Here is a 111,559-nt window from a genome sequence, read left to right as displayed (position 1 = left end):
CACCGCTTTATCGTCAACGAGCAACTGGCGGCGCGTAAGCTCGAATCCCAACGCATCCTCATGGAGCCCTTCGGGCGCAACACCGCCCCGGCCGTGGCCCTGACCGCGATGATGCTGGTCAACGAAGGCCGCGACGAGCTGATGCTGGTACTGCCCGCCGACCACGTCCTGGACGACCAGAAAGCCCTGCAACGCGCCCTGGCCCTGGCCACCGTGGCCGCCGAGCGTGGCGAAATGGTGCTGTTCGGGGTCCCGGCAACCAAGCCGGAAACCGGCTACGGCTACATCAAGTCCACCAACGATGCGCTGCTCCCGGAGGGGGTCAGCCGGGTCTCGCACTTCGTCGAAAAACCCGACGAAAAACGCGCCACCGAGTTTGTCCAGGCCGGCGGCTATTTCTGGAACAGCGGCATGTTCCTGTTCCGCGCCAGCCGCTTCCTCGAAGAGCTGAAGAAACACGACCCGGACATCTACGACACCTGCCTCTTGACCCTGGAACGCAGCCAGCAAGACCCGGACACCGTGACCATCGACGAAGCCACCTTCGCCTGCTGCCCGGACAACTCCATCGACTACGCGGTGATGGAGAAGACCCAGCGCGCCTGCGTGGTGCCCCTGACCGCTGGCTGGAGCGATGTCGGCTGCTGGTCGTCGCTGTGGGACGTGCATGAAAAAGACGCCAACGGCAACGTCAGCAAAGGCGATGTGGTGATCCAGGACAGCAAGAACTGCATGATCCACGGCAACGGCAAGCTGGTGTCGGTGATCGGCCTTGAAAACATCGTCGTGGTGGAAACCAAGGACGCCATGATGATCGCCCACAAGGACAAGGTCCAAGGGGTGAAACAGATGGTCAACACCCTCAACGAACAGGGCCGCAGCGAGACCCAGAACCACTGCGAGGTCTACCGTCCGTGGGGCTCCTACGACTCGGTGGACATGGGCGGGCGTTTCCAGGTCAAGCACATCTCGGTCAAGCCGGGGGCCTGCCTGTCGCTGCAGATGCACCACCACCGCGCCGAACACTGGATCGTGGTCAGCGGCACCGCCGAAGTCACCTGTGACGAGAACGTGTTCCTGCTCACCGAGAACCAGTCCACCTACATCCCGATTGCCTCGGTGCACCGCCTGCGCAACCCGGGCAAGATCCCGCTGGAGATCATCGAAGTGCAATCGGGTAGCTACCTGGGCGAAGACGATATCGAGCGCTTTGAAGATATCTACGGCCGCTCCACCCCGGTGGAACGTGGCGTCTCGGTGAAGACCATCGCCCAGTAACAGCGACAGGCTTCAAGCGGCAAGCTGCGAGCAAAGGCAAAGCGCCGTTATCAGCGAGTCCTTTCAACCCCCTTCCAGGCGCCTGCGTCCCCTATCCGCAGGCGGTTGGACAGGGGGATTTTTTTGTAGCCGCTGCCGCAGGCTGCGAAAAGGGCCGAAGGACCTTCAGCGGTCTTGAGCCCCCTGCGCCCGCTGCGCGGTCGTTCGCAGCCTGCGGCAGCGGCTACAAGGAGCTGACCTGTGCATCGTTACTACACCCATTTCAGCCCTGGTCGCGGCGCTAAAGATTGGCATGAACATCTTCAAGCGTTTCAAAGATCTCCTGCCCATCGGCCTGCAGAATACCCAGTTCGGCAAACAGCGTTTTCCAATTGCCCAGCGCCTCCAGCGTCTGGTCGATGTAGTCATCCGGCTTGAGAAACTTGTAGTCCGCGCACAAGCGCCTGATTGCCTTGCGGGACGGACGCCCCTGGCCGTCGAACGCGGTGGTGTGCTCGCCCATGCCGGTGGAGAAGGTCAGGTCATACGCGGGTGCGAGAACCCACTGCCCCTCCAGGCCGCCCTGCCCCTCTTCGTAGAGAAAAGCGAAGTTCTTCGCGTGATCGTCGTAGTTGTGCGCCAGGCCGTTGAACACCATGAGCCGGGCCATTTTCTCCACTTCCTTGGCACTCTTGGTCAGCGCAAAGGTCAGGCGCAGCAAGTCCTTGTAGTCCAGGCCTGGAACTCTGAAGTCCGCATGCAGAATCCCGGCGGCGGTCATCATGTGGACTTTCTCGTTGTGCTGGCGATCAAAGCGCCGGGAGGCAAAGAAGCGTTCGTTCCACCCCTGCTCCGAGGGCACGGTGATCAGCTCGCAATGGGCCATATCGACCCCGGCGGCACGGGCCATGCGGGCGTAGGCATATTCAATAGCGCCCATGGACCAGGGTTCCTGCAGGGCCCTGAACTTCACGATCCAGTGCGCGTAGCCCTCCGGCAAGGGTTCAAAGGCCGAAACCACATGGGACAGGTCCGGCGAAAGGGCAACGGCTGCCTTGGGCCTGGCGCCACCTGGCGAGCCACCGGCAATCCGCAGTGCCTTCAGGACTTCAACCGTTTCCCCCACCTGGACCTGGACCGAAGCCTGGTACAGCAGTGAAAGGCTGATGGGTTCGCGCTGCACTTTTTCCGTCATGGGGTAATACTCCAAGGCGCCCATCCCACGGTTGCCAATGTAGGCAAGCCGATCGAGTTGAGTCAGGCCATTGGCGACCCGCGATCCATACTCCGCCGTGAAAAAACGCTTCATCAGCAGCAAGCCCCAACCATCGGGAAGGGAATCGGCGAAGGCTCCATGAATGCCCAGGAACACTTGGCTATCGGGTTGCTGCGGCTTCTCGTCGAAGGTCAGTTGCGGCGACAGATTGAAGCCCCGGCTCAACCAGTCCCTGGCGTAGGTGAAGTAGCAGCCCTGGCGATTCCAGCTCAGCACCCCCACCTGCCGCCCATGCATGAAGACGCCCAATTGCTCGATCGGCTGGTATTTCCTGGTGCCTCGTCCAGTCATCGGGTGCCCCTCTGGCGTTTTGAGTTTTGCAGCTCAAACAGCGTGTTTGGCGAAGGTGGCTTGAACAACTTGAGCAACGGATCGAGTTCATCCAAAGCCGCCGCAATCAGCACCATCGACTCAAGGGAGATGGCCCCCTGCAGCTCGAAACGCTTGATGGTCGAGGCGGGCACCCCGGATTTTTCGGCCAGGGTTTTGCGCGACAGGTTTTTTGACAACCTGAGGGCCTGTGCGTTTTTTCCGATCTCGGCCGTGATCTCGGACGGGGTGTACATGAAACGAGTAAGGGACATGACGCTGCGCCTGCCTCCGGCCTGTTGGATATTTCGCCAAACTATGGACAACATAGGATCCATTATAGTTAAAAAACACCAATAACAGACCTTATATTATCCACAATAATTTTACGTCCAGAACGTTGGGCTAAAACACACCCTGGCCACCCTCCATCGCCAACCCCACCTACGCTTAGGTAGGATGTCCCCTCCTTTTCCCCGAGGCTCGCGTCATGTTCATCGGCGTTCTGCTGGTCATCACCTGGCTGATCCTGCTTCTGCGCTACCCCGCCAAAGCCCTTCCCGTGTCCCTGGCTGCCGCTTTCGGCCTGGCCCTGGTGGCCTGCTGGGTGGTCTGGCTGGACAACCGCGAAGCCCAGCAACTGGCGCGCCTGGAGTTGCGCCTGAGCTACGCCCCGGAGCACTGCCCCGCCGACCGTCCATTGCAGGTCAAGCTGAACAACGGCAACAAGGTGCCCCTGGTGGAATTGCGCTGGCGGGTCGCCGCCTATGCCCCGGGGGATACGGTCAACCTCGCCGACAACCAGTACAGTGCCCCGCGCTACCGTGGCCCCGGCGAGTTGCAGGCCGGCGCCAACTGGCAGGACTGCTTGCCCCTGCCGCCGCTGCGCCCCGGCTATCGCCCGCAAACCCTGGAGTTTCGCGCCGAGCGTTTACAGGGTAGTTTCTCCGACTGATTCACCCCCTCCCTCACCCAGCACAAGGACCGCGCCATGCCCGTAGCGTTGATCACCGGTTGTTCCAGCGGCATCGGCCGCGCCCTGGCGGACACCTTCAAGGGCGCCGGTTTCACCGTGCTCGCCACCGCCCGCAAGGCCGAGGACGTCTCTGCCCTGCAAGCGGCCGGTTTCAAGGCCGTGCAACTGGACGTCAATGACGGCCCGGCCTTGGGCGCCTTGAGCGAGGAGATCAACCAGCAGTACGGCGGCCTCGATGTGCTGATCAACAACGCCGGCTACGGCGCCATGGGCCCGTTGCTCGATGGTGGCGTGGAAGCGATGCAACGCCAGTTCGAAACCAATGTGTTCTCGGTGGTCGGGGTGACTCGGGCGATGTTCCCGGTGCTGCGCCGCAGCCGCGGCCTGGTGGTGAACATCGGCAGTGTGTCCGGGGTGCTGGTGACGCCTTTTGCCGGTGCCTACTGCGCCTCGAAAGCCGCAGTGCACGCCTTGAGCGATGCCCTGCGCATGGAACTATCGCCGTTCGGCATCCGCGTCATGGAAGTGCAGCCCGGGGCCATTGCTTCAAGCTTCGCCAAGAACGCCGGGCATGAAGCCGAACAGCTGCTCAACGAACATTCGCCCTGGTGGCCGCTGCGCGAGGGCATCCGCTCCCGGGCCAAGGCCTCCCAGGACAAGCCGACCCCAGCCAGAGAATTCGCCGCCGGCTTGCTCAAGGCCGTGCAGCAGGACAATCCGCCACGCCTGGTACGCCTGGGCAATGGCAGCCGCGCCTTGCCGCTGCTGGCCAACCTGCTGCCCAAGGGTCTGCTGGAGAAGGGGTTGATGAAGCGTTTTGGCCTGACCCGCAATCTCTGAGACGACAAAAACCACGGTCAGCGAAAGCTGACCGTGCCCGGCAAAGCAGCACTGCCGCACTGATAAATCTGTAGCTGCCCCCGCCTCGAATGCGCCCGTTCACGGGCAAGACTGCTGACGAGTCCCCTCCCCCGTCTTGATCCCTTCGCCAGCTCCGGCTCCAGCTCCCTGCTCGGCCCCCGACGCTCAAGTGCGCCTCAGGCCCTGGAAAATCGATACTACTCAGCCATGTAGAACATTCGACTCTATTTATTTCTTGCAAGATCACAACTACAAAACAGCAAGTATATTTCCTACACACCACCAAGATTTTTCTTAAAATATCAATTCAGAATTTACAAAAAAAATCCTGTGCTAGGTTTACGCCCAGGTAAGTTCAACATCACTCAACTAGTAGAGAAACTTACCACTTTAAAATCGAAATCAAATAAATAGTTAAGGACAACTTAGATCATGAGAAAGATCGCCATCGTAGGGATGTCTTGCAATTTACCCGGAAATATCAATAACTTAGACAAATTGCTTGGCGCACTCAGAGAGCGCCGCGTTACCGCGGGAGCGGTCCCTGAAGAGCGTTGGGACATGGCACGCTACTACTCTAGCGATGAGGCCTCAAAAGGTAAGGCCTACGTAGAAAAAGGAAACTTCCTACAACACGATATTCGCTCAATGGATGCTGAGTTCTTTGACTTACCAGCAAGTGTTGCGGAAAACATTGACCCACAGCAACGTTTGTTACTTGAACTAACATGGGAAGCTTTCGAGAACGCCGGCCTGGACTTGCCGGCACATTCGGGTCGTAAAGTCGGCGTCTATGTCGGCGGTTTCATGTTGGACCAAATGATCACCATGACCCACTTCGCCAACCGCACCCGACAGAACGCCAACACCCCCAGCGGGATGATGATGACGATGCTGGCCAACCGGTTGTCCCACGCATTCAACCTGCGCGGCCCAAGCCTGTCGATCGACACCGCCTGTTCCTCTTCGCTCGTCGCATTCAGCTATGCCTGCAACGATATCTGGTCCGGCGAGTGCGACATGGCGGTGGTAGGCGGGGCCAACATCATGACGCGCCCCGAGTACCCCATTGGCATGTGCAAGGGCCACTTCCTCTCCCGCGATGGACAGTGCAAGTCATTCGACGCCCGTGGCGATGGTTACGGGCGCGGCGAAGGCGGTGGCGTGGTGATCGTCAAGGCCCTTGAGCAAGCGTTGCTCGATGGCGACACGATCCTGGCCACGGTCGAGGGCGCCGGCGTCAACTCCGACGGGCGCACCCCGGGCATCTCGATGCCCAGCGCTGAAGCGCAGGGTGCCTTGATCCAGGACATTTGCACGCGTTTCGACATTGATCCGGCCCAGGTGCGTTATGTCGAATGCCACGGTACCGGGACCGCGGCAGGCGACCCGATCGAGGCGCGCTCCATCGGTTCGGTCTATGGCAAGGGCCGCACCGGCGGCGACCGTGTGGTCCTGGGTTCGATCAAAAGCAACATCGGCCACCTTGAGGCCGGCGCCGGTATTGCCAGTCTGATCAAGGCGGTGCTGACCCTGCAACATCGCGAAGCCTTCGAACTGGGCAACCTGGAAACGCCCAACCCCGACATTCCCTTCGAAGAATGGGGGATCCAACTGGCCGCTGGGCCCATTCAACTGGCCAAACCGGGCGAAGCATTTCTGGTAGGCGTCAACTCGTTCGGTTTTGGCGGCACCAATGCCCACGTGGTGCTGCGCTCCGCGCCAGACACTGAGCCGGCCACCGTTACCTCTGCGGCTCGCAGCCAAGACGCGCCGCTGTACCTGCCCTTCTCCGCGCGCAGCCCCGGAGCACTCAAGGAGCTTTCCCACCGCTACAGCGAGCGTCTGCAGGCGAGCAACGTCGAGCTGGACGACATCCTGCACTCCGCCGCGTTTCACCGTGCCCCCCTCAATCACCGGGCCGTGGCCATCGGCCGGGATCGGGAGCAGTTGCATCAAGCGCTCAGCGAGTATTGGCAGCACGGGCATTGCGATCAGGTCATCACCAGTCGCCGTACAGCCCTGGGCAAACCCCTGCCGGTCTGGGTCTTCACCGGGATGGGGCCACAGTGGTGGGGAATGGGCCAGGAGCTGTATCGCAGCGAGCCGGTCTATCGCGACGCGGTGGATACAGCCGACCGACTGTTCCAGAACGTCTCCGGGTTCTCGATCGTTGCCGAAATGCTCAAGAGCAAGGGTGAGTCACGCATTACACAGACGGCCTTCGCGCAACCGGCGAACTTCATGATTCAGTGGGGGCTGGCGGCGATGTTGTCTGCCGCCGGGGTCAAGCCCGGGGCCATCGTCGGCCACAGCGTAGGCGAGGTCACCGCGGCTTGCGTGAGTGGCGCGTTATCCCTGGACGATGCGGTGCGCGTTATCCATGAGCGCAGCCGGCTGCAAGCGACCACCGCAGGAACCGGCAGCATGCTGGCGGTGGGCGTCGGCCAGAAAGAGGCGCAAGCATTCCTGGCCGGCTACGAAGGCCGTATCGAAGTCGCGGCGGTCAACGGGCCAAACATGCTGACCCTGTCGGGGGAAACAGCGGCCATTGAAACCCTGGCCCAGACACTGGAAACCCAGGAAATCTTCAACCGGCTGCTGACGGTCGAAGTGCCCTATCACAGCTACCTGATGACGCCGATCCTGGATGAGCTGACCGCTGCGCTGCGCTCCATCAGCGCCTGCAAGCCCTCTGTCCCACTGGTCTCGACCGTGACCGGGTGCTACGCCAGCCTGGGACAATACGGAACCGACTACTGGCAGCACAACGTGCGGCAACCAGTGCATTTCTACCAGGCGATCCAGACCTTGCTCGACGATGACTACGTCACCTTCATCGAGATCGGCCCGCACCCGGTCCTGGCAGGTGCACTGCGCGATTGCGCCAAGGTCCAGGCCAAGGAAATCCGCCTGGTCGAGACCCTGCGTCGCGAAGAGCCGGAACAACTGCGCATGCAGCGTGTGGCCGCCCAGGTGTTCGCCAGTGGCTGCGAAATCGACTGGCAGCCATTCAATGGCCGCGGCCGCTTCACCGACCTGCCTAATTACCCCTGGCAGCGTGAACACCTCTGGCTCGAAAGTGAGCGTTCGACCTACATGCGCGTCGCTTCGACCCAAGTGCCCATGCTCGGTGTCCGCCACTATCCGGCCAACGATGTGTGGCTCAATGACTTGGGGCACCAGGCACTGGCCTACCTGAAGGAACACGTGGTTTCGGGGGTCTCGATCATGCCTGCGGCAGGCTATGTCGAAACCCTGTTGGAAGCCGCTGCCGCGCTGTACCCGGACAATCAAGGCCTGCGCCTCTCAGACCTGGAAATCCGCGCGCCACTGGTGATTTCCAGCAACAATGCCCTGGACTATGTGTCCACCTACTCCCGCGACAGCGGTCGGGTAACTCTCCACAGTATCGAGAGTGGCAGCATTGGCGAGGGGCAGGTCCACGCTGTCGGTCGAGTGGACCCACTGGCCACGGTCGAGCCCCAATCCATTGACATTGCCGAGTTCAAAGCCTCGTTCGATAGCGAATGGGACCTCAAGGTCTTTTATCGCGAGCTGTCGCGCATCGGCCTACAGTACGGGCCGATGTTCCAGACCATCCGCTCGATCCGCGCTGATGCCAAGTCCGGTCGGGCTCTGACCTTCATCGAGTGCTCAAGCGAACTCTCGAACCAGGGCTACCATGCCCATCCGACCGTTCTGGATGCCTGTTTCCAGTCACTGGTCGGTCTGCTGGAAGACAGCGACACCACCTATCTGCCCACCGGTTTTCGCGAGCTGCGCCTGCTCGCCCCCACCTTGCCCGCGCGTTGCTGGTGCAAGGCGGTTCGGGCAAGTTCGACTGCTGCCTACGTTGAGTCCGACCTGACCATCACCGATGAACATGGCGTGGTCGTTGCAGAGATCAGGGGGATGCGCGTCACCGCTGTGCCCAGCGCGTCAGGGCGCACCGACAAGTTCGGTGACCCGATCAAACTGCAAATGGCCCGCTATGAATGGGCAGATGCCGGGAACCCGCCCGAACCGAAGCGACTGGGTAACTGGCTGATCGTCGAGGACGATAGTTCCCGCGACCTGGCCACCCGTATCGTCGAGGACTTCCACAACGCCAATGTCTCGGTCAGTGCCCGGCTGCGTACCGGTCCCCAGGAACGGGCCGATGGCCTGGAGATCAGCGTTCCCCTCGAGTCAGCCGCCATCGAGCAAGCGCTGGGGCGCATGGGCCCATTGGCCGGCGTGGTCTTCGTCCACGGCGCCCAGGCCCGTCTGGACAGCCAGGATCCAATCGGCGCCCAGGCCCTGCTATTCATGATTGAGGTCTCCCGCTGCCTGGCCAGGCTTGAGCTCGAACACCGACCCCGGGCCTATGTGATCACCCACAACGCCTTCAAGATCATGGACAACGACGCACCGGTGCAACCGGCGCAAACCGCTTTGGCCGGCTTTGCCCGGGTCGCCTTCAACGAAATCGAAGGCGTGCGCTTCAGCAGCGTCGACCTGCCCGCTACGCCATCCGCTGCGGACATCAACGCCTGTCTTCGTGAGTTGATCTGCGATGCCCCGCAGGATGAAGTCGCCATTCGCCATGGTCGGCGCTTCAGCAGCCGGCTTGAAGTCCAGCCGTGGTTGGCGGACGCCCTGGTGGAGGATGTAGCTCTGGCCAGCATGGATATGGCGGTCCTGGTCCGTCCCGATGAGGACGACAACAGCCTTGGCAGCGTGAAGCTCATTGAAACCCCGCGCGGCCCTCTGGGCGCAGATGAGATCGAGCTGAAGGTCCAACGCGTGGTGGTATCCAAACACGACCTGCAGGCAGCAGGCCAACCACCCTCCGGCCAGAACTATATCGAGGTGCTCGCCACCGTGACCCGTACCGGGGCCGATATCGCCGATCTGCATCCTGGCCAACGGGTCTATGGTCTCGCCCCCTCCACGTTCACCAGCCACCTGCGCGGCCCGCGATCAGCATTCCACCTGACATCGCTGAACAATGAACAACGCGGAGACCGGTTGCTGCTGGTAGCCGTGCGTGACGCAATCGCCCAGCACCTCATCGATCAAGCTAGCCTCGAAGCCGGCCTGTGTGTGCTGATCGAGGCAGATCCACTGGGCCTGGCCATAGATGCCGCACTCCAGCGCCGCGGCGTGCGGACCGTGCTGATCAACGTGCCTGACAACGAAGCCGCAGTCAGCACCAGCACGGCCATCGCAGCCACTCGCAGTGCGGTGGACGCAGCCGTATGCGAACACACCGCCGGCAAGGGCTTTGACGCCATCATCGGCTCGATGCCACGTTGGGATCGGCTGTACGGCTGGGAAGCGCTGGCACTGGGTGGTGGGCTGATTGACACCGAACAAACTGCACGCGCCTTTGCCCTGCCCGGCAACGCAGCCTCCCTGGTGCGCGCCGACCTGGCATTGATCAGCCAACGGGCGGAGCTGTTCGCTGCCTCCCTGCGCACGGCGGTGGAACGCGCCAGTCAGAGTCAAGGCCCGGTAATACCTAGCCTGACCATTTCCATTGCCGATCTGGCCACGAAAAAGTTCGTAGCACCCGATAACGTCGATATCCCGGTCATCATCGACTTTGATGAAGTGGGGAGCACCCTCAAGGTGCAAGTCATGGAGACGGTGTCCTTCAAGCCGGATGCCTCTTACCTGGTCACGGGCGGTTTCGGAGGCTTCGGTCAGAAAACCAGCCGCTGGCTGGTGGATCACGGCGCGCGACACATCGTGCTCGCAGGGCGCAGCGGCGCCGACACTCCCGAGCGCCTGGCCTTTGTCGAGGAGCTGCGCCAGCAAGGCGCGAACGTGCTGCCCCTGGCCTGCGACCTGGCCGACGCCAGCGCCGTGCGCGACCTGATGGGCACCATCGCCGACAGCGCTGCGCCCCTGCGCGGCGTATTCCACCTGGCCACGGTGATCATTGACGAGGCGATCATCGACCTCGATCCCGCGAACTTCCTCCAGGTCATGCAGAGCAAGGCACAAAGCGCGCTGTTGCTGCACCAGGCTACGCAGGAAATCGAGCTCGACCATTTCGTGCTGTTCTCATCCTTCGCCGGGCTGATTGGCAACAGCAAGCAAGCGTCCTATGTCAGCGCCAACTGCTTCCTGGATGGGCTGACCTGGCATCGCCGCGCACTGGGCTTGCCGGCGCTGAGCATCAACTGGGGCGCGATTTCCGATACCGGCATCATTGCCCGCGATGAAAAGCTCGAGCAGTTCATGCGCTACATGGGGCTGCGCGGCATGGAGACCCGCGAAGCACTGCAGTGGCTGGAACGCGCAATGCGGCGGGACATCACCCAACTGGGCATTTCCCTGATCAGCAGCTGGGCCGATTGGGCGCAGTACGAAACCCTCAGCCAACAATCACCGCGCTTCATCGACCTGATCGCCTCTGACACCGAGGCCAGCAACGACGCCAGTGAGCGCCTGCGGGAGGAAATCGCCGCGCTGCCGGAGACGGAACGCTTCGCGGTGCTGTCAGGCCTGATCGTGTCGTTGATCGCCGATGAACTGGAAGCCAGTACTGACACGGTTTCGATCGACAGACCGATCCTTGAGTTTGGTATCGACTCACTGATGGCGGCGGAGATTCAGGTGGTATTGAAAAACAACCTGGGGATCAGCGTCTCGGTGATCGAGATCCTCAACAACCTGACGATTCGTGGCATGGCCAACGATGCCCTGGCCAACATGGGACTCAGCGATGATCTCGACGATGAGCCCTCGACAGCGGTTCAGGCGCAGGAGCGACAAGCATGACCACTCATCTGCATATCGAGCGGCTGCGTGCCCGGTTGCTGGGTAAACAGGGAACCGCCAACGTCAGTGACGTGGCGGGCCCGGAGCAGGCCCCGCGCGCAGCTGCAGCCAAGGTCAAAGTCGGCCCCGAGCACTACGACTTCGCCTACTTCCCGGAGCTGCGCGAGTTCAGCAACGCCCAGTGGTACTACAACACCCAGGGCTATGAATGGAACATGTTCCGCCAGCACCTCGGTGCATCCAGCGCCGAGGTGGAGATGGATGGGCGGCAACTGATCAACTACGCCTCCTACAACTACCTGGACTTGCTGGGCGACCCTCGGATGCAGGAGGCCGCCAAGCAGGCCGTGGACACGTTCGGCACTTCGGCGGGCTCGGGAAGGATCAACATGGGCGAGATCCCGATCTTCACCGAGTTCGAGCAACTGATCAGCCAGACACTGGGAGTTGAGGACGCGGTGCTGGCGGTCAACGGCTATGGCGCCAACGTTGCGACCCTGGGGTATCTGGCCCGCCGCCAGGACCTGGTGATCTACGACGAGTTGATCCACAACAGCATGCTCATGGGGACCAAACTCAGCGGTGCCCGGCGCCTGACCTTTCCCCACAACGACTATGACGCCCTGGAGCAACTGCTGGTGGAGCACCGCCACCACTTCGAACGGGTGCTGATCCTGACCGAAGGCGTCTACAGCATGGATGGGGATATTCCGGATATCCCGCGCCTGATCGACATCAAGCGCCGCCATCACGCCCTGCTGATGGTGGATGAAGCCCACTCGATGGGAGTGATCGGCCCCCGCGGGCTCGGCGTGGTCGACTACTTCGGACTCGACGGTGCGGACATCGACATCCACTTCTCGTCCATGAGCAAGGCATTCGCCACGGTGGGAGGCTACATCGCAGGGCGCAAGGAGCTGATCGCGATCCTCAAGCACTACGCGCCGGGCCTGTTGCTGTACACCGCCGCGCCCGCGCCGGCCAGTGCCGCCGCCGGCCTGCAAGCGCTGCGCATCATGCACGCCGAGCCGGAACGGGCACGGCGGGCGATCAGCAATGCCGACTACTTCCGGACCCAGGCCCGGGCAGCCGGCTTGGATACGGGCTTGAGTCATGATTCGGCAATCGTGCCGATCATGATGCCCGACGGCGAGACAGCGGTATGGGCCACGGCCCGGCTGTTCGAACAGAACATCTGCACCTTTCCGATGATCTTTCCGGTGGTCCCGCGCAACACCGAACGCCTGCGTTTCTTTATCAGCGCCGCCCATACCCGGGAGCACATCGACCGTACCGTCGAGCTGCTGGTCGAGCTGCGCAAGAACGCTCCCACGAGCAGGGGGTTATTTTGAAACAGATACGTTTTGATCGATTCGGCCTGCCTTCCCGCGTGGCCTATTGCGTCGAGGTTGAGAACCCGGGGCCACCCTCGCCCTGGGAGGTGCTGGTCGAGGTGGAAGCCTGCGCGCTCAACCCCGCCGATCTCGCACGCCTGTCCGGCCGCTACGGTGAATTGCCCCTGCTGCCCGCCACCCTTGGCCTTGAGGCCATTGGTCGAGTGATGGCCTGTGGCGCCTCGGTCGACCACTTGTGCGAGGGGGACCGCGTGATTCTGCTCGGCAACGAAAACTGGTGCCAGCAGCGCCGCATTGCCGCATCGCTGGTACACAGGCTACCGCCGGGACTGGACCCGCTGCAGGCCGCATCGCTCAAGGTCAGTGCCTGCACCGCCATCGAACTGCTACGCCGGCAGAGCCAATTGGAGCCGGGTGCATGGGTCATCCAGAACGCCCCCCTATCGAGCGTCGGACGGGCGGTGATGCAGATCTGCCGGCATGACGGCCTGCGCACGTTGAATATCGTCCGCCGTCCCGAAGCGATGAGCGAAGTGCTCGCGGCGGGCGGCGATGTAGCGATCCTGGCCGATGAGCGATTGGTGCAGGAGGCCAAGGCCACCATGGGCTATGCCCTGGGGGGGCTGGTGCTGGATGCCGTGGGCGGCGAAGGCGTTGCGCCTCTGGGAGAACTGCTGGAGCCGGGGGGCACCATCATCCAGTACGGCATGCTTTCAGGACAACCGACCCAACTGGCCTGCGAGGATGTGATTTTCCGCGACATCAATCTCAAGGGCTTCTGGCTGGCACGCCATCTGGCCCAGGTGTCCCATCAGCATCGGGATGGACTGATGAGCGAAGCCGCCGATTTGCTGGCCAAGAAGGTCCTGCAAGCACAAGTGGCAGCGACCTACACGCTGGACGAAATCACCGCGGCACTGCGCCACTTCGAAACCCCGGGACGTAGTGGTCGCGTCTACCTGCTGCCCAACGGACCGGTTCAGCACCTTTGCAGTGGAGGTCAGCAGGATCATGGATGAAGTCAGCCAACGGCATGCTCCGCACGCCAATCCGCCCCCCGTGGATCAGGTGCCGCTCGTGCGACTGCGCAACCTGGACAAGCGCTATGGCGACGTCAGTGCGTTGCATGACATCAACCTGGACATCCCCAGCGGAGAAATGCTCGCCATCGTCGGGCCCTCGGGCAGTGGCAAGACCACGCTGCTGAACCTGATCGGACTTTTAGACAAGCCCTCATCCGGGCAGATCGAGTTGCAGGGACGCAGCGTTATCCAAAGCACCTCGGCACACTATGCACAGCAACGCCTGCGCACCATCGGTTTCGTTTTCCAGAGCTTCAACCTGATCCCGGTGCTCGACGCCCTGGACAACGTGCTGCTGCCCTTGCGAATCGCCGGCCGCATCAGCGCGCAGCAGCGCCAGCGTGCCTGCCACTTGCTGCAAGAGGTCGGCCTGGCCGGGCATCTGCACCAGCGCCCGGAAAAGATGAGTGGTGGCCAGCGGCAACGGGTCGCCATTGCCCGAGCCTTGATCGCCCAACCACAGCTGGTGATCGCCGATGAACCGACGGCCAGCCTGGACAGTGAAAACGCCCATGCCGCGATGCAGTTGTTCCAACGGCTCAATCGCGGTTATGGCGTGACCTTCGTTTTCTCGACCCACGATGAGCGGGCATTGGGCTACATGGACCGATGCCTGAGCTTGTGCGACGGGCGAATCATCAAGCAGGTTCAGTCATGCACTCATTGATACTCGCGCTGAAAAACGCCTTCCGCAACGGACGACGAACCCTGGTCACGCTGTTGGCCATCGCCTTTGGCCTGGCGGCAATCAACCTGTTCAGCGGCTATGTCGCCAATGTCTACAAAGGGCTGGAGGATCTGGCGGTGATGGGCGAGCGCCTTGGCCACCTGACCCTGACCAAGCGTGGCTTCTGGCTCGAAGGCAAACTCGATCCGACGCCGTACCTGATCGCTCCTGAAGAGGCGCAGCGCATTGAGAATGTCCTGCGCGCCGAGCCGCACATCAAACATGTCTCGCCCCGGCTGGGCCTGAACGGACTGGCCTCCAATGGCCGCGCATCGACCATCTTCATCAGCGAAAGCATTGCTCCAGCGGATGACCAGGCCCTGGGCGGCTCGGCTCTGGGCTACTCCAACGGTCAACTGGATGCACAGAATGAAATAGGGGTCGCGGTGTCCTCGGATCTAGCCAAGCTGTTGAACCTGCAACAGGACACGGTGTTCAGCCTACTGTCGAGCACCTTCGACGGACAGGCCAATGCTGTGGACGCCATGGTCACCGACGTGTTCAACACCGGCACCGCCAGTACCAACGACAAGTTCATCCTGCTGCCCCTCAAGCTGGCCCAGGCGCTGCTCAACACCGACGCCATCGAACGCTTTGTCGTGGTACTCGATGATGCCGGGATGACCGAGACCATGGGCGAGCAATTGCAGGACAACCTGCGGGCCGCAGGCATCGACGTCGAGTTCAGAACCTGGAAGCAACTGTCGAACTTCTACACCCAGGTCAAAAGCCTGTTCGACGTGATCTTCTCCTTTATTGCCTCGATCGTTCTGGTGATCTCGGCCATGAGCGTCGCCAACACCATGTCGATGGCGGTGGTGGAACGCACCCGTGAAATCGGCACGCTGCGGGCCCTCGGGCTCTCGCAGAATGGAGTCATCCGGCTGTTTGCCCTCGAAGGTTTCTGGATCGCCGCCTTCGGTTGCCTGCTGGGCCTGATCCTGACTCTGGTCGTGGCCCTGGGGATCAATCTCGCCCAGATCGGCTACATCCCCCCGAACCTGTCAACAGAAGTACCGCTGCAGGTCGATCTGGACTGGCTGCGCATTCTCTCCACCGCGCTGGTGGTCACTGTGTTCGCCGTGCTGTGCGCCGCCTACCCGGCGTACAAGGCCACGCGCAATGAAATTGTCGACGCACTCACGTTCGTTTAGTCGGCCACTACACCACAGGTCACTCACTCAAGAAGAAGGCTTCGTCATGCTCAAATACATCCTGGTCCTGCTCATGGGCTTGAGCGGCGCTCAGAGTTCGATGTCATACGCAGATTCGTCCCCCCTTACCCCACAGCAGATCGTCGCTGCCAGCGACCGTGCCCGAGGGGGTGGTCTGAGCGGCATAGAATGGAAAATCGACATCACCGGTGAAGACAGCAAGGGGCCCCTGGGCAAGCACAGCTACCTGGTCAAGGCCAGCGGCAACAACAGCCTGGCCCAAACGCTCTATCCGCCCCGCAACCGAGGGGCTCGGCTGCTGCAGCTGGAACGCAACATGTGGTTTGGCAAGCCCAGCCTGAGCAAGCCGGTATCGATTTCAGCACGCCAGAAAATGATCGGCATGGCCTCCAATGGCGATATTGCCTCGACCAATTACGCCAATGACTACAACGCCTCAGTGCTGCGCAGCGAACCAGTCAACGGCGAAGACAGCCATGTACTGGAACTGCTGGCCAAGAATCGCTTCGTCACCTACGACCGCATCGTCTACTACGTCTCGAGCGCCCGCCTGGTACCGCTGAAGGCCGAGTTCTACACGGTATCGGGCAAGCTGTTCAAAACCGCCAGCTTCGACGCCTACAGCAACCTGGAACTGAGCAATGGCAAGCACCAGCTGTTCATCAAGAACATGACCATCCGTGATGCCATCGAGCCGTCCAACTACTCGGTCCTCGACTATCAGGACGTGAAGTTGCAAACCTTCGCCGCCGATACCTTCAGCATCGACTCGCTCAATCGGCCCTGAATCAGGATGAATCAACGCATGCCACGCCCAAGGATGGGGTACCCGCAGGCGGCTCTATGGCGCGCCGGCCCGCTACAACCGCGGCTCTGGCTGCTGGTGCTCTGCTGCAGTGCCGCGCCGTCCGTCAGCGCCCAGGACAGCCTGTCACTGCACAGCGACCTGACCGTCCTCAGCTATGCCACCTGGAACCGGCTGAACCAGGACGCGTTGGCCAACCCGGACAATCTGATCGCTCAACTGCCACGACGCCAGATGGAGCTGGCACCACGCCCGGATTTCAGCCTCACGACCTCGTCATGTTTTTTCCAGTTCAAGCCACGGGCGTTCCTCAGTGCCCGGGGAGACAGTTTTGCTGCGGGCAACCAACACACCTCCGGCGATGCCTACGTGAACGAAGCACGCCTGTCCTGCTCGCTGCCCAAAGCGCTCAACCTGGAGTTGGGACGCGGCACCTTGCTATGGGGCAACGCGGTCCTGCTCTCGCCAAGCAATCCCTTTTTCCCCGAGACCGGCAAGACTGATCCGGTCAACGAGGTCTTCGGCAAAGACTTCGCACGATCCACTCTGGCGCTTGCCGACCATTGGAAAATCGAGGGTATTCGCAGTTTCAGTGCCAACTCGCGAGACATGAGCGCGCAGCACTTTTCCCCCATCAGCGCAGTGAAACTCAACTGGACCGCAGAGGCCGCGACGGCCAGCGTGCTGGCCTCCGAGCGTGACAACGGCGTCAGGCGACTGGGGGCTTATGGCACCCTCACCGTCTCCGATGCGTGGCTGCTCTACCTCGATGGTTCATTGGGACAAGGCCGTGACATTCCCATGCCTGTGGCCCCGACGGCGCAGGCCAGAGCCTGGTACTTCGAGCACCAGCCAATGGCCGACCGCAGGCTGCGTAAAAGCCTGCTGCTGGGCAGCGGTTACACCTTGGAGTCCGGCTGGACCCACACCCTGGAAGCGCTCTACAACGGCGATGGCTATAGCCCGTCCGAGCGCAAGGACTACCAGCGGGCGATTGGCCAGAGCAACGCCGCGCTGATGCTGGGTGATAGCAATGCAGCCGAGGCGCTGGGGCAAGCATTGCTCGGTGCCCGGCAAGGCCTGCTGGGACAGCGCTATGCCATGTACCAGATCGACCGCAACGACTGGTTCAACACCTGGGACGTAGCACTGCGCTACACCCAGGCCTTCGACTCGCCACGAGGCGGCAATCTGGCGCTGTCGCTGAACTACAAAATGAACGATCACAGCGAACTGTTCACCTTTGCCCAGTGGAACACTGGCAATGGGCAGTCCGAGTTTGCACAACTGTCTCGCTCTTCAGTCATCAGTGGCATCCGCTACTACTTTTGAAACCCGCACCTGCAGACCTGTCAGGGCCTCTACCATTGGCCAGGACAATCTGCTGATTGAGGAGAAAGTGCTGATGAAGCAGTTCGGATTGAGCGCCAAGCGCTGAGCATTCAACGCCGCCCATCACGTGCATGACACCGTTGTATGGCGCGCCGATGCCCGTAGAATGGGCGCACTCAAATCGTAGGGAAGCGGCACCTCAAGCACGGAACGGCAGCACCCCGCCCCTGCGCCCATGCCCTCTTGGCGTCTTGCCTTTTACGATTGAACCTCAGGGACCCTTCATTGAAATCTCGTAGCCTGCTGCCCTTGGCCATCTTCACGCTGCTGCTGGGCTGCAATGCCTCGTCACCGGACGAAAAACTCAATGCCACCCTGCCGGAGCTGAGCCTGGAACAGGTCCTGCCCAAGGTCGAGGCCAACCCGTACTGCTCGCCGGAGATGGACAGCGAACGGCTGGTCGGCCTCGGCATCCGACTGATCGATGAGGACGAGGTGCTGCATGGCGCAAGCCGTACCTTGCTGGCGAGCAAGGCCATACAAATGGCCCGCGGCTGCCTGATCATGGCCGCCCCCCGCGACACCATGAGCCTGTGTATCCTGGGCGGGATTGTCGGCTCCAGGCAGAAGGACTATGACAAAAGCGAAGCCTTCAACTACATCGCCTACGCCGCCCAGCACAATGAATCCTGCGCGGAAGCGGGCCTGTACGACATCTACAACCTTGGCAAGTTGGACCAGCCCCCGAACAAGGAATTGGCCATGGCCTGGCTGGAACGCGCCGCTCGGCACGGCGACCAGGACTCGCAACAGGAGATGCTGCGCAGCGCCGAACAGAACAATTTCCCACTGGCCTACGCCTGGGCCCGAACCCTCGATGACGCCCAAAGGCTCGAAGCGCTGAAACGCAAGATGAGTCCTCAGCAGATGGCCGAAGGCGAGCAGCACTACACCCGGCTACTCAGTCAGCTCCCCTCCAAACAGGATCTTGAGCAGGCGCTGCGCCAGAACGTCATCCTCCTGGGCACAGGGGATATCTACTACGACTACCCGGAAGTGTTCGCGGGCATGTCCGCTGAGCAACAGCATGCTTTCGTCGCCCAGTTGGTGGACATGCAGGACCGCTACCCAAAGTTCCACACCCGCGGCCAACTGGTGGCCTATGCCTTGATTTCCCGCCTGGTGCAAAGCACCGGGCCGGCCGTGGACCTGTGGCAAGACCCGGCGCTGCAGGCCGTGCTGGAGGACGATGACCTGAGCGTGGAAGACAGCGTGGCCAAGGCCAAAATCCTCCTGGCCAAGCGCACGCCATAACTGGAGCGGCAGGCGCAACCGGGGGTTCAGCCGCGGCTCAACAGCTGCTGCGGTTTCGGTTGTACGTCCTCTCAATCCCAGTAGAATGCGCGACCTTGAGCCCTTGGGCTCATGCAGCATGGAATCGCTGGCCTCGACACCCAAGCACGGAACTGCTCACGCTCCCCTCCTCTGCCGTCCCTGCCTGATTTCATGCGCGTCTTTTTTCATTCGCCGATCAGGGAATATCCATTGAAATTGTTCAACGCGCTGCCACTGGCATTGGCTGTCTTGCTGGCGGCCTGCGCCTCCACGCCTGCGCAAAACACCGAACCGAAACGCCCCGAACTCAATGACACCCTGCCCAAGCTGACGCTGGAGAGTGTCTTGCCCAAGGTTACGCCCAACGAGTACTGCAACCCGTCCATGGACGCGGATGTGCTGTACGGCGCCGGTTACAAGCTGAACGAGATCGAGGACTACGCGAACGCCAAGAGCTGCTTCGCCATGGCCGCGCCGCACTACACCCGGGCCTTCTGCTATCTGTCCACCACCACCGATCAGGAAACGGACAAGCCCAAGGCCGAGCGCGACCGCGAGTCCTTCAACTACATCGCCTACTCGGCGTCACAGAACGATTGGTGCGCCGAGTACGGCATGTACGCCACCTACTGGTTCGGCGACAAGGACATTCCCAAGGACCGGGACCTGGCCCTGCGCTGGCTGGAACGCTCGGCACTGCACGGCAACCCGGAACCGCAGCAGAGCCTGGCCGACGCCGCCGAAGAGTCCGGCGATCTGGTGAAGGCCTACGCCTGGCTGAAGGTTATCGACAACACCGAAGACACCAGCCAGTTGGATGCCCTGAAAGACAAGATGAGCCCAGAGCAACTGGCCGAAGGCGAACAGCACTTTGGCGAGCTGAAGGCGCGGGTGACCAGCAAGCAGGTGATGTACGACGAGGCGCGGGATGAGGAGGTGGCGATTTTCTCGGCCGAGATCCATTTCGATCTCCCCGACCTGTTCCAGGGCATGACCACGGCCGAGCGCCAGGCCTTCGTCAAGGCGGCCATCGCCAAGGCCCGGGACAGCGGCCAGTTCAAGCTGCATTACGCGGTGACCCAGTACATCATCGTCTCGCGCCTGGCCCAGCAGCGTTACCCCGGTGTCGACGTGCTGCAGAACCCGAAGCTGGTGGCCACCATCAACAACGTCAACGACGGCCTGGAAGCTGCGGCGAAGAAGTCCCAGGCGATCTTGGACAAAAGCTACAAATAACCGCCCCCTGTAGGAGCCGGCTTGCCGGCGATGAGGCCGGCAAGTCATGCAGCGCCTGGGCCGGCGCCTTCGCTGGCAAGCCAGCTCCTACATAGGGTGGCGCCTACAGGGGCTCGGGGTTGACGATGACGGTGCAGGTGATGCCGGCCGCCAGCAGGACGCCTTCGGGCACTTCATCGATGTGGATGCGCACCGGTACGCGCTGGGCCAGGCGCACCCAGTTGAAGGTCGGGTTGACGTCGGCGATCAGTTCGCGGCTTTCCGGGTTGTCGCGGTCGTAGATGCCCCGAGAAATGCTTTCCACATGGCCCTTGAGCACTTCGCCGCTCATCAGTTGCATGTCGGCCTTATCCCCGACGCGCACGTGGGGCAGCTTGGTTTCCTCGAAGAAGCCGTAGACCCAGAACGAGTTCATGTCGACCACCGCCATCTTCGCCTCGCCGATGCGTGCGTAGTCGCCACGGTGCACGTTGAGGTTGGTGACATAGCCATCCACCGCCGCCCGCACCTGGGTGCGCGCAAGGTTGAGTTGCGCCGCTTCCAGCTGGGCCTGGGCGTGCTGGTAGTCGGCCAGGGCCGAGTCGGCGATGTTGCCGGCGTCGTCGCGGTTTTCCTTGGAGACCACCAGGTTGTCCATGTCGGCGCGGCGCCGGGCGTTGACCTTGCGCATCTCCCAGGTGGCCTTCTTCGACGCCACCAGCGCTTGCGCCTGCTTGACCGCGATCTGGTAGTGCTCGGGGTCGATCTGCATCAGCAGATCGCCCTTGCGCACCAGCTGGTTGTCCTTGACCGGCACGTCCACCACTTCGCCGGTGACATCGGCGGCGACGTTGATGATGTCCGCGCGCACCCGGCCGTCACGGGTCCAGGGGGTGTACATGTAGTGCTCCCACAGGGTACGGCCGATCCACAGGGCCAGGGCCAGCACGAGCAGGGTGGCGAGCAGGCTGAAAAACTTTTTCATTGCGGGGGTCTCAACGGTAGACAGTGAGCGCCATGGCGCCGAACAGACAGCAGAACAGGCTCAGGCGCAGCAGCGCCGGGTGCCAGAAGAAGCGATACAGGTCATAGCCGGAAATGAACCGGTCCAGGGCCCAGGCCAGGGCCGCGGCGATGAAGAACATCAGGGTCATGGTGGGCATGTAAACGCCGTGGAAGGCGATTTCACGAGGCATGGTCAAGTCCTTGGGGTGCAGGCGCCGTTGGCTTGGCCACGGCATAGGCCGCCAGCGGCGATTGCGGGTCGAGCAATGAAGTACGGATGAAGTGCAGGTAGCTCTTGACCCGGCGCAGGGCCGAGGTGTCGAAGTGCGGGGCAAAGGGCTCGTCGGTGGCCTGGACCCGGCTGATGGCGTGGTCCACGGCGATCAGGCCGCGCTCCAGGTTGCTCTGGCTGGGCTGCAGGAACAGCCGCACCAGGGAGCGGCCCATGACCCGGATCGCCTGGCGCCAGGGCTGGGATTCGGCATAGGCCGGGTGCACCGGGAGGATCGCCTGCTCCTTGCGCAGCTCGATGATGGCGTGGCCGACTTCCAGCACCACGAACATCCAGCGCAGCAGCTCGCTCTGCACCTTGGGCTGGCCCACCGCCAGGCCATAGGCCTGGTGCAGCAGGTCGCGGGTACGGCTCTCGAAGCTCGACGCCAGGCCCTTGAGCTTGCCGCTGATGGCGTACACCACCTGACCGCGCAGGTCCTGCTCCAGGCGCCGCCACAGCCAGCGGCTGTTGGGCGGCAGGATGATCGCCCCGGCTGCGGCGCAGACCAGCATGCCCATGACCATGGCGATGTAGTCGTTGATGAAGGTGTAGGGGTTGTAGATGGTCAGGTTGTCCGGCACCGAACCGGTGCTGAAGAAGATCAGCAAACCCAGGCCGACCCCGGCGTACTTGGGCCTGGACGCAAGGAACGAACCGAGCACGATCACCGGCGCCAGCATCAGGCACAGCAGCGGGAAGCCGTCGATCCAGGGGAACACGAAGAACATTTCGACGAAGCCCACCAGGGCGCCGATGAAAGTCCCGCAGGCCATCTGGAACGCCATGCGCTTGGGGTTCGGCGTAGCCGCCGAGAGGCCGATGGTGGCGGCGGCGATCAGGGTCATGGTGGCGCCGCTGGGCCACGCCGTGGCCACCCAGTAGCTGCCCAGCACCACCAGCACGAAGGCCGCGCGGATGCCCGAGGCGGCGCAGGCCAGCCAGTTGGTCTGCGGGGTGTAGGGCTCGTCCCAGCGCTCGCGCTCGTGGCTGTGGTCGGCCAGGGACGCGTGGGTCTGGGCGTAGCTGTGCATCTCGTCGACAAAGCGGTAGAGGAGCTCGTAGGCGGTGTGGAAATCCAGCTGCTCGGCGTCGCTCGGGCCGCTCTCCTGGAAGGCCGTGCGCAGGCTGCGCACCCGCGCCGGCAGCTCGGCCTTGTAGGCCGCCAGGGCCGTGGCCAGGCGCGCCGCATCGGGGCTGGTCAGGGCACGGCCGGAGAAGCCGTCCAGCAGTTCCGCCAGGTCCTGCAGGCCGGGCTTGATCGCCGCCACCACGTGATCGGCGCCGCTGCTGCGCAGGCGTTCGAGCAACTGGTGCAGGGCGTTGAAGCGCGTGGTGATGCCCATGAACTCGCTGTTCAGGCGGCTCAGGCGGCCGTTGCGCCGACGCATGTGCGGGTCTTCGAACACGGTGACGCTGCGCAGCCCTTCCAGGCCCACGGCCTCGGCGATGAAGCGCACGTTGCTGCTTTCGAAGCTGTCGCGCTGGCTGCGCCCGCGCAGGCCGTCGGTGACGAACAGGGCGAACACCCCGAAGCGCTGGTACAAGGCGTTGCGCATGGCAGCGCTGGCGGTCTGGGGCAGGATCGCGGCGCTGACCAGGGTCGAGCAGAGAATCCCCAGGGAGATCTCCAGTACCCGCCACACCGCGGCCATGAAGGCCCCTTCCGGATGGGCCAGGGCCGGCAGGCCGACCATGGCCGCGGTGTAGCCGGCGAGGACGAAACCGTAGGCGCGAAAGTTGCGGTAGCGCGCCGCGCCGGCCGAGCAGATGCCGACCCAGATCGCCAGCGAGCCGAGGAACAGCTCGGTGTTCTGGGCGAACAGGGCGATCAGCGCCACCATCACCGCCGAGCCCGCCAGGGTGCCGAGAAAGCGGTAGAAGCTCTTGGCAAACACCTGGCCGCTCTGCGGCTGCATGACGATGAACACGGTGATCATCGCCGTGCGCGGTTGCGGCAACTCCAGGCGCATGGCCAGCCACAGGGTGAGGAACGCGGCGGCCAGGACCTTGAAGATATAGACCCAGGTCACGCCGTCGCTGCGCGCCCAGTCGAAGAAACCCCGGCGCCATTCAAGGGAGTACAGCCAGCGCAAAGGTGCGGGCAAGGAAGTCATGGGTGCCTGCTTCAATGGTCGAACACGGCCAGGGCCGCGGGGGTCTTGGGTGCCTCAAGGCGGTCTTGCGCGGGAACGTCGCGGCCGGCTTCAAGCCCGCCGCCCAGGGCCGTGACCAGGTCCGCCTGGACCGTCAGGCGTGCGGCCTGCACCTGCTGCTGCACCTGTTGCTGATGGAACAGCAGGCTCTGGGCGTTGAGCACATTCAGGTAGTCGGTCAGGCCGCGCTGGAAGGCCACGGTGGCGATGTCGTAGGTCTTCTGCGCAGCGGCCACCGACTCGGCGGCGAAGGCTTGCTGCTTGTCCATGGACTCGCGGCGGATCAACTGGTCGGAGATGCTTTTCAGTGCATCCACCAGGGTCTGGTTGTACCTGGCCACGGCCATGTCGTAGCCGGCCGAGGCTTCACCCAGCTCCGAGCGCAGGCGCCCGCCGTCGAAGATCGGCAGGCTGATGGCCGGGCCGACGTTGTAGTTGAGCTTCTTGCCGGTGAGGAACTCCAGGGCCCCACCGCCGGTGGCCATGAAGCCGATGCTGCCCACCAGGTCGACGTTGGGGTAGAAGCCGGCGTGAGCCACATCGATACCGCGAGCCTGGGCCGCCACTTGCCAGCGGCTGGCGACCACGTCCGGGCGCTGCCCCAGCAGTTCGGCGGGCAGGGCCGAGGGCAGTTTCAGCGCGGCGCCCAGGGACAGGCTTGGCCGCTGCAACTGCGCGCCCTCCCCCGGGCCCTTGCCGGCCAGGGCCGCCAGCTGGTTGCGGGTCAGGGCGATTTCTTCGTCCAGGGCGTCCAGCTGGCGATGGGTTTCCGGCAGCGGCGCCTCGGCCTGGCTGACTTCGAAATGGGTGCCGATGCCGCCGTCCAGGCGCCGTTGCGCCAGTTCGAGGATCTGTTGCTGCTGCTTGAGGGTGGCCGCGACGATATCGCGCTGGGCGAAGTGCAGGGACAGCTGGATATAGCTGCGCACCACGTTGTTCACCAGTTCCAGCTGGGCCTGACGGGCTTCGGCCACGCTCATGTGGGCCAGGTCCACGGCACGCTCGGTGCTGTTGCTTTCCCGGCCCCAGAGGTCCAGGGCATAACTCAAGCCCAGGGCGGCGTTGTTGTCCCAGGTGGTGCTGTTGGACAGGGCGCCGGGGCCGTAGAACTGATCGGTGGGCCAGTTGTGGCGCTTGAGGGTGGTGTCACCCTTGATCTGCAGCGACTCGGCCGACTCGGCGATGCCGGCCAGGGCCTTGGCCTGGCGGACCCGGGCGGCGGCCATGGCCAGGTTCGGGCTGCCTTGCACCGCAAGGCTGATCCAGCGGTCCAGTTGCGGGTCGCCATAGGCCTGCCACCACTGGGCGCTGGGCCAGTGGGCGTCCTGCGCGGCGCTCTTTATCGCCTCATCCGTGGCCAATGTATTAGCGGGAAGTGTCTTGCCCTGTGGGGCAATGCCTCCGGTTCCGATGCAGCCGCTGATTGCTAACGATAAAGCCCAAACACTGAGGGTCTTGAACCCTCTGCTGATGCGACGCGGCACTGCTGCGAATTCCTGAGATCGGGGGGAGTATTTCTCTCGTAGGAGCTGGCTTGCCGGCGCAGCGATACGCCTGCTACACCGCGTTGCGCGGATCGCCGGCCTGCCGGCTCCTAGGGATCGGCGCAATTCTAGGGGGCGGTCGTTGCGGCGATAAGCTGGGATTCCTGTGAATCTTTGTTACCGTAAACGCGATAATCCCTTGGTCGTATCCCTGTACGCCTGTAAAAACAGAAACTTCGTGTCACAATTTGCAATCTCCCTTGAGAGCACCCCATGGACACCTTGCAAAACATGCGCGCCTTCAGTTGTGTTGCCGAAGCCGGTAGTTTCACGGCCGCCGCGGTGCAGCTGGACACCACCACCGCCAACGTCTCGCGCGCCGTCTCCAATCTAGAGGCGCACCTGCAAACCCGCCTGCTCAACCGCACGACTCGCCGCATCGCCCTGACCGAGGCCGGCAAGCGCTACCTGCTGCGCTGCGAGCAGATCCTGGCCTATGTCGAAGAAGCCGAGGCCGAGGCCAGCGACGCCCACGCCCGCCCCGCCGGGCAGTTGAAAGTGCACACCATGACCGGCATCGGCCAGCACTTCGTGATCGACGCCATTGCCCGCTACCGCAAGACCCACCCGGACGTGACCTTCGACCTGACCATGGCCAACCGTGTGCCGGACCTCCTGGACGAGGGCTACGACGTGTCCATCGTCCTGGCCCGGGAGCTGCCGGACTCGGGGTTCGTCTCCCAGCGCCTGGGGATGACCTACAGCATCGTCTGCGCCTCGCCGGCCTATGTGAAAGCCAACGGCTGCCCGCAAAAGCCCAGCGATCTGCTGAACCATGCCTGCCTGCGCCTGGTGAGCCCGGTGATTCCCCTGGAGAAGTGGACCTTCGACGGCCCGGAAGGCCAGGAAATGGTCACCATCAACAGCTCGCCGTTCCTGGTGAACTCCGCCGATGCCATGAAGACTGCGATCATCAGCGGCATGGGGGTCGGGGTGTTGCCGGTATACGCGGCTATAGAGGGGTTGCGCACCGGCACCCTGGTGCGGGTGATGCCCAAGTACCGCTCCCAGGAGCTGAACCTGTACGCCATCTACCCGTCGCGCCAGTACCTGGACGCCAAGATCAAGACCTGGGTCGAATACCTGCGCGGCTCGCTGCCGGAGATCCTCACCGCGCACCAGACGGAACTGGCAGCCTATGAACTGAGCGGCAGCCTGACCGGTGCACGCCTGGCCACCTGACCACGAGGCTCCCCACCCAGACCACCGTCCCACCTGTAGGAGCCGGCTTGTCGGCGAAGAAGCCCGCACGTCCTGTGCAAACCTGGATGCAGCCCTCGCTGGCAAGCCAGCTCCTACACATGCAGGCTCGTGGCGGGATGCTTTGGTGGCGGCGGCAAAAATGTTAGCTTGCTTGGCATTCTCCCCGCCTGACGAGCCTTCGCGCGATGAAAAAGACTGTACTTGCCTTCAGCCGCATCACCCCCGAGATGACCGAACGCCTGCAACAGGATTTCGAGGTCATAGTGCCCAACCCCAAGCACGGGGACATCGCCGCGCAATTCAATGAAGCCCTGCCCCAGGCCCACGGCCTGATCGGTGTCGGCCGCAAGCTGGGCCGTGCGCAGCTGGAAAACGCCGCGCGCCTGGAAGTGGTGTCGAGCATCTCGGTGGGCTACGACAACTACGACCTGGCCTACTTCAACGAACGCGGGCTGATGCTCACCAATACCCCGGACGTGCTCACCGAAAGCACCGCCGACCTGGCCTTCGCCCTGCTCATGAGCAGCGCCCGCCGAGTGGCCGAGCTGGACGCCTGGACCAAGGCCGGGCAATGGCAGGCCAGCGTCGGCCCGGCGCTGTTCGGCTGTGATGTGCACGGCAAGACCCTGGGCATCGTCGGCATGGGCAACATTGGCGCGGCCATCGCCCGCCGTGGGCGCCTGGGCTTCGGCATGCCGATCCTCTACAGCGGCAACAGCCGCAAGGCGGCCCTGGAGCAGGAATTGGGGGCGCAGTTTCGCAGCCTGGAGCAACTGCTGGCGGAGGCCGATTTCGTCTGCCTGGTAGTGCCGTTGAGCGAAAAGACCAAGCACCTGATCAGCCACCGCGAACTGGCGCTGATGAAGCCCAGTGCAATCCTGGTGAACATTTCCCGCGGGCCGGTGGTGGATGAACCGGCGCTGATCGAAGCCTTGCAGAAGGGCCAGATCCGTGGCGCCGGCCTGGATGTGTACGAGAAGGAACCGCTGGCGGAGTCGCCGCTGTTCCAGCTGAAGAACGCAGTGACCTTGCCGCACATTGGCTCGGCCACCCATGAAACCCGCGACGCCATGGCCGCGCGCGCCATGAGCAACCTGCGCAGTGCCCTGCTGGGTGAGCGGCCGCAGGACCTGGTCAACCCGCAGGTGTGGAAGGGCTGACCACCCACGGCCTATCCCCCCTGTAGCCGCTGCCAAGCCTGCGAGGCTGCGAAAAGGTCCGCAGGACCTTCAGCGATAGCCCGGCAGATTCAGGTCGCCCGGTTTTGCGACGGCTGCGCCGCCGTTCGCAGCCTCGCAAGCTCGGCAGCGGCTACAGAGGCAGGCACAACCTTGGGTTTGCGGAACACCAGGACGTTGCCCAGCATCACCAGCACCAGCCCGGCCAGCGCCGGGGCGGTCCATTGGTAGCCTTCGGCAAAGGCCGAGACGTTCAACGCCACTACCGGGAACAGCACGGTGCAGTAAGCCGCGCGCTCTGGGCCCATGCGCCCCACCAGGGTCAGGTAGGCGGTAAAGCCGATGACCGAGCCCGGAATCACCAGGTACAGCAGTGAGCCGATGTAGCGGGTGTTCCATTCCACATCGAAGGCGATGCCCTGGAACAGGCAATACACCGCCAGCATCGTCGCGCCGTAGGCCATGCCCCAGGCATTGGTGGTCAACGGCTTGAGCCCGGCTTTTTGCTGCAGGCTGGACAGCATGTTGCCCGCCGAGAAGCACAAGGTGCCCAGCAGGGCCAAGCCCAGGCCCAGCAGGGTTTGCGGGCTGGCACTGTGGCCCACCAGCTCCGGCCAGAACAGCAGCCCCAGCCCCAGCAGCCCCAGGCCGCCGCCCAGCAGCACGTTGCGAGCGATCTTCTGGCCGAAGAACACCCGCGCATTCAGGGCGTTCCACAGGGTCGCGGTGGAAAACACCACCGCTACCAGGCCACTGGGAATCCACTGGCTGGCGTGCAAAAAGCACATGAAGTTGATGCAGAACAGGCACAGGCCCTGGGCCAGGCAGATCAGGTGACCACGACGGTTCATCGGCTGCAGCTTGCGGCTGAGCAGCAACAGGACGAACAGCACCAGGGCCGCCAGGGCGAAGCGATAGACGATGGACACCGGAATCGCCACCACCCCCAGTTGCAGTTTCAGGGCGATCCAGGTGGTGCCCCAGATCAGCACGGTCAACAGGTACAGCGATAGGTTCATGGCGCGACTCCTTTGTCAGGAGTGCAGTGTCACGCCCCGCCGGCCTTGCGCGCTTGCACAAACTTGCGCTTTTTATCCCCCCGGGGCTGGCAGCACACGGGCTACGGAGTAGCATGCAGAACACCGGCAGCCCCACCCATGTTGACGCCCCACCATGCACGCACTGGATACCCTGCAAGTCTTCCAAGCCCTGAACCGCTCGCCCAATGCTCGCCTGGAGCACAGCGCCGAGCTCGGTGACGGCTTGTCCGCAGCCTTGTGGAGCAACCATCACGACGCCCAGGAGTACGAGGCCCCCAGCCATCACACCCTGTCCTGCTACCTGGCCGGCGGCACCGGGACCTTCCGCCGCGACCAGCCGGGCAGCAAGGGCGGCCCGGGCAAGTTGTGCATCCTGCCCGCCGAGCACCAGTCGGCCTGGGTGATCAACGGTGATATTCGCCTGGCCCATCTGTACTTCAGCCCGGAGCAGTTCGCCCTGGGCTGCGTCACCCTGCTGGATCGCGAGCCCCGGGAACTGCAACTGCGCGAAAGCACCTTTCTCGACGACCCCGAGCAGACCCAGCGCTTTGCGCAGTTGGTCCGCCTGAACTGGGACGAACCCGGCGAGCGCCTGCTGACCAGCAGCCTGGCCCACGAGATGCTCAGCCATGCCCTGCTCAATCAAGTGGGCCAGCGCCAGGGGGCCCGGCTCAAGGGCGGGCTGGCCGCATACCAGCGACGGCTGCTGGTGGACTACATCGACAGCCAGCTGGACGCGCCCCTGAGCCTGGGCCAACTGGCGGGGTTGTGCGCCCTCTCCGAATACCACTTCGCCCGCATGTTCCGTGCAAGCTTCGGCCTGCCGCCCCACCAATACCTGCTAGCCCGACGCCTGAGCCGGGCCCGGCACCTGCTGCGCACCACCGCCCAGCCCCTGGGCGAGATTGCACTGGCCTGTGGTTTTGCCAGTGCCAGCCACTTCAGCAATCGCTTCCGGCACGCCCTGGGGGGCACGCCGGGAGACTACCGCCTGGCGTTCCTGCGCTGAGGCCAGGGTTACCCAAAACCCGCCTCTGCATGCTCCTTCTTATGCCAAAGCCCAGGCTGACACGCCTGAGTCAGTGAACGGTTAAAGTTCCTTACTTAAATAAGACAATTCTTACAAGCCAATTAAAAACCCCCTACATATCTCTCTCAGAAAGATCACGCCCGGCAAGTTCTTATATGACACTCAAGAACATAATCAGGTAATTATTTTAATATTTTATTTACCACTTCATTCATGGAGCTGATGGTTATTGTTTAAGCCCAGTTTCAACTTAGTCTTCGAACCCTGAGTGCCAGGCATTCCATAAATATCCACCCCCCTCACAGGAGCCAATTACCTGAAATACCCGGCAGACTCTTGCCCACAACAATTGACACACAACTTTCACCACACCCCTGAGGCAACCCAACCTACGACCATTGGTCGTTGAAAAAACCAGCAACAACTAAGCCGTTAATCGCCTTACTCCAAAACAACAAAAACAGAGGACGATGAAATGCTTTCACAAAGTTTGCCACGGCAATGGGTCAGACACTCGCCCCTGCTGTGTGCCTCGATACTGGCCATTCCGGTAAAAGCCGAACTGCTCGAGGACAGCAGCGCACGCCTGGAACTGCGCAACTACTACTTCAATCGGGACTACCGCGAAGGCACTGCCCCTACCCGTGAAGAATGGGCGCAAGGTTTCCTCTTGCGCCTGGATTCGGGGTTCACCGAAGGCAGCCTCGGCGCCGGTGTCGACGCCATCGGCATGCTCGGGATCAAGCTGGATTCCGCTCCTGGCCGGACCGGCACCGGGCTGTTGAAGGTGGCGCGCAATGGCCGGGCAGAGGATGACTATTCGAAACTGGCCCTGGCCGGCAAGCTCAAGACCAGCAAGACCCTGTTCAAGTTCGGAACCCTGGTACCGCCGGTACTGCCGACACTGAGACCCAATGACGGCCGCCTGTTTGCGCAGATGTTCGAAGGCGGGCTGCTGACCTCCAATGAAATCGAAGACCTGGAGTTTACCGCCGGGCGTCTGAGCCGGGTCCTGCAGCGCAACGCCACGCAGTACACACCGCTGACCCTGAGCCCCTTGAACCGGCGCTTCGAGAAACTGGGGGCCACCGCGGAACACTTCGACATGGCGGGCCTCGACTATCGGTTCCGCAAGCAATGGCTGGCTCGCGTGCATGTCGCCCAGCTGCAGGATATCTACCGCCAGCAGGTCTTCACCCTGGTCAACAAGAGCCCCTGGGGAGCGGGGACGTTCAGCAGCGATCTGCGCTTGAGCCTGATGAACGACTATGGCAATGCCAAAGGCGGCAAGATCGACAACCGCGCCCTGCAGGGGTTGCTCGGCTATGCCTATAAAGGCCACAGCCTTGGCCTGACTTATCAGCGAATGTTGGGGGACACCGGTTATGCCAACATCCTGGGTACCGATGCCAACTTGATCAACTTGTCCGTACTGGGTGACTTCGCCAATGCCAAGGAGCGCTCCTGGGCACTTCGTTATGGCTATGACTTTGCCAACCTGGGCTGGCCGGGCCTGACTATCAATAGCCGCTATATATCCGGCAGCCATGCCGAGATAACCGGCAGCCAAAGAATTGGCAAGTCATGGGAGCTGGATAATGAATTGCGTTATGTCGTGCAACAAGGCCCGCTAAAGAACTTAAGTGTACGCCTGCGCAGTGCGCTCTATCGCTCCAACTACGCCAAGAACTTCATTCGCGACACTGATGATACGCGACTGATGTTCAACTACACCTGGAACATCAAGTAACCAGACCACCAGAACCGATGTAACGGATCAAATGCCTAGAGGTACTATCTCCATGCAACGTCTATTATCGAAAAGTTTGGCCAGCCTGTTGTTTTTAAGCCTGTTCAACCCGGTCGCGGCGAAACAGCCCCTGCAAGCGCAAAGTGTCCCGGAGTTCCGACCGGGTTACTTGATCGGTTATCTGAAACAGCAGGATCTGCCCGACAGTCTGTCGCTGTTGCCGCCCCCTCCTGCGGTGGGGACCCCAGCCTTCGCTCTGGACCAGAGCATGGCCGAGAAAAACCAGGCCTTGCGGGGCAGCAAACGCTGGGAGTTGGCCGTCAGCGATGCCAACCTGAAGTTCCCTGCCGCCGCGCAGACATTCTCCTGTGCCCTGAATGCCCCGATCAGCGAACAGCTGACACCTACGCTGTACAGAGTCCTGCGGCGGACCCTGGCCGACGCCGGGCTGGCCACCTACAGCGCAAAGAAGCGCTACCAGCGCACCCGGCCCTTCGTCTACAACCAGCAACCCAGCTGCACCCCGGAAGACGAGGCGAAACTGGCCGCAGATGGTTCCTACCCATCGGGCCACAGCGCAATCGGCTGGGCCTGGGCGCTGTTGCTGAGCGAACTGTCCCCCGAGCACGGCAATGCGCTCTGGGCCCGCGGCCGGGCCTACTCGCAAAGCCGCATGGTGTGCAACGTGCACTGGTACAGCGATATCCGTGAAGGCCGTGAAATAGGCGCGACCACCGTGGCACGCTTGCACGCCGACCCGACCTTCCAGGCCGATTTCGCCGTCGCCCGGCAAGAGTTGCTGGCCGTTCGGGCCCAGGGCCTGACCGCCGGCGCTGACTGTGCAGCGCAAGCGCAGGCCCTGGCACTTGACGCCGACTAGGGTGCCAGGGTGAGAACCTTGAAGGTATTGGCATGAAACAGCGGGTCCGGCTTGGGTTCGGCCGGGCTCGCGGCCGGTTGGGTGAAGTCCATTGCCGCCAGGTAGACCCGCCGGGTACGCGGGTCGAACGCCATGTTGTAGGCCATGGGCTGGGTGCTGACGCTACCCAGGAGCTGGTAGCGGTCGGCATCGAGCTGGGCGACGACGCTGAGGTTGGCGTCCACCCCGCTGGCGATCAGCAAGCGCTGGGCCTGCGGGTCGTAGGCCAGGGCGTTGACGTCCCGGGTGATCGGCAGGCTGGCCTTCAGCGCACCGTTGTCGCGGTCGAGCACCAGCAGCACTGGCCGCTCACCACGGCAAGCGACGAACAACCGCCCCCGTTGTTCATCCTGGGCCAGGGCACTGGGTCGCGGACAGTCGGGATACTGCCAGCGGTCCAGGACCTTGAAACTGCTGGAGGACAACCGCGCGACGATGCCCTCATCGCGCATCGGCAGAAAGAAACTGCCATCGCCCTTGAGCAGCAACGGGTCGATCTTCTTCACCGCCAGCTCATGGGCGGCGGTAATGCGCTCTTCTTTGGGATCGAAGACGAACAGGGTGGAACGATCGGCCCGGCGCCCGCTGACAATGATCACCTGCCCGGTGCGCGGCTCGTACACCGCGCTGTTGAGGTTGCTCTGGGTCACGGTGATGCGCTTGAGCGGCTTGAATGTGGATAACTCCACCACCCCCAGGCTGCCGTCGGTGTTGAGCACCAGCAGGCGGTCCAGCTCCGGTACCAACACCACACCATTGGCGCCCCGGGACTGTTCGAGGGTGCGCACCGGGCGCTGCCTGTCCACATCGAACACGCTCAGGCCGTTTTCCCGGCGGGCCAGGAACAGGTAGGGCCGCGTCGGGTCCAGGGCGATGAAGCCCCAACTGCTGCCGGAACCCGGCAGCTGCACTTGCTGTTCGCGGTGGTACAGGCGCTCATCCGCCGGCGCGGCCGCCTGGGCCATGCCACAGAACGCCAGGAGCACACTCAGGGCCAGGGCTTTCATCAGAACTCCAGGGTGCTGGAGAGCGACACTTGGCGAGCATCCCCCAGGGACACGAAGTACTTGCTCACCGAGGAGGTGTAGTAGGTCTTGTCGAACAGGTTCTTCACGTTGAGCTGAAACTTGACCTTCTGCCCTTCGACCTTGGTGTCGTAGGTGGCGAAGGCATCGGCCACGGTGTAGCCCGGCAGGTCGAAGCTGTTGGACGCATCCCCGGCGCGCTCACCGACATAACGGGCACCGGCGCCGACCCGCAGGCGGTCGCCGCCGATCAGGCTGCCGAAGTCGTAGACCGCCGACAGCGAGCCGGTGTTCTTGGCCACGTTCTGCAGTTGCTTGCCCTTGTACTGGGTGTCCTTGGTCACTTCGGCGTCGGTGTAGGCGTAGCTGCCGATCAGGCTCCACTGGTCGGTGAGCTGCCCGGTCAGGTCCAGCTCCAGGCCCTGGGAATGCACTTCACCGGCCACGCTGGTGACAGTCTCGGAGGCCGTGGCGGTGGTCACCAGCACGTTGCGCTTGGTGATGTCGAACAACGCCGCACTGGCGGTGATGCGCCCTGGAATGTCGAGCTTGGCCCCCAGTTCCCAGGACTTGGCTTCTTCCGGTGCGATGGAGCCGTCCAGCACCACGCTGCCGCCGGCCAGTTGGGCAATGCTGGAGTTGGGTTTGAACGACTCGGTGTAGCTGCCGTAGAACGACAGCTGGTCGGTGTAGCGGTACACCAGGCCGGCGCGGGGCACGAACTTCTGCCCGTTGCTGTCGGTATTGGCGTGGAACGGCCGGCCCTTGCCCGCGTACTGGTCGTACTCCTGGAAACGCCCGCCGCCCACCAGGATCCACTGGTCGGTGAGGTGGATGGCATCCTGGAAGAACAGCGAGTCACTGCGCAGCAGGTCGGTCTGGTCGCTGTCCGGGGCGCTGACGTTGGTTCCCGCCACTTGCTGGCCATACACCGGGTTGAGGTAGTTGAAACTGGTGTTCTTGCCGCGGATCAGGTCGGCGCGGTAGATCTTGCGGTACTCGTCGTCCAGGCCGAACACCAGGTCATGCTGCATGCCGCCCAGTTGCACCTTGCCTTCCAGGCTGACGGTGGCATAGCGGTCGGTGGTCAGGGCATTCTTGGTGCCGTCCATGGTCCGGGTCAGGGTGCCGTTGGCGTTCACCGCGGTCAGGCGCACCTGGCTGGCGTCGTAGGTTTCACGGTTCCAGCTGTAGCCGAAGTGGGCCTTCCAGTCGTCGCTGAGCTCGTGATCGACCTCGAAACGATACAGGTCCGAACGCCCTTCCATGTTGTTGAACGGCTCGTCCAGGCGCCGGGTGGCCGGGATGTCCAGCGGGTGGTTGGTCTTGGGGTCGATGGCCGTGCCGCGGTCGAACGGGGTCAGGAATTCGCGATGCTCATAGGCCAGCAGCACCTTGGTGCGCTCGCCGTACCAGGCCAGGGACGGCGCCACCAGGGATTCGCGGTGGGTGCCGAAGTTGCGCCAGTAGTCTTCGTCTTCGTGGTCCACGACCAGCCGGTAGGCCAGCCCGGAATCCCCCAGCGGCCCGGTGGTGTCCAGGCTGCCGCCGCTGCCGTTCTTGCCCGAGCCGTAGGTCGAGCCACGCACGGTCAGGGCCGTGGACTGCTGCAACTCGGGTTTCTTGCTGACGATGTTGATCACCCCGCCCGGGTCCTGGATGCCATAGAGCAGGGACGACGGGCCCTTGATCACTTCCACGCGCTCGGCCGTGGCGTTCAGGGCACGGCCCTGCACCACCGGCATGCTGTCGCGCATGATCGAGCCGTTGCGGTTGTCGCCGAAGCCGCGCAGCAGCACCGCGTCCTGAGTGCCGCCCAGGGTGTTGGTCTGGGTGATGCCACTGACGTTCTTCAGGGCGTCATCCAGGTTGCGCGGGGTCTGGTCGCGCAGCACCTGGGCCGGGATCACGTTGATGATCTGCGGGATTTCCTGGTTCAGCGCCTGGGAGCGGGCCACCGAGGTGGTGGCCGGCGGCTGGTAGCTGGTGCTTTCGTCGACGCCCTGGGTGGTGATGCTGGAAGTCCCCAGGTTCAGCCCGGCACCTTGGGGCAGGGTTTCGAGAACCAGGGTATGGGCGTCGCTACGGCGATAGGTGAAACCGGAATTGCCCAAGAGACGCTGCAAGGCCTGCTCGGCACTGAGCTGGCCGGTGACGGCCGGGGCCTTGAGGTTGTAGGGCGCCTCGTCGGTGTAGACCACGCTGATCCCGGTGACCCGGGTGAAATCGCTCAGGGCCTGGGGTAGCGGCTTGGCCGCGATGGCGAAGTTGAACAGCGCACTGTGCTGCTCGCTGCCGGCCTGGGCCGCCAATGCCACGCTCAGGGGCAGCAGGGCCAACCCCGAAACCACCAGCGCCGAAGCGCCGAACCACCGTTTGACCGAACCGTTTACCGCCGAATTTGCCCTGGACTTCATGCTGGAGACTCGTGTGTAAAAGCACCGTGAATGCGAATTAGTCGCACTTTCAAGCACTACACGTATGTCGCAGGCAAAGACCTCAGCATTTTTTTGAAAATATTTTCAGGGCGGCGAAAACGCCCCCGCCCGATTCATCCCCTGTAGCCAGTGCCGCAGGCTGCGATCGGGCTGGGCGGCACTCCGACGAAGATCGCGGCGCTCGTGGGGCCGCAGGAGGTTTGACGGGAGACCGTCAAGCAAGGTCCTGCGGACCTTTTCGCAGCCTCGCAGGCTCGGCACCGGCTCAGCGCTCGTTACAGGGATCGCTGGATGCGCCCGGCACTGGTGCTGGAACCCACGGGCTTGCCCTGCTGGTCCATGTCCTTGAGGTAGTGCAGCATCGCCTCCAGGTCGCTGACCCCCAGGTCGCTGCGGTTCAGGCCGCTCTTGAACAGGCTGAAGCGGTCGCCGCCATCGGCCAGGAAGCCGTTCATCACCAGCCGGTAGTTCGCGCCGGCCTGCAGCGGCTTGCCGTTGAGGCGCACGCTGCCGGGGACGACACGGCTGTCCGGCGGGCGCTTGGGGTCCCAGCGATAGGTGAAGCCCTGGGACACTTGCAGGATGTTGGCATCGTCCGCGCCCTTCCATTGCTGGTTGAGCACCTGTTCGATCTGCCGGCCCGTGAGGTCGAAAGCGATCAGGTTGTTGTTGAACGGCTGCAAGGTCGCCAGTTGCCCGTAGTTGACCCGGGTCTGCCCGGGCTCCAGGGCCAGGTCGCTGCGAATGCCGCCGGTGTTCATGAAGGCGATCTGTGCGCCATTGGCCCGGCCGCCGGCCAGATGCGCGTCGGCAATCAGGTCACCGATGGGCATTTCCCCGGCCGCGTCGGCCCGCCGGGCAATCGGCGAGGCGGCAATCGCCCCCACCGGCTTGAGCAGCACCTGGTTGCTACGGGCCTCGACCTCCTGTTGCAACTGCGCCAGGGCCGGGTCCTGTGGATAACGGGCCGGATCGGCCAGCAGGTTGAGGGCCTGGATGCTCGCCACCCGGTGCTGGCCAGGGGTCACTTGCAGGGTCAGATGGGTCAGCAGGTGGCCGTAGGAATTGCCCTGGGTCACCAGCAGCGGCCCGACCTTGCACAGGTAGCCCTGGTGCGAGTGGGCGCTGATCAGCACGTCCACCGCCGGGTCCAGGCGCTTGGCCACGTCGACGATATCGCCGCCGAGCTGCGAGCAGTCCTGCTTGTCGAACGGCTCCGGGGTCGAGCCGCCCTGATGCACCACCGCGACGATGGCGTTGACACCCTGGGCATTGAGTTCGGGGATCAGCTTGTTGATGGATTCGGCTTCATCGGCCACCTGCAAACCGCGCATGCCCTTGGCGCTGACCACCGAGGCCACGTCCCGCAGCACCGCGCCGACAAAGGCCACCTTGACCCCGCGCACCTCTTCGATGCGGTAGGCCGGCAGCAACGGCTTGCCGGTGTCGCTGTCCAGCAGGTTGGCCGCCAGGTAGGGGAAGCCGCTGCCGGCATAGTTCGGGCGGAACTGGCAGGCCTTGTCCGGCCGCGACGACTGGCAGCCGCCATTGAGCTGGCGCAGGAACTCGGCCTTGCCGTTGTCCAGTTCGTGATTGCCGATGGCGCTGAGTTTCATGCCCATCTGGCGCAGGGCGTCCAGGGTCGGTTCGTCGGCCCACATGGCCGACAGCGGCGGGCTGCCGCCCACCAGGTCGCCGGCGCCGATGAACAGCAGTTGCGGGTCCTGCTGGCGCAGTTGGGCAAGCATGCCGCCCAGGGTAGCGATGCCGCCGGCCGCAAGCTTGCGCACGCCGCCCGGGGCCTGGGGGGCCTTGTAGCTGAAGGGGTTGGCTTGCAGGTAGCCGTGCAGATCGTTGATGGCGACGATGTTCACCGCCACCGGTTGCGGCGGTTCAGACAGCGAGCTGCAACCGGCCAGGGTGACCAGGGCCAGGGTCAGTGCCCCCAGCAGCCGGGGCATGGGATGAAGACGGGACATGAAAGAAATCCTTGGTAGATCAGCGAAAAAAAAGCCGCTGGCGCAGGCCGATCAGGCAGAGAAGAGCGCTGGGAACAGCGCCGGCTTCGCCGTCGATCGCAGCCCGTGCCCGCGGCAGCGGCTACAGGTCAGGTCATCAGGCAGGTTGCAGGCTGCCGTGGACCACCTGGGGTGCTGGCGGGGCCTTCAGCGCGGTGCCCATGCCGGCGCGCAGCAGCAGGATCTTCAGGTGGTCGGTGATGCGCTCGACCCGGTCCTGGAAGTGGTTGTGGAAGATCATGCTGCCCAGGGCAATGGCGATCCCCAGGGCCGTGGCATACAGCGCGGTGCCGATACCCTTGGACACTTCGCCCGGGTCGCTGACGCCGGTCTCGGCCAGGGCCTTGAAGGTGTCGATGATCCCCAGGATGGTGCCCAAGAGGCCCAGCAAGGGCGCAGCGGTAACCACGGTTTCCAGCAGCCACAGGCCATGCATCAGCTTGCTGCGGGTGGCGATGTAGATCGACTCGCTGAGGTCTTCCAGGTCCTTGTGGCTGGCCAGCCCCTGCTTGTGGGCAAACAGCTCGGCGACCATTTCCAGGGGCAGGCTGTTGCGCTCGCGCAGCGGGGCGGGCAGATCGTCGACGCTGTGCATCTTCGGGTTGAGTACGGTCTCCAGTTTCTTCGCCTGGCGCAGGCTGAAGCTGAAGTAGATGCCCCGCTCCACCGCGATGAAGGCGGCAATCGCGGCAGCGCCGTACATGGTGTAGAAGGTGATGTCGTGCAGCAGATTCATGTCCATCGTCATTTCCTCTTGTGCCTGAATCGAATCAGAACGCAGCTTCCAGGGAGACCATCGCGGTGCGTTCTTCACCCACGTTGTAATAGGCGGTGCTTGGCGCCAGGCCATTGGTCCTTACCGAGTTGAAAGACACGGTGCGTACCGACGCCAGGTATTCCTTGTCGAACACGTTGAGCATCGAGAAGCGCAGGATCGCGGACTTCAGCACCTTCTTGTCCACCGGCAGGTGGATACCGGCATTGAGGTCGAACACGGTGCGTCCGGAGATCTTCTCGTCGTTGGTCAGGTCGCCGTAGAAGGCGCCGACGTACTTGCCCACCACGTTGCCGTAATAGAGCGAATCGTCGTAGCCCAGGCTCAGGTTGAACATGTTTTCCGGAACGTTGGTCAGCTGTTTGCCGGACGTCGGCAGCAGCACGTTCTTGTTGGTCAGGTCATCCATCTGCTCGGACTTGGTGTAGGTGTACGAGGCGTAGTAGTTGAAGTTGTGCGGCAAGCGGCCGCTCCACTCCAGCTCCAGGCCACGATTCTTCACTTCGCCGACGTTGGCCACGACGTAGTCACCATTGAGGTCGGTGGTGGAGATCTGCCGGTCCTTGAAGGTGATGTAGAACAGGGTCGCGCTCAGGGCCATGTTCTCCTCGCTGTAGCGCCAGCCCAGTTCCTGGTTCCAGCTCAGCTCGGGTTTCAGGCTGATGGAATCACCCTTGTTGTAGAGCACGTAGTTGGGCGGCGTGCGCATGTTGCGGGTGACGTTGTAGAACGCCTGGTTGTTCGGGTCCACCTGGTACTTGGCGTTGAAGCTGGGCAGGAACTCGTGGTACTTGGCGTCGCGTTTTTCCAGCTTGTCGGTGAGGCTGCCCAGGTTGTTGCCATCGCGCTCCACGTACTGGTAGGCCAGGGCTCCGGTGAGGGTCAGGTCCGGGGTCGCCTGCCAGGTGTCCTGCACCCAGAGTTTCTGCGCCGGGGTCACGGTGTACTGGTGGCGGCCCTGGACCGTCGCGCCATTGCGGTCCACCAGTTGGTCGGAGCCGTTGTAGTCGCCCCAGACGTTTTCCGGAGCGCCGTTGCCCTTGATGCCGATGAAGGGCTGGGTCTGGCGCTGGCGGGCGCGCTCGTACCAGTAGCCGACGTCCAGGCTGTGCTCTTCGTTGAGGTCCCACTTGAGCTTGGTGGTCATGCCGGGGCGCCAGGTCTCGGTCCACGAAGGCCGATAGTAGGTGCCGCTGGGCAGCCCGCTCAGGTCATAGTTGCCGGCCCGGCTGGAGGTGCTGGACAAGGTGGTGGCGGTCTGGCCGCTGAAGCTGCCGCCGTTGGACCAGACGTAGTACGGGTTGAAGGTCAGGCTCAGGTCGTCGCGCAGCTGAAAGCGCTGGGTCACCGAGGCGGTCACGCTTTCGAAGGGGTTGCGGTTGAGCTTGTAGGACTGGGACACGCTGCCGTTCTTGAACACGGTGTTTTCCGAGTAGTCCAGGCGCCGGCCCTGGGTCTGGAACTGGGACTTGCTGACGCTGTTGTAGTTGTAGTTTTCCTGCTGGTTGTATTTGACGATGGCGTTGGTGGAGTTGCCGTTGCCGTCTTCGAACAGGGTGTTCCACTCGATCTTGTCAGCCCGCAGGGTGCCCTTGCCCTTCCACTTGTCGCCTTCGGTATGGGACGCCGAGACCCAGGTCTTGAAGCCCCCCAGCTCGCCGGTGTTGAGGCGGGCAAAGGATTTGCGCAGGTTGTTGGAGCCCACAGACTGCTTGACGAATACCCCGAAGTCCTTGGTCGGCCGTACGGTTACCAGGCCGATGTTGCCACCGCTGGAACCGATGTGCGGGCCGTCGGCTTCGGACGAACCCTGGGTGACGAAGACTTCACTGAAGTTCTCCGGGTCGCCCATCAGGTTCGGGTAGATGCTGTAGTCCCCCGAGTCGTTGATCGGGAAACCGTCGGCGGAGAGCCCGACCTGGTCGGAGTTCATCCCGCGCATGGTGAAGTTGGTGCCGCTCAGGCCCGAGGCGTCGGTGCTGGAAACGTTGATCCCCGGGGTGTACTTGAGCTTGTCCACGGCGTTGGCGGTGGGGGCCATCTGATCCATGGCCTCCTTGGTCACGGTGGAGCGGCCCTTGGCGCTTTCTTCCTTGATCATGTGGCCGTTGCCCAGGGTCTGTTTACCGGCAACGTTCACCGAACCTACGTCCACGGTATCTTCGGCCAAAACCAGTGGCGCAAAACTGCCCAGGCCCGATGCCAGAAGCAGGGCATAAAGTTTATTGATCTTCACGGGTCAATCCCTTGCTTACAACTTTCGTTAATAGGTGATGGGTTTATTCCACGTTGTAACTAAAGGTCGCGGTAAAACGTTGCTTGTTCTTGCCGGAGAACGCGTCCGAGGGAAACGGCGAAACTTTCTCCACGCGGCGCAAACTGGTTTGCGCCGCGCGATTGAGCAACATGTTCGGCGCCTTGTTTTCGATGCCACTGTCGAGCACGTTGCCGGCCCGATCGACTTCCAGCCAGATCACCACATCGCCCTGGGGACGTTGCAGCGAGGCCTCGCGGCCGCTGGGGTATTGCTTGTGCTTTTCCAGTTCCTTGCGCAAAGCGGCGGTGTACAGACTTTCCTTGATGGCACTGCTGGGCGCCGCGGGCGCGGTGGCCGGAGCAGGTACGGGAGCCGGTGCGGCCACCGGTTTAGGTGCGGCGGCCACCGCGGGCTGCGGCGCGGCGGGGGCGTTCTGGGCCACGGCCGGGGCCGGCTTGGGTGGCGCAGGCTTGGCCACCATGGGCTTGGGCACCATGGGCTTGGGCACCGGCGGCTTGGGCTTGACCACCGGCTTGGGTTTCGGCGGCTCGATCACCAGCGGTTCTTCCTCCGGCACCACCTGCGGCGGCTCGGGCTCGATGGGCAACGGCTCAGGCGGTGGCGGTGGTGGCTCGGCCGCCGCCAGCAGTTCGGCGGCATCGACCAGGGCGATTTCCACGGTGCTTTCGTCATACACCGGCTTGATCTGCAACTGCTGCAACTGGCTGGTATAGATCACCAGCAACAACAGGCCAGCCGGCAGCAGGCACGCAAGCAACTTGCGAGTTCTATAGAGACTGAACATGGCGTCAGGACTTGCGTGTAGCGATGGAGACGGAAGAGAAGCCATTGCCCTTGAGCAAGTCCATCACCGAAACCAGGCGTTTAACTTCCACGCCCTGATCGCTGTTGATAATGATCACCAACTTTTCACTGCTGTCGTTCAACACTTTGAGTTGCGCCAGCAATGCACTTTCATCCAGGTCCTGGCCATCGAGTTGCAGGCGCTCTTGCAGACCCAGGGTAATCACTGCCTTGTTTTGCGGCTTCAACTGTTGCGCGGTACTGGCGACCGGCAACTGCGTCTTGATCCCTACGGCCGGGATCACGTTGAGGCTGATGAGTACGAAGAACACCAGCAGAAACATCATCACATCGATCATCGGAATGATCTCGATATGAGCTTTTTTCTTTTTAGCTACATCCCAGCTGCGCATCGTCTTGCTCCCGCTTCAGCTATCCCTCCCTTGTGAGAGCTGAATCACAACCCTCGCCGATCCTGACCATGTGCTCAGGAATGCGCAGATCATCCCCGTCTGATGTAACGGTTTGGTGACAGAACGGAGTGATAACGATGAATGTTCGGGAGCTCTGGGACGCGGTTCTCAGCGCAGGACGATGAACCTCCCGAGAACCCGATGCTGCTGGAAGCCGAGCACCGCCTGCAGTGAATCGAGGACCGCCTGCGGGTCCTTGCTGGAGAAACTGCCACTGATGCGCCGCGCCGCCAGTTCATCGTTGAGCAGCAGGATACGCCCGGGGAAATAGCGCCGCAGGTCGTCCACCACCTCGGCCAGAGGCGCGTGGTAATAGTTCAGCCAGCCCTGGCGCCAGGCCAGTTGCGCCTCACTGTCGACAGCGTGCAGCGGGGCCGCAACGCCATGTCCGTAGGCCACTTGCTGCCCGGCGCCGAGCACCTGCTGCGCCGCGCCTTTGGCCGGCGTGACCCCCACCCGGCCGGACAGCACCGTGACCTGGGCCCCGCCCGGCTGCAGGCGCACTTCGAACTGGGTGCCCAGCACCCGCGCCTCCCCCTCTTGCGCGTCCACCACAAAGGGCTCGCCGGTGTGGCTGACGCTGAAGAAACCGGCGCCGCGACGCAGCTGCACATGGCGCTCGCCACGGCTGAAATCCACGGCAATGGCGCTGTCGGCATCCAGGGTCACCTGGCTCTGGTCGGCCAGGGTCAGGGTGCGCACCTGGCCCGGCGCGGAAACGTAGTCGGCCCCCAGGTCATCGACCCAGCGCCCGGGCTGCCAGCCGGCGCCCAGGGCCACCGCCAGCAATACACTGGCGGCCAGCGCCAGCCCCGCCGACCAGCGCCGCCGGGCCCGGCCCCTGGCAGCATCCATGGAACGCAGCAGGCCGTGCAGGGCAAAGGCGTCTTCATCGGCCAGGGTGCGCGCCGGCTGCTCGCTCAGCTCCCACACCACCTGGGCCTGGGCATAGGCCTCGATATGCGCGGGGTCGGCCTGCAACCACTGGCTGAAGGTGGCCTGGTCGCCACTGCTGGGCTGATCGTGGAGCAGGCTCAGCCAGGCCAGCGCGGCCTGCTCCTGAGCGGGCGTCGGGCAGATACTCGTGCGGTGGTTCACGGTGCATTCCTTGGCGTGCGCGTGCCCGGGGCTTCCCGCAGGCTGGCCTTGCAGGCTTCGAGGGCGCGCATCATATGTTTTTCCACGGCGCTTTGGGACAAGCCCATGGCCTTGGCGATCTCGGCGTACTTGCGCCCGTGGATGCGGTTGAGCAGGAAGATCTGCCGGGTGCGCTGCGGCAGGCTGCGCAGGGCCGCTTCGACATGCCGCAGGTCGTTGCCGGCTTCCAGCGCCGCCTGGGGCTCGCTGCCCTGGTTGTCCTGCTGCTCCGGCAGCCAACCTTCATTGACCCGCACTCGCGCGCCCTCGCTGCGCAGATGGTCGATGGCGATATTGCCGGCGCAACGCAGCAGGTAGGTGCTGAGTTCCTCGACCTGCACCAGGGGCCGGCGCCAGAAGCGCAGGAACAGGTCCTGCACCAGGTCGGCGGCGGTAGCACGGCAACCGACCCGGCGGCTGACCAGGGCCTCCATCTGCGAACGCTGGGACAGGAACACCTGGAGAAAATGCGCACGGCTGCCCTGCGGATCAGGGTGATCCCCCTCGGCTGGCTCCGGTGGCAGGGTGCTCATCATCGTCGGTCCGCTCAGAAGTGGGCCAGGGCCGCGACCGGGCTGGCCAGCAGGCTGGCCCCCGCCATCGTCAGCACCAGGCGCGGCCGATAGGGCAACAGCAGCACCAGCAGCAAGGCGCTGAACATCAGCACCGCGCACCACTGCACCAGCCCCAGGCTCCAGCCGGTACCCTGCACTGCTGCTGCCAGCGACAGGCCCAGCAGCATCCAGCCGCCCAGACGCAGGCCGTGGCGGCGCAGGGCCGAAGGCTTGTGCCCGAGCAGCTCGCCGTGATGCCGGTCCAGGGACAGGCACAGGCCGGTAAAGCCGGCATAACAGAGCAACAGCACCAGGAGCATTCAATTCACCTCGGTTTCAGGAGCCGGCGGGCGTTGCCGGGGCACCCGGGGCGGGGCTGTGGCGGCGGCCCCCGCGCGATGCAGCTTGCGCGCCGCCCAGGCCAGGAACAGGCCACTGCCCAGGCACGCCAGGTCGAAACTCGCCATGGCCCAGTCGCCCCGGACCATGAAACCATCCATCAGGCTCGGGCTGGTGAGCACGCTGAGCACCGGCACTCCGGCGAACAGCAAGGCGCCAAGGCCCAGTTGTTCAACCCAGGCGCGACGGCCGGGGCGGACGCAGGCGTGCAACAGGCTCAGGCCCCAGGCCCAGAAGAAGCTGTTGACCTCCCAGTCGGCGCGTTCGGCGAAGCCTGCGGGCAACAGGCGGTTGGCCCAGAAGAACGCCGCCACCGCCAGCAGCAGCCCGGCCATGCTGGCGATGTTCAACACTTCCACCAGGCGCAGTTCGAAAGGCTGGGCGGCACTCTTGGCATGCTTGAGCTGGCGCTTGCCCAGCCAGATCACCAGCCCGGTGCCGATCATCGCGGTGCTGGCCAGCCCACAGAGGAAGTACAGCCAGCGCAACACCGGCCCGGCGAAGCGACCCATGTGCAAGCCATAGAAGCTGCCGCCGATGGCCAGCGGCAGGGATTGCTCGGCAGAGGCCTGCAACGGCTGGCCGGTCACGCCGTTGAACGCCACTTGGCTGCCGAAATCCCGGGCCACCCGGTCGGCTTCATGGCGAAACACCTGCACCGAGGCATTCAGGTCCCCCGGGTAACTGACTACCAGGCGCTGCGCATGGCCGCCCGACCAACGTTCCCGGGCCTGCTTCAGCATGGGTTCGAGGGGGGCCAGCGGGGCACTCTGCCCGGCGGCCGAGGCAGCGGCAGCAGCGGGCCGCAAGTCCTCGAAGAAGGCATCGGAATCCCCTTTGTAGGCCACCAGGATGCTCGCCGGCATGACCATGTACATGAAGATCACCAGGCTGCTGTAGGTGATCATCAGGTGAAACGGCAGCACCAGCACGCCCACCGCGTTGTGCCCGTCGAGCCAGGTGCGCTGGCCCTTGCGCGGGCGGAAGGTGAAGAAGTCCTTGAAGATTTTCTTGTGGGTGATGATGCCGCTGATCAGCGCCACGAACATCACCATGGCTGCCATCGTCGACAGCCAGCGGCCCCAGGGATAGGGCATCTGCAGCTGGAAGTGGAAGCGGTAGAAGAACTCGCCGCCGCGGGTGTCGCGCACATGCACTTCGCTGCCGGTGGCCGGGTCCAGCAGTTTCTCGGTGAAGGCACCGCGCTCGCCGGGTTTGCCGGGCGCCTGCCAGCCCACCGACAGGCTCGGCTGGCGGGCATCGGGCAGACCGATGAACCAGCGTTGCGCACCCTGGGCATGGCGTTCCAGGTAGCGTTGGGCCAGCCCCAGGCTGGCATCGGCGTTCAGGACCCGGGCCGGCGCCTCCGGCTGCATCCAGTGGGTGATCTCATCCTTGAAATAGGACAGGGTCCCGGTGAGGAAGATCGCAAACAGCAACCAGCCGAACAACAGCCCGCTCCAGGTGTGCAGCCAGGCCATGGACTGGCGAAATCCTTCCTTCATAGCAGGGCCACCCAGTAGGCACTGCCGGCGACCAGCGCCAGCACCAGGCTCGGCAGCAACAAGCCCAGCCAGGCTTGCCAGGCACTGCGACAGGCAAAGCACCAGAGCACTGCCACCAGATAGAACAGGAAGGACGTCACCATTCCGCTGACCACCGCATCGGCCCTGGGCAGGGGCAGCAGCAAGGTCAGGCAGACACTGCCCAGCGCCGCCAGCAGATAGCCCCCCAGCACCGCGGCGAATACCCGCGAAGCCACCGCCAGACGATAGGAAGCGGAAAGACCGCCAGCCTTGCTTTTCATGTTTCGACCTTGACGCGAGGGGAGGTCCGGCACAGCACACAGGCGGCCGGGGGAAGTAGGCGGGCAAGTTTAATGATAAATATTCTCATATGCAAAAAGCAGCGACGAACCCGATGCAAACCCGTCGGTCCGGCCTGATTGCCGAATGCCATGTCGCCCCACTACAATGCGAACAATTCTTGTTCTCTTATGCGCCATCTCGGTGCAGGAGCGTCCGGCTTGTCCCACACCGCTACCGTCGAAGGCCTCTACCAGGCCCATCACAGCTGGTTGAACACCTGGTTGCGGCGCCGGCTCGGCTGCCCCCACAGCGCCGCAGACCTGGCCCAGGACACCTTCATCCGGGTACTCAGCGCCCGGGAAACACCGGCCCTGATCGAGCCCCGGGCGTTTCTCACCACCATCGCCAAGCGCGTGCTGTTCAACCACTACCGGCGCCAGGATCTGGAGCGGGCCTATCAGGAAACCCTGGCGCAGATGCCTGAACAGGTGGCGCCCTCCGAGGAAGAGCGGGCCATCATCCTGCAAACCCTGATGGAGCTGGACAGCCTGCTCGACGGCCTGCCGCGGCCGGTCAAGCGAGCCTTTCTGCTGTGCCAGCTGGACGGCCTGACCTACGGCGAAATCGCCCGGGAGCTGAATATCTCCATCGCCACGGTCAAACGCCACCTGAACAAAGCGGCGATGCGCTGCTACTTCGCCCTGTGAGTGCCTCGATGAACCCACACCTCAATGGCCAGCCCGATTTCAGCAACCAGGTGGCCGAACAGGCCGTGCACTGGCTGATCGAAATGCAGGGCGGGCCCTTGAGCCCGCGCCAGCAACAGGTCTGGCAGCAATGGCACGATGCCCACAGCGAACATCAGCGGGCCTGGGAGCATATCCAGCGCGTCAACCAGCGCCTGCGTGGCCTGTCTTCGCCCCTGGCCCACGCCGCCCTGAACGCGCCGAAATCCGCCAGCCGGCGCCAGGCACTGAAGCTGCTGCTGATTCTCGGCGCCGGCTCGGCCGCCGCCTGGGGCCTGCGCGAGCACAACCCGCTGCCGCCACTGCTGGCGGATTACCGCAGCCCCCTGGGGCAGCGGCGCAAACTGCAACTGAGCGACGGCAGCCAGTTGCAGCTCAATACCAGCAGCGCGGTGGATGTGCGCTTTGATGGCCAGCAACGGCTGATCCGCCTGCTGGAGGGTGAGATCATGCTCACCAGTGCCCAGGATGCCCGGCCGCTGCGGGTGCAGACCGCACAAGGGCAGGTAAGCCCGCAAGGCGCGCGGCTGAACCTGCGCCAATTCAAGGACTACACCCAACTGGCGGTGTTCTCCGGAACCGTCGGCGTGACGCCCCTGGACTACGCCACAACCCCGCCCCAGGTGGCGGCCGGGCAGCAACTGAACTTCACCGGCAACAGCTGGCAAGCTCCCCGGGCCCTGGATGCCGGCAGCGGCGCCTGGAGCGAAGGCATGCTGGTGGCAGCGCACATGCGCCTGGCGGACTTTCTCGACGAACTGGGGCGCTACCGCCGCGGCCAGCTCAACTGTGATGCGCAGGTGGCGGACCTGCTGATTTCCGGCAGCTACCCCCTGGATGACAGCGAGCGGATTCTCGACCTGCTGGAGATCAGCCTGCCGGTCAAGGTACGTCGCTTCACCCGCTATTGGGTCACCGTCCAGGCCCGCGCCTGACGGCACTCTGTCGCCGCCCGCCGGCTGCAACCGGCTCCGCAGGGGACGCGCCCTTGACCCGGGCCGCACCCAAGCCCCCGCAAACCAGTCGCCGCCCGCCCCGGCACCGAAAAAAAACCACCGCCCATGAGCCGTTTCCCCAGGTTCAAGTGACAGAGAAGGAAAGCAACCTTGATTCCCCCTTCTCAGGACCCACCTTCATGACCGAGCAACCCACCTGCCTCACGCCTCTGGCCCGTACCCTGCGCCACTTGCTGCTGGGAGCCAGCCTGAGCCTGGCCAGCCTGCCCCTGGTCCAGGCCGCCGAGGCCCAGGCCCAGAGTTATCACATCGCCCCGACCTCGCTGGAAAACGCCCTGAACCAGTTTGGCCGGCAAGCCGGGGTGCTGATTTCTTTCGGTTCACACGTCACCAGTGGCGTGCAAAGCCGTGGCCTGCAAGGCCAGTACAGCCCGCAGGAAGGCCTGAACGTTCTGCTGCAAGGCACCGGCCTGCAAGCCCGGGCCGAGGGCAGCAATGCCTTCAGCCTGCAACCGGCCAGCCCCGAGGCCGCTGCGCAGCCGCTGCACCTGGGCGCCTCCAGCGTGGTCGGCGACTGGCTCGGCGATGCCCAGCAAAGCGATGTGTTCGAGCACCCAGGGGCCCGGGACGTGATCCGTCGCGAGGAGTTCGAACGCCAGGGCGCCACTCAGGCGCGGGACGTGCTCAATCGGATTCCCGGGGTCAACGCACCGGACAACAACGGCACCGGCAGCCACGACATGGCGCTGAACTTCGGCATCCGCGGCCTCAATCCGCGCCTGGCCTCGCGCTCCACGGTGCTGATGGACGGCATCCCGGTACCCTTCGCCCCCTACGGCCAGCCGCAACTGTCGTTTGCCCCCATCAGCATGGGCAACATGGATGCCGTGGACGTGGTGCGCGGTGGTGGCGCGGTGCGCTATGGCCCGCAGAACGTCGGCGGCATCGTCAACTTCGTGACCCGGGCAATTCCCGACGCGCCGACGGTCAAGGGCGGCTTCCAGACCGAAACCAGCCCCTCCTCCAGCCATGACGGCTTCAAGACCACCGGCAACCTGCTGGCCGGTGGCACCGCCGACAACGGCCTGGGCGGCGCCCTGCTGTACTCCGGCACCCGCGGCGGCGACTGGCGCGAACACAGCGACACGCAGATCGACGACCTGATCCTCAAGGGCAAGTACCAGCTCGATGACGCCAACAGTTTCAATGCCATGGCCCAGTACTACGAAGGAGAGGCGGACATGCCCGGCGGCCTGAACGTGGCGGACTACAAGGCCGACCCGTACCAGTCGACCCGCCCCTACGACAAGTTCTGGGGCCGGCGCACGATGTTCAACGTCGGCTACCGCTACCAGGAAGATCGCCGCGACTTCACCGTCAACAGCTTCTTCACCAAGACCCTGCGCAGCGGTTACCTGGACCAGGGCAGCTTCCTCTCCCTGTCGCCTCGCGAATACTGGGTACGCGGCCTGGAAACCCGTTTCGCCCAAGGCTTCGACCTGGGGGACAGCAGCCACGAAGTGGGCGTCGGCTACCGCTACATCAACGAAGCCGGTCATGAACTGCGCTATCGCACGCCGCTGACCGCCAACCAGCAACTGCCCACCAGCAACAGCCGCAATGACCGCGACACCCGTGGCGGCACCGAAGCCCATGCGTTCTTCGTCGATGACCGGATCGATATCGGCAAGTGGACCCTGACCCCGGGCATCCGCTACGAGATGATCGAGTCGCAGCAGAGCAACAACCTCACCCACGTCAAATACAAGGGTGACTACAACACCGCGCTGCCGGCGCTGAATGTGATGTACCACCTCAACGAGAGCTGGAACCTCTACGCCAACACCGAAGGTTCCTTCGGCAGCGTGCAATACAGCCAGATGCCCAACCGCGTGGCCAGTGGCGAGGTCAAGCCGGAGAAAGCCCGCACCTGGGAACTGGGCACCCGCTATGACGACGGCACCCTGCGGGCGGAGATCGGCGCTTTCCTGATCAACTTCGACAACCAGTACGACAGCAACCAGACCAACGACACGGTGATCGCCCGGGGCGAGACTCGCCACCAGGGTATCGAGAGCAGCGTCAGCTACGCCCTGGATGGCCTGGCCCCGGCGCTGGCGGGCTTCGATGTCTACGCCACCTACGCCTATGTCGATGCCACCATTCGCGAAGACGGCCCGAACAAGGGCAACCGCGTGCCCTTCTCTTCCAAGCACAAGGGCACCCTGGGGGTGAGCTACACCGAAGGCCCGTGGAAGCTCAACCTCGACAGCAGCTACCAGAGCAGCCAGTTTGCCGACAATGCCAACACCCGTGCCGAAAGCGCCGATGGCAGCACCGGGCGCATCCCCGGCTACATGCTGTTCAGCACCCGCGCCGGGTATGACTTCGGCCCGCAACTGTCGGACCTGAACGTGGCGGTGGGGGTGAAGAACATCTTCAACCACCAGTACTTCACCCGTTCCTTCGACGACAACAACAAGGGCAAGTACGTAGGCGAGCCCCGCACGCTCTATGTGCAGACCTCCGTGGCGTTCTGATTAATTTTCCCCACAAAGCAAAACGGGCCTGCAATGCAGGCCCGTCCGGTTGGGGGGTGAAACCCGGCCGTCAGCTATTGAGCGCGGCCTGTTGGTTTTCCAGGAATTCTTCTTCGAGCAGGGCATCCGCCTCGGTGCCATCACTGCTGGGCACGGCCGCCGCACGTTTGCCGCGCAATTTGCCGAACATGTGCTCCAGGGCACTTTCCAACTTGACGGTGGCGCCGTCGAGGGCCTGCTCCAGGGTGTCGGCCTTGTGGGTCACGGAAACCGGTTGGTGACCTTTCGGACGGGCTTCCAGCTGGCAGCGCATATCGTCCGGACCCGACTTGCCGCCGTTCTCGTCCCGCAGGTGGACCACTACCCGGGTCAGGTCTTCTTCGTAGCGTTCGAGCGTGCTTTCAACGGTGCTGCGCACCCACTCCTCCATCCGAAGGCTGCTTTGAATATGGTTATCGCTATGGACTTGGATTTGCATAGTTCTTCCCTTATTTCAGCTTGCTCGTAAGAGGGTCAAGGCAATGCGTATGAACCTGCATTTCGTGACCTCTTGATTACACAATTAGGCACGGCGACGAACATTTCAACCCCTTAAAAAAGATAAATATTCATACGCAAATAAAGCCGGACAAACCGCAAAGGCGCTGTTAAGGTCGGGAGTTAACCCGCCCCATGCGTCAGTCAAAACCGCTCACAGCTGCCCCTCGCCCAGAGGGTGCAAGCCGCGAAAGATCTCCGCTTCCTCCACCAGCCAGTCATGCACCGCGCGTACGCCCGGATGGCTCAGTGCGCCCGGCGCATAGAGCAGCACGTAGCGTTTGTGGTTGGGCACCGCCAGGCCGAAAGGCACGATCAGGGTGCCACGCTCCAGTTCGTCATTGAGCAGGGTGCGCCGGGCAATCGCCACGCCCATGCCGGCAATCGCCGCCTCGATGGTCAAGTGGTTGCGATTGAAGGTATGGCCACGACGCACATCCGCGCCTTCGAAGCCGATGGCATTGAGGTAGAACTCCCATTCGGCGTATTCATAGCTGCCGCGCCAGGCGGTGATGTCGTGCAGCAATGGAAAATGCGCCAGGTCCGCCGGACCGTGCAACGGCGGACGGCCCCGCAGCAGACTCGGGGCGCACACCGGGAAGATCTGCTCGTCCAGCAACGCGGTGGACTGCAAGCCGGGGTAGCTGCCGTCGTTCAGGTCGATGGCCAGGTCGAAGTCGCCCTCGTGCAGGGCCACGCTGCTGTCTTCGGCCACCAGCCGCAGCTGGATCTCTGGATAACGCTGCTGCAGGCGCGGCAGGCGCGGAGTCAGCCACTTGCCGAGAAACGACGGAATCGAGCGCAAGCGCAAGGTCCCCCCGATCATCCCCGCATCCAGGCGCCGCAGTTCCGCGTCGATGCTGCCGTAGGCCTCGCTCACCGTCAGCGCCAGCCGCTGGCCTTCGGCACTCAGCTCCACCCCCCGGGGCCGCCGGTGAAACAGGCGAAAACCCAGGCGTTCCTCCAATTGGCGGATCTGCTGGCTGACCGCCCCTGGCGTGATGTGCAGCTCTTCGGCACACCGGGTAAAAGACAGGTGCCGCGCGGCACAGGAAAACACATGCAGCCAGACATAGGTCTGGGCATGAAATTGTCGGCTCATCGTTTAGCCCTGCTAAAGGATCTCTTAGGAAGTTTCGTTGGTCAGTGCTGACCGAGGCGGGCAGTATCGCCGACATTGCGCTTGGCCTACAAAAAATGGCAGCGATCCACCTTCCATTGCTTGTAAGGCTTTAGCATGGCTATCAGTGTTTTCGATCTCTTCAAAGTCGGTATCGGCCCCTCCAGCTCCCACACCGTGGGCCCGATGCGCGCCGCCGCGACCTTCGCCCAGGCGCTGTTCGAGCAGGGCCTGCAAGACCAGGTGCAGCGGGTACAGATCCGTCTCTATGGTTCGCTGTCCGCCACCGGCGTCGGCCATGCCACCGACCGCGCCAGTGTCATGGGGCTGATGGGTGAATGGCCAGACAGCATCGACCCCACCAGCATCAACCCGCGCATCCAGCAGTTGCGCGACAGCGGCCAACTGCTGCTGGGCGGGCACAGCCTCATTGCCTTTGACTGGCAGCAGGACCTGCTCCTGCTGGACGAAAGCCTGCCCTACCACCCCAATGCCATGTCCCTGACCGCCTTTGGCGAGCAAGGCACGCTGCTGGAGCAGACCTACTACTCGGTGGGTGGCGGCTTCATCATCGAAGCGGCCCAGGTCGAGGCCGGTGCCGAAACCACCACCGGCGTCCAACTGCCCTACGACTTCAACAGTGCCGCTGAACTGCTGGCCCTGTGCAAGACCCATAAGCTGCGGGTCGGCGAACTGATGCTGGCCAATGAACGGGCCTGGCGCAGCGACGCCGAGATCCGCAGCGGCCTGCTGCACATCTGGTCGGTGATGCGCGAATGCGTGGAACAGGGCCTGCGCCACGAAGGCATCCTGCCCGGCGGCCTCGACGTACCCCGCCGCGCCGCCAAGCTGCACCGCAGCCTGCTGGAAATCGGCAAGCCGAATGTCATCACCTCGACCCTCTCGGCCATGGAGTGGGTCAACCTCTATGCCCTGGCCGTGAACGAGGAAAACGCCGCCGGCGGGCGCATGGTCACCGCGCCCACCAATGGCGCGGCGGGGATCATCCCGGCGGTGCTGCACTACTACATGAAGTTCAACCCGCAGGCCTGTGACGACGACATCCTCAACTTTTTCCTCGGTGCCGCCGCCGTGGGCATCCTGTGCAAGAAGAACGCCTCCATCTCCGGCGCCGAAGTCGGCTGCCAGGGCGAAGTGGGTTCGGCCTGCGCCATGGCTGCCGCCGGGCTGGCGGAGATCCTCGGGGCGACCCCGGAGCAACTGTGCAATGCCGCGGAAATCGGCCTGGAGCACAACCTCGGCCTGACCTGCGACCCCGTAGGCGGGCTGGTGCAGGTGCCCTGCATCGAACGCAACGCGATTGCCGCGGTGAAGGCGATCAACGCCACCCAGATGGCCCTGCGCGGCGACGGCAAGCACTTCATCTCCCTGGACCGGGTGATCCGCACCATGCGTGATACCGGCGCCGACATGCATGACAAATACAAAGAGACTTCACGGGGCGGCCTGGCGGTGAGCTGGGTGGAATGCTGAGGAGCCTTCCCTGACCGTCCGCACTACGTGAGCCCGAGCAAAAATAATAACGAGGCGATAACGATGACCGATGTACCGACACCTGCTGCCCAAAACCCTGCTGTAGCCACTCCCCGCGACACCACCAGCGCCCGCCAGGGCTGGAGCAAGCACGACACCACCTGGATGCTCGGCCTGTATGGCACCGCCATCGGCGCCGGCACCCTGTTCCTGCCGATCAACGCCGGGGTTGGCGGCTTCTGGCCGCTGATCGTGCTGGCGCTGCTGGCCTTCCCCATGACCTTCTTCGCCCACCGCGGCCTGACCCGCTTCGTTCTTTCCGGGCGCTCCGGAGACATCACCGAAGTGGTCGAGGAGCATTTCGGGGTCGGCGCCGGCAAGCTCATCACCCTGCTCTACTTCTTTGCCATCTTCCCGATCCTGCTGGTGTACAGCGTGGCGCTGACCAACACCCTGAGCAGTTTCATGGAACACCAGCTGCACATGACTCCACCGCCGCGGGCGCTGCTGTCGCTGCTGCTGATCCTCGGCCTGATGGCCATCGTGCGCTGCGGCCAGGGCGTGATCGTGCGGGCCATGAGCCTGCTGGTCTACCCGTTCGTCGCCGCGTTGCTGCTACTGGCCCTGAGCCTGATCCCCAACTGGAACGGCGCGTTCTTCGCCTCGGCCGGCGAAGGCATGCCCCTGCCGCTGTTCTTCAAGACCCTGTGGCTGGCGATCCCGGTGATGGTGTTTTCCTTCAACCATTCGCCGATCATCTCGGCCTTCGCCCTGGATCAGAAGCGCCATTACGGCCCGCAGGCCGAAGCCAAGAGCAGCGGTATCCTGGCCACGGCCCACGGCATGATGGTGCTGACAGTGATGTTCTTCTGCTTCAGTTGCGTGCTGGCCCTGTCGCCGGCGGACCTGGTAGCGGCCAAGGAACAGAACATCTCGATCCTGTCCTACCTGGCCAACCACTTTCAGACCCCGGTGATTGCCTATGCCGCCCCGCTGATCGCCCTGGTGGCCATTACCAAGTCGTTCCTGGGCCACTACATCGGCGCCAGCGAAGGCTTCCAGGGCCTGATCGTGAAAAACCTGCGGGGGCGCTCGCTGTCCTCCAGCAGCCTGGAAAAGATCACCGCGCTGTTCATGATCCTCACGTGCTGGGCCGTGGCCACCTTCAACCCGAGCATCCTGCGCATCATCGAGACCATGGGCGGACCGGTAATCGCCTGCCTGCTGTTCCTGATGCCGATGTATGCGATCCGGCGGGTGCCTTCACTGCGCCAGTATTCGGGCCAGTTGTCGAACCTGTTCGTGGTGCTGATCGGGCTGGTCGCACTGTCTGCGATCATTTATTCAGTCGTGCCCTGAATCGGGCCGGGATAAAAAAAGCGGACCTCGTGGTCCGCTTTTTTGTCCCCGTATTCATTGCCCGGCGCGTTTCCCGGCATGTCCCTTGCTTTGTCCCGGGGGAGGAATACGGACGTTGGCCACCCTCGGCGAACGACTGGCCAGTGGTCCGGAATCGCGAACTAATTCCGCGCCCTGCCGGTCAATGACTGCACGATCCAATCAGGCGGTGACGCATCATGGACAACCCTTTTCAACTGATTACCGACACCTTCACCCCGCAATACCAGGTCAACCTGAGCATCCAGGGCCTGGACGGCAGCATCATGCTGACCTTGTCCGAAGGTGGCCGGGTGGTGGCCAAGCGCATGATCAGCGCGGCCCAGCGCAATGATCCGCAGCGCATCAAGCGCCTGGTGCAAAGCATTCAGTTTGGTATCGCCATCGAGCAGGGCCACAGTGCCGTGGCCATTCTCGAGGCCATGACCAACGGCGACAGCCTGGGCCTGCCGCCGCCCACCGGCCAGAAGCTCGCGCCGCCGGCCCTGAGGTACTAGAGCTCGCCCTTCTCCACTTCCGGGTGTTCGCCGGAGCCCGCGCCGATCTTGCGCTGCGGATGCTCGATCTTCACCGAAGGGAACTGCGACGAGGCGTAGCGCACCACCAGGATGGCGAAGGCCAGCAACAGGATGCCGCCGCACAGGTAGATGATGCCCAGGTCCGGCGGGTTGTGGTGCGAGACGTTGGAGATCAGCAACCGGGTCAGCGCGGTGATCGCCACGTAGATCAGGAAACGCACCGGCATGTGGTTGGTCTTGAAGTAGATGCCGACCATCGCCCCCAATTCCAGGTAGATGAACAGCAGCAGGATGTCATCGATCTTGATGTGGCCCACCTCGATCATCTGCAAAAATTCCATCACCGCCGCCCAGGCGGTCACCGCACCGATGGCGAACAGCGCCAGGTAGTGGAACGACTCGACGAACAGGTTGCCCAGGGATTCGGCCAGCTGGTGGACGTTCTGCCGCAGGTTCTCGGCCCAATTGATTTTCACGATGGTTTTTCCTTAGGTCGTTTCGACCGGATGATGCGGATTGGACGTGACGGTTGTTCTGCATGCAGAAAAAAGGCCAGGAGCCTTCAATGAGATGGTGGCCGCCGGCAACGAGGCACGGCCTGGTAACAATCGGCCCGGGAAAAAAATTGCGTCTACATTAAAAAGCCACTATCCAAGGGAAAAGGTTTCGCCTATTCTCTCGACCTGTATATAGATACAGTGTTTATACAGACCCATTATCGTGAAGGCATGTGAGGTGGTGAATGGCCGTCGAAGTGGTATACCGCAGCAGCCGAGATCTGGAGCGCTTGTTCATGGATAAAGCCGAAGCTGACCGTCATGACAAAATGCTCGAACTGGCTGAATTGCTCGCTGAAGTGTTGCACAAAGCCGTGCCGTCGCTGAGCGAACAGCAGGTGGAAGAAGCCGGGATCTACATGGCGAAGAACCGCGATGTGTTCGCCAAGGCGTTCAAGAGCCAGCCGGACGCGTTGTCCGAGTTGCTCAGTGCCCCCGCTCCCGTAGTGGAGGCTGTGGCAGAGCCGCAACCTGTTGAAGCCGAGGCGCCAGCCAAACCGGCGAAAGCGGCCAAGGCCGCAAAATAGGCTTTACGCGAATTGAATAAGCCCTGTGCCCCTGGCACAGGGCTTTTTTCATGCCTGCGAAGGCAAGAGTGGCACTTGTGCGGTGGCCGGTTGAAGCGCTGTCGCCCCTGGCGGATCAGGCAATTCGATAGCGTTGCGATGCAGCAGGGAAGTGATCTTGCCCAGGAAGGCCAGGGGCATCTCAGTCGAGCCGCCATACAGGTCAACCATTCCCACCTCAACTGCGCTGTCAACGATGCAGGAGAACGCCTCGACCTCTTCAGACGCTATCAAGGCGACAAGCTCCTGGGGCCAATCATCTCCGCGACCATTGAGTGCCAGCAGCGCCCCGGCTCTCTCCCACGCCAGTAGATCGCCCTTTGGCGGGTAGCCCTCAAGGTGCTTTATCAACTCATCGATGGACGGGTGAGCAATGCCTTTTCGTTCGCAGTAAACCGCCAGGCATGCCGCTGCGTACAACTGCAGTTGCCTGATGGAGCAGCCAGTCAATGGTTGGGCCATATCTGGCGCTGTCATTGCGCGACGTCCCAGACCCTGGAGCCTGCGGAACAAAAACCTGATGCGATATCCATGGCTTCCAGAATTCGGTCCTCCAGCTCTTCTGATGCGCCAGGGCGGAGTGATGCCAGATGCTTGTATACGGCCTCTGCGCAAAAGCCCTTGTCCCGGTATGCCACAAGAACATCACGAACCGCCTGAAAGTCCGCCCCCGCCCGCAACAGGCAGGACAACTGCTCATCCAGCCCGGTCTCCAGCGCTTCACGCATCGTCGATACATTCCTTGTCAGTGGGCACTTCGCAGCCGGATGGTACACAGAGCCAGGCCAAGGGTTAAGGCAAGAATGCCTAGCGGTAAAGCACCCGTTCCGCCAGTTCATCGGCCACTCGCGCCGGGGAGCGCTTTTCGGCCTGGGCGTGGGCGAAGATTTCCGTCAGCCGCTGGCTGATCTTCGACAGGTGGGCGGTGATGACCGGCAGTTCCGTGTTGCGGTGCTTGAGGGACACATAGATCAGCCCCCCGGAATTGATCACGTAGTCCGGCGCATAGAGAATCCCGCGGCGCTCCAGTTGATCGGCCACCTGCAGGTTGGTCAGTTGATTGTTGGCCGAACCCGCCACCGCCGAGCAGCGCAGTTGCGCCACGCTGAGGCTGTTGAGCACCGCCCCCAGGCCGCAGGGTGCGAGGATGTCGCAAGGGGTGCTGAGCAGAGAATCGTTGGCGATGGGATGGGCGCCCAGTTGCTCCATGGCCAGTTGCACCTTGCCGGCATCGATATCACTGACCAGCAACTCCGCCCCGGCAGCGTGCAACTGCTCGGCCAGGGCGTAGCCGACGTTGCCCAGCCCCTGGATCGCCACCCGCAGGCCTTCCAGGTTGTCGCTGCCCAGGCGCGCCATGGCGGTGCTGCGAATGCCGGCGAACACTCCCATGGCGGCATGGGGGGCCGGGTCGCCCGCGGCACTGGTGCTGGTGACGTAACGGGTCTGCTGGGCGATGCAGTCCATGTCGGCCACCGAGGTGCCGCTGTCGATGGCGGTGATGTAGCGCCCGTCCAGTTGCTCGACGCATCGGCCAAAGGCTTCGAACAGGGCGGCGCGGCTTTCCACATGGGCGGGGCGGATGATCACGGCGGTACCGCCCCCCTGGGGCAGGCCGGCCAGGGCGGCCTTGTAGCTCATGCCCTGGGCCAGGCGCGCGGCATCCGTCACGGCACTGCTGTCGTCGGGGTAGGCGAGGTAACGACAGCCGCCCAGGGCGGGCCCCAGGCGGCTGTCGTGGATGGCGATCACTGCCTTCAACCCGGTACAGGGGTCGACGCTGAGGTGCAGCGATTCAAGGCGGGTGCTGTGCATGAGAGCGAACATCGACGGGCTCCCGAATCACTTCTTGTAGACGCCAGTATAGGCTTGCGCCTGGAATTTGCTGCGCCGCGCAGGAATAAGCCCCGGGGTTTTGCAGGCTTTGGGAAATAACCTGCTACCACGCATTTCAACACTGGACGAAGCTTCGTCACGGGGCTAAAACGAGGCATCCGTCGGAGATCGAGATGAACCCGCGCCAAGCTTTTTTCGCCTGTCTGCACCGCTCGCCACCCGCCCTGCTGGAAGCTGCCCTGTGGATTGCCGCCGAGCATGATCCCCAGGTGGTGCCCGGCCTGATGCTGGAGGAGTTCAAGCAACTGCAGCAGCAAGTGGGCAGCAGCCTGCCGACGCTGCCGGCGAACGAGCTTGGCCAACCGCTGTTGCGCCGGCTCAACGACCTGGGTTTCCAGCAGGACGAACACCTGCCCCTGCGGCCCCAGGCTGCGCTGATGGACAAGGTCCTGGAGCGTCGGCGCGGCCAGCCCCTGGCCCTGGCCCTGATCGCTCTGGAACTGGCGCAGCGGCTGCAGGTGCCGCTGGCGGGGGTGAACTTTCCCGGGCACTTCCTGCTGCGGGTGCCCGGTGCCGACCACCTGCTGGACCCGTGCGGCGGGCGCCGGCTGTACCCCAACGATTGCCGGGAACTGCTGCAGCGCCAGTACGGCGCCCATATCAAGCTCAGCGCCGAGCATCTGGCCAGCGCCGAACCGCTGCAGATGTTCCAGCGCCTGTCACGCAACCTGCGCCAGTTGCACCTGTCCTACGACGACCACCTGGGGGCCCTGATCAATGCCGAACGGGTCCTGGAAATCGGCAACGGCAGCGCCGCCGACTACCTGGCCCGGGCCAGCCTCTACCAGCGCCTGGAATGCCCGAATGCCGAACGCTTCGACCTGGAGCACGCCCTGTTGCTCAGCGACGACCCGATCCAGCGCCTGCGCCTGACCGAACGCCTGGGGCACCTGCCGCCCAACACCATCGTGCACTGACCCCGCGCTGTTTCGCGCCTGCCGTGCAACAAGGCCCGCCGCCCTCCTGCCTGCTGCAAGGATGAAAAAGCATGAACAGCGCCGAACGCTTCCGCCAGGATTTACACCCGCGCCACCCCGGCACCACGCCAACGGCTGGGGGCTGTTGCTGATCCAGGCCAGGGCCGCATGACAGCAGCGCCCGGGCTCTGGCAGGATGGGCGGCTAACCCCAGGGAACGGACACAGCATGCTCATCAGAAAAGCCCACGGCGCCGACGCACAACGGGTCTTCGACATTCGCAACCAGGCCATCAACCAGCAGTGCGCCGGCCACTACCCCGAAGCGGACCTCCAGGTCTGGACGGCTGGCGAACTGAGCGACTACTTCATCGAAGTGGTGGAAAACACCGGCCACGTCGCGGTCATCGACAATCAGGTGACCGCCAGCGGCATGCTCGACCTGGAGACCGGGCAGGTCGACGCGGTGTTCGTCGACCCGGCCTACATGGGACGCGGCATCGGCCGCAAGATGATGGAGTACCTCGAAGAGCGGGCGCTGGAAGCCGAGTTGCCCCACCTGATCCTGGATTCGACCCTCAACGCCGCCGACTTTTATCGCCACTGCGGCTTCGTCGGTGAGCGCATCGCCCAGTACCAGTCGCCCCGGGGCCTGACCCTGGCCTGCGTGCCGATGATCAAGCACCTGGCACGCTGAACCACCCTGCCCCTCAGGACTTGAGCGGGGCCTGCCGTTGCGCGGCCGGCCCCGCCTCACCCGAGGCCGACGCCAGGGGCGAACGCACCTGGATGATCAACAACGCCGCAAGCAGGGCCGGAATCGCGCAGAAGAAGAAAATCTGCTGCACCGGAATATGCATCGCCAGCAGCATGCTGCCGAACAGCGGACCGAGGATCGAACCAAAACGCCCCACGCCCAAAGCCCAGCCGGTGCCGGTGGCGCGTACCTGGGCCGGGTAGAAGTTGCTGGCGAAGGCATTCAGGGTCAACTGGCCACCGATGATGCAGAAGCCCGCGGCAAACACGAACACCACCAGGTAGCGCGGGTTGTCGTGGTTCAACCCCAGTAGCACGGTGCACAGTGCGGCGGCGCTGAGCACCGCGGCCAGCAGGCGCACCTTGCGTTTCAGGCGGTCGGCGAACCAGGCCATGCAGATCGCGCCGAGGGTGCCGGCGAAGAGGAACATCGAAGTCACCAGGTTGGCCTGCTTCAGGGCCAGGCCACTCTCCAGCAGCAGCGTCGGCAACCAGCTGATCATGAAATACAGCAGGATCAGGCTGACGAAAAAGGTCGCCCAGATCAGCAAGGTCGGCCGTGCATAGCCGTGGCGGAACAACTCCAGCACCGTGAGCTTGCTGTCCGCCTGCTCACCGCTGTTGAGCACTGCGGCCGGCGGTTGCCAGTCCGGGAGCATCTGTGCGGTGACCTTGCGCAGCCGCGCATAGGGCGGCGCGTCCCGCAGCAGGCGCGGCAGCGATTCGGGCAGGCGCCAGAGCAGGAAAGGAAACAGCAGCAGCGGCGTGATGCCGCCGGCGAGGAACACCGCTTCCCAGCCAAAGCGATCGATGAAGCCGGCGGCAACGAAACCACCCGCCGCGCCGCCAAAGGAGAAACCGCAGGCGGCCAGGGTCACCATCAGGGTGCGCAGGCGCGGCGGCGAATATTCGGACATCAGCGCCATCGCGCTGGGCATCGCCCCACCCATGCCGATGCCACAGATGAAACGGGCGGCCATCAGGCTTTCAAGGGAATTGGCGAACACCATCAGCACCGTCAGGCTGGCGTAGATCAGCACGCAAACGAGCAGGATCCGGCGCACGCCAAAACGGTCGGCCAGGGGCGTCACCGCCAGGGACCCCAGGGTCAGGCCCAGCAGGTTGGCGCTGAACACCGGGCCGAAGGCGGCCTTCTCCAGCCCCCAGTCCTGGGCCAGGGCCGGCACCACATAGCCCAGGACCTGGGCGTCGTAGCCGTCAGTGACCAGCAGCAAGGCGAGAAGCAACAAGAGCAACCACTGGTAGCGGGACACCGGGCGGGCGTCGAGCGCAGCACGAAAGCTGGCAATCTGATTTTGCATCGCAAGGTACCTGTTCGGTTTTTTATGGTTATGGGCAGCAGTGTTGCGCAGGTCACAGGCGGTGACCGCTCAGGCCCCGTTGCGGGGCCTGGGTGATGCGGATGCCACGCTGCCCCGAATACCGGGCAGCGTGCAGGTTCAGGCTGGCGTATCCGGCTGGTTGGCCGGGTGCGCGGCCTGGAACGCCGGGTGCTCGGCGGCCAGGGCCGCGACCCGGAGGATCCGCGGATAGGCGTCCAGGGACACCTTGAAACGCTCGGCCGCATACAGCTGGGGAATCAGGAACACATCGGCCAGCCCCGGCTCATCGCCAAAACAGAAGCCCTGGTCGCCGATCAGTTGCTCCAGGGCCGCCAGCCCCTGGCTGATCCAGTGGTCGATCCACACCAGCAGTTGCGCTTCCTCATGACCCCATTCCCGTAGCAGGTTCTGGGTGCTGGAGTTGTGCAGCGGATGAATGTCGCAGCCGATGATCGCGGCAACCGCCCGTTCCCGGGCGCGGCTGACCAGGTCCGTGGACAGCAGCGGCACCTGTGGATAACGCTCCTCCAGGTACTCGATGATTGCCAGCGACTGGATCAGCAGGTCGCCTTCATCGGTCCGCAGGGCCGGCACCCGGCCCTGCGGGTTGATCTCCAGGTACTCCGGCTGGCGATTCGCACCGCCCTTGGGCACCAGCAGATTGACCGGTATGGCCTGGAACTCCAGGCCCTTGAGGGCCAGAGCGATGCGCACCCGGTAGGACGCAGTGGAGCGGTAGTAGGTATAGAGCTGCATGGGGGCTCTCCCTTAACGTGCCGGCTGGACCGTGCCACGGCATTCGCCGAAGCCGATGGAGGCGAAACCCTCACGGCTGCAACGCCCGCGCAGGATGATTTCATCGCCGTCCTCGAGGAACTTGCGCACCTCGCCGGACGCCAGTTCGATGGGTTTCTTGCCGCCTTCGGTGATCTCCAGCAGGCTGCCGAACTGGCCGCTCTCTGGGCCGGACAAGGTGCCCGAACCGAACAGGTCGCCGGCCTGCAACTGGCAGCCGTTGACGCTGTGGTGCGCAACCATCTGCGCCACGGTCCAGTACATGTACCGGCTGTTGCTCAGGGTCAGGCGGTGTGCCGGCAGGCCCTGCTCGCGCATGGTGCGAGTGGTCAGCAGCACTTCCAGTTCGATGTCGAAGCCACCGCCGGCCTGGTCGCGCTTGTCCAGCAGGTACGGCAGCGGTTGCGGGTCGCCTTCAGGGCGCGGGGCCTGGGCCTGGCGGAACGGCTCCAGGGCCTCGGCGGTCACCACCCAGGGCGAAATGCTGGTAATGAAGCTTTTCGACAGGAACGGGCCCAGCGGCTGGTATTCCCAGGCCTGGATATCCCGCGCCGACCAGTCGTTGAGCAGGCAGAACCCGGCGATGTGTTCGGCGGCGTCGCCAATGGCGATGGGCTCGCCCATCTCGTTGCCCTGGCCGATCCAGATGCCCAGCTCCAGTTCGTAGTCCAGGCGCGCGCAGGGGCCGAAGGTCGGTTCGGACTGCCCGGCCGGCAGGGTCTGGCCCTTGGGCCGGCGCACGTCGGCACCGGAAGTACGGATAGTGGAGGCGCGACCGTGGTAGCCGATCGGCACGTACTTGTAGTTGGGCAGCAGCGGGTTGTCGGGGCGGAACAGCCTGCCGACGTTCTGCGCGTGTTCGATGCCCACATAGAAGTCGGTGTAATCGTTGATCTTGGCCGGCAGGTGCATCTGGCAGTCCGCGGCCAGGGGCAGCAGTTTCGCCCCCTGGGCCTCGATCTTGCCGCGCAGGCTGCTGCCTTCGCCGAGCAGTTCCAGCAGGCGTTCGCGCAAGGCGATCCGGGCCGGGCGGCCGAGTTCGAAGAACGCATTCAGCTGGCCGCCACGGGCCGCCTGCACCGCAGCCTGGGCCTGGCCTTCGAACAGCCCGGCATCCAGCGCCGCTTCCAGGTCGAGAATCTGTTCGCCAATGGCGACCCCGCTGCGGGGCGCCGAGCCCTGGGTGCTGAAGACGCCCAGGGGCAGGTTCTGCAACGGGAAGTCGGGGTGACCGTTGGCGGACTCGACCCAGCTACGGGTGATGGTGGGCAAGGTCATGGGTTATCTCCGATTCGGGTTGAAGGTGACGGGCAGCGAGGCCCAGCAAGCATCGTAGTCGTTCTGCAGCTCTGGGCACTCCAGGGCGAACTGGCTCGGGCGCAGCACCTGGCTGGTCTCGAACATGAAGGCCATGGTGTTGTCGATCTTGGCCGGCTGCAACTGGGCGTTGATCGCCTTGGTGCAGGTCTCGCCGTCCGGGCCGTGGGCGCTCATGCAACTGTGCAGCGACGCGCCGCCGGGCAGGAAGCCTTCGGCCTTGGCATCGTAGGCGCCCTGGATCAGGCCCATGAACTCGTTCATCAGGTTGCGGTGGAACCACGGTGGACGGAAGGTGTTCTCGGCCACCATCCAGCGTGGCGGAAAGATCACGAAGTCCAGGTTGGCCAGGCCCGGCACGCTGGTGGGCGAGGTCAATACGGTGAAGATCGACGGGTCCGGGTGGTCGAAGCTGACGGTGCCAATGGTGTTGAAACGACGCAGGTCGTATTTGTACGGCACGTTGTTGCCGTGCCAGGCCACCACGTTCAGTGGCGAATGGTCGAGCTCGCAGCCCCAGAGCTCGCCGAGGTACTTCTGGACGAGCGTGGTGGGCTGGCGCAGGTCTTCGTAATGAGCCACCGGGGCCAGGAAATCCCGGGGGTTGGCCAGGCCGTTGCTGCCAATCGGCCCAAGGTCCGGCAGGCGCAGCGGCGCACCGTGGTTCTCGGCGACGTAGCCGCGGGCTTGCGGGTCCAGCAGTTCGATGCGGAATTTCAGCCCGCGAGGCAGCACGGCGATTTCCAATGGCTCCAGGTCCAGCATGCCCAGTTCGGTGACGATGCGCAGGCGGCCCAGCTCCGGCACCAGCAGCAGCTCGCCATCGGCATTGAAGAACACCCGCTCCATCGAGCGATTGGCACGGTAGTGATAGACGCTGATACCCGCCGGCTTCTGCGCCGCCGAGTTGGCCACCATCGCCACCAGGCCGTCGATGAAATCGGTGGGCTCGCTTGGAATCTGCAGGGGGCTCCAGCGCAGGCGGTTGGGGGTGACCTCACCCAGGGGGCCGCCTGCCAGCTGGCGCGCAAGCTTGGCGAAAGCCGGGTGCTTGGCCGAGGGCTGGATGCGGTACATCCAGGTACGCCGGGCTTCGCTGCGGGTCATGGTGAAGGCGGTGCCGGAAAACAGTTCGGCGTACAGGCCATAAGGGGCTTTTTGCGGGGAGTTCTGGCCGACGGGCAGCGCCCCTGGCAGGGCCTCGCTGGCAAATTCGTTGCCGAAGCCCGATTGGTAGCTGAGGGCCGACGCCGAAGAATCGAGGTTCATGGAGCCTCCTGGAAGTTGGAATAGGCAGGGGCCCACCACTCCCTCACAAGAGCTATCGGCACGCCTGGGTTATTTTTATCGTAATCCAATTACGCATAACGTAATTTGATTGCCCAGGAGCGTCAAGCTATAAAGACCGCCACTTGTCACGGGACCCCAATGCCTCCATGGAAAAGCCGCGCAGCATCAGCGACAGCACCGGTAAACAGAAAGTCCGCTCGGCCGAGGTCGGTACCGACATCCTCAAGGCCCTGGCCGAACTGTCGCCGGCCACTTCCCTTTCGCGCCTGGCCGAACATGTGCAGATGCCGGCAAGCAAGGTGCATCGCTACCTGCAGGCCTTGATTGCCAGCGGCTTTGCCGAACAGAACAGCGCCACCAATCACTACGGCCTGGGCCGCGAAGCCCTGCGGGTAGGCCTGGCCGCCCTGGGCAGCATGGACGTACTGAAAGTCGCGACCCTGCCCCTGGTGGAACTGCGGGACGAATTGAACGAAACCTGCTTCCTCGCGGTGTGGGGCAACCAGGGCGCGACGGTGGTGCATATCGAACCGGCGGTGCGGGCGGTGACCGTGGTCACTCAACTGGGCTCGGTGCTGCCACTGCTCAGTTCATCCACCGGGCTGGTGTTCAACGCCTACCTGCCACAGCGCGAAACCCTCGACCTGCGCCAGCAGGAACTGGCAACCGGCAGCCCCCACGCCCTGGCCGACAAGCAGGTGCACGATGCCCTGGCCGAGCAGATTCGCCAGCGCGGGCTGCACCATGTCCACGGTTTGCTGATGCCCGGTGTCGATGCCCTGTCGGCGCCGGTGTTCGATGCCACCGGCAAGATCGCCGCGGTGCTGACCGTGGTAGGGCCAACGTCGCTGTTCCACGCCGATGAACATGGGCCCGCAGCCCAACGTCTGCTGGCGGCCAGCTCTGCAGTGAGCTGGCGCATGGGTTATCAGCCGCAATAACCGCTGGCGCTCAACTCATCAGCCCCAGGGCCTGGGCCTTGGCTACCGCCTGGGTACGCCGCTCCACCCCCAGCTTGCTGTGAATCCGGCGCCCGTGGGTCTTCACGGTATGCAGGGAAATGAACAATTGCTCGGCGATCTGCTGGTTTGAACAGCCCTGAGCAATCAGTTGCAGCACTTGCAGTTCCCGCAGGCTGAGCAGGCTTTCGCGGTTTTCCAGGGGGCCTGCCGATGACGGCGTCTGCAGCGTTTCCCCCGCAGCCAGCAAGAGTGGTTGCCGCAGGCGCAGTTCGTGCAGTGCCTGCGGCAGTTTGCATCGCTGCACCAGTGCCTGCCCCGCCTGCAATGCTTCCTGCGCCAGCGCCGGGTTGCCTTGCAGGTGGGCGACCTCGGCCAGGGCCAGTTGCACCTCGGCCTCCAACCCCTGCATGCCGTGGCGTTGGGCCCGGGCCAGCAGCCCCTGCAAGGTAGCGATCGGCGCCTGGGCCCGCCCCAGGTGCACCTCGGCCAGCACCAGCAGGTATTCGATCCCCGGAATCAACTCCAGGGTGGCCGGTGGCGCCTGTAGCGCCTGGGGGCCGCGAAAGTGCCGGAGCAAGCGGCTCAAGGCCTCCTGAGCCAGCTCCGGTCGCCCCTGTTGCAGCCAGAGCTGGCTGCTGACCTGCAACAGCACGCCCCGGTACACCGTGTCGGGAATCTGCCGCTGCTGCATCAGCCGCTCCGCATCCCGCAGGCGCACGAAGGCCTGGGCATAATCACCCTGGTTGGCCGCCAGTTGGGCCTGGCCGAGGAAACCATACAAGGCACGCTTGTCGTGACTCAGCAGGCAATCCTCGAGGCCGCTGCGAAAGTAGCCGGCCGCCTGCTCTGCATGCCCCTGGCGCAAGGCCAGGCGACCGAGACGCAGGGCGATGCGACCGAGCAGCGGGGTCGCCCGCAGCGCCTGCATCGACAAGCGCTCACAGACCTGCTCCAGCAGGCTTTGGGCCCGATGCGGCGCGCCCCTTTGCTCCAGCAACTGGGCATGGTCCAGTTCCAGCAGGCCTTCGAACAGCTGGGCATCCTGGGCCCGGGCCAGGCACAGGGCTTCACGATTGAGGGCCTGGGCCACATCCAGCTCCGCACCCAGCAGGGCCTGCTGGGTCAGCCCCGACAGGCACAGCAGGCGGGTGGTCCAGGCGCTGTCCGCCAGCTCCTCCAGGGCCTCGATAAAATGCTGCCGCGCCGCCACCATCCGCCCGCTCAGGTGCAGCAGCCAGCCCTGCTGTGCCTGCCAGCGGGCCAGCAACTGACGCTGCTGCGCTGCCGAGGGCTGGGGGGCGAACCGGGCCATCTGCGCCATGCACTGCCCGGCCTGCTCGAAGCGCCCGGCAAACAGCATGGCCGCAACCAGCAGCCCCACCAGGTGCGGCGACACCAGCAAGAGCTCGCCACCGTGGCGCTCATGCAGTTGCAGCAACAGCAGCGCATTGTCCTGCTGGAACAGGAACTCGAAACTGAAATGCTCCAGCAGGCTGACCGCGACTTCATACTCCTGGGCCCGCAGCGCCTGCTCAAAGGCCGACTGCCAATCCTCCTGGGCAATGAACCACTGGCAGGCCCGGCGATGCCAGGAGCGCCCGCCCGGCCAGGCTTCGTCGCGCATTAGCCGGGCCAGCGGCGGAAACACCTGGAGCCAGTCGCCGCCACCGTCCCAGGGTTCGATGAAGCAGGCCATGTCCTGCAGGGTCCGCAGGTACTGGGCACCCTCCCCGACGCCGAACAGATGCTCGCACAGCTCGGCGTTGAAACGTGGCAGGTGCGCCAGTACTTGCCAGACTTGCGCCAGCTCCGCCGGCAGCACGCTGAACAGCTCGTGCTCGAGGTACTCCAGCAAGGTATTGGGGCGCCCCGGCTTGCAGGGCTGAATCGTCAGCTCGCTGCCTTCCAGCAAGGCGATGCGCACCCCGGCGCACCAGCCGCCACTGCGTTGCAGAATGCGACTGGCGGTCTGCGCGCACAGGGGTTGCGGTAGCCGTTGCAGCAGTTGCTCGATCTCGGTCTGGCTGAATGCCAGTGCCGGGCCGTCCAGCTCGAACAACTGATCGTCCAGCAGCAGGCGTGGCCAGTTGCACAGGGGCCGGCGACGGCAACCCAGCCACCAGGTCAACTGCGGGTTGTCCAGGCTCAGCAGGCGATCGAGCAGCAGGTCCAGGTCCGCAGCCGCGACCCGGCAATAGTCATCGATGAAGATCCAGGCCGGCGCCTGCAGGTGCGCCAGGTGCTGCAGCACCGAGGCTTCGTCATCGCGCTCCAGCCCCATGGCCTGGGCCAGGGCAGCGCACAGCCCCTGCGGGCTATGCCGCCCGCCGGACAACGGCAACCAGCTCACCCGGCAGGTCTCCGGTGCCTGTTGCAGGCACTCAGCCAGCAGCGCCGTCTTGCCGCTGCCGGCAGGCGCGCAAAGCAGCTTGACCCGCGCACCGGAGGCCAGCAACGGCGCGCTCAGGCGGCTGCGGGAAAAATGATGGGAGGACAAACGGGGCATGAACCCGGGACGCTCTGGACAACGAGTCATGGCGGTCATTGCGGCGTGCCTTTTTATAGTTTTAGCCAGCGTAGCCCCACCCTAGCCCCGACCTCCCGGCCAGTTGAAGAAGTATTCAGCAGGCTGATCAGCCCCCATAAAAAAACCGACCAGGCAGTCGGATAACTGCCAGTCAAGAGGAACGCAGTATTACCGCGACTGTGGTGAGCAAGCTCGCTTGCCAGGACTGGCCGCCATAAAAAGCCGCACGCCCCAGGAGCGTGCGGCTCGACCATTGCTCCACTGCAACCCAAGAGGCGCCTAGCGCACTCCGCTGGCGCGCAGGGCCGCCGGGGTGTAGTCGGCTGCCTTGGCGGCAAAGCCGAACTCCAGGCTGTGCTTCTCTTCGTTCTTCATGCCCAGGGCCAGGTAACGGCCGGCGTTCAGGTCATACAGGGCCTCCAGGGTGTAGGCCGGTACCTGGTGGTCGTAGTAGTACTGCGCATGACCTTCGGCTACCCGCCACAGTTGGCCGCGCCCGTCATAGTGGTCCACCAGGGCCACCTGCCAGCTGTCCTCGTCGATGTACATGTGCCGAGTGGCGTAGATGTGCCGCTGGTTGGGCTTGACCGTGCCCACCACTTCCCAGACCCGGTGCAGCTCATAGCGAGTCAGGTCCTGGTTGATGTGCCCGGCCTTGACGATGTCGTCGTACTTGAGGCTCGGGGAATCCAGCTTGTAGCTGTTGTAGGGGATGTACATCTCCTTCTTGCCCACCAGCTTCCAGTCGTAACGGTCGGGAGCACCGGAGAACATGTCGAAGTTGTCCGAGGTGCGCAGGCCGTCGGCGGCGGTGCCCGGGCCGTCGTAGGCCACTTGCGGGGCGCGGCGCACGCGACGCTGGCCCGCGTTGTAGATCCATGCCGAACGCGGTTCCTTGACCTGGTCCAGGGTCTCGTGGACCAGCAGCACGTTGCCCGCCAGCCGCGCCGGGGCGGTCACCGACTGCTTGAAGAAGTTCTGCACGTTGGCCGCCTTGGCCGGGTCCAGGTCCGGGATCAGTTGCGGCGCCGCCACCTCTTCCTCGAAACGGATCGAGGTATAGCTGCCGTTGGTCTGCGGGGTGACCTGGGTGACGATGCGCTTCTGGTTGCCGCCGTGATAACGGGTCAGGTGGTTCCACAGCACCTCGATGCCGTTCTTCGGAATCGGGAAGGCGTAGTAACGGTTGCCGGTAAAATTGGCCAGGCCGTTGCCGTCGTTGGTAGTGGTCACGCTCAAGGCGCTGCGCTTGGCCGACTCGTAGATCTCGGGTGGCAGGCCGACGCTGCGGTGAGTGGGGTAGACCGGGATCCGATAGCTGTCCGGGTAGCGCTTGAACATCGCCACCTGGCCTTCCGAAAGCTTGTCCTTGTATTTGTCCACCGTCGCCGCGGTGATGATGAACAGCGGTTTTTCATTGACGAACGGGTCGGCGAGAAAGCCCTTGCTGTCCACCGCCCCGGCATTCTTGGGAATGCCTCCGGTCCAGGCCGGGATCGAGCCGTCGGCATTACCGGCTTTTTCCGCACCCACCGGGGTCAGGCTGGTTCCCAGCTTGGCGGCTTCTTCCGGGCTCACGGCGGCCATCAGGTTGGCCGCCCACAACCCCAGTGCCAGGGCGCTGCATTGCAGAATCATCTTGCGCATTCAAATGCTCCTTCTTGTGCCGGTTCAGAAGTTCACGCCAAAGCTCAACGCGAGGAAGTCCCGGTCGGTCAGGGTGTTGTAGCGCCCGCCAAAAAAGTCGGTGTAGCTGAGGCTGGCGGTGTAGGTATTGCGGTAGTCGGCATCCACGCCAACGCTCAGGGCCTTGGCGCCCTGGTTGAACAGGCCGTTGGGCCCGTAGCCGTTGACGTCATGGGACCAGGAAAGGTTGGGCTTGAAGTTGATGCCGGCGATCACGTTGCTGTAGTCGAGGATGGCCCGGGCGCGATAACCCCAGGAGGTGGCCGTGACGAAACCGTCGGTGTCGCCCCCGTAGCCGTATTGGCCGTACACCGAGTCCCGGCCGTAACGCAGCTTGCTCTTGTCTTCCAGGCCTCCGACGTGGACCACTGCCGCCTCGCCCACCAGGGTCAGGCGGTCGGCCCCCAGCACCTGATCGAAGAACTGGGTCATGGAACTCTGGATCTGAGTGATTTCCTTGCGCCGGTAGCCGGTGTTGTCGGCCCCCATGGCGGTCTTGATCGGCGACGCCGCGCCCCCGGAAATAGGGTTGAGCAGGGCCAGGGTCAGGTCGTTGGTGTTGACCTGCACCGGCGCGTTGGGCCGATAGCTGATCTCGCCGGTCCAGGCGGTGCCGGTGGGCAGGGTGGTGGAGAAACTGGCGCCATACAGGCGGATGTCTTCCGGGTATTCGAGGTAGTACTGGCCACGGCCAAGCATCACGCTTTGCACCAGGCCACTGCCAGAACCCGGAACGATGCCGTTGGCGACGCCGGCAATGGCGCCCAGGGTCGCTGCGCTGACATTGGCCGTGGTGGTACTCACCACCGGGCTGCGGGAGTGGTAGTTCATGAAGTACAGGCCGTACTCGGTGTCATCGCCGAGCCAGCGCAGGGCTGCGCCCCACTGCCCGGAGTCGCGGGCATCACGATCACCGCCGCGGGGCAGGATCACCCCTTCGCGGGTCACCTGGAAGCCCTGGCCGAAGCCCGCCGCCACCGGTTGCAACGGCGCGATGGCCGGGCTGCCGACGGTGTAGCCGGTGGTGCAGCCATCGGCCACCACGTCGTTGCCGAAGAAGGTGCCGCAGTTGTCCACCACGGTCTGGTCCCACTCCAGCTGATAGAAGCCTTCCACGGTCAGCTGGTTGGTCAGGCCCTGGGAGGCGAACAGCATGTTCACCGGTACCAGGCCTTCCTTGATTTCGGCGCCGGGGCGGCGAAAGGCCGAGACGTCCACCGGGTTGATGCTGTTGATGGAGTTGCCGATGAAGGTGCTCTCGCCCCAGCTGACCACCTGCTTGCCGGCACGCACGGTACCCGGCAGGTCGGCAATGGAATAGTTGTGGTAGACGAAGGCATCGAGGATCTGCGCCCCCGAGGACTTGGCGCCTTCCTTGCGGTTGTGGTCGCTGATGGGCTTGAACTCGCGGTCTTCGTCCTTGAGCTCGAAGTCGTACCAGTACTTGCCGCGAACGAAGACCCCGGTGTCGCCGTACTTGAGTTCCAGGTCATGCAGGCCCTTGAAGATCTTCGAGAAGGTTTCGCCCTTCTTGAAGTTCAGGCGGCCATCGTCGCCGGTGGACGACTGGGCGGTACCGCCATTGACCGTTCCGACGAAGGCGCGGTCGGCATTGCGCATGCCCCAGCTGGCACCAACCGATAGCGACGAGTCGAACTGCCCTTCGATTTCCCCGATGTTGAACGACACCGCCTGCGCCTGGGCGCAGCAGCCCAGCGCCACCGCGACGGCCAGCGCCTGCGGTTTGAAGATGGCGCGCATTGTTATTCTTGTCATGCGTCTTCCCCGGTGAGTGACAGGAGGCCTCACCCTACTGCCGGGGTAGCACGGTCGATAAGCGCACCAAGGAGGTATTCGCGCTGTCACTCGAAGGGATTAGTGCCCTTGCCATCAGGGCCGTTCAAGGGGTTATCCAGCGGCTGGATGCAGGCTTATCAGGGGCGTCGATGCAGGGGGATGACCGGGGCGAAAAAACGCTCAGACTGTTGCTCAGGCTGTAACAGTCCTTGTCCTGAATCGCTATTTTTCCGTACCCGGCCAGGGCTTATTCTTCACTCGCAGTCACGGCAAACAACCGCTTGCCACTGACCTTGCAAGTACCGGGCACGAGTTGTTCCCGGGAATGATTTCCAGCCGCTTGAAGGCGTGTGATTCAAGCTGCTGCCCCTGGTTCACCGACGTTGATTTTGTAGCTCCTTGATCTAACGTCTTGCTTCGGCCGCTGCTCTTGCAGCGGCCTTTTTTATGCCTGGAACACCAGAGGAAAGTGGCAACTACGCCGCGTCGTCCTCGCTCTCGTCGTAATGAAACTTGTGCAGCAGACGGTGCGCCACTGGGGACAGGATCAAGCCCAGGGTGGCAGCGAAGACCAGGTTGGTATAAAGCCCGTAGCTGGCAAAAAACAGTTTGCCACCAGGGGTTTGCGGCATGTTGATGGGGCCGATGCCGCCGAGGATCATGGCCGCGTCATACAAGGCGTCATGGAAGGAAATGTCTTGTTCGAAGTACAGCAGGCCGCTGATACCCAGCAGCACCGAGAAGATGATCAGCGCCAGCACCACCAGCCCATGCATGCATAAACGGCGGATGAACAGCAGCCGCGACAATACCGGCTGATCCTTTGACTCATACATATGCAGCACTCCCTGTTCGTTCGCGGACCGTCGAGCATAGTGACGAACGCTGCAGGAGTAAAACCGCCGGGGCCAGGGCCCGGCGGGGTGATGCATCCAGTGCTGAAAACCCGGCGCACTTAGCGCCAGAAGCCGGCCCCTATCACCCTGGCACAGGCGATAGGGGATGGACAAAGGGGCGCTTCAGAGGGCGTACTTTTGCAGATTCTGCATCATCTCCTTCAACGCCTCGATATTGTCCTTGGGGTGCGCCGCGCCCTCGAAGTCGCAGATCTGCTGCCAGTGGGCCGCCACGTCTTCCGGGGAAAAGCCCTGGCGAGGGTCGAAGCCGGCGCCCAGGCTGCGCTCCCAGCGCACCTTGCCGATCCAGCCGCCGCCCACTTCGAACAGGCCGGAGGTTTCCTGGCACTGCTCGCTGCCCAGGTACACCACCAGCGGGCTGACCAGTTCGGGCTTGAGCTGCTCGAACACCTGGGGCGGAATCAGCCCCTCGGTCATCCGCGTACCGCCGGTGGGCGCGATGGCGTTGACCAGGATGTTGTTCTTGCGCCCTTCGATGGCCAGGGTCCGGGTCAGGCCGTACAGGCCGAGCTTAGCCATGCCGTAGTTGGACTGGCCGAAGTTGCCATAGATGCCCGAGGTGGAAGCGGTGAAGATCACCCGGCCATACCCCTGGTCGCGCAGGTGTGGCCAGGCGGCGCGGGTGACCTTGTAGGCCCCCTCGACATGCACCCGATACACCAGGTCCCAATCGGCGTCCTCCATCTTGTGGAAGGTCTTGTCCCGCAGGATCCCGGCGTTGTTGACCACCACATCGACCCGGCCAAACACATCCAGGGCGTTCTGCACGATCTTTTCACCGTCGGTGACCGAGTCATGGCTGGCTTCGGCGATACCGCCGGCCTCGCGGATCTGCGCCACCACGCGGTCGGCGGCCGAAGCGCTGGCGCCTTCGCCCTGGGCCGAGCCGCCGAGGTCGTTGACCAGCACCTTGGCGCCGTGCCGGGCGAACAGCAGTGCATGGGCCCGGCCCAGGCCACCGCCGGCCCCGGTGACGATCACCACTTTATCTTCCAAGCGCACAGACTCACTCATACCGAACTCCAGCAGGGCCAATGGACAATGCTTCGAGTGTCAGGCAGCCAGCCTTTGGTCACAATAAAAACGTTTTGACCTGAATGGTGCGCAATAAGGCAGCGGGATAATCGCCTTGCCCGCTCAAGGCCGCGGGGTTCAGGAACACGCCAACCGTGATGATGGCGACAGCAGATTGCCGCGAAACTCCAGGTAATGCTTGAGCACCGCCAGGGGCGCCTCGATCTGCGGGTAATGCCCGATGCTCGGCAGCAGCACCGTGTCGGCCCGTGGGATCAATTGCCGATAGCGCTCCACCATGTGTGCCCCGGAAATCGGGTCCAGGGCACCATCGATCACCCGCAGGGGCACCTCGCCGCGCTGCATGGCACTGACCCAACGTTCACGCCGGGCCCGGCGTTCAGGGATATAGCCGATCAGCTTGTGCAGGATTCGCGGGCCATCGTTGCTCTGCACCAGGCTCCAGAAATCATCCAGCACCGACTCGCTGGGGCGGTTCTGGGGGCCGAATATCTGCCGGAAACTCTTGGCCAGGCCCTGGCGGCTGAACGTGCGCCCGAGCATCCAGCCCAGCGGGCTGAGCAGCAGCTTCTGGGTCAGCACCGGGCGATGGGTTTCCGGGAACAGGCCGCCGTTGAGAAACACGCAACTGGCGATATCGATCCGCTCTTCGTAGTGCCGGGCCAGCAACTCCTGGGCAACGCTGTCGCCGTAGTCGTGGGCCAGCAGATGCACCGGCTCGGCGATACCCAGATGGGCCAGCAGCGCCTGCTGCAGGTCAGCCTGCTCCAGCAGGCTGTAGTCATGCTCCAGGGGCTTGGCCGAATCGCCGAAGCCCAGCATGTCGCAGGCGATCACCTGATGATGCCGGGCCAGGGGCTGCCACAGGTAGTGCCAGTCCCAGCTGGCGGTGGGAAAGCCATGGATCAGCAGCAGCGGCTCGCCCTGCCCGGCTACCCAGTAACGGATGCGCTGGCCGCGAAAGAGCAGGTCATGTCCGCGTGTACGCCACACGCACAGCGGGATCTCGGCAATAGGCATCAGAGTGTGTAACCCGGGTCGAGTTGATCGAGTTTGCGCAGCAGGGCCGGCCAGGCCAGAGCGCCGCCCATGCCCTGAGCGCTGCGGGTGACACCGGCGATCATCGCCCTGGCCCCGGCCAGGATCGGCGCAGGGATGGCAATCAACTCGGCGCCGCCGTTCTGCGCCAACACCTGGATCTCGCAGGCGCGCTGGAAGGTGAACATCATCAGGAAGGTGTCGGCGATGGTCGCGCCGCAGGTGAGCAGGCCATGGTTGTGCAGCATCAGGAAACTGTTGTCCCCCAGGTCGGCCTGCAGCCGGACCTTCTCCTCGGGGTTCAGGGCCACACCTTCATAGGGGTGGTAACCCAGGCTCGACAACACGAACAGCGACTGCTGGCTGATGGGCAACACGCCCTGCTTCTGCGCCGACACCGCAACCCCGGCTGCGGTATGGGTGTGCAGCACGCAAACCACATCGTGACGCACCGCATGCACCGCGCTGTGAATGGTGTAGCCCGCCGGGTTGATCTCGTAGGGGCTGTCCATCAGCTTGTTGCCCGCCTGGTCGACCTTCACCAGGCTCGACGCGGTGATCTCGTGGAACATCAGGCCAAACGGGTTGATCAGGAAATCTTCGGTGCCCGGCACCTTGGCGGATATGTGGGTGAAAATCAGGTCATCCCAGCCATGCATCGCCACCAGGCGGTAGCAGGCGGCCAGGTCCACGCGGGTTTGCCACTCGATGGCGCTGACCTGGTTTTTTACACTCGGTGTCGATTGAACGGGGGCTAGGCTCACGGCAAGGACCTCGGTGATGGTTCTTATAGGAAGAGGACCTCCAGAGTCTAGACAGCTCACGCCGCTGGCGGAGTTGCATTGGCAGCCAGCTTGATGGCCGTGCGGGTCAGCCGGGAATCAGGCCCTGGCCCGGGGCTTGCGCGTCAAAGCAACGACGCCAGCAAAGGGGCGGCGAACAGGTTCAGAAGCCCGGTCAGGACCATCACCAGCCCTGCCACCGAACCTTCTTCTCCCCCCACTTCATGGGCCCGGCTGACCCCTGCACCATGGGCCCCGACGCCAAACAGGGCACCGCGGGCCAGGGCGCTGCGCAGCGGCAGCCAGCGCAGCAGCACACCGCCGAGCATGGCCCCGAACACCCCGGTGAACATCACGAATACCGCGGTCAGCTCGGGTACGCCGCCCAGGTCATGGGCCAGGGGCATGGCGAACGGCGTAGTGATGGAGCGCGGCACCAGGGACAGGGTCACCGAGCTGTCCAGGGCCAGGGCCTTGGCCAGGCCGAACGAGCTGCCAATGGAAGCCGCGCTGCCCGCCAACATGCCCAGCAGCAATGCCGACCAGTGGCGCATCAGCAGTTGCCGCTGCTGCCAGATGGGAATGGCGAAGGCCACGGTCACCGGCCCCAGTACCAGCATCAGCCAGTGGGTGTTGGCGGCGTATTCGGCGTAGGCGGTGTGCAGCGGCACGGCGACCGCCAGCAGCAGGGCCGGCACCAGAATCAGCGGTGACAGCAGGTAGCGCCCGGTGCGCCGGTAGATCCAGCGGCTGAACAGGTAGGCGCCCAGGGTCAGGGCCAGCCAGAACACCGGCATGGCTTCAAGCTTCATGGCGCATCCTCCAGCGGCACACCAGTTCCACGGTCAAGGCTGTCACCAGCATCACCAGCAGGGTGCTGACGCCTATTACCAGCAGAATCCGCCAGCCGTCCTGGCGCAGCAGGCCGCCGTAGTCCAGCAGGCTCATCAGTGCGGGAATGAAGAACAGCAGCATCTCGGCCATCAACAGGCCGGCCCCCAGCTGCAGGGCCGCCGGCTTGACCCAGCCCAGGGCGAAGGCCAGTAGCAACAGCGCAAGGCCCATGACCCCGCCAGGAATCGGCCAGGGCAGCCAGCTGGCCAGTTGGCAGCCGAGAAAATAGATGGCCAGCAGCACCGCCAGTTCAAGAATCAAGCGGCCCAGGCGTTTGCAGGTGGAAATGTTCATGGTGGTTCGGTCCTCTCAGGGGCTTATTTTATGAAAAGCCCCATCATTACCGAAGCGAATTGTTAGACTGGAAGCCATTCCAATCTGGAATCACCGCCATGGATTTCAAACAACTGCGCAGCTTTGTCGAGGTGATCCGCCAGGGCGGCTTCACCCAGGCGGCCAGGACTCTGCACATCAGCCAGTCGGCGGTCAGCAAGCAGATCGCCCAGCTGGAGCAGAGCCTCGGCACGCCCTTGCTGGAGCGCCAGGGTTCGCATATCCACCTCACCGCCGCCGGCAACGTGGTGCTGCAACGGGCCGAAGGCATGTTGCGCCTGCGCCACGAACTGCTCAGCGAACTGGACGACCTGAGCCAGCTGGCACGGGGTGAACTGCGCCTGGGGCTGCCGCTGCTAGGCAGTGACGCGCTGTTCGCCAGCCGTTTTGCCGAATACCGCCGGCGCTATCCGAATATCCAGGTGCAGTTGCTCGAAGGCGGCAGCCTGAATGTCGAGCAGGCGGTGCGCAACGGCGAACTGGAACTGGGGGGCAGCCTGACCCCCAAGGACCCGGCGTTCGCCTACCAGCCCTTCTGTGATGAACCGCTGGATGCCTTGCTGCCCGCCGATCACCCCTTGGCGATGAACGCCCAGGTACGCCTGGAAGAACTGGCGGACACGCCGTTCCTCCTGTACCAGCGCAGTTTCGTGCTCAACGACCGGCTGTTGCAGGCCTGCCAGCAGGTGGGTTTCACCCCCAGGGAAGGCGGGCGCAGCGGCCAGGCGGACTTCCTGGCGGCGCTGGTGGCCGCCGGCCAGGGCGTGGTGCTGTTGCCCAGTGTGGTGGCCCGTGGCCTGGTGCGGCCTGGGGTGGTGCGCCTGACCTTGAAGGCGCCGGACTACCTGCGATGGGATATCGCCTTCATCTGGCGCCAGGGCGCTTATCTGTCCAAGGCAGCGCAAGCCTGGCTGGCGCTGCTGCGGGAACAGCCGGTCAGCCCCGCAGGGCGCTGATCAGCTCGGCCAGCCAGGGCTCGGCGTCGGTTTCCGGGGTCACGCTCTCGCTGGCGTCCAGGCGCAGCATCGGCAGCACTTCCTGCACGCCCAGCTCGGCGAACAGCTCGCGCATCTGCTCGCCACCGCCACAGAAGGTATCGCCGTAGCTGGAATCCCCCAGGCCGATGACCGCTCCGGGCAACCCGCGCCAGGCGGCAGGCAACTGATCGCGAATACTCGAATACAGCGGCAGCAGGTTGTCCGGCAACTCGCCCATGCCGGTGGTGGAGGTCACGGCCAGAAACGCCTGCGGGGCGAAGGCCTGAAGCTCGGCCAGAGTGGCGCGCGGGTTGTGCCAGGCCTCGAAACCTGCGGCGTTGAGGAGTTTGGCGGCATGCCGGGCGACTTCTTCAGCCGTGCCGTACACCGAGCCGGAAAGGATGGCGACTTTCATCAATCTGATCCTGAAGCTGACTAAAAGGCTGGGATATTAACAGCTACGGAGTAAAATCCCGCCTGTGCCGCCACCTCTGCTGCAAAGCGCTGGTGGACAGCGGGCCAGCCTCTCTTACACTCCAGCACTTGCTGATCGAAAGCGGAACTTCAGGATGATCAACGCTCATCTGCTGCAACGGATGATCAACGCCTCCAACGACGGGATTGTGGTCGCCGAGCAGGAAGGCGAAGACAACATCGTGATCTATGTGAACCCGGCCTTCGAGCGGCTGACCGGCTACAGCGCCGACGAAGTGCTGTACCAGGATTGCCGCTTCCTGCAATCCGGGGACCGTGACCAGCCAGGCCTGGAAGTGATCCGCCAGGCCCTGCGACAAGGCCGGCCGTGCCGCGAGGTGCTGCGCAACTACCGCAAGGACGGCACTCACTTCTGGAATGAGCTGTCGATCACCCCGGTATTCAATGACAGTGATCAGCTGACCTATTTCATCGGCGTGCAAAAAGACGTCAGCGTCCAGGTCAAGGCCCAGCAACGCTTGCTCCAGCTGGAGCAGCAACTGGCCGAAGTGCAAGCTGAACTGGCCGCCCTCAAGGCGACCAGCGGCCACTAATAAATCGCGGAATTCGTGGTCGTAGGGATATTCCCCGCCGATCTGTCCTCCACCCTCCGAGCAACATCATGCAGCGTGACGCCCTCCTCACCCAGGATGAACTGGACTTCATCCAGACCATGCAGCACAACCCGCAGCTCAATGTGCGTGATACCACCTCGAGCCTGATGGTCAATGGCGGCGCGCAGATCCGTGACCTGCTGACGCGCCTGGCGGCCAATGAAAAGGTCACCATCCAGGCCCGTTTCGACAATCAGCAGATGACCTTCCCGCTGCAGCTGGTGGAAGACGAATTCCATGCCCTGCACCTGCGGCTGGGGGTGCCGAGCATCTTCGAGGATGGGCCCATGGTGCGCCCCTGGCGCCTGGCCCTGGAGCAGCCGGTGGCCCTGGAAAATGCCAGGGGCCAGCCTGGCCGCCTGTGGGTTCGGGAGGTCTCGTTCAAGGGAATATTGGTGGAGATCCGCAACGGTACCCGGCCACCGCGGCAGTTCGCCCAGTGGTTCAGCCCCTCGGGCTATGAACGGATTGCCCTGCACGGGCGCTTCGAGCGCCAGACCGAAGCCGGTTTCTACGCCTACCGCCTGGATCAGAGCGACCTGGAGGAAACCGAGCGCCTGCGCCAGTTCATCCTCCAGCAGCACCGCCACAGCCATCCGGCATTGCACACCTGAAGGCTAGCGCCTCAAAGGAACCCGCGCAGGCGCTGCTGCATCAAGCGCCCCTCGTTACCCAGGCAAGCCACCGGCGAACCGACCAGGCTGTCCTGGGCCAGGTCCGCCGCGTCCCCGGCCAGCAGCAATGGGCAATCCAGGGTCAGTGCCAGGCGCTTGAGGCGCTTGGGCAACTCGGCCGAGGGTGCGTGATTGGAAAACACCACCAGGGCTACCGGCGCGATCTTTTCGCAGACCAGGGTCAGTTCCTCCAGCGGCACACCCGGGCCTAGAAGGCGCACACCGATCGGGTCCTGCCCGAGCATCAGCGCCGCCACCAGCAGCTCCAGTTCGCGGCATTGCTCGTTGAGCGCCGTCAGCAGCAGATAGCGGCTCTGGGTGGCGCGTTGCAACAGCAGGCGCTGGGTAATCCGCGCCCGCAGGAAGCCATCCAGGAACAGCCATTCGCTGGTCTGGCCAAAAGCCTCGCGCGCCAGCAGCAACTGCTTCCAGAACGGCAGGAAGATGTCCTGGAACACCACCGGCAAGGCATAGCTGGAGAAGATCTGCCCGTAGAGGCGCTCAAGCTGTTCCTCATCGAACGCGCTGACCGCCAGCTTCAATTGATCGCGCCACTGGCCGTATTCGCCCTGCAAGCCGCCATCCACCGGAGCCTTGAGCTGGGCCTGGGCAGCCCGGCCCTTGGCCAGGATCTTGCCCACTTTGCTCACCGCCACGCCGCGTTCGATCCAGCCGAGAATCTCACGCACCGCCTCAACATCGTGCATGGAGTACAGGCGATGCCCACTTTCGGTGCGTGTCGGCTGAATCAGACCGTAGCGTCGTTCCCAGGCCCTCAGGGTCACCGGATTGATTCCGGTCAGGCGCGCCACCTCACGGATCGGAAACAACTCGTCCTGACGAACGGCTTCGGGGGCGTGAGGGGCGGGGGCAAGTTCAGTCATGACGGGCATCTGGGAAGAAAACACCGGGAAACAAAGTGGCGATCATTCTACTCCCCTCAGGTGGCGATGCTTCAAGCACGAGAAAAACCGACCGCCGTCATTGGTGCCTGGGCAGTAATCAGGAATAATCCTTGCTTGCTTCAGGCGCGGCCCGCCACCCCGGTGCCTCGTCAAGCGACTGCCTTACCCAGGCAGCGCATTGGTTTACGGAGATACATAATGTCTACCTCACCTGTCACCCTGATGGTTGCCCGGCGCGTTGCCGACGGCCGTTACCAGGACCTGATCGCCTGGCTGCGCGAAGGCGAACAACTGGCTACCGACTTTCCCGGCTACCTGGGTTCCGGTGTTCTTGCGCCGCCCCCCAACGATGACGAATTCCAGATCATCTTCCGCTTCGCCGACGAATCCACCCTGCATACCTGGGAACACTCCGCCTCGCGTACGGCCTGGCTGGCCCGGGGCAGCGACCTGTTCGCCCACCCTTCGGAGCACCGGGTCAGCGGTATCGACGGCTGGTTCGGCGCCGCCGGCCATCGCCCGCCGCGCTGGAAGCAGGCCGTGGCCATCTGGCTGGCATTCTTCCCGGTGTCGCTGCTGTTCAACTTTGTCCTGGGCCCGTTGCTCGGCGACCTGAGCCTGCTGCCTCGGGTATTTGTCAGCACCCTGGCCCTGACCCCGCTGATGGTCTATTTCTTCATTCCGCTGTCCACCCGGCTGCTGGCCAACTGGCTCAACAGCACACCGGCCCGACCGCTACCGGCCACCCCCTCGACGCAGAATCCGTGATTCGCCGGCAAGCCGGCTCCTACCACACCTCGCGCAATACTTGCGCCTACCGTAGAAGCTGGCTTGCCAACGAAAAAACCCCGCAAGATCGCATTCGCCGGCAAGCCCGTTGCCTGCAGGCACAGGGTCTTCCCTCGCTGGTATAGTTTTCCCACTACCCGCGACGCGAGCCCTTCATGAACACCTCTCCTGCCCCGATCCTGATCACCGGCGCCAGCCAGCGAGTCGGCCTGCATTGCGCCCTGCGCCTGCTCCAAGACGGGCAGCCGGTGATCGTCACCTACCGCAGCCAGCGCCCGGGCCTTGAGGCTCTGCGGGAAAAGGGCGCGACCCTGCTGTTCGCCGATCTCTCCAGCGAAGCCGGGATCATGGCCCTGATCTCCGAGCTGAAAAACCGTACCCAGAGCCTGCGGGCCATCGTCCACAACGCCTCGGAATGGCTGGAGGAGAGCCCTGGCGACGAAGCAGCGGCCTTTGCCCGGATGTTCGGCGTGCACATGCTGGCGCCCTACCTGATCAACCTGCATTGCGCCGAGTTGCTGCAGCGCTCGAGCCCGGCAGACATCATCCACATCAGCGACGACGTGACTCGCAAGGGCAGCAGCAAGCACATCGCCTACTGCGCCAGCAAAGCCGGCCTGGACAGCCTGACCCTGTCCTTCGCAGCGAAATACGCCCCGACAATCAAGGTCAACGGCATTGCCCCGGCCCTGCTATTGTTCAACCCCGACGACGACGCGGCGTACCGCGCCAAGACCCTGGCCAAATCCGCGCTGGGCATCGAACCCGGCAGCGAAGTGATTTACCAGAGCCTGCGCTATCTGCTGGACAACCCCTATGTCACCGGCACCACCCTGACCGTCAACGGCGGGCGGCACCTCAAGTAAGCCAGCCCCTGTGAGGACCTTGCATGACCCTTTCCCTGCCCCAGCACTATCGCGAGATCCTCAAGGACCTGGGCGAAGACCCCGAGCGCGAAGGCCTGCTCGATACCCCCAAGCGCGCGGCCAAGGCCATGCAGTACCTGTGTCACGGCTACGGCCAGTCGCTGGAGGACATCGTCAACGGCGCGCTGTTTGCTTCCGACAGCGATGAAATGGTGATAGTCGCCGACATCGAGCTGTATTCCCTGTGCGAACATCACCTGCTGCCCTTCATCGGCAAGGCCCATGTGGCTTATATTCCTACCGGCAAGGTCCTGGGGCTGTCGAAGATCGCGCGGATCGTCGACATGTTCGCCAGGCGCCTGCAGATCCAGGAAAATCTCACTCGGGAAATCGCCGACGCGGTACAGAGCGTGACTCAGGCCGCCGGCGTCGCGGTGGTGATCGAGGCCAAGCACATGTGCATGATGATGCGCGGCGTCGAGAAACAGAATTCCACCATGCACACCTCGGTGATGCTCGGCGCCTTCCGCGATTCGAGCACCACTCGCCAGGAATTCCTGCAATTGATTGGACGGAGCAAGTAGCAATGCCACAACTTCAGCCAGGAATGGCTCGTATCCGAGTCAAGGACCTGCTCCTGCGGACCTACATCGGAATCAACGAGGAAGAGATCCTCAACAAGCAGGATGTGCTGATCAACCTGACCATCCTCTACGCGGCCCAGGACGCGGTGCGGGACAACGACATCGACCACGCACTGAACTATCGCACCATCACCAAGGCGATCATTGCCCATGTCGAGGGCAACCGCTTTGCCCTGCTGGAGCGCCTGACCCAGGAGCTGCTGGACCTGGTGATGAGCAACGCCTCGGTGCAGTACGCCGAAGTCGAAGTCGACAAACCCCACGCCCTGCGTTTTGCCGAGTCGGTGTCCATCACCCTCGCGGCCAGCCGCGCCAGCGCCTAGAAAACTGCCACAAGTGGCAAGTGCCCGCCTGGGCGCTTGCCCCTGTCCCGGAGAAACCCCATGACTGAACAACAACGCCTGGAACTGGAAGCCGCGGCCTTTCGCCGCCTGGTGGCCCACCTGGACAGCCGCAAGGACGTGCAGAACATCGACCTGATGAACCTCGCCGGGTTCTGCCGCAACTGCCTGTCCAAGTGGTACAAGGCCGAGGCCGACGAACGCCAGATCGAGGTCAGCCTCGATGACGCTCGTGAAGTGGTGTATGGCATGCCCTACGCCGAATGGAAAAATCTCTACCAGAAAGAAGCCAGCGCCGAGCAGCAAGCGGCGTTCGCCAAAGGAAAACCCCAATGACTGACCTGAACACCCTGCGTGCCAGCCTGAACAGCGGTGAACACGCTTTTGCCGACACCCTGGCCTTTGTCGCCGCCGGCTATGACTACCAGCCCCAGGCCTTCAACAACGGCGGCGTGGAAAACGCCGCCGGGCAGAACGAAGGTTCGTGCAAGACCTTGGGCCTGGCCCTGCTGGAAGGCCTGAGCGACGAAGAGGCCCTGCTGGCCTTCGGCGAACACTACCGCTCGGTACTGGCCACCCCCGAAGGCACTGACCACGGCAATATCCGCGCCCTGATCGTTCACGGCCTGGCCGGGGTCAAGTTCTCCGCCCAGCCGCTGACCCGCCGCTGATCCGCATTCTGTGCACAGCGGCGCAAGGCTCGAGGGCCTGTTCGCCGGCAAGCCGGCTGCTACCGTGCAACACCCATAAAAAAACCGGCTTGCGCCGGTTTTTTTATGGGTGGCAAATCAGAACGAAGCGTTCTGCAGGCCGTCCAGGTAACGCTCGGTGTCCAGTGCCGCCATGCAACCGGCGCCGGCCGAGGTGATGGCCTGGCGGTAAACGTGGTCGGCCACGTCGCCGGCAGCAAAGATGCCCTCGACGCTGGTGGCGGTGGCATTGCCGTCACGGCCGCCCTGCACGACCAGGTAACCGTCCTTGAGGGTCAGCTGGCCTTCGAACAGCGAGGTGTTCGGCGTGTGGCCGATGGCGATGAACACGCCGTCGACCTTCAACTCGTCGAAGCTGCCGTCGTTGTTCTTCAGGCGGGCACCGGTCACGCCCATGTTGTCACCCAGGACTTCGTCCAGGTTGGCATTGAGCTTGAGGATGATCTTGCCTTCGGCCACCCGGGCGTTGAGCTTGTCGATCAGGATCTTCTCGGCGCGGAAGGTTTCGCGACGGTGGATCAGGGTCACGGTGCTGGCGATGTTGGCCAGGTACAGGGCTTCCTCGACCGCGGTGTTGCCGCCGCCGACCACTGCCACCGGCTTGTTGCGATAGAAGAAGCCGTCGCAGGTGGCACAGGCAGAAACACCCTTGCCCATGAATGCTTCTTCCGAAGGCAGGCCCAGGTAGCGAGCGCTGGCACCGGTGGCGATGATCAGGGCGTCGCAGGTGTAGGTCGCGCTGTCACCGGTCAGGGTGTAGGGCTTGGCAGCGAAGTCCACGGCATTGATGTGATCGAAGACGATTTCAGTCTCGAAACGCTCGGCGTGCTCGCGCATCCGCTCCATCAGGGCCGGGCCGGTCAGGCCGTGCACGTCACCGGGCCAGTTGTCGACTTCGGTAGTGGTGGTCAGCTGGCCACCGGCCTGCATGCCGGTGATCAGCAGCGGCTTCAGGTTGGCACGGGCGGCATAGACGGCGGCGCTGTAACCGGCAGGGCCGGAACCGAGAATAATCACACGCGAATGGCGTACTTCAGACATGACTCACTCCTATCGACCGGCCCGGCTAGCCTGGCGCGGAACGCCGGATTGCCGGCTGGAATAAAAAAGGACGGCGAAACCTTGGGGAAGGCTTGAACTCGTCCGTCCAAAAAATAATGGGTGAAGCGTATAGAGGGGGCGAAGATTAAGGAAATACGGTTTAACAATCCAGCTCATAGGCGGTCTCTATCCTCAGGAGGCCTATTTGAAAGGGTCTTTGTTACCGTTGATGTCGACCGCTTCGCCGTGCTTTCGCCCCCAGGACAAAGCCGGTAAGGTCGGCGCGTTTTCATTCTGCTCGGAGCGCTCTATGCCCGCCCCTGTCCTGTCCGGCCCGCAATACCTGCGTGAAGGCCTGAAGCTGGTCCTCAGCCCCGGCCTGCGCCTGTTCGTGCTCCTGCCCCTGGCAATCAACCTGGTGCTGTTCGTCGGATTGATCTATTTCGCCGGCCATCAATTCAGCCTCTGGGTCGATGCGCTGATGCCGTCCCTGCCCAGTTGGCTGAGTTTCCTCAGCTATGTCATCTGGCCGCTGTTCGTGGTGCTGGTGGCCTTCATGGTGTTTTTCAGCTTCACCATGCTGGCCAACATCATCGCCGCCCCCTTCAACGGTTTCCTCTCGGAAAAAGTCGAAACCGTGGTGCGCGGCACCGATGATTTCCCGCCCTTCAGCTGGGGCGAACTGATTGCCATGATCCCCCGCACCCTGGCGCGGGAAATGCGCAAGCTCGGCTACTTCCTGCCCCGGGCCATCGGCCTGTTCATCCTCTCGCTGATTCCGGTGGTCAACCTGATTGCCGCGCCGCTGTGGCTGCTGTTCGGTATCTGGATGATGGCTATCCAGTACATCGACTACCCGGCGGACAACCACAAGATGAGCTGGCAGGACATGCTCGCCTGGCTGCGCCAGAAGCGCTGGCAGAGCCTGGGCTTTGGCGGCATCGTCTACCTGGCGCTGCTGATCCCGCTGGTCAATATCCTGATGATGCCGGCCGCCGTGGCCGGTGCCACGCTGTTCTGGGTGCGTGAACGCGGGGTGGAGAACCTGCCGGCCAAATAAGGCCGGGGCGTCATAAATCCATCATCGCAAGGTCACAATGGCGACATGGCCTCAGCCGACACTGAGGCCATGACGACAGCTCTGCATATCACCCTCATCACTGAAACCTTCCCACCGGAAATCAATGGCGTGGCCAATACCCTTGGCCGCCTCTGCGAGGGGCTGCGCGCCCGTGGGCATCAGGTTGAGCTGGTGCGCCCGCGCCAGGGTTGCGACCAGAGCCGGGCCAGCGACGAAGCCCTGCTGCTGTGCCGGGGCTGGCCGCTGCCGGGCTACCCGGGGCTGCAATGGGGCCAGTCGTCGATGCACAAGCTGCTGCGACGCTGGAAACGCCAGCGCCCGGACGTGCTCTATATCGCCACCGAGGGGCCGCTGGGGCTGTCTGCGCTGCGGGCCGCCAAGCGCCTGGGAATCTCCGTGGTCAGCGGCTTTCACACCAACTTCCAGCAGTACTCCAGCCAATATGGCCTGGGTTTGCTGACCCGCCTGCTGACCCACTATCTGCGCTGGTTCCACAACCGCTCGCAACTGACCCTGGTACCCAGCGCCAGCCAGCACCTGGAGCTGGAGCGCCGGCATTTCGAACGCCTGGCCCTGCTGTCCCGGGGCGTCGACAGCCAGCTCTTCCACCCGGCCAAGCGGCTCGATACGCTGCGGGCCGACTGGGGCCTGGGCGCCGATGACCTGGCGGTGATCCACGTTGGGCGCCTGGCGCAGGAGAAGAACCTGGGCTTGCTCAAGCGCTGCTTCGAACGCCTGCAGGCGACTTATCCACAGCGCAGGATGAAGCTGATCGTGGTGGGTGACGGCCCGCAACGTGGGGCTCTGGAAAAAAGCCTGCCCGAGGCCCTGTTCTGTGGCAGCCAGCGGGGCGAAGCCCTGGCCGCCCACTACGCCTGCGGGGATCTGTTCCTGTTTCCCAGCCTCACCGAAACCTTCGGCAACGTGGTGCTGGAGGCTCTGGCCTCGGGGCTCGCGGTGGTGGCTTACGATCAGGCTGCCGCAGCCCAGCATATCCGCCATGGCTACAACGGCGTGCTGGCCATGCCCGGCGACGAAAGCGCCTTCTGCGACGCTGCCAGCTGGCTGCTGGAAGAACCGGAAACCTTGCGCCGGGTGCGCCTCAACGCCCGCCAGCATGCCAGCCGCCAGGGCTGGGCCGCGGTTATCGAGCAGTTTGAAGATCGCCTGCGCAGTGCCTGCGAGCACGGGCCGGCCGAGGATTACGAAGGGCTTATCGAAGCGACGGTCAAACCCCGCAGCGCCGTGGAGACACTCGGCACGGCAAGGGGGCTGCCCCCCTCGCCGCCCGGAGCCGGCAGTTAAACCAGGGTCATCAGCGCGTCACGGCTGAACGGCAGGATGTCCTGCTCGCGACCTTCACGGACTTTCTGCGCCCAATCCGGATCCACCAGCAGTGCGCGGCCCACGGCCACCAGATCGAACTCGTCGTTGTTCAGACGCTGCAGCAGGTTTTCCAGGCTGGCCGGCTGCGCCACCTTGTCGGTATTGACCATGAACTGCAGGAACTCGCCGTCCAGGCCGACGCTGCCCACGGTGATGGTGGGCTTGCCGGTGAGTTTGCGAGTCCAACCCGCCAGGTTGAGGTCGGAACCTTCGAACTCCGGCTCCCAGAAGCGGCGGGTCGAGCAGTGGAAGATATCCACACCGGCATCCGCCAGCGGCTTGAGGAAGGCCTCCAGAGCTTCCGGGGTCTGCACCAGGCGCGCGCTGTAGTCCTGCTGCTTCCACTGGGAAAAACGCAGGATGATCGGGAAATCCGGACCGACGGCAGCCCGTACGGCCTGGATCAGCTCAATGGCGAAGCGCGAGCGCTGGGCCAGGTCGCCACCGTATTCATCGGTACGCTGGTTGGTGCCTTCCCAGAAGAACTGGTCCACCAGGTAACCATGGGCGCCATGGATCTCCACGCCGTCCATGCCGATGCTCTGGGCATCCTTGGCGGCCTGGGCGAAGGCTGCGATCACCTCCTGGATGTCCTGGTGGGTCATGCCGTGCACCAGCACCTTGCCGTCCTTGAGCTTCTCGGTCGGGCCGTAGCCGGGCACGCTGGCGTCCGGCTCGGTGCCCAGGCGCCGCACATTCCCCACATGCCAGAGTTGCGGGACGATCTTGCCGCCTTCGGCGTGGACCGCATCCACCACCTTCTTCCAGCCGGCCAGGGCCGCCTCGCCATGGAACTGCGGCACATTGGGGTAACCATTGGCAGCCTGGTGACCCACCGTGGTGCCCTCGGTAATGATCAGGCCGACACCCGCAGCAGCGCGGCGGCGGTAATACTCGATGACCTTGGAGTTGGGCACGCCACCGGGGGAAAACGACCGGGTCATTGGTGCCATCACCACGCGGGTCGGCAGTTCCAGCGCGCCGAGTTGAAAGGGTTTGAACAAGGCTTGAACAGGCATGCTGCGCTCCGAGAAAAAGGCTTGAGTCGATATTCGACGCACAAGACTGCGCCGGGTACCGGCCCCCGGCGCACTTATGATGAGGATAATATTCCCCCCTCAATGCGCTGCACAGCATTATTGATTTGAGTGATTTAGATGCAAAAACGCCGCATTGAAGCGGCGTTAAACAAGGGCCCGGCGCGGGTTCAGCTCAAGGCTTTTTCAATCGCCTGGATCACTGTCGGATCATCGGGAGCGGTACGCGGCGAGAAACGCGCCAGTACCCGGCCGTCCTTGCCCAATAGGAATTTCTCGAAGTTCCAGGTGATGTCCCCGGGAAACTCGGCGCCTTCGCCCGCCAGCAGGCGGTATAGCTGATGGCGCTCGGGACCGTTCACGTCCAGTTTGCTGCTCAAGGGAAAGGTCACCCCGTAGTTGAGGCTGCAAAATTCCTGGATCTCCTGCTCGGTGCCCGGTTCCTGCCCGGCGAACTGGTTGCAGGGCAATCCCAGCACGCTGAATCCCTGGGCCTTGTATTGCTGGTAGAGATTCTCCAGCGCCGCATATTGTGGTGTCAGACCACATTTGGAGGCGACGTTGACCACCAGCACGACATGCCCCTTGAAGGGCGCGAGCGGCAGCTCCTGACCATCCAGGGCTTTCAATTTAAGGTCGTGAAAAGCACTCATGACGAACTCCAAATTCCTGTGTTCTTACAGAAAACAGCCTCTCGACAGTACAGCCAAAAGCCGCGGACTAAAAAGGCGCCCTCGGGCGCCTCTCCAGTAAGCTTGAGCTTAGCGCAGAAAATCAGTGGTGATGGCCACCTTCGCCATGGACGTGACCATGAGCGATTTCTTCCTGGCTGGCGTCACGGATGGCAACGATCTTGACCTGGAAATTCAGGCGCTGACCGGCCAGCGGGTGGTTGCCGTCGACGGTCACGTCGTCGCCGTCCAGGTCACGGATGGTCACGATCTGCATCTGGCCGTCCGGAGCGGAAGCGTGGAACTGCATGCCCACTTCCAGTTCGTCGACGCCTTCGAACATGCTGCGGCTCAGGGTGCTTACCAGTTCGGCAGCGTATTCGCCGTAGGCATCTTCAGGTTCTACGGAGACTTTCAGTTCGTCACCAACTTGCTTGCCTTCCAGGGCCTTTTCCAGACCAGGAATGATGTTACCTGCGCCTTGCAGGTAAACCAGCGGGGCGCCGCCGGCAGAGCTGTCGATGACCTCACCAGCGTCGTTGGTGAGGGTATAGTCGATGGAGACAGCCTTATTGGCGGCGATCAGCATGGGGCGGGACCTTTTGCATAAGAATGAAGAACGTCCAAGTTTAGCGAAGCAATCGCTCGAAAGCGAACGGAACCCGGACCAACGGAACGTGAAAAATCACTCGACAATCTGCGGTTTTCATCAGGATGAAGAAGGCCATTGGGTGGCTGAACTGTCCTGCGGGCATACCCAGCACCTGCGCCACCAACCGCCCTGGCAGTCCCGGGCCTGGGTCCTGGAGCCGCAGTTGCGAGCCAAAAAAATAGGCCAGCGCTTTGCCTGCGGCTGGTGTGCTCAAGCCCCGGATAACGATAACCTTAGCGCCTGACTTCAGGCAGACGGCCAAAGACCGTCGCCTTTGCCATGCACCTTCTGAGAATTCGCATGCAAACTTTTTTCATCGCGCCCACCGATTTTGGAGTGGGTCTGACCTCCATCAGCCTCGGGCTGGTGCGTACCCTGGAACGGGCTGGCCTCAAGGTCGGCTTCTTCAAACCCATAGCCCAACCTCACCCCGGTGACACCGGCCCCGAGCGTTCCACCGAACTGGTGGCGCGCACCCATGGCCTGAAACCGCCACAACCCCTGGGCCTGGCCCATGTGGAGCGGATGCTCGGCGACGGCCAGCTGGATGAGTTGCTGGAAGAAATCATCACCCTCTACCAGCAGGCGGCCATCGGCAAGGATGTATTGATCGTCGAAGGCATGGTGCCGACCCGCAGCGCCAGCTATGCCGCCCGGGTCAACCTGCACCTGGCAAAAAGCCTGGATGCCGAGGTGATCCTGGTATCCGCCCCGGAAAACGAAGTGCTCACCGAGCTGTCCGGACGGGTCGAGTTGCAAGCCCAGCTGTTCGGCGGCCCGCGGGACCCGAAAGTGCTGGGGGTGATCCTCAACAAGGTGCGCACCGACGAAAGCATGGAGGCGTTTTCCGCGCGCTTGAAGGAACATTCGCCCTTGCTGCGCAGCGGCGACTTCCGCCTGCTGGGGTGCATCCCCTTCCAGCCGGAGCTCAATGCCCCGCGTACCCGGGACGTGGCCGACCTGATGGGCGCCCAGGTGCTCAACGCCGGCGACTACGAAAGCCGGCGCATGACCAAGATCATCATTTGCGCCCGCACCATGCGCAATACCGTGGAACTGCTCAAGCCCGGCGTGCTGGTGGTGACCCCGGGCGACCGTGACGACATCATCCTCGCCGTGAGCCTGGCGGCCATCAACGGTGTGCCCCTGGCCGGCCTGCTGCTGACCAGCGACACCCTGCCCGACCCGCGGATCATGGAGCTCTGCCGGGGCGCCCTGAACGCCGGCCTGCCAGTGCTTTCGGTGAGCACCGGATCCTACGACACCGCCAACCAGCTCAATGGCCTGAACAAGGAAATTCCCATCGATGACCGCGAGCGCGCGGAAATCATCACCGACTTCGTCGCCAGTCACCTGGACGCCAACTGGCTGCACCAGCGCTGCGGCACCCCACGGGAAATGCGCCTGTCACCTGCGGTGTTCCGCTACCAGTTGATCCAGCGCGCCCAGCAGGCCAACAAGCGTATCGTCCTGCCCGAAGGCAGCGAGCCGCTGACCGTGCAGGCCGCCGCCATCTGCCAGGCCCGAGGCATCGCCCGCTGCGTGCTGCTGGCCAAGCCCGAGGACGTGCACGCGGTGGCCCGGGCCCAGGGCATCGAACTGCCCGAAGGCCTGGAGATTCTCGACCCGGACCTGATTCGCCAACGCTACGTGGAGCCCATGGTGGCCCTGCGCAAGAGCAAGAGCCTCAACGCTCCCATGGCCGAGCAGCAGCTGGAAGATCCGGTGGTGATCGGCACGGTGATGCTGGCCCTGGATGAAGTCGATGGCCTGGTTTCCGGGGTCATCCACTCCACCGCCAACACCATCCGCCCGGCCCTGCAGTTGATCAAGACCGCGCCGGGCTGCAGCCTGGTGTCCTCGGTGTTCTTCATGCTGTTCCCCGAGGAAGTGCTGGTGTATGGCGACTGCGTGATGAACCCGCACCCCAGCGCCAGCGAGCTGGCGGAAATCGCCCTGCAGAGCGCCGACTCGGCAGCCGCCTTCGGTATCACCCCGCGCGTGGCGATGATCAGCTACTCCAGCGGCGACTCGGCCAGCGGCGAGGAAGTGGAGAAAGTTCGCGAAGCCACTCTGCTGGCCCACGAAGCCCAGCGTTCGCTGCTGATCGACGGGCCGTTGCAATACGACGCCGCGGCCAACGAAAACGTCGCCCGGCAACTGGCCCCCAACAGCCAGGTCGCGGGCAAGGCCACGGTCTTCGTGTTCCCTGACCTCAACACCGGCAACACCACCCACAAGGCGGTGCAACGCAGCGCCGATTGCGTGAGCCTGGGGCCGATGCTGCAAGGCCTGCGCAAACCGGTGAACGACCTGCCCCGGGGCGCCCAGGTGGACGACATCGTCTACACCATCGCCCTTACCGCGATTCAAGCCGCCAACCGACCTATGGATGTCTAAATGCTGGAATTCCTACCTGCCGTAGTGCGCGGAATCATCGCCTCGCTCCTGTTGGCGCTGAACACCATCCTGCTGTGCTCGTTCCTGTTCTGCGTGGCGTTGGTCAAGGCCCTGCCGTTCGCCCTCACCCAGCGCTTGAGCCTGTGGCTGATGAACCACACCCACGAAGCCTGGATCAGCAACAACAAGGCCTGGATGCAGTTGGTATGCCGTACCCGTTGGCACGTGCAGGGCCTGGAAGGCCTGGATTACCAGCACTCCTACCTGGTCACCAGCAACCACCAGAGCTGGGTCGACATCATGGTCCTGCAGTACGTGCTCAACCGGCGTATCCGCCCCCTGAAGTTCTTCCTCAAGCAGGAGCTGATCTGGGTGCCGGTGATTGGTCTGGCCTGGTGGGCCCTGGGCTTTCCGTTCATGAAGCGCTACTCCAAGGCGTACCTGGAGAAGCACCCGGAAAAGAAAGGCAAGGACCTGGAAACCACGCGCAAGACCTGTGCGAAGTTTCGCAACAACCCGGTGGGCATCTTCAACTTCGTCGAGGGCACGCGCTTTACCGACGCCAAGCACGCCCAGCAGCAATCGCCGTTCCGCTACCTGCTCAAGCCCAAGGCCGGCGGCATCGCCTTTGTCCTGGATGCAATGGGCGAGCAACTGCAGTCGATCATCGATGTGACCATCCACTACCCGGCGGGCCGCCCCGGTTTCTGGGACCTGCTGTGCGGCAGGGTCAAGGATGTGGTGGTGCGTTTCGAAGAGGTGCAGATCCCGGCGCAGTTCCTTGGCAAGAACTACGAGCAGGACACGGCCTATCGCCAGGAATTCCAGGGCTGGATCAACCAGCAGTGGCTGGACAAGGATGCGCTGCTCGAAACGCTGCATCGGGAGTATCCGGCAAGACCCTGAGGGCCTTTTCGCTGGCAAGCCAGCTCCTGCGGTCCTGCACCCTACTTACCGGCGAACGCTATCTGAAGCGCACAAAAAAGCCCGCAGCCGATCACTCGGCTGCGGGCTTTTTGCTATGGCTTAGATCGCGCCGCGGCTGCGCAACAGGTCCAGCACCTGCTTGACGCTTTCTTCCAGCGACAGCGACTGGGTGTCGATCACCAGATCGGCATTCAGCGGCACGTCATAGGGGAAGGACTCGCCCGGGATGTTATCCCCGCCGGCCGCGTACAGGCCCTGCGGATCACGCTCGGCGCACACCGCAGGCGATGCTTGGACGTAGACCGTCAGCAGACGCTCCTTGCCGATCAGGTCCTTGGCCTGCTCGCGCCCTTCGGCACTCGGTGCCACGAACGCCGCCAGGGTCAGCAGCCCGGCTTCGTTGAACTGACGGGCCACATGGGCCGCGCGCCGCCAGTTCTCGGTACGCCCGGCACGGTCCTGGGGCAGGCCCTTGTTCAGGTCATGTCGCAGGTTCTGGCCATCGAGCACATACACCGCGCGCCCCATGTCGAACAGCTTGCGCTCGACCGCGTAGGCCAGGGTGCTCTTGCCCGCACCCGACAGGCCGCTGAACAGCACGGTAGCCGGTTGCTGGCCGAAACGCTGGGCACGCTCTTCGGTGGCTACATGAGCCAGCTTGCCGTGTTGGGTGACGCTGCCATGGGCCACCGGCTGGGCGATGATCATGCCGGCGCCGACGGTGCCGTTGGTCAAGCGGTCGATGACGATGAAAGCACCGGTGGTGCGATTGCTTTCGTAACCATCCAGGGCAATCGGCGCGTCGAGGCTGATCTTGACCTTGCCGATCTCGTTCAGTTGCAGCGCGCTGGCCGCGCCCTCTTCCAGGGTGTTCACATCGACCTTGTGATGGATGCTGGCAATCGATCCCGGCACATAGCTGGTGGCGCGCTTGATGTCGTACTTCTTGCCCGGCAGCATCGGCTCTTCGGCCATCCATACCAGCATGGCTTCGAAGCTGTCGGTGACCGGCGGCACGTTGTCGGCATGCACCAGCAGGTCGCCGCGGGAGATATCGATTTCATCTTCCATGGTCAGGGTCACGGCCTGGCCCGGGCCGGCCTGCTCCAGTTCACCTTCGAAGGTGACAATGGACTTGACCCGGCTGCTCTTGCCCGACGGCAATACGACGATCTCGTCGCCCTTGTGCACGATGCCACTGGCCAGGGTGCCGGCAAAACCACGGAAGTTCAGGTTCGGACGGTTGACGTACTGCACCGGGAAACGCAGGTCGGTGAAGTTGCGGTCGCCGGCCACTTCCACGGTCTCGAGGATTTCCATCAGCGACTGGCCGGTGTACCAGGGCGAGCGCTCGCTCTTGTTCACCACGTTGTCGCCCTTGAGCGCCGACATCGGCACGAAGTGCAGGCTGGTGGGCTGCAGCTTCAGGCCCTTGGCGAACTTCAGGTAGTCGGCCTTGATCGATTCGAACACGCCTTCATCGAAGTCCTTGAGGTCCATCTTGTTGATGGCCACGACGATGTGCTTGATGCCCAGCAGGGAGGCGATGAAGCTGTGGCGACGGGTCTGGGTCTGCACGCCGTAGCGGGCGTCCACCAGGATGATCGCCAGGTCACAGGTGGATGCACCAGTGGCCATGTTGCGGGTGTACTGCTCATGGCCGGGGGTGTCGGCGATGATGAACTTGCGCTTGGCGGTGGAGAAATAGCGGTAGGCGACATCGATGGTGATGCCCTGCTCACGCTCGGCCTGCAGGCCGTCGACCAGCAACGCCAGGTCGATGTCGTCACCGGTGGTGCCGACCTTCTTCGAGTCCCGGGTGATGGCTTCCAGATGGTCTTCGTAGATCATCTTCGAGTCGTGCAGCAGGCGCCCGATCAGGGTGCTCTTGCCGTCGTCGACGTTACCGCAGGTCAAGAAGCGCAGCAGCTCCTTGCGTTCGTGCTGGCCCAGGTACGCGAGGATGTCCTCGCTGATCAAATCAGATTGATGCGACATGACAGCCCCTTAGAAATAACCTTGACGTTTCTTGTCTTCCATTGAGCCGGCGCCATCGTGGTCGATGACTCGGCCCTGGCGCTCGGAAGTTCGCGTCAGGAGCATTTCCTGGATGATGTCCGTCAGGCTCTCGGCCTCGGACTCCACCGCGCCCGTCAACGGGTAGCAGCCAAGGGTACGGAAACGTACTTTCTTTTTGACGATGCGGGCTTTCTCTTCATCGGACAGATGCTCGAGGATGCGCTCGTCATCGATCATGATCAGGGTGCCGTTCTTCTCGATCACTTCACGCTCGGCGGCGAAGTACAGCGGCACGATCGGGATGCCTTCGAGGTAGATGTACTGCCAGATGTCCAGCTCGGTCCAGTTGGACAGCGGGAACACACGGATCGACTCGCCCTTGTTGACCTTGCCGTTGTAGACGTTCCACAGCTCGGGGCGCTGGTTCTTCGGGTCCCAGCGGTGCTTGCTGTCGCGGAACGAGTAGACGCGCTCCTTGGCGCGGGACTTCTCTTCATCGCGGCGGGCACCGCCGAACGCGGCGTCGAAACCATGTTTGTCCAGAGCCTGCTTGAGGCCCTCGGTCTTCATGATATCGGTGTGCTTGGCACTGCCGTGGGTGAAAGGGTTGATGCCCTGGGCCACGCCATCCGGGTTGACGTGGGTGATCAGGTCCAGGCCCAGCTCTTCGACCATGCGGTCGCGGAACTTGTACATTTCCTGGAATTTCCACTGGGTATCGACGTGCATCACCGGGAACGGCAGCTTGCCGGGGAAGAACGCCTTGCGAGCCAGATGCAACATCACGGCGGAGTCTTTACCGATGGAGTACAGCATCACCGGGTTGTCGAACTCGGCGGCCACCTCGCGGATGATGTGGATGCTTTCCGCCTCCAGCTGTTTCAGATGCGTCAGTTTGTCGACCATGGCTACTCACGAAAGCTTTCTTATGGACGGCCATCGGGCCGTGTTCGAGCGGGGCATGCTAGCACAGCGACCTGCTTCTAATCAGGGAGCCAACTAGAACGAAACGGTATATGAATATACCGCTCCGTTAGGCCCCAGGCGCCGCTCTGCAGGAGCTGGCTTGCCAGCGAAGGCGCTTTCAAGCGCACCTTCGGGCTGACCGGCAAGCCGGCTCCTGCCGGGGGTCAGATGGGGTTGGGGCAGTCGATGAACAGGTGCTCCAGGGCGAAGCGCCGAGCCAGGTAGTCACCCAGGGCCTGGACGCCATAACGCTCGGTGGCGTGATGGCCGGCGGCAATGAAACTGATGTCGTTTTCCCGGGCACTGTGGAAGGTCTGCTCCGAGGCTTCGCCACTGAGGTACAGGTCGACGCCGGCCTGCACCGCCTGGTCGATGTAGCCCTGGCCGCCACCGGTGCACCAGCCGACCCGACGGATCATCTCGCTGCCTTCGATCAGCAGCGGCTCTCGCCCCATTGCCTCTTGCACCCGGCGGGCAAAGTCCCGCGCGGTCATCGGCTCGCTGAGGGAACCCACCAGGCCGACGACCTTGGGGTTTTCCGGGTCCAGCGGGCCTTCCACGGTGATGTCCAGCTGACGGGCCAGTTGCACGTTGTTGCCCACTTCCGGGTGCAGGTCCAGGGGCAGGTGATAGGCCAGCAGGCTGATGTCGTGCTTGAGCAGGGTTTTCAGCCTACGCTGCTTCATGCCGGTGATGCAGGGGTTCTCGCCCTTCCAGAAGTAGCCGTGATGCACCAGCACCAGGTCGGCCTTGGCCTCCACCGCAGCGTCCAGCAACGCCTGGCTGGCGGTCACGCCACTGACGATGCGCATCACCTGCGGGCGCCCTTCGACCTGCAGGCCATTGGGGCAGTAGTCGGCAATACGTGAACTGCCCAGGTAGCGGTCCGCTTCTTCCACCAGTGTGCTCAGGGCAACGGCCATAAAAGACTCCTAAATATCCCGTTCAGAGGCACGCGCGGCCTCGTATAATGCGCGACATTATGGGCCGTGCGCAGCCCTTCGTAACCACCCAGGACTTGCTCAATGCTCAAGGCTCTGCGTTTTTTTGGCTGGCCGCTACTGGCCGGCGTGCTTATCGCGTTGTTGATTATCCAGCGCTACCCGCAATGGGTGGGCCTGCCCAGCCTCGACGTCAATCTGCAGCAAGCCCCGCAAACCACCAGCACGCAACAGGGGCCGGTGTCCTACGCCGACGCCGTGGTGATCGCCGCGCCCGCGGTGGTCAACCTGTACACCACCAAGGTCATCAACAAGCCGGCTCACCCGCTCTTTGAAGACCCGCAGTTCAGGCGCTTTTTCGGCGACAACCTGCCCAAGCAGCAGCGCATGGAATCGAGCCTGGGCTCGGGGGTGATCATGAGCCCCGAGGGCTACCTGCTGACCAACAACCATGTGACCTCCGGTGCCGAGCAGATCGTGGTGGCCCTCAAGGACGGCCGCGAGACCCTGGCCCGGGTGATCGGCAGCGATCCGGAAACCGACCTGGCGGTGCTCAAGATCGACTTGAAGAACCTGCCTTCGATCACCGTCGGCCGTTCGGAAAACGTCCGCGTCGGCGACGTCGCGCTGGCCATCGGCAACCCGTTCGGGGTCGGCCAGACCGTGACCATGGGCATCATCAGTGCCACCGGGCGCAACCAGCTGGGCCTGAACAACTACGAAGACTTCATCCAGACCGACGCCGCGATCAACCCGGGCAACTCCGGTGGCGCCCTGGTGGACGCCAACGGCAACCTGACCGGGATCAACACTGCGATCTTCTCCAAGTCCGGTGGCTCCCAGGGCATCGGTTTTGCGATCCCGATCAAGCTGGCCATGGAAGTGATGAAGTCGATCATCGAGCACGGCCAGGTCATCCGCGGCTGGCTGGGGATCGAAGTGCAACCCTTGACCCAGGAGCTGGCAGAGTCCTTCGGCCTGGCCGGGCGCCCGGGAATCGTGGTGGCGGGGATCTTCCGCGACGGCCCGGCGCAGAAAGCCGGGATGCAACTGGGTGACGTGATCCTCAGTATCGATGGCGAACCTGCCGGCGACGGCCGGCGTTCGATGAACCAGGTGGCGCGGATCAAACCGACGGACAAAGTCTCGATCCTGGTCATGCGCAACGGCAAGGAACTCAAGCTGACGGCAGAAATCGGCCTGCGACCACCGCCCGCGCCCGTCAAAGAAGAAGAGTGAAGCTGGGCCCGGCCATGCCGGGCTAACAGCATACATTCTCATTAGTCATGTTATATTGTTTCAATATCGCTATTGGAACAGCCCCATGACGTCCCGAAGAATCCTCCCCTTGGCAGGCCTGACCCTGGGCCTGCTGGCAGATCCGCTGCTGGCCAAAGAACCTGAGCCGCTGGAACTTGAAACCACCCGTATCAGCACCGAATACGAATCCGCCACGGGCCCGGTCAAGGGCTATCGGGCCACACGCTCGGCCAGCGCGACGAAGACCGATACGGCGATCCGCGACATTCCCCAATCCATCAGCGTGATCCCCGCCAGCGTGCTCAAGGACCTGGGCAGCAACAACGTCGAACGCGCCCTGGAGTTTGCCGGCGGGGTTTCCAAGCAGAACAACTTCGGCGGCCTGACCCTGTATGAATACAGCGTGCGCGGCTTCACCACCTCGGAGTTCTACAAGGACGGCTTCAGCGCCAACCGCGGCTACCCCAGCACCCCGGACGCCGCCACTGTCGAGCGCATCGAAGTGCTCAAGGGGCCGGCCGCCAGCCTCTACGGCCGTGGCGACCCCGGCGGCACGGTGAATATCGTCACCAAGAAACCCCAGCCCGAAGCCTTCGCGACCTTGCAGACCAGTGCTGGCAGCTGGGACCGCTACCGCACCGCCCTGGACCTCAACACCCCGCTGGATGCCCAGGGTAACCTGCTGTCCCGAGTCAACCTGGCCGTGGAGGACAACCACAGCTTTCGCGACCACGTGGACAGCCGCCGGGTGTTCGTCGCGCCCTCCTTAAGCTGGCAGTTGAACCCGGACACCAGCCTGCTGCTGGAAAGCGAATGGGTGCGCCACAGCTCGACCTTCGACCGTGGCATCGTGGCCCCGAACAATCGCTGGAGCGGCGTCTCCCGCTCGACCTTCCTCGGCGAACCCGATGACGGCAACATCGACAACCACAACAACATGCTCCAGGCCACCCTGGAACACCACCTCAATGACAGCTGGAAACTGCGTCTGGCCAGCCACTACAAGGAAGGCAAGCTCTGGGGCTTCGCCTCCGAAACCCGACCGCTGAACGCCGACCGGCACACGGTCAACCGGCGCTACCGCGAGCGGGACAACAACTGGCATGACAGCATCACCCAGCTGGAACTGCGCGGCCTGTTCGACCTCGGCAGTTGGCAGCATGAACTGCTGATCGGCAGCGAATACGAGAACTACCGCAAGAACGAGCGGGTCACCAGCATTGCCGGCGGCGCCTATGCCATCGATATCTACGACCCGATCTACGGTCAGGCCAAGCCCAACGGCAAACGCTCTGGCACGGACTTTTTCGAGCATGTCGAAAGCCAGGCCCTCAACCTGCAGGACCAGATCATCTTCACTGACCGCCTGCGAGGCATGGTCGGCGCCCGCTTTGAACACTTCGAGCAAAAGATCGACGACCACACCACCGGCAAGCGCAGCCGCCAGAACCACGATGCCCTGACCCAGCGCGCCGGCCTGCTCTACCAACTGACCCCGCAGGTGGGGCTGTTCGCCAACGCCTCCACCTCGTTCAAGCCCAACAATGGGCTGGATGCGGGCGGCAAGACCTTCAAGCCCGAGGAAGGCGTTGGCTATGAAGTGGGGATCAAGAGCGAGCTGTTCGACGAGCGCTTGAGCGCCACCCTCGCCGCCTTCCATATCGACAAGGAAAACGTCCTGGCCCTGGACCCTGGCACCGACTCCAGCCGCGCCATGGGCAAGGCCCGCAGCCAGGGCTTCGACCTGCAGTTCAGCGGCCAGTTGACCGACGCGGTGCGCGTGATAGGCGCCTATGCGCTGATTGATGCGCAAGTCACCAAGGGCGACCCGGCAATCCCCGCCGGCAGCCGCATTCTCGGCGTGGCCAAGCACAGCGCCAGCCTGCTGGGGGTCTATGAATTCCAGGACGGCCGGCTCAAGGGCTCGGACATCGGCGCAGCCCTGACCTATGTCGGCGACCGCTCGGGCGAGGCCGGAGGCAGCTTCGAGCTGCCCGCCTACCGCACCCTGGACCTGCTGGCCCACTACAAGGCCAGCGACAACCTGACCCTGGGCCTGAACCTGAACAACCTGTTCGACGAGAAGTACTACGAACGCTCCTACAGCAACTACTGGGTCAATCCCGGCGAACCGCGCAATTTCACCCTCAGCCTCACACTCAACCTGTAGAAGAGAGCCGCCATGCACAGCCTCAAATCCATCGCCCTGCTGGGCCTGCTCGCCACACTGGGCGCCACCCAGGCCTCGGCCCACGGCCTGTGGACCGAACAACGACGCGGCAATATCGAAGTGATCTACGGCCACGGCGCCGAAGACGACGCCTTCAAGGCCAAGAAAATCAGCGGTGCCTGGGCCTATGACGGCGCGGCCAGAATGATTCCGGTGACTGTGCAACGCCTGGCGGACCATGCACGCCTGCAACCGCTCAAACCGCCGGCGGTACTGGCCGTGGCACTGGACAACGGCCCCTGGTCGCAAACCGCGGACAAGCGCTGGGTCAACCAGGGTCGCAGCAAGGTCCCGGGGGCCATCGCCTCGACTCACACCTACAAGTACAGCCTGGCGATCTATCAACCGGGAGCGAAGCTGCCCAAGCTGGAACAGCTCAAGCTGGTGATCCTGCCGGAAGTCGACCCGCTGACCGTCGGCCCGGGCAAGAACCTGCCGGTGCGGGTGCTGCTGGATGGGAAGCCGGTGGCCGGGGTGAAGTTGATTGGCGATTACCGCAATGCACCGAGCACCCTGAGCACCGAGACCGATGCCCAGGGACGTGCCCAAGTGCTGGTGAGGAACGAAGGCTTGAACGTGATTGCCGCAGAGCTGGAGGTAGCGCTCAAGGACAACCCGGATGTGGCCTCACGCGGCCTGTTCAGCTCCCTGACCTTCCTCGGCGAGCCGCACCACGAATAAAGGTACGGCCACCTCGGAAGCCAGGCGCCTGGACTACAGCTCGCCCAGGCCGTCGATCAGCGCCTGGTTCTGTTCCTGTGTGCCGATGCTGATCCGCAGGAACTGAGCGATCCGCTGCTGCTTGAAGTGGCGCACTATCACCCCTTGCTCGCGCAGCTTGGCCGCCAGGCCGGCTGCGTCGTGCCGCGGGTGGCGGGCAAAGATGAAGTTGGCCGCCGACGGCAGCACTTCGAAGCCCTTGGCCTGCAACTGCGCCACCACCCATTCGCGACTGTCGATCACTTGCTGGCAGGTCTTGGCAAAGTACTCGCGGTCCTCGAAGGCCGCCGCCGCTCCGACGATCGCCAGGCGATCCAGCGGGTAGGAGTTGAAGCTGTTCTTGACCCGCTCCAGGGCCTCGATCAGATCCGGGTGCCCTACCGCCAGGCCCACTCGCAAGCCGGCCAGGGAGCGCGACTTGGACAGGGTCTGGGTCACCAGCAGGTTCGGGTAGCGATCCACCAGGCTGATGGCGGTCTGGCCGCCGAAGTCGATGTAGGCCTCATCCACCACCACCACGGAATCCGGGCTGGCCTTGAGGATCTGCTCCACCGCATCCAGGGCCAACAGGCAGCCGGTGGGCGCATTCGGGTTGGGGAAGATGATCCCGCCGTTGGGCCTGGCGTAGTCGGCCACGCGGATCTGGAACTGCTCGTCCAGCGGCACCGCTTCGTGCTCGATGCCGTACAGGCCGCAATACACCGGGTAGAAGCTGTAGCTGATGTCCGGGAACAGCAGCGGTTTTTCCTGCTGCAGCAGGCCATGGAAAATGTGCGCCAGGACTTCGTCGGAACCGTTGCCGAGGAACACCTGGTTACCCTGCACCCCGTAGTAACTGGCCACCGCCTGCTTGAGCAGGTCACTGTTGGGGTCCGGGTACAGGCGCAGGTTGTCGTTGAGTTCGGCCTGCATCGCCGCCAGGGCCCTGGGCGACGGGCCATAGGGGTTTTCATTGGTGTTGAGCTTGACCAGCTTGGTCAGCTTGGGTTGTTCGCCCGGCACGTAGGGCACCAGGTTCTTGACGAACGGACTCCAGAATTTGCTCATGTTCATTGCCCCTGATCTTGGTCGTCGACGATGCGGTATTCGGCGCTGCGGGCGTGGGCGGTCAGCGACTCGCCACGGGCCAGTACCGAGGCGGTGCGGCCCAGTTCAGAGGCGCCCTGCTCGGAGCAGAAGATGATCGACGAACGTTTCTGGAAGTCATACACCCCCAGCGGCGACGAGAAACGCGCGGTGCCGGAAGTCGGCAGCACGTGGTTCGGCCCGGCGCAGTAATCCCCCAGCGCTTCGCTGGTGTGGCGGCCCATGAAGATCGCCCCGGCGTGGCGGATCTGCGGCAGCCAGGCTTGCGGGTCGGCCACGGACAGCTCCAGGTGCTCGGGGGCAATGCGGTTGGCCACTTCAATGGCTTGCTGCATGTCGCGGACCTTGATCAGGGCTCCACGGCCATTGATCGAGGTGTTGATGATTTCCGCGCGCTCCATGGTTGGCAGCAGCTTGGCGATGCTCGCCGCGACTTTATCCAGGAACTCGGCATCCGGGCTGACCAGGATCGCCTGGGCGTCTTCGTCGTGCTCGGCCTGGGAGAACAGGTCCATGGCGATCCAGTCCGGATCGGTCTGGCCGTCGCAGACCACCAGGATCTCCGACGGGCCGGCGATCATGTCGATGCCGACCTGGCCGAACACGTGGCGCTTGGCGGTGGCCACATAGATGTTGCCCGGGCCGACAACCTTGTCCACCTGGGGCACGCTTTCGGTGCCGTAGGCCAGCGCGGCCACGGCCTGGGCGCCGCCGATGGTGAACACCCGATCGACCCCGGCGATGCAGGCGGCAGCCAGTACCAGTTCGTTGACCTCGCCACGCGGGGTCGGCACCACCATCACCACCTCGGTAACGCCCGCCACCTTGGCCGGAATCGCGTTCATCAGCACCGACGACGGGTAGGACGCCTTGCCCCCCGGTACGTACAGCCCGGCGCGGTCCAGCGGCGTGACCTTCTGGCCCAGCACCGTGCCGTCGGCCTCGGTGTAGGTCCAGGAGTCCTGTTTCTGCTTCTCGTGGTAGCTGCGCACCCGCGCCGCGGCCTTTTCCAGGGCTTCGCGCTGGGCCTCGGTGATCCGGGTCAGGGCCAGCTCCAGGCGCTCGCGCGGCAGGATCAGGTCTGCCATGGAGGCCACTTGCAAGCCGTCGAAACGCTGGGTGAACTCCACCAGCGCCGCATCGCCGCGCTCGCGCACGGCCTTGATGATGTCCAGCACCCGCTGATTGACCGAATCGTCAGAGACACTTTCCCAGCTCAGCAGATGATCCAGATGACGGGCGAAATCCGGGTCGGCAGCGTTGAGTCGGCGAATTGCAGTCGGAGCGGTCATAGCGAAGGCCTCAATGATTGGCGAATGCACAAAAGGGCAAGCTTGGATTTGCAAAGCTCAGGCGCCGCAAGACTACCAAGCCATCCGCGTGGGCACCTGAGCATTCTGGCTATGACGCGGATAGATGGGCGCGGCTCAAGGCCACGCATGTGAATCAGCCGCGGTGTCGCGATTCCACTGCCTTGCGCAGGGTATCGATCAACGCCTGGATACGGGCGTGCTGCATCTTCATCGATGCCTTGTTGACCACCAGGCGGGAGCTGATGGTAGCAATCAGTTCCTGGGGTTCCAGGCCGTTGGCCCGCAGGGTATTGCCAGTGTCGACCACGTCGATGATCTTGTCGGCCAGGCCGATCAGCGGTGCCAGCTCCATGGAACCGTAGAGCTTGATGATGTCCACCTGACGACCCTGCTCGGCGTAGTAGCGCTTGGCTACGTTGACGAACTTGGTGGCCACGCGCAGGCGGCCCTTGGGTTCTGCGGCGCCAATGGCACCGGCAGTCATCAGCTTGCACTGGGCAATCTGCAGGTCCAGTGGCTCATACAGGCCCTGGCCGGTGTATTCCATCAGGACGTCCTTGCCGGCCACCCCGAGGTCGGCAGCGCCATGCTCGACATAGGTCGGCACGTCAGTGGCACGCACGATCAGCAGGCGGACATCGTCCTGGGTCGTGGGGATGATCAGTTTGCGGCTCTTGTCCGGATTCTCGGTTGGCACGATGCCCGCTTCAGCCAGAAGCGGCAGCGTGTCGTCGAGGATACGGCCCTTGGACAGTGCGATGGTCAACATGAGTAACGTAAGTCCTTATGCGGCGACTGATGCCCGGACGCAAACGGCGCCAGACATGCGTCGAGCCTGAAGACAGGCTCGACGTGAAACAGGTTCGACTGTGGGCACCTCCCTGTGCCCGTCATGCAACTAGCCCGGTACGCGGCGGATCTTGGCGCCGAGCATCTGCAGCTTCTCTTCGATGCACTCGTAACCACGGTCGATGTGGTAGATGCGATCGATCAGGGTGTCGCCTTCGGCCATCAGGGCCGAGATCACCAGGCTGGCCGAAGCCCGCAGGTCGGTAGCCATGACAGGCGCGCCCTTGAGGATTTCGGTACCGGTAACGATGGCGGTGTTGCCTTCGACCTGGATCTTGGCGCCCATGCGGTGCAGCTCATAGACGTGCATGAAGCGGTTTTCGAAGATGGTCTCGATCACCGCGCCAGTACCTTCGGCAATCGCGTTCAGGGAAATGAACTGCGCCTGCATGTCGGTGGGGAACGCCGGGTACGGAGCGGTACGCACGTTGACCGCCTTGGGGCGCTTGCCGTGCATGTTGAGCTCGATCCAGTCGCTGCCGGTGGTGACTTCAGCGCCGGCTTCCTTGAGCTTTTCCAGAACGGCTTCAAGGATGGTCGGATCGGTGTCCTTGACCTTGACGCGGCCACCGGTGACCGCAGCGGCCACCAGGTAGGTGCCGGTTTCGATACGGTCAGGCATCACTTTGTAGATCGCCGAATGCAGGCGCTCTACGCCATCGATGGTGATGGTGTCGGTGCCGGCGCCGGAAATCTTCGCGCCCATGGCGATCAAGAAGTTTGCCAGGTCCACGACTTCTGGTTCGCGAGCGGCGTTCTGCAGCACGCTGCGGCCACGGGCCAGGGCTGCAGCCATCATGATGTTCTCGGTACCGGTCACGCTCACGGTATCGAAGAAGAAATTCGCGCCGCGCAGGCCACCCTCAGGCGCCTTGGCCTTGATGTAGCCGCCTTCGACGTCGATCACCGCGCCCATGGCTTCCAGGCCGCGGATGTGCAGGTCTACCGGACGCGAGCCGATGGCGCAACCGCCAGGCAGGGCCACTTCGGCTTCGCCGAAACGGGCAACCATCGGGCCCAGTACCAGGATCGAGGCACGCATGGTTTTCACCAGCTCGTAGGGTGCCACCAGGGTCTTGATGGTACGCGGGTCGATTTCGACGCTGAGTTTCTCGTCGATCACCGGCTCGATGCCCATGCGACCGAACAGCTCGATCATGGTGGTAATGTCGTGCAGGTGCGGCAGGTTGGCCACGGTGACCGGGCCATCGCACAGCAGGGTTGCCGCCAGAATCGGCAGCGCGGAGTTCTTGGCCCCGGAAATGCGGATCTCGCCATCAAGGCGAACGCCGCCGGTAATAATCAATTTATCCATAACAGTCTCGACGCCCTTGGGCTCAGGTGCGCTCGGCCCAGGCCGCGCGGCTGAAAAATTTCATGGTGATCGCGTGGATGCTGCCATCGGCAATCCATGGGTTCAAATGGGCATAGATGCTCTGCTGACGCTTCACCGGGCTCAAGGCCGACAGTTCGTCGCTAATCACGTTCAGCTGAAAGTTGCAGCCTTCGCCCTCAACTTCTACCTGAGCTCCGGGCAGCTTTCCCTCAAGAAAGCTCTTCACTTCGTTGGCCTGCATGCTCAACCTCAATCGGCGCCCTGTGCGCGCGGGTCGGACATCATACAAAAAAGCCCCGCGCCTGCGAACCCCGCATAGCAGGACTCTGACGGGGGGCTTCTATATAGAGATGTGGGTTATTGGGGATGGGCGAAGATTTCGGTGACTCCGGAGACCTCGGCGATCTCGCGCATGTCCTCGGGCAGCGCACGAACGCTCACCGCCTTGCCCAGTGCCTGGCCATCACGCATGAAGGCCAGCAGCAGCGCGAGTCCGACGCTGGAGGACTTCTCCACCGCCGAGCAATCGAGCACCAGCGCCGGTGCCTGGCTCGACTTGATCAGTGCCTGGCCCTGCTTGCGCAGGCCCGGGCCGCTGCGGTAATCCAGCACGCCGCTGATCAACAGTTCCCCGGCGTCACCGAGGCGCACGGCCGATTCACTCATTGCGCAGCCTTTTGTGCAGCGTCTTCGGTCACTTCCTTGGCCTTGGCCACCTCACCGGCCCAGCCGTCGATGGTCTTGTCCAGGTTGTTGCCATTGCGCTGCATCGCGTCGGCGAACTGATCACGGAACAGCTTGCCGATATTGATGCCGTTGATGATCACGTTACGCACTTTCCACTCGTCGTTGATCTTTTCCAGGGTGTAGGACACTGGGTAGATCGCGCCGTTGTTGCCCTTGACCTGCATATCGACGCTGGTGCGGGTGCCGCTTTCATCCTTGGCCGGAGAAACCGTGATGCCCTGGTTGTTGTACTCCAGCAAGGCATTGCCATAGAACTGCATCAGGCTGCGCTTGAAGTTTTCCTGGAAGCGCGCCATCTGCTCCGGCGTGGCCTTGCGCGAATACTTGACGGTCATGATGCTGCGGGAAATGCCATCGGCATCCACCACAGGACCGACGATGCTGTTCAAGGCATTGTAGAAGTCGTTCGGACTTTGCTTGTACTTCTCTTTATTGGCCGCCAGGTCAGCGAGCAGACGGGTGGTCGTGTCCTGCACCAGATCATGCGCGGAAGGCGTGCTTGCCGCGTTGGCCAGCAACGGCAGAGCCGCCAGCAGCACCAACAGGCCACGTCGCAAGATAGAGATCATCGAAAAACTCCTCATTTGGCGTCTTTGCTAACGGTATTGAGCAGGAATTTACCGATCAGGTCCTCCAGTACCAGCGACGACTGGGTGTCGTGGATGGTTCCACCATCCTTGAGCAAGGCTTCTTCCCCGCCCACGCTGATACCGATGTATTTCTCACCCAACAGGCCAGCAGTCAGGATAGATGCAGTGGAGTCAGTCGGTAGATTATCCACGCGCTTTTCCAATTGCATCGTTACCCGGCCAGTGAAGCTGTCACGGTCCAGATCGATCGCCGTGACCTTGCCGATGGTCACGCCGGCCATGGTCACTTTGGCTCTGACCGTCAAACCGGCGATATTGTCGAAGTAGGCGTAAAGCTTATAAGTATCGGTGCTCGCGGTTGGAGACAAGCCACTGACTCGCAGGGCAAGCAACAGCAAAGCCAGGATGCCGGCCAGCAGGAAAAGGCCGACACCGATTTCCAGGGTGCGGTTTTGCATCAGAAATCTCCAAACATCAAGGCGGTCAGAATAAAGTCCAAGCCGAGTACGGCCAACGAGGCATACACCACGGTCTTGGTAGTGGCACGGCTGATCCCCTCTGAAGTGGGCTCACAGTCATAGCCTTGGAAAACGGCGATCCAGGTCACTACAAACGCAAAAACAATACTTTTGATCACACCGTTGAGCACGTCACCACTGAAGGTCACGCTGTTCTGCATGTTCGCCCAGTAGGAGCCGTCGTAGACTCCCAGCCAGTCGACAGCGACCCACGAACCGCCCCAGATGCCCACCACGCTGAAAATCATCGCCAGCAATGGCAAGGAAATGAAGCCGGCCCACAGGCGCGGCGCAATGATGTACTTGAGCGGGTCGACACCGATCATCTCCAGGCTGGAGAGCTGCTCGGTGGACTTCATGTTGCCGATTTCCGCGGTCAGCGCCGAACCGGCACGCCCGGCGAACAGCAGCGCAGTCACTACCGGCCCAAGCTCCCGCAACAGGGTCAGGGCCACCATCTGCCCCACCGCCTGCTCCGAACCGTAGCTGGAAAGGATATTGAAGCCCTGCAGCGCCAGCACCATGCCGATGAAGATCCCGGACACGACAATGATCACCAGGGACATCACGCCCACTGAGTGCAGTTGCTTGACCAGCAGGCCAAAGCTGCCGCCGATGCCACCGCGGCCCAGCAGCGCATGGAACAGGAACAGCGTGGAACGCCCCAGTACCGCCAGGACATCGATGCCTGAGCGACCGAAGAGGCGAACCCTCTCGATTAGCGATATTTTGCGCATCAGCGCTTCCCCAGAAGATCTGCGCGGTAGTCCGTCGCTGGAAAGTGAAACGGCACCGGGCCGTCGGGATCGCCCTTCATGAACTGACGGATACGCGGATTATCGGAGTCCATCAGCTCTTCGGGAGTTCCCTGGCCCAACACCTGGCCATCGCCCACTACATAGAGGTAGTCGGCAATGCTCGCGGTTTCCGCCAGGTCGTGGGAAACCAGGATGCTGGTGATGCCCAGGGCATCGTTGAGCAGCCGGATCAGGCGCACCAGAACGCCCATGGCAATGGGGTCCTGGCCCACGAAAGGCTCGTCGTACATGAGGATCTGCGGATCCAGGGCAATCGCCCGGGCCAGGGCGACCCGGCGCTTCATGCCGCCGGACAGCTCGTCGGGCATCAGGTCGACCGCGCCGCGCAAGCCCACCGCCTGCAACTTGAGCAGGACGATGTCACGAATCATTTCGTCCGGCAGTTGGGTGTGCACCCGCAGCGGAAAGGCCACGTTCTCGAACACGTCCAGGTCGGTGAACAGTGCGCCGCTCTGAAACAGCACGCCCATCTGCTTGCGCGCGTCGAACAGATCGCTGCGCGATAGGCTCGGCAGATTCTGGCCATTGACCCACACTTCGCCGCTGCTGGGCCGCAACTGCATGCCCATCAAGCGCAACAGGGTGGTCTTCCCACAGCCGGAAGGCCCCATGATGCCGGTGACCTTGCCCCGCGGAATACGGATATCCACGTTATTGAAAATGCTGCGCGTACCGCGCTTGAAGGACAGTCCCTTCAGCTCGACCGCGTAGGCGTTATCGGCACTCATCTAAACTCCTTGCGATGCAGCCTATCACTCGGACGCTTGGCTCCCTGCCGGGAGTACATGCCCCTGGGCAGGCCGAACTGGCGGCGAACTATATCACTGCTGATACGGAGCCCCCAAGGCCGACGCCACCCCCGTTCAGGTCGACGACAGGCAAAAACCAGACTTTCCTCGCGCCCGGTAGACAAAGCCTGACGAACTTGCGTGAGGGATTTGTTCATTACCGCTATAATCGCCGCCTTTTCATCGGGCTATACGATTTCAGACATGAGCCAATCCAGCGACCTGATTCAATCAGCACAACGCACCATCCGCCTCGAACTACAGGCAGTAGAAGGCTTGCTGCCCCATATCGACGCAGATTTCGTACGCGCTTGCGAGATGATTCTGGCCAGCAAAGGCCGCGTAGTGGTGGTCGGCATGGGCAAGTCCGGGCACGTCGGCAACAAGATTGCCGCTACCCTGGCCAGCACCGGGACCACGGCCTTCTTCGTCCATCCTGCCGAAGCCAGCCATGGCGACATGGGCATGATTACCCGCGATGACGTGATCCTGGCCCTCTCCAACTCCGGCTCCACCAACGAAATCGTCACCCTGCTGCCCCTGATCAAGCGTCTGGGCATCCAGTTGATCAGCCTCACCGGCAACCCCGAGTCGCCGCTGGCCAAGGCGGCTGACGTCAACCTCAACGTCCACGTCGAGCACGAAGCCTGCCCGCTGAACCTGGCACCGACCTCCTCGACCACCGCCGCCCTGGTCATGGGCGACGCCCTGGCCGTGGCGCTGCTGGAAGCCCGCGGCTTCACTGCCGAGGACTTTGCCTTCTCCCACCCGGGTGGCGCCCTGGGCCGTCGCCTGCTGCTCAAGGTGGAGAACGTCATGCACGAAGGCAGCGATCTGCCCCAGGTGCAACGCGGCACCCTGCTCAAGGATGCGCTCATGGAAATGACCCGCAAGGGCCTGGGCATGACCGTGATCCTGGAGGCCGACGGCCGCCTGGCCGGGATCTTCACCGACGGCGACCTGCGTCGCACCCTGGATCGGGCCATCGATATACACCATGCCACCATCGATTCGGTGATGACCCCTCATGGCAAGACCGCACGTGCCGACATGCTGGCCGCCGAAGCCCTGAAAATCATGGAAGACCACAAGATCAGCGCCCTGGTGGTGGTGGACAAGGAAGACCGGCCGATCGGCGCCTTGAACATGCACGACCTGCTGCGCGCGGGAGTGATGTGATGAGTGCCGACCTGCTGCAACGCGGTAAAAACATCAAGCTGGCGGTATTCGATGTCGATGGCGTGCTGACTGACGGGCGCCTGTACTTCCTCGAAGACGGCAGCGAGTTCAAGACCTTCAACACCCTGGACGGCCAGGGCATCAAGATGCTGATGGCGGCCGGCGTGCAGACGGCGATCATCAGTGGGCGCAAGACCCCGGTGGTAGAGCGCCGGGCCAAGAACCTCGGGATTCCCCACCTGTACCAGGGCCGCGAAGACAAGCTGGTGGTATTGGACGAGCTTCTTGGCCAACTGGGCCTAAGCTATGAACAGGTCGCCTATCTGGGCGACGATTTGCCCGATCTGCCGGTGATCCGCCGCGTGGGGCTGGGCATGGCGGTGGCCAATGCCGCAGCGTTTGTCCGCGAACACGCCCACGGCGTCACCCTGGCCCGCGGCGGCGAAGGTGCCGCCCGCGAGTTCTGCGAACTGATCCTGCGTGCCCAGGACCGCCTTGAAGCAGCCAATGCCGCTTACCTATAGAGCCTTCCCATGCTGAGCAAAAAGATTCGCAACATCCTGATCTTCGGGACCATCGCCCTGCTGTTCGCAGCGGTCGGTTACTGGAACATCAGCCCGGAACGCTTCCTCGACAAGCCGGTGGCCCAGGTCGACGAAAGCGCCATTGACTACTACGTGATCAACGCCCGCAGCGTGCAGTACCTGCCCGACGGCAAACTGCAGTACGAAATGACCTCGGACAAGGTCGAGCACGTCAAGGCCAGCGAAGTGACCCTGCTGACCAAGCCGGACCTGCAGATGTACCGTGGCACCACGTTCCCCTGGCATGTTCAGAGCGAACGCGGCGAGGTCAACCCGGACGGCACCGAGGTCGAGCTGATCGATTCGGTACGGGTTTCCCGCACCGACGAGCGCAACCGCAACCTGCTGATCACCACGACCCGCATGACAGTATTCCCGCAGAAGCAATATGCGCAGACCGAGCAAGCCGTTAGAATCGACGGCGCCGGCGGCGTGACTACGGCCAAG

Annotated in this window: 103 protein-coding genes and 1 pseudogene (2 of these 104 cut by a window edge); 47 read left to right on the top strand and 57 right to left on the bottom strand. The window is 63.4% G+C overall.

What is annotated here, in order from left to right; all coding sequences use genetic code 11:
• Positions 1–1,278 carry the 3' portion of a mannose-1-phosphate guanylyltransferase/mannose-6-phosphate isomerase gene (locus tag AC1RL5_RS07110; protein WP_072451225.1) on the top strand. 174 nt of this gene lie to the left of the window's left edge, so 1,278 of the gene's 1,452 nt are visible here — the last part of the coding sequence; the start codon falls outside the window, past its left edge; it ends in the stop codon at positions 1,276–1,278.
• A 280-nt stretch (positions 1,279–1,558) separates the two neighbouring features.
• Here the strand turns inward: AC1RL5_RS07110 and AC1RL5_RS07105 are convergent, their stop codons facing one another.
• Together AC1RL5_RS07105 and AC1RL5_RS07100 are read right to left on the bottom strand one after the other, a co-directional pair.
• A complete protein-coding gene (locus AC1RL5_RS07105) occupies positions 1,559–2,824 on the bottom strand; it encodes a type II toxin-antitoxin system HipA family toxin (protein ID WP_492589194.1) in 1,266 nt (421 codons plus the stop codon).
• On the bottom strand, positions 2,821–3,117 hold the full coding sequence (locus AC1RL5_RS07100; protein ID WP_072451362.1) for a helix-turn-helix domain-containing protein: 297 nt from the start codon (positions 3,115–3,117) through the stop codon (positions 2,821–2,823). The genes AC1RL5_RS07105 and AC1RL5_RS07100 overlap by 4 nt, the downstream gene beginning before the upstream one ends.
• Before the next feature lie 215 nt (positions 3,118–3,332).
• Between AC1RL5_RS07100 and AC1RL5_RS07095 the strand changes: the two genes are divergently transcribed.
• The 11 genes from AC1RL5_RS07095 to AC1RL5_RS07045 all read left to right on the top strand — a co-directional run bounded on the left by AC1RL5_RS07095 (position 3,333) and on the right by AC1RL5_RS07045 (position 20,500).
• Positions 3,333–3,797 (top strand): hypothetical protein, encoded by a 465-nt coding sequence (locus tag AC1RL5_RS07095; RefSeq protein ID WP_015634229.1) that lies wholly within the window; start codon positions 3,333–3,335, stop codon positions 3,795–3,797.
• Between the two features lie 36 nt (positions 3,798–3,833).
• Positions 3,834–4,658 carry an SDR family oxidoreductase gene (locus tag AC1RL5_RS07090; protein ID WP_492589193.1) on the top strand — a complete coding sequence of 275 codons (825 nt, stop codon included), beginning with the start codon at positions 3,834–3,836 and terminating at the stop codon, positions 4,656–4,658.
• Positions 4,659–5,111: 453 nt separating this feature from the next.
• Positions 5,112–11,453 carry a type I polyketide synthase gene (locus tag AC1RL5_RS07085; protein ID WP_123577471.1) on the top strand — a complete coding sequence of 2,114 codons (6,342 nt, stop codon included), beginning with the start codon at positions 5,112–5,114 and terminating at the stop codon, positions 11,451–11,453.
• Entirely contained in the window at positions 11,450–12,805 is a 1,356-nt protein-coding gene (locus AC1RL5_RS07080; protein WP_492589192.1) for an aminotransferase class I/II-fold pyridoxal phosphate-dependent enzyme, read from the top strand. The genes AC1RL5_RS07085 and AC1RL5_RS07080 overlap by 4 nt, the downstream gene beginning before the upstream one ends.
• Positions 12,802–13,827: a zinc-dependent alcohol dehydrogenase family protein gene (locus AC1RL5_RS07075; protein WP_186452719.1), complete on the top strand. Its 1,026-nt coding sequence runs from the start codon at positions 12,802–12,804 to the stop codon at positions 13,825–13,827. The genes AC1RL5_RS07080 and AC1RL5_RS07075 overlap by 4 nt, the downstream gene beginning before the upstream one ends.
• A gap of 58 nt (positions 13,828–13,885) precedes the next feature.
• Complete coding sequence (locus tag AC1RL5_RS07070) at positions 13,886–14,557, top strand: ABC transporter ATP-binding protein (RefSeq protein WP_204378523.1); 672 nt, start codon at positions 13,886–13,888, stop codon at positions 14,555–14,557.
• Positions 14,545–15,771, top strand: coding sequence for an ABC transporter permease (locus AC1RL5_RS07065; RefSeq protein ID WP_072451232.1), 1,227 nt, complete (start codon positions 14,545–14,547; stop codon positions 15,769–15,771). The genes AC1RL5_RS07070 and AC1RL5_RS07065 overlap by 13 nt, the downstream gene beginning before the upstream one ends.
• 46 nt (positions 15,772–15,817) lie before the next feature.
• Entirely contained in the window at positions 15,818–16,579 is a 762-nt protein-coding gene (locus tag AC1RL5_RS07060; protein WP_072451233.1) for an outer membrane lipoprotein-sorting protein, read from the top strand.
• An 18-nt stretch (positions 16,580–16,597) separates the two neighbouring features.
• Positions 16,598–17,929: a hypothetical protein gene (locus AC1RL5_RS07055; protein ID WP_143031429.1), complete on the top strand. Its 1,332-nt coding sequence runs from the start codon at positions 16,598–16,600 to the stop codon at positions 17,927–17,929.
• Positions 17,930–18,214: 285 nt separating this feature from the next.
• Entirely contained in the window at positions 18,215–19,243 is a 1,029-nt protein-coding gene (locus tag AC1RL5_RS07050; RefSeq protein WP_492589191.1) for a sel1 repeat family protein, read from the top strand.
• Positions 19,244–19,474: 231 nt separating this feature from the next.
• A complete protein-coding gene (locus tag AC1RL5_RS07045) occupies positions 19,475–20,500 on the top strand; it encodes an SEL1-like repeat protein (RefSeq protein WP_239690670.1) in 1,026 nt (341 codons plus the stop codon).
• Between the two features lie 103 nt (positions 20,501–20,603).
• On the opposite strand, the gene AC1RL5_RS07040 is transcribed toward AC1RL5_RS07045, so the two are convergent.
• Genes AC1RL5_RS07040 through AC1RL5_RS07025 form a run of 4 tightly spaced genes read right to left on the bottom strand, consistent with a single transcriptional unit; the run spans position 20,604 to position 25,395 of the window.
• Complete coding sequence (locus AC1RL5_RS07040) at positions 20,604–21,464, bottom strand: efflux RND transporter periplasmic adaptor subunit (RefSeq protein ID WP_072451237.1); 861 nt, start codon at positions 21,462–21,464, stop codon at positions 20,604–20,606.
• A 10-nt stretch (positions 21,465–21,474) separates the two neighbouring features.
• The gene (locus AC1RL5_RS07035; RefSeq protein WP_007930063.1) at positions 21,475–21,675 is read right to left on the bottom strand and encodes a DUF1656 domain-containing protein; all 201 of its coding nucleotides are present in this window, start codon (positions 21,673–21,675) and stop codon (positions 21,475–21,477) included.
• Positions 21,665–23,872: an FUSC family protein gene (locus AC1RL5_RS07030; RefSeq protein ID WP_019094736.1), complete on the bottom strand. Its 2,208-nt coding sequence runs from the start codon at positions 23,870–23,872 to the stop codon at positions 21,665–21,667. Before AC1RL5_RS07030 ends, AC1RL5_RS07035 begins: the two co-directional genes overlap by 11 nt.
• 11 nt (positions 23,873–23,883) lie before the next feature.
• Positions 23,884–25,395: an efflux transporter outer membrane subunit gene (locus AC1RL5_RS07025; protein WP_492589190.1), complete on the bottom strand. Its 1,512-nt coding sequence runs from the start codon at positions 25,393–25,395 to the stop codon at positions 23,884–23,886.
• Positions 25,396–25,668: 273 nt separating this feature from the next.
• On the opposite strand from AC1RL5_RS07025, the gene AC1RL5_RS07020 reads away from it, so the two are divergent.
• Positions 25,669–26,637: a LysR family transcriptional regulator gene (locus AC1RL5_RS07020; RefSeq protein WP_011059356.1), complete on the top strand. Its 969-nt coding sequence runs from the start codon at positions 25,669–25,671 to the stop codon at positions 26,635–26,637.
• Between the two features lie 206 nt (positions 26,638–26,843).
• A complete protein-coding gene (locus AC1RL5_RS07015) occupies positions 26,844–27,818 on the top strand; it encodes a 2-hydroxyacid dehydrogenase (protein WP_011059355.1) in 975 nt (324 codons plus the stop codon).
• An 89-nt stretch (positions 27,819–27,907) separates the two neighbouring features.
• Here AC1RL5_RS07015 and AC1RL5_RS07010 read toward each other — a convergent pair whose 3' ends face one another.
• Positions 27,908–28,855: a DMT family transporter gene (locus AC1RL5_RS07010; protein ID WP_072451240.1), complete on the bottom strand. Its 948-nt coding sequence runs from the start codon at positions 28,853–28,855 to the stop codon at positions 27,908–27,910.
• 154 nt (positions 28,856–29,009) lie between these two features.
• On the opposite strand from AC1RL5_RS07010, the gene AC1RL5_RS07005 reads away from it, so the two are divergent.
• From AC1RL5_RS07005 to AC1RL5_RS06995, 3 genes are all read left to right on the top strand, one after another.
• Complete coding sequence (locus AC1RL5_RS07005; protein WP_072451241.1) at positions 29,010–29,885, top strand: AraC family transcriptional regulator; 876 nt, start codon at positions 29,010–29,012, stop codon at positions 29,883–29,885.
• A gap of 496 nt (positions 29,886–30,381) precedes the next feature.
• A complete protein-coding gene (locus AC1RL5_RS07000; RefSeq protein WP_492589189.1) occupies positions 30,382–31,656 on the top strand; it encodes an OprD family porin in 1,275 nt (424 codons plus the stop codon).
• 52 nt (positions 31,657–31,708) lie between these two features.
• A complete protein-coding gene (locus tag AC1RL5_RS06995) occupies positions 31,709–32,536 on the top strand; it encodes an acid phosphatase (protein ID WP_019093376.1) in 828 nt (275 codons plus the stop codon).
• Here the strand turns inward: AC1RL5_RS06995 and AC1RL5_RS06990 are convergent.
• From AC1RL5_RS06990 to AC1RL5_RS06935, 12 genes are all read right to left on the bottom strand, one after another.
• Positions 32,533–33,582 carry a hypothetical protein gene (locus AC1RL5_RS06990; RefSeq protein WP_123430089.1) on the bottom strand — a complete coding sequence of 350 codons (1,050 nt, stop codon included), beginning with the start codon at positions 33,580–33,582 and terminating at the stop codon, positions 32,533–32,535. The two genes, AC1RL5_RS06995 and AC1RL5_RS06990, sit on opposite strands and share 4 nt — an antisense overlap.
• Positions 33,582–36,017 carry a TonB-dependent siderophore receptor gene (locus tag AC1RL5_RS06985; RefSeq protein ID WP_492589187.1) on the bottom strand — a complete coding sequence of 812 codons (2,436 nt, stop codon included), beginning with the start codon at positions 36,015–36,017 and terminating at the stop codon, positions 33,582–33,584. Before AC1RL5_RS06985 ends, AC1RL5_RS06990 begins: the two co-directional genes overlap by 1 nt.
• 296 nt (positions 36,018–36,313) lie before the next feature.
• Positions 36,314–38,017 (bottom strand): bifunctional metallophosphatase/5'-nucleotidase, encoded by a 1,704-nt coding sequence (locus AC1RL5_RS06980; RefSeq protein ID WP_492589186.1) that lies wholly within the window; start codon positions 38,015–38,017, stop codon positions 36,314–36,316.
• Positions 38,018–38,153: 136 nt separating this feature from the next.
• The gene (locus tag AC1RL5_RS06975; RefSeq protein WP_011059347.1) at positions 38,154–38,798 is read right to left on the bottom strand and encodes a MotA/TolQ/ExbB proton channel family protein; all 645 of its coding nucleotides are present in this window, start codon (positions 38,796–38,798) and stop codon (positions 38,154–38,156) included.
• A 28-nt stretch (positions 38,799–38,826) separates the two neighbouring features.
• The gene (locus AC1RL5_RS06970) at positions 38,827–41,067 is read right to left on the bottom strand and encodes a TonB-dependent receptor family protein (protein ID WP_492589185.1); all 2,241 of its coding nucleotides are present in this window, start codon (positions 41,065–41,067) and stop codon (positions 38,827–38,829) included.
• 43 nt (positions 41,068–41,110) lie between these two features.
• The gene (locus AC1RL5_RS06965) at positions 41,111–41,893 is read right to left on the bottom strand and encodes an energy transducer TonB family protein (protein WP_492589184.1); all 783 of its coding nucleotides are present in this window, start codon (positions 41,891–41,893) and stop codon (positions 41,111–41,113) included.
• A 4-nt stretch (positions 41,894–41,897) separates the two neighbouring features.
• Positions 41,898–42,305, bottom strand: coding sequence for an ExbD/TolR family protein (locus tag AC1RL5_RS06960; protein ID WP_011059344.1), 408 nt, complete (start codon positions 42,303–42,305; stop codon positions 41,898–41,900).
• 168 nt (positions 42,306–42,473) lie between these two features.
• Positions 42,474–43,463, bottom strand: a complete 990-nt coding sequence (locus AC1RL5_RS06955) for a FecR family protein (RefSeq protein WP_011059343.1) — start codon at positions 43,461–43,463, stop codon at positions 42,474–42,476.
• Positions 43,460–44,038: an RNA polymerase sigma factor gene (locus AC1RL5_RS06950; protein ID WP_011059342.1), complete on the bottom strand. Its 579-nt coding sequence runs from the start codon at positions 44,036–44,038 to the stop codon at positions 43,460–43,462. The genes AC1RL5_RS06955 and AC1RL5_RS06950 overlap by 4 nt, the downstream gene beginning before the upstream one ends.
• Before the next feature lie 11 nt (positions 44,039–44,049).
• Positions 44,050–44,376: a DUF3325 domain-containing protein gene (locus AC1RL5_RS06945; protein ID WP_047283981.1), complete on the bottom strand. Its 327-nt coding sequence runs from the start codon at positions 44,374–44,376 to the stop codon at positions 44,050–44,052.
• Positions 44,377–45,960: a PepSY-associated TM helix domain-containing protein gene (locus tag AC1RL5_RS06940; RefSeq protein ID WP_207239823.1), complete on the bottom strand. Its 1,584-nt coding sequence runs from the start codon at positions 45,958–45,960 to the stop codon at positions 44,377–44,379.
• A complete protein-coding gene (locus AC1RL5_RS06935) occupies positions 45,957–46,262 on the bottom strand; it encodes a DUF3649 domain-containing protein (protein WP_011059339.1) in 306 nt (101 codons plus the stop codon). The genes AC1RL5_RS06940 and AC1RL5_RS06935 overlap by 4 nt, the downstream gene beginning before the upstream one ends.
• Before the next feature lie 219 nt (positions 46,263–46,481).
• Here AC1RL5_RS06935 and AC1RL5_RS06930 point away from each other — a divergent pair, with 219 nt between their 5' ends.
• From AC1RL5_RS06930 to fecA, 3 genes are all read left to right on the top strand, one after another.
• The gene (locus tag AC1RL5_RS06930) at positions 46,482–46,970 is read left to right on the top strand and encodes a sigma-70 family RNA polymerase sigma factor (protein WP_011059338.1); all 489 of its coding nucleotides are present in this window, start codon (positions 46,482–46,484) and stop codon (positions 46,968–46,970) included.
• A gap of 8 nt (positions 46,971–46,978) precedes the next feature.
• On the top strand, positions 46,979–47,944 hold the full coding sequence (locus tag AC1RL5_RS06925; RefSeq protein WP_492589183.1) for a FecR domain-containing protein: 966 nt from the start codon (positions 46,979–46,981) through the stop codon (positions 47,942–47,944).
• Positions 47,945–48,144: 200 nt separating this feature from the next.
• Positions 48,145–50,505 (top strand): TonB-dependent Fe(3+) dicitrate receptor FecA, encoded by a 2,361-nt coding sequence (gene fecA, locus AC1RL5_RS06920; protein WP_492589181.1) that lies wholly within the window; start codon positions 48,145–48,147, stop codon positions 50,503–50,505.
• Positions 50,506–50,575: 70 nt separating this feature from the next.
• On the opposite strand, the gene AC1RL5_RS06915 is transcribed toward fecA, so the two are convergent.
• Positions 50,576–50,983, bottom strand: coding sequence for an HPF/RaiA family ribosome-associated protein (locus tag AC1RL5_RS06915; protein ID WP_492589179.1), 408 nt, complete (start codon positions 50,981–50,983; stop codon positions 50,576–50,578).
• A gap of 213 nt (positions 50,984–51,196) precedes the next feature.
• Positions 51,197–52,144 (bottom strand): LysR substrate-binding domain-containing protein, encoded by a 948-nt coding sequence (locus AC1RL5_RS06910; RefSeq protein WP_015634207.1) that lies wholly within the window; start codon positions 52,142–52,144, stop codon positions 51,197–51,199.
• Between the two features lie 135 nt (positions 52,145–52,279).
• Between AC1RL5_RS06910 and AC1RL5_RS06905 the strand changes: the two genes are divergently transcribed.
• The 3 genes from AC1RL5_RS06905 (at position 52,280) to AC1RL5_RS06895 (ending at position 55,551) form a co-directional block, all read left to right on the top strand.
• On the top strand, positions 52,280–53,656 hold the full coding sequence (locus AC1RL5_RS06905; protein ID WP_072443035.1) for an L-serine ammonia-lyase: 1,377 nt from the start codon (positions 52,280–52,282) through the stop codon (positions 53,654–53,656).
• A gap of 63 nt (positions 53,657–53,719) precedes the next feature.
• On the top strand, positions 53,720–55,015 hold the full coding sequence (locus AC1RL5_RS06900; protein WP_123577460.1) for a serine/threonine transporter: 1,296 nt from the start codon (positions 53,720–53,722) through the stop codon (positions 55,013–55,015).
• Between the two features lie 218 nt (positions 55,016–55,233).
• Positions 55,234–55,551, top strand: coding sequence for a DUF3509 domain-containing protein (locus tag AC1RL5_RS06895; RefSeq protein ID WP_103407046.1), 318 nt, complete (start codon positions 55,234–55,236; stop codon positions 55,549–55,551).
• On the opposite strand, the gene AC1RL5_RS06890 is transcribed toward AC1RL5_RS06895, so the two are convergent.
• A complete protein-coding gene (locus tag AC1RL5_RS06890; protein ID WP_011059330.1) occupies positions 55,548–56,048 on the bottom strand; it encodes a phosphate-starvation-inducible protein PsiE in 501 nt (166 codons plus the stop codon). The genes AC1RL5_RS06895 and AC1RL5_RS06890 overlap by 4 nt on opposite strands.
• Before the next feature lie 266 nt (positions 56,049–56,314).
• Between AC1RL5_RS06890 and AC1RL5_RS06885 the strand changes: the two are divergent.
• Positions 56,315–56,569 (top strand): annotated as a pseudogene (locus AC1RL5_RS06885) (YebG family protein); the annotation flags it as partial.
• A 135-nt stretch (positions 56,570–56,704) separates the two neighbouring features.
• Here the strand turns inward: AC1RL5_RS06885 and AC1RL5_RS06880 are convergent.
• From AC1RL5_RS06880 to AC1RL5_RS06870, 3 genes are all read right to left on the bottom strand, one after another.
• Entirely contained in the window at positions 56,705–57,157 is a 453-nt protein-coding gene (locus AC1RL5_RS06880; protein ID WP_053149055.1) for a hypothetical protein, read from the bottom strand.
• A gap of 11 nt (positions 57,158–57,168) precedes the next feature.
• The gene (locus AC1RL5_RS06875) at positions 57,169–57,423 is read right to left on the bottom strand and encodes a hypothetical protein (RefSeq protein ID WP_041774068.1); all 255 of its coding nucleotides are present in this window, start codon (positions 57,421–57,423) and stop codon (positions 57,169–57,171) included.
• 79 nt (positions 57,424–57,502) lie between these two features.
• Positions 57,503–58,522 (bottom strand): Leu/Phe/Val dehydrogenase, encoded by a 1,020-nt coding sequence (locus tag AC1RL5_RS06870; RefSeq protein ID WP_011059327.1) that lies wholly within the window; start codon positions 58,520–58,522, stop codon positions 57,503–57,505.
• Positions 58,523–58,704: 182 nt separating this feature from the next.
• Here AC1RL5_RS06870 and AC1RL5_RS06865 point away from each other — a divergent pair, with 182 nt between their 5' ends.
• Both AC1RL5_RS06865 and AC1RL5_RS06860 read left to right on the top strand, forming a co-directional pair.
• A complete protein-coding gene (locus AC1RL5_RS06865; RefSeq protein ID WP_019093363.1) occupies positions 58,705–59,508 on the top strand; it encodes a SirB1 family protein in 804 nt (267 codons plus the stop codon).
• Between the two features lie 228 nt (positions 59,509–59,736).
• Positions 59,737–60,204, top strand: coding sequence for a GNAT family N-acetyltransferase (locus tag AC1RL5_RS06860; RefSeq protein WP_072451254.1), 468 nt, complete (start codon positions 59,737–59,739; stop codon positions 60,202–60,204).
• A gap of 13 nt (positions 60,205–60,217) precedes the next feature.
• On the opposite strand, the gene AC1RL5_RS06855 is transcribed toward AC1RL5_RS06860, so the two are convergent.
• From AC1RL5_RS06855 to hmgA, 4 genes are all read right to left on the bottom strand, one after another.
• Positions 60,218–61,585, bottom strand: coding sequence for an MFS transporter (locus AC1RL5_RS06855; protein ID WP_019093361.1), 1,368 nt, complete (start codon positions 61,583–61,585; stop codon positions 60,218–60,220).
• Positions 61,586–61,723: 138 nt separating this feature from the next.
• Positions 61,724–62,362, bottom strand: a complete 639-nt coding sequence (gene maiA / locus AC1RL5_RS06850; RefSeq protein WP_015634196.1) for a maleylacetoacetate isomerase — start codon at positions 62,360–62,362, stop codon at positions 61,724–61,726.
• 12 nt (positions 62,363–62,374) lie between these two features.
• Positions 62,375–63,679 carry a fumarylacetoacetase gene (gene fahA / locus AC1RL5_RS06845; protein WP_072451255.1) on the bottom strand — a complete coding sequence of 435 codons (1,305 nt, stop codon included), beginning with the start codon at positions 63,677–63,679 and terminating at the stop codon, positions 62,375–62,377.
• A 3-nt stretch (positions 63,680–63,682) separates the two neighbouring features.
• Positions 63,683–64,987, bottom strand: coding sequence for a homogentisate 1,2-dioxygenase (gene hmgA, locus AC1RL5_RS06840; protein ID WP_011059321.1), 1,305 nt, complete (start codon positions 64,985–64,987; stop codon positions 63,683–63,685).
• A gap of 167 nt (positions 64,988–65,154) precedes the next feature.
• Here hmgA and AC1RL5_RS06835 point away from each other — a divergent pair, with 167 nt between their 5' ends.
• Positions 65,155–65,949 carry an IclR family transcriptional regulator gene (locus AC1RL5_RS06835; protein ID WP_072451256.1) on the top strand — a complete coding sequence of 265 codons (795 nt, stop codon included), beginning with the start codon at positions 65,155–65,157 and terminating at the stop codon, positions 65,947–65,949.
• A gap of 10 nt (positions 65,950–65,959) precedes the next feature.
• Here AC1RL5_RS06835 and AC1RL5_RS06830 read toward each other — a convergent pair whose 3' ends face one another.
• The 9 genes from AC1RL5_RS06830 to AC1RL5_RS06790 all read right to left on the bottom strand — a co-directional run bounded on the left by AC1RL5_RS06830 (position 65,960) and on the right by AC1RL5_RS06790 (position 76,940).
• Positions 65,960–68,515 carry a LuxR C-terminal-related transcriptional regulator gene (locus AC1RL5_RS06830; RefSeq protein ID WP_123577456.1) on the bottom strand — a complete coding sequence of 852 codons (2,556 nt, stop codon included), beginning with the start codon at positions 68,513–68,515 and terminating at the stop codon, positions 65,960–65,962.
• 261 nt (positions 68,516–68,776) lie between these two features.
• Positions 68,777–70,144, bottom strand: a complete 1,368-nt coding sequence (locus AC1RL5_RS06825) for a DUF1329 domain-containing protein (protein WP_093404700.1) — start codon at positions 70,142–70,144, stop codon at positions 68,777–68,779.
• A 24-nt stretch (positions 70,145–70,168) separates the two neighbouring features.
• Positions 70,169–71,959, bottom strand: coding sequence for a DUF1302 domain-containing protein (locus AC1RL5_RS06820; protein WP_072451259.1), 1,791 nt, complete (start codon positions 71,957–71,959; stop codon positions 70,169–70,171).
• 497 nt (positions 71,960–72,456) lie between these two features.
• A complete protein-coding gene (locus AC1RL5_RS06815; RefSeq protein WP_019093356.1) occupies positions 72,457–72,816 on the bottom strand; it encodes a hypothetical protein in 360 nt (119 codons plus the stop codon).
• 183 nt (positions 72,817–72,999) lie between these two features.
• Entirely contained in the window at positions 73,000–73,911 is a 912-nt protein-coding gene (locus tag AC1RL5_RS06810) for an SDR family oxidoreductase (RefSeq protein ID WP_011059315.1), read from the bottom strand.
• Positions 73,912–74,049: 138 nt separating this feature from the next.
• Positions 74,050–74,952 (bottom strand): alpha/beta fold hydrolase, encoded by a 903-nt coding sequence (locus AC1RL5_RS06805; protein ID WP_072451260.1) that lies wholly within the window; start codon positions 74,950–74,952, stop codon positions 74,050–74,052.
• Positions 74,952–75,734, bottom strand: a complete 783-nt coding sequence (locus AC1RL5_RS06800; protein WP_011059313.1) for a class II aldolase/adducin family protein — start codon at positions 75,732–75,734, stop codon at positions 74,952–74,954. Before AC1RL5_RS06800 ends, AC1RL5_RS06805 begins: the two co-directional genes overlap by 1 nt.
• Before the next feature lie 143 nt (positions 75,735–75,877).
• Complete coding sequence (locus tag AC1RL5_RS06795) at positions 75,878–76,564, bottom strand: LrgB family protein (RefSeq protein WP_011059312.1); 687 nt, start codon at positions 76,562–76,564, stop codon at positions 75,878–75,880.
• Positions 76,554–76,940, bottom strand: coding sequence for a CidA/LrgA family protein (locus AC1RL5_RS06790; RefSeq protein ID WP_011059311.1), 387 nt, complete (start codon positions 76,938–76,940; stop codon positions 76,554–76,556). Before AC1RL5_RS06790 ends, AC1RL5_RS06795 begins: the two co-directional genes overlap by 11 nt.
• A 98-nt stretch (positions 76,941–77,038) precedes the next feature.
• Here AC1RL5_RS06790 and AC1RL5_RS06785 point away from each other — a divergent pair, with 98 nt between their 5' ends.
• Positions 77,039–77,935 (top strand): LysR family transcriptional regulator, encoded by an 897-nt coding sequence (locus AC1RL5_RS06785; protein ID WP_011059310.1) that lies wholly within the window; start codon positions 77,039–77,041, stop codon positions 77,933–77,935.
• Here the strand turns inward: AC1RL5_RS06785 and AC1RL5_RS06780 are convergent.
• A complete protein-coding gene (locus tag AC1RL5_RS06780) occupies positions 77,916–78,371 on the bottom strand; it encodes a flavodoxin (protein ID WP_015634186.1) in 456 nt (151 codons plus the stop codon). The two genes, AC1RL5_RS06785 and AC1RL5_RS06780, sit on opposite strands and share 20 nt — an antisense overlap.
• Before the next feature lie 154 nt (positions 78,372–78,525).
• On the opposite strand from AC1RL5_RS06780, the gene AC1RL5_RS06775 reads away from it, so the two are divergent.
• Together AC1RL5_RS06775 and AC1RL5_RS06770 are read left to right on the top strand one after the other, a co-directional pair.
• Positions 78,526–78,984 (top strand): PAS domain-containing protein, encoded by a 459-nt coding sequence (locus AC1RL5_RS06775; RefSeq protein WP_072451262.1) that lies wholly within the window; start codon positions 78,526–78,528, stop codon positions 78,982–78,984.
• Between the two features lie 68 nt (positions 78,985–79,052).
• Positions 79,053–79,658, top strand: coding sequence for a hypothetical protein (locus tag AC1RL5_RS06770; protein ID WP_492589178.1), 606 nt, complete (start codon positions 79,053–79,055; stop codon positions 79,656–79,658).
• Positions 79,659–79,669: 11 nt separating this feature from the next.
• On the opposite strand, the gene AC1RL5_RS06765 is transcribed toward AC1RL5_RS06770, so the two are convergent.
• The gene (locus tag AC1RL5_RS06765; protein ID WP_492589177.1) at positions 79,670–80,611 is read right to left on the bottom strand and encodes a MerR family transcriptional regulator; all 942 of its coding nucleotides are present in this window, start codon (positions 80,609–80,611) and stop codon (positions 79,670–79,672) included.
• Positions 80,612–80,821: 210 nt separating this feature from the next.
• Here AC1RL5_RS06765 and AC1RL5_RS06760 point away from each other — a divergent pair, with 210 nt between their 5' ends.
• The 6 genes from AC1RL5_RS06760 to AC1RL5_RS06735 all read left to right on the top strand — a co-directional run bounded on the left by AC1RL5_RS06760 (position 80,822) and on the right by AC1RL5_RS06735 (position 83,934).
• Positions 80,822–81,391, top strand: a complete 570-nt coding sequence (locus tag AC1RL5_RS06760; RefSeq protein WP_011059305.1) for an antibiotic biosynthesis monooxygenase — start codon at positions 80,822–80,824, stop codon at positions 81,389–81,391.
• A gap of 176 nt (positions 81,392–81,567) precedes the next feature.
• Positions 81,568–82,278 carry a dihydromonapterin reductase gene (gene folM, locus AC1RL5_RS06755; RefSeq protein ID WP_492589176.1) on the top strand — a complete coding sequence of 237 codons (711 nt, stop codon included), beginning with the start codon at positions 81,568–81,570 and terminating at the stop codon, positions 82,276–82,278.
• 23 nt (positions 82,279–82,301) lie between these two features.
• Positions 82,302–82,862: a GTP cyclohydrolase I FolE gene (gene folE, locus AC1RL5_RS06750; RefSeq protein WP_011059303.1), complete on the top strand. Its 561-nt coding sequence runs from the start codon at positions 82,302–82,304 to the stop codon at positions 82,860–82,862.
• Between the two features lie 2 nt (positions 82,863–82,864).
• Positions 82,865–83,245 (top strand): dihydroneopterin triphosphate 2'-epimerase, encoded by a 381-nt coding sequence (gene folX / locus AC1RL5_RS06745; RefSeq protein ID WP_011059302.1) that lies wholly within the window; start codon positions 82,865–82,867, stop codon positions 83,243–83,245.
• Between the two features lie 60 nt (positions 83,246–83,305).
• On the top strand, positions 83,306–83,599 hold the full coding sequence (locus AC1RL5_RS06740; RefSeq protein WP_011059301.1) for a DUF1244 domain-containing protein: 294 nt from the start codon (positions 83,306–83,308) through the stop codon (positions 83,597–83,599).
• Positions 83,596–83,934, top strand: a complete 339-nt coding sequence (locus AC1RL5_RS06735) for a HopJ type III effector protein (RefSeq protein WP_019093350.1) — start codon at positions 83,596–83,598, stop codon at positions 83,932–83,934. The genes AC1RL5_RS06740 and AC1RL5_RS06735 overlap by 4 nt, the downstream gene beginning before the upstream one ends.
• 117 nt (positions 83,935–84,051) lie before the next feature.
• On the opposite strand, the gene trxB is transcribed toward AC1RL5_RS06735, so the two are convergent.
• A complete protein-coding gene (trxB, locus tag AC1RL5_RS06730) occupies positions 84,052–85,014 on the bottom strand; it encodes a thioredoxin-disulfide reductase (protein ID WP_011059299.1) in 963 nt (320 codons plus the stop codon).
• Between the two features lie 310 nt (positions 85,015–85,324).
• Here trxB and cysZ point away from each other — a divergent pair, with 310 nt between their 5' ends.
• A complete protein-coding gene (cysZ, locus tag AC1RL5_RS06725; RefSeq protein WP_011059298.1) occupies positions 85,325–86,074 on the top strand; it encodes a sulfate transporter CysZ in 750 nt (249 codons plus the stop codon).
• Positions 86,075–86,119: 45 nt separating this feature from the next.
• Positions 86,120–87,400, top strand: a complete 1,281-nt coding sequence (locus AC1RL5_RS06720; protein ID WP_019093349.1) for a glycosyltransferase family 4 protein — start codon at positions 86,120–86,122, stop codon at positions 87,398–87,400.
• On the opposite strand, the gene AC1RL5_RS06715 is transcribed toward AC1RL5_RS06720, so the two are convergent.
• From AC1RL5_RS06715 to AC1RL5_RS06705, 3 genes are all read right to left on the bottom strand, one after another.
• Positions 87,397–88,500, bottom strand: coding sequence for an NADH:flavin oxidoreductase (locus AC1RL5_RS06715; RefSeq protein ID WP_041115990.1), 1,104 nt, complete (start codon positions 88,498–88,500; stop codon positions 87,397–87,399). The two genes, AC1RL5_RS06720 and AC1RL5_RS06715, sit on opposite strands and share 4 nt — an antisense overlap.
• Before the next feature lie 188 nt (positions 88,501–88,688).
• A complete protein-coding gene (locus AC1RL5_RS06710) occupies positions 88,689–89,171 on the bottom strand; it encodes a glutathione peroxidase (RefSeq protein WP_015634175.1) in 483 nt (160 codons plus the stop codon).
• A 121-nt stretch (positions 89,172–89,292) separates the two neighbouring features.
• A complete protein-coding gene (locus AC1RL5_RS06705; protein ID WP_011059294.1) occupies positions 89,293–89,778 on the bottom strand; it encodes an FKBP-type peptidyl-prolyl cis-trans isomerase in 486 nt (161 codons plus the stop codon).
• On the opposite strand from AC1RL5_RS06705, the gene AC1RL5_RS06700 reads away from it, so the two are divergent.
• The 3 genes from AC1RL5_RS06700 to yihG are packed head-to-tail and all read left to right on the top strand — an operon-like array spanning position 89,747 to position 93,147.
• Positions 89,747–90,085, top strand: coding sequence for a DUF3565 domain-containing protein (locus AC1RL5_RS06700; protein WP_011059293.1), 339 nt, complete (start codon positions 89,747–89,749; stop codon positions 90,083–90,085). The genes AC1RL5_RS06705 and AC1RL5_RS06700 overlap by 32 nt on opposite strands.
• 56 nt (positions 90,086–90,141) lie before the next feature.
• Positions 90,142–92,241 carry a phosphate acetyltransferase gene (gene pta, locus AC1RL5_RS06695; protein ID WP_019096051.1) on the top strand — a complete coding sequence of 700 codons (2,100 nt, stop codon included), beginning with the start codon at positions 90,142–90,144 and terminating at the stop codon, positions 92,239–92,241.
• Positions 92,242–93,147, top strand: coding sequence for a 1-acylglycerol-3-phosphate O-acyltransferase, YihG family (gene yihG, locus AC1RL5_RS06690; RefSeq protein ID WP_015634172.1), 906 nt, complete (start codon positions 92,242–92,244; stop codon positions 93,145–93,147).
• A gap of 120 nt (positions 93,148–93,267) precedes the next feature.
• On the opposite strand, the gene cysN is transcribed toward yihG, so the two are convergent.
• The 3 genes from cysN to AC1RL5_RS06675 form a co-directional block, all read right to left on the bottom strand.
• The gene (cysN, locus tag AC1RL5_RS06685; protein ID WP_011059290.1) at positions 93,268–95,166 is read right to left on the bottom strand and encodes a sulfate adenylyltransferase subunit CysN; all 1,899 of its coding nucleotides are present in this window, start codon (positions 95,164–95,166) and stop codon (positions 93,268–93,270) included.
• Between the two features lie 9 nt (positions 95,167–95,175).
• Positions 95,176–96,093 (bottom strand): sulfate adenylyltransferase subunit CysD, encoded by a 918-nt coding sequence (gene cysD / locus AC1RL5_RS06680; RefSeq protein ID WP_011059289.1) that lies wholly within the window; start codon positions 96,091–96,093, stop codon positions 95,176–95,178.
• Positions 96,094–96,317: 224 nt separating this feature from the next.
• Positions 96,318–97,076: a Nif3-like dinuclear metal center hexameric protein gene (locus AC1RL5_RS06675; RefSeq protein ID WP_011059288.1), complete on the bottom strand. Its 759-nt coding sequence runs from the start codon at positions 97,074–97,076 to the stop codon at positions 96,318–96,320.
• Positions 97,077–97,178: 102 nt separating this feature from the next.
• Here AC1RL5_RS06675 and algW point away from each other — a divergent pair, with 102 nt between their 5' ends.
• The 3 genes from algW to AC1RL5_RS06660 all read left to right on the top strand — a co-directional run bounded on the left by algW (position 97,179) and on the right by AC1RL5_RS06660 (position 101,265).
• Positions 97,179–98,333: a Do family serine endopeptidase AlgW gene (gene algW, locus AC1RL5_RS06670; protein ID WP_011059287.1), complete on the top strand. Its 1,155-nt coding sequence runs from the start codon at positions 97,179–97,181 to the stop codon at positions 98,331–98,333.
• A gap of 85 nt (positions 98,334–98,418) precedes the next feature.
• Positions 98,419–100,524 carry a TonB-dependent siderophore receptor gene (locus tag AC1RL5_RS06665; RefSeq protein WP_093404720.1) on the top strand — a complete coding sequence of 702 codons (2,106 nt, stop codon included), beginning with the start codon at positions 98,419–98,421 and terminating at the stop codon, positions 100,522–100,524.
• A 12-nt stretch (positions 100,525–100,536) separates the two neighbouring features.
• Complete coding sequence (locus tag AC1RL5_RS06660) at positions 100,537–101,265, top strand: DUF4198 domain-containing protein (protein WP_093404725.1); 729 nt, start codon at positions 100,537–100,539, stop codon at positions 101,263–101,265.
• A gap of 33 nt (positions 101,266–101,298) precedes the next feature.
• Here AC1RL5_RS06660 and hisC read toward each other — a convergent pair whose 3' ends face one another.
• The 10 genes from hisC to AC1RL5_RS06610 all read right to left on the bottom strand — a co-directional run bounded on the left by hisC (position 101,299) and on the right by AC1RL5_RS06610 (position 109,289).
• Complete coding sequence (gene hisC, locus AC1RL5_RS06655; protein ID WP_011059284.1) at positions 101,299–102,351, bottom strand: histidinol-phosphate transaminase; 1,053 nt, start codon at positions 102,349–102,351, stop codon at positions 101,299–101,301.
• Between the two features lie 2 nt (positions 102,352–102,353).
• Complete coding sequence (hisD, locus tag AC1RL5_RS06650) at positions 102,354–103,682, bottom strand: histidinol dehydrogenase (protein ID WP_145712635.1); 1,329 nt, start codon at positions 103,680–103,682, stop codon at positions 102,354–102,356.
• 154 nt (positions 103,683–103,836) lie between these two features.
• Positions 103,837–104,472, bottom strand: a complete 636-nt coding sequence (gene hisG, locus AC1RL5_RS06645; protein WP_011059282.1) for an ATP phosphoribosyltransferase — start codon at positions 104,470–104,472, stop codon at positions 103,837–103,839.
• Between the two features lie 129 nt (positions 104,473–104,601).
• Complete coding sequence (gene murA / locus AC1RL5_RS06640) at positions 104,602–105,867, bottom strand: UDP-N-acetylglucosamine 1-carboxyvinyltransferase (protein WP_011059281.1); 1,266 nt, start codon at positions 105,865–105,867, stop codon at positions 104,602–104,604.
• Between the two features lie 22 nt (positions 105,868–105,889).
• Positions 105,890–106,129, bottom strand: a complete 240-nt coding sequence (locus tag AC1RL5_RS06635; RefSeq protein ID WP_011059280.1) for a BolA family protein — start codon at positions 106,127–106,129, stop codon at positions 105,890–105,892.
• A 116-nt stretch (positions 106,130–106,245) separates the two neighbouring features.
• Positions 106,246–106,554, bottom strand: a complete 309-nt coding sequence (locus tag AC1RL5_RS06630; RefSeq protein ID WP_011059279.1) for an STAS domain-containing protein — start codon at positions 106,552–106,554, stop codon at positions 106,246–106,248.
• Positions 106,551–107,204 carry an MlaC/ttg2D family ABC transporter substrate-binding protein gene (locus AC1RL5_RS06625; RefSeq protein ID WP_019093344.1) on the bottom strand — a complete coding sequence of 218 codons (654 nt, stop codon included), beginning with the start codon at positions 107,202–107,204 and terminating at the stop codon, positions 106,551–106,553. The genes AC1RL5_RS06630 and AC1RL5_RS06625 overlap by 4 nt, the downstream gene beginning before the upstream one ends.
• 11 nt (positions 107,205–107,215) lie before the next feature.
• Positions 107,216–107,683, bottom strand: coding sequence for an outer membrane lipid asymmetry maintenance protein MlaD (gene mlaD / locus AC1RL5_RS06620; RefSeq protein ID WP_011059277.1), 468 nt, complete (start codon positions 107,681–107,683; stop codon positions 107,216–107,218).
• Positions 107,683–108,480, bottom strand: a complete 798-nt coding sequence (gene mlaE, locus AC1RL5_RS06615) for a lipid asymmetry maintenance ABC transporter permease subunit MlaE (protein WP_011059276.1) — start codon at positions 108,478–108,480, stop codon at positions 107,683–107,685. The genes mlaD and mlaE overlap by 1 nt, the downstream gene beginning before the upstream one ends.
• The gene (locus AC1RL5_RS06610; protein ID WP_011059275.1) at positions 108,480–109,289 is read right to left on the bottom strand and encodes an ATP-binding cassette domain-containing protein; all 810 of its coding nucleotides are present in this window, start codon (positions 109,287–109,289) and stop codon (positions 108,480–108,482) included. Before AC1RL5_RS06610 ends, mlaE begins: the two co-directional genes overlap by 1 nt.
• Positions 109,290–109,553: 264 nt before the next feature.
• Here AC1RL5_RS06610 and AC1RL5_RS06605 point away from each other — a divergent pair, with 264 nt between their 5' ends.
• The 3 genes in view from AC1RL5_RS06605 to lptC are tightly spaced (at most 9 nt apart) and all read left to right on the top strand, a layout consistent with a single transcriptional unit that may run on beyond the window.
• Entirely contained in the window at positions 109,554–110,528 is a 975-nt protein-coding gene (locus AC1RL5_RS06605) for a KpsF/GutQ family sugar-phosphate isomerase (protein ID WP_011059274.1), read from the top strand.
• Positions 110,528–111,052 (top strand): KdsC family phosphatase, encoded by a 525-nt coding sequence (locus AC1RL5_RS06600; protein ID WP_072451269.1) that lies wholly within the window; start codon positions 110,528–110,530, stop codon positions 111,050–111,052. The genes AC1RL5_RS06605 and AC1RL5_RS06600 overlap by 1 nt, the downstream gene beginning before the upstream one ends.
• A 9-nt stretch (positions 111,053–111,061) precedes the next feature.
• On the top strand, positions 111,062–111,559 hold the 5' portion of the coding sequence (gene lptC, locus AC1RL5_RS06595; protein WP_072451270.1) for an LPS export ABC transporter periplasmic protein LptC. Its footprint extends 75 nt past the window's final position; 498 of the gene's 573 nt are visible here — the first part of the coding sequence; the start codon lies at positions 111,062–111,064; its stop codon lies beyond the right edge, outside the window.

It is taken from the genome of Pseudomonas sp. GW822-FHT06D10, from assembly GCF_058799535.1.
This window is presented reverse-complemented; position numbering and strand designations above follow the sequence as displayed.

What these genes read in the sequence shown, in the direction of transcription:
- AC1RL5_RS06950 (WP_011059342.1), bottom strand. Translation starts at nt 44,038, where the DNA reads ATGATGAGCACCCTGCCACCGGAGCCAGCCGAGGGGGATCACCCTGAT.
- AC1RL5_RS06910 (WP_015634207.1), bottom strand. Translation starts at nt 52,144, where the DNA reads ATGAGCCGACAATTTCATGCCCAGACCTATGTCTGGCTGCATGTGTTT.
- AC1RL5_RS06815 (WP_019093356.1), bottom strand. Translation starts at nt 72,816, where the DNA reads ATGTATGAGTCAAAGGATCAGCCGGTATTGTCGCGGCTGCTGTTCATC.
- AC1RL5_RS06975 (WP_011059347.1), bottom strand. Translation starts at nt 38,798, where the DNA reads ATGGACATGAATCTGCTGCACGACATCACCTTCTACACCATGTACGGC.
- mlaD (WP_011059277.1), bottom strand. Translation starts at nt 107,683, where the DNA reads ATGCAAAACCGCACCCTGGAAATCGGTGTCGGCCTTTTCCTGCTGGCC.
- AC1RL5_RS06700 (WP_011059293.1), top strand. Translation starts at nt 89,747, where the DNA reads ATGGAGACAGCCTTATTGGCGGCGATCAGCATGGGGCGGGACCTTTTG.
- AC1RL5_RS07060 (WP_072451233.1), top strand. Translation starts at nt 15,818, where the DNA reads ATGCTCAAATACATCCTGGTCCTGCTCATGGGCTTGAGCGGCGCTCAG.
- AC1RL5_RS06985 (WP_492589187.1), bottom strand. Translation starts at nt 36,017, where the DNA reads ATGAAGTCCAGGGCAAATTCGGCGGTAAACGGTTCGGTCAAACGGTGG.
- yihG (WP_015634172.1), top strand. Translation starts at nt 92,242, where the DNA reads ATGCTGGAATTCCTACCTGCCGTAGTGCGCGGAATCATCGCCTCGCTC.
- AC1RL5_RS06795 (WP_011059312.1), bottom strand. Translation starts at nt 76,564, where the DNA reads ATGAAGCTTGAAGCCATGCCGGTGTTCTGGCTGGCCCTGACCCTGGGC.
- AC1RL5_RS06995 (WP_019093376.1), top strand. Translation starts at nt 31,709, where the DNA reads ATGCAACGTCTATTATCGAAAAGTTTGGCCAGCCTGTTGTTTTTAAGC.
- AC1RL5_RS07100 (WP_072451362.1), bottom strand. Translation starts at nt 3,117, where the DNA reads ATGTCCCTTACTCGTTTCATGTACACCCCGTCCGAGATCACGGCCGAG.
- folE (WP_011059303.1), top strand. Translation starts at nt 82,302, where the DNA reads ATGACCCTTTCCCTGCCCCAGCACTATCGCGAGATCCTCAAGGACCTG.
- AC1RL5_RS06820 (WP_072451259.1), bottom strand. Translation starts at nt 71,959, where the DNA reads ATGACAAGAATAACAATGCGCGCCATCTTCAAACCGCAGGCGCTGGCC.
- AC1RL5_RS06715 (WP_041115990.1), bottom strand. Translation starts at nt 88,500, where the DNA reads ATGCCTGTTCAAGCCTTGTTCAAACCCTTTCAACTCGGCGCGCTGGAA.
- hisC (WP_011059284.1), bottom strand. Translation starts at nt 102,351, where the DNA reads ATGAGCAAATTCTGGAGTCCGTTCGTCAAGAACCTGGTGCCCTACGTG.
- AC1RL5_RS06825 (WP_093404700.1), bottom strand. Translation starts at nt 70,144, where the DNA reads ATGCGCAAGATGATTCTGCAATGCAGCGCCCTGGCACTGGGGTTGTGG.
- AC1RL5_RS06735 (WP_019093350.1), top strand. Translation starts at nt 83,596, where the DNA reads ATGACTGACCTGAACACCCTGCGTGCCAGCCTGAACAGCGGTGAACAC.
- AC1RL5_RS06895 (WP_103407046.1), top strand. Translation starts at nt 55,234, where the DNA reads ATGGACAACCCTTTTCAACTGATTACCGACACCTTCACCCCGCAATAC.
- AC1RL5_RS06635 (WP_011059280.1), bottom strand. Translation starts at nt 106,129, where the DNA reads ATGCAGGCCAACGAAGTGAAGAGCTTTCTTGAGGGAAAGCTGCCCGGA.
- AC1RL5_RS06705 (WP_011059294.1), bottom strand. Translation starts at nt 89,778, where the DNA reads ATGCTGATCGCCGCCAATAAGGCTGTCTCCATCGACTATACCCTCACC.
- AC1RL5_RS06770 (WP_492589178.1), top strand. Translation starts at nt 79,053, where the DNA reads ATGCAGCGTGACGCCCTCCTCACCCAGGATGAACTGGACTTCATCCAG.
- AC1RL5_RS07005 (WP_072451241.1), top strand. Translation starts at nt 29,010, where the DNA reads ATGCACGCACTGGATACCCTGCAAGTCTTCCAAGCCCTGAACCGCTCG.
- AC1RL5_RS07095 (WP_015634229.1), top strand. Translation starts at nt 3,333, where the DNA reads ATGTTCATCGGCGTTCTGCTGGTCATCACCTGGCTGATCCTGCTTCTG.
- AC1RL5_RS06780 (WP_015634186.1), bottom strand. Translation starts at nt 78,371, where the DNA reads ATGAAAGTCGCCATCCTTTCCGGCTCGGTGTACGGCACGGCTGAAGAA.
- AC1RL5_RS06945 (WP_047283981.1), bottom strand. Translation starts at nt 44,376, where the DNA reads ATGCTCCTGGTGCTGTTGCTCTGTTATGCCGGCTTTACCGGCCTGTGC.
- AC1RL5_RS07085 (WP_123577471.1), top strand. Translation starts at nt 5,112, where the DNA reads ATGAGAAAGATCGCCATCGTAGGGATGTCTTGCAATTTACCCGGAAAT.
- AC1RL5_RS06665 (WP_093404720.1), top strand. Translation starts at nt 98,419, where the DNA reads ATGACGTCCCGAAGAATCCTCCCCTTGGCAGGCCTGACCCTGGGCCTG.
- murA (WP_011059281.1), bottom strand. Translation starts at nt 105,867, where the DNA reads ATGGATAAATTGATTATTACCGGCGGCGTTCGCCTTGATGGCGAGATC.
- AC1RL5_RS06810 (WP_011059315.1), bottom strand. Translation starts at nt 73,911, where the DNA reads ATGAGTGAGTCTGTGCGCTTGGAAGATAAAGTGGTGATCGTCACCGGG.
- trxB (WP_011059299.1), bottom strand. Translation starts at nt 85,014, where the DNA reads ATGTCTGAAGTACGCCATTCGCGTGTGATTATTCTCGGTTCCGGCCCT.
- folX (WP_011059302.1), top strand. Translation starts at nt 82,865, where the DNA reads ATGCCACAACTTCAGCCAGGAATGGCTCGTATCCGAGTCAAGGACCTG.
- AC1RL5_RS07035 (WP_007930063.1), bottom strand. Translation starts at nt 21,675, where the DNA reads ATGCCTCGTGAAATCGCCTTCCACGGCGTTTACATGCCCACCATGACC.
- AC1RL5_RS06865 (WP_019093363.1), top strand. Translation starts at nt 58,705, where the DNA reads ATGAACCCGCGCCAAGCTTTTTTCGCCTGTCTGCACCGCTCGCCACCC.
- AC1RL5_RS07015 (WP_011059355.1), top strand. Translation starts at nt 26,844, where the DNA reads ATGAAAAAGACTGTACTTGCCTTCAGCCGCATCACCCCCGAGATGACC.
- AC1RL5_RS07020 (WP_011059356.1), top strand. Translation starts at nt 25,669, where the DNA reads ATGGACACCTTGCAAAACATGCGCGCCTTCAGTTGTGTTGCCGAAGCC.
- mlaE (WP_011059276.1), bottom strand. Translation starts at nt 108,480, where the DNA reads ATGCGCAAAATATCGCTAATCGAGAGGGTTCGCCTCTTCGGTCGCTCA.
- folM (WP_492589176.1), top strand. Translation starts at nt 81,568, where the DNA reads ATGAACACCTCTCCTGCCCCGATCCTGATCACCGGCGCCAGCCAGCGA.
- AC1RL5_RS06880 (WP_053149055.1), bottom strand. Translation starts at nt 57,157, where the DNA reads ATGGCCCAACCATTGACTGGCTGCTCCATCAGGCAACTGCAGTTGTAC.
- pta (WP_019096051.1), top strand. Translation starts at nt 90,142, where the DNA reads ATGCAAACTTTTTTCATCGCGCCCACCGATTTTGGAGTGGGTCTGACC.
- cysD (WP_011059289.1), bottom strand. Translation starts at nt 96,093, where the DNA reads ATGGTCGACAAACTGACGCATCTGAAACAGCTGGAGGCGGAAAGCATC.
- AC1RL5_RS06870 (WP_011059327.1), bottom strand. Translation starts at nt 58,522, where the DNA reads ATGTTCGCTCTCATGCACAGCACCCGCCTTGAATCGCTGCACCTCAGC.
- AC1RL5_RS06925 (WP_492589183.1), top strand. Translation starts at nt 46,979, where the DNA reads ATGAACCCACACCTCAATGGCCAGCCCGATTTCAGCAACCAGGTGGCC.
- AC1RL5_RS06720 (WP_019093349.1), top strand. Translation starts at nt 86,120, where the DNA reads ATGGCCTCAGCCGACACTGAGGCCATGACGACAGCTCTGCATATCACC.
- AC1RL5_RS06740 (WP_011059301.1), top strand. Translation starts at nt 83,306, where the DNA reads ATGACTGAACAACAACGCCTGGAACTGGAAGCCGCGGCCTTTCGCCGC.
- AC1RL5_RS06675 (WP_011059288.1), bottom strand. Translation starts at nt 97,076, where the DNA reads ATGGCCGTTGCCCTGAGCACACTGGTGGAAGAAGCGGACCGCTACCTG.
- hisD (WP_145712635.1), bottom strand. Translation starts at nt 103,682, where the DNA reads ATGACCGCTCCGACTGCAATTCGCCGACTCAACGCTGCCGACCCGGAT.
- AC1RL5_RS06790 (WP_011059311.1), bottom strand. Translation starts at nt 76,940, where the DNA reads ATGAACATTTCCACCTGCAAACGCCTGGGCCGCTTGATTCTTGAACTG.
- cysN (WP_011059290.1), bottom strand. Translation starts at nt 95,166, where the DNA reads ATGTCGCATCAATCTGATTTGATCAGCGAGGACATCCTCGCGTACCTG.
- AC1RL5_RS06935 (WP_011059339.1), bottom strand. Translation starts at nt 46,262, where the DNA reads ATGAAAAGCAAGGCTGGCGGTCTTTCCGCTTCCTATCGTCTGGCGGTG.
- AC1RL5_RS07010 (WP_072451240.1), bottom strand. Translation starts at nt 28,855, where the DNA reads ATGAACCTATCGCTGTACCTGTTGACCGTGCTGATCTGGGGCACCACC.
- AC1RL5_RS07000 (WP_492589189.1), top strand. Translation starts at nt 30,382, where the DNA reads ATGCTTTCACAAAGTTTGCCACGGCAATGGGTCAGACACTCGCCCCTG.
- AC1RL5_RS06605 (WP_011059274.1), top strand. Translation starts at nt 109,554, where the DNA reads ATGAGCCAATCCAGCGACCTGATTCAATCAGCACAACGCACCATCCGC.
- AC1RL5_RS06830 (WP_123577456.1), bottom strand. Translation starts at nt 68,515, where the DNA reads ATGACCGCCATGACTCGTTGTCCAGAGCGTCCCGGGTTCATGCCCCGT.
- AC1RL5_RS06630 (WP_011059279.1), bottom strand. Translation starts at nt 106,554, where the DNA reads ATGAGTGAATCGGCCGTGCGCCTCGGTGACGCCGGGGAACTGTTGATC.
- AC1RL5_RS06710 (WP_015634175.1), bottom strand. Translation starts at nt 89,171, where the DNA reads ATGAGTGCTTTTCACGACCTTAAATTGAAAGCCCTGGATGGTCAGGAG.
- AC1RL5_RS06875 (WP_041774068.1), bottom strand. Translation starts at nt 57,423, where the DNA reads ATGCGTGAAGCGCTGGAGACCGGGCTGGATGAGCAGTTGTCCTGCCTG.
- AC1RL5_RS06765 (WP_492589177.1), bottom strand. Translation starts at nt 80,611, where the DNA reads ATGCCCGTCATGACTGAACTTGCCCCCGCCCCTCACGCCCCCGAAGCC.
- AC1RL5_RS06775 (WP_072451262.1), top strand. Translation starts at nt 78,526, where the DNA reads ATGATCAACGCTCATCTGCTGCAACGGATGATCAACGCCTCCAACGAC.
- AC1RL5_RS06600 (WP_072451269.1), top strand. Translation starts at nt 110,528, where the DNA reads ATGAGTGCCGACCTGCTGCAACGCGGTAAAAACATCAAGCTGGCGGTA.
- AC1RL5_RS06905 (WP_072443035.1), top strand. Translation starts at nt 52,280, where the DNA reads ATGGCTATCAGTGTTTTCGATCTCTTCAAAGTCGGTATCGGCCCCTCC.
- AC1RL5_RS06835 (WP_072451256.1), top strand. Translation starts at nt 65,155, where the DNA reads ATGGAAAAGCCGCGCAGCATCAGCGACAGCACCGGTAAACAGAAAGTC.
- AC1RL5_RS06625 (WP_019093344.1), bottom strand. Translation starts at nt 107,204, where the DNA reads ATGATCTCTATCTTGCGACGTGGCCTGTTGGTGCTGCTGGCGGCTCTG.
- fahA (WP_072451255.1), bottom strand. Translation starts at nt 63,679, where the DNA reads ATGACCTTGCCCACCATCACCCGTAGCTGGGTCGAGTCCGCCAACGGT.
- maiA (WP_015634196.1), bottom strand. Translation starts at nt 62,362, where the DNA reads ATGCAGCTCTATACCTACTACCGCTCCACTGCGTCCTACCGGGTGCGC.
- hisG (WP_011059282.1), bottom strand. Translation starts at nt 104,472, where the DNA reads ATGTTGACCATCGCACTGTCCAAGGGCCGTATCCTCGACGACACGCTG.
- AC1RL5_RS06940 (WP_207239823.1), bottom strand. Translation starts at nt 45,960, where the DNA reads ATGAAGGAAGGATTTCGCCAGTCCATGGCCTGGCTGCACACCTGGAGC.
- AC1RL5_RS06855 (WP_019093361.1), bottom strand. Translation starts at nt 61,585, where the DNA reads ATGCAAAATCAGATTGCCAGCTTTCGTGCTGCGCTCGACGCCCGCCCG.
- AC1RL5_RS07105 (WP_492589194.1), bottom strand. Translation starts at nt 2,824, where the DNA reads ATGACTGGACGAGGCACCAGGAAATACCAGCCGATCGAGCAATTGGGC.
- AC1RL5_RS06915 (WP_492589179.1), bottom strand. Translation starts at nt 50,983, where the DNA reads ATGCAAATCCAAGTCCATAGCGATAACCATATTCAAAGCAGCCTTCGG.
- AC1RL5_RS06660 (WP_093404725.1), top strand. Translation starts at nt 100,537, where the DNA reads ATGCACAGCCTCAAATCCATCGCCCTGCTGGGCCTGCTCGCCACACTG.
- AC1RL5_RS06965 (WP_492589184.1), bottom strand. Translation starts at nt 41,893, where the DNA reads ATGTTCAGTCTCTATAGAACTCGCAAGTTGCTTGCGTGCCTGCTGCCG.
- AC1RL5_RS07080 (WP_492589192.1), top strand. Translation starts at nt 11,450, where the DNA reads ATGACCACTCATCTGCATATCGAGCGGCTGCGTGCCCGGTTGCTGGGT.
- AC1RL5_RS06990 (WP_123430089.1), bottom strand. Translation starts at nt 33,582, where the DNA reads ATGAAAGCCCTGGCCCTGAGTGTGCTCCTGGCGTTCTGTGGCATGGCC.
- cysZ (WP_011059298.1), top strand. Translation starts at nt 85,325, where the DNA reads ATGCCCGCCCCTGTCCTGTCCGGCCCGCAATACCTGCGTGAAGGCCTG.
- hmgA (WP_011059321.1), bottom strand. Translation starts at nt 64,987, where the DNA reads ATGAACCTCGATTCTTCGGCGTCGGCCCTCAGCTACCAATCGGGCTTC.
- AC1RL5_RS07030 (WP_019094736.1), bottom strand. Translation starts at nt 23,872, where the DNA reads ATGACTTCCTTGCCCGCACCTTTGCGCTGGCTGTACTCCCTTGAATGG.
- AC1RL5_RS06805 (WP_072451260.1), bottom strand. Translation starts at nt 74,952, where the DNA reads ATGCCTATTGCCGAGATCCCGCTGTGCGTGTGGCGTACACGCGGACAT.
- AC1RL5_RS07090 (WP_492589193.1), top strand. Translation starts at nt 3,834, where the DNA reads ATGCCCGTAGCGTTGATCACCGGTTGTTCCAGCGGCATCGGCCGCGCC.
- AC1RL5_RS07055 (WP_143031429.1), top strand. Translation starts at nt 16,598, where the DNA reads ATGCCACGCCCAAGGATGGGGTACCCGCAGGCGGCTCTATGGCGCGCC.
- algW (WP_011059287.1), top strand. Translation starts at nt 97,179, where the DNA reads ATGCTCAAGGCTCTGCGTTTTTTTGGCTGGCCGCTACTGGCCGGCGTG.
- AC1RL5_RS07065 (WP_072451232.1), top strand. Translation starts at nt 14,545, where the DNA reads ATGCACTCATTGATACTCGCGCTGAAAAACGCCTTCCGCAACGGACGA.
- AC1RL5_RS06980 (WP_492589186.1), bottom strand. Translation starts at nt 38,017, where the DNA reads ATGTCCCGTCTTCATCCCATGCCCCGGCTGCTGGGGGCACTGACCCTG.
- AC1RL5_RS06900 (WP_123577460.1), top strand. Translation starts at nt 53,720, where the DNA reads ATGACCGATGTACCGACACCTGCTGCCCAAAACCCTGCTGTAGCCACT.
- AC1RL5_RS06760 (WP_011059305.1), top strand. Translation starts at nt 80,822, where the DNA reads ATGTCTACCTCACCTGTCACCCTGATGGTTGCCCGGCGCGTTGCCGAC.
- fecA (WP_492589181.1), top strand. Translation starts at nt 48,145, where the DNA reads ATGACCGAGCAACCCACCTGCCTCACGCCTCTGGCCCGTACCCTGCGC.
- AC1RL5_RS06960 (WP_011059344.1), bottom strand. Translation starts at nt 42,305, where the DNA reads ATGCGCAGCTGGGATGTAGCTAAAAAGAAAAAAGCTCATATCGAGATC.
- AC1RL5_RS06860 (WP_072451254.1), top strand. Translation starts at nt 59,737, where the DNA reads ATGCTCATCAGAAAAGCCCACGGCGCCGACGCACAACGGGTCTTCGAC.
- AC1RL5_RS06785 (WP_011059310.1), top strand. Translation starts at nt 77,039, where the DNA reads ATGGATTTCAAACAACTGCGCAGCTTTGTCGAGGTGATCCGCCAGGGC.
- AC1RL5_RS06610 (WP_011059275.1), bottom strand. Translation starts at nt 109,289, where the DNA reads ATGAGTGCCGATAACGCCTACGCGGTCGAGCTGAAGGGACTGTCCTTC.
- AC1RL5_RS07040 (WP_072451237.1), bottom strand. Translation starts at nt 21,464, where the DNA reads ATGAAAAAGTTTTTCAGCCTGCTCGCCACCCTGCTCGTGCTGGCCCTG.